At 30.8% G+C, this 115,343-nt stretch carries 113 protein-coding genes (1 of these 113 running past the window's edge); 69 read left to right on the top strand and 44 right to left on the bottom strand.

Annotation, left to right across the window (positions count from 1 at the left end; genetic code table 11):
• Positions 1-623 carry the 5' portion of a 1-deoxy-D-xylulose-5-phosphate reductoisomerase gene (gene dxr / locus BKH44_RS00565; RefSeq protein WP_095269083.1) on the bottom strand. It extends 469 nt beyond the left edge of the window, so the window shows 623 of its 1,092 coding nt (coding positions 1-623); its start codon is at positions 621-623; its stop codon lies off the left edge, out of view.
• A gap of 10 nt (positions 624-633) precedes the next feature.
• Complete coding sequence (locus tag BKH44_RS00560) at positions 634-1,443, bottom strand: phosphatidate cytidylyltransferase (RefSeq protein WP_095269081.1); 810 nt, start codon at positions 1,441-1,443, stop codon at positions 634-636.
• Positions 1,444-1,536: 93 nt separating this feature from the next.
• Between BKH44_RS00560 and mnmG the strand changes: the two genes are divergently transcribed.
• From mnmG to selD, 4 genes are read left to right on the top strand one after another with little or no spacing between them, the layout of a single operon-like run.
• On the top strand, positions 1,537-3,441 hold the full coding sequence (gene mnmG, locus BKH44_RS00555) for a tRNA uridine-5-carboxymethylaminomethyl(34) synthesis enzyme MnmG (RefSeq protein WP_095269079.1): 1,905 nt from the start codon (positions 1,537-1,539) through the stop codon (positions 3,439-3,441).
• Entirely contained in the window at positions 3,438-4,577 is a 1,140-nt protein-coding gene (dapE, locus tag BKH44_RS00550) for a succinyl-diaminopimelate desuccinylase (RefSeq protein ID WP_095269078.1), read from the top strand. The genes mnmG and dapE overlap by 4 nt, the downstream gene beginning before the upstream one ends.
• Positions 4,567-4,914, top strand: coding sequence for a hypothetical protein (locus tag BKH44_RS00545; RefSeq protein ID WP_095269076.1), 348 nt, complete (start codon positions 4,567-4,569; stop codon positions 4,912-4,914). The genes dapE and BKH44_RS00545 overlap by 11 nt, the downstream gene beginning before the upstream one ends.
• Before the next feature lie 59 nt (positions 4,915-4,973).
• Positions 4,974-5,945 (top strand): selenide, water dikinase SelD, encoded by a 972-nt coding sequence (gene selD / locus BKH44_RS00540; protein ID WP_095269075.1) that lies wholly within the window; start codon positions 4,974-4,976, stop codon positions 5,943-5,945.
• Positions 5,946-5,962: 17 nt separating this feature from the next.
• Here selD and BKH44_RS00535 read toward each other — a convergent pair whose 3' ends face one another.
• Positions 5,963-7,033: a tyrosine-type recombinase/integrase gene (locus BKH44_RS00535; protein ID WP_095269074.1), complete on the bottom strand. Its 1,071-nt coding sequence runs from the start codon at positions 7,031-7,033 to the stop codon at positions 5,963-5,965.
• A gap of 147 nt (positions 7,034-7,180) precedes the next feature.
• On the bottom strand, positions 7,181-8,626 hold the full coding sequence (locus BKH44_RS00530; RefSeq protein WP_095269072.1) for a catalase: 1,446 nt from the start codon (positions 8,624-8,626) through the stop codon (positions 7,181-7,183).
• A 173-nt stretch (positions 8,627-8,799) separates the two neighbouring features.
• On the opposite strand from BKH44_RS00530, the gene BKH44_RS00525 reads away from it, so the two are divergent.
• The 14 genes from BKH44_RS00525 (at position 8,800) to fliY (ending at position 20,311) form a co-directional block, all read left to right on the top strand.
• The gene (locus tag BKH44_RS00525; RefSeq protein ID WP_095269070.1) at positions 8,800-9,729 is read left to right on the top strand and encodes a ribose-phosphate pyrophosphokinase; all 930 of its coding nucleotides are present in this window, start codon (positions 8,800-8,802) and stop codon (positions 9,727-9,729) included.
• Positions 9,730-9,742: 13 nt separating this feature from the next.
• Complete coding sequence (locus BKH44_RS00520; RefSeq protein WP_095269068.1) at positions 9,743-10,612, top strand: ATP phosphoribosyltransferase regulatory subunit; 870 nt, start codon at positions 9,743-9,745, stop codon at positions 10,610-10,612.
• Entirely contained in the window at positions 10,597-11,838 is a 1,242-nt protein-coding gene (locus tag BKH44_RS00515) for an adenylosuccinate synthase (RefSeq protein ID WP_095269067.1), read from the top strand. Before BKH44_RS00520 ends, BKH44_RS00515 begins: the two co-directional genes overlap by 16 nt.
• The gene (locus BKH44_RS00510; RefSeq protein WP_095269066.1) at positions 11,835-12,260 is read left to right on the top strand and encodes a flagellar export protein FliJ; all 426 of its coding nucleotides are present in this window, start codon (positions 11,835-11,837) and stop codon (positions 12,258-12,260) included. The genes BKH44_RS00515 and BKH44_RS00510 overlap by 4 nt, the downstream gene beginning before the upstream one ends.
• Complete coding sequence (locus BKH44_RS00505) at positions 12,257-12,919, top strand: flagellar protein (protein WP_257842554.1); 663 nt, start codon at positions 12,257-12,259, stop codon at positions 12,917-12,919. The genes BKH44_RS00510 and BKH44_RS00505 overlap by 4 nt, the downstream gene beginning before the upstream one ends.
• A gap of 105 nt (positions 12,920-13,024) precedes the next feature.
• On the top strand, positions 13,025-13,582 hold the full coding sequence (gene aroQ / locus BKH44_RS00500) for a type II 3-dehydroquinate dehydratase (RefSeq protein ID WP_095269064.1): 558 nt from the start codon (positions 13,025-13,027) through the stop codon (positions 13,580-13,582).
• Entirely contained in the window at positions 13,563-14,618 is a 1,056-nt protein-coding gene (locus BKH44_RS00495) for a M24 family metallopeptidase (protein ID WP_095269063.1), read from the top strand. The genes aroQ and BKH44_RS00495 overlap by 20 nt, the downstream gene beginning before the upstream one ends.
• A gap of 11 nt (positions 14,619-14,629) precedes the next feature.
• On the top strand, positions 14,630-15,115 hold the full coding sequence (gene folK / locus BKH44_RS00490; RefSeq protein ID WP_095269061.1) for a 2-amino-4-hydroxy-6-hydroxymethyldihydropteridine diphosphokinase: 486 nt from the start codon (positions 14,630-14,632) through the stop codon (positions 15,113-15,115).
• Positions 15,112-16,515 carry a flagellar biosynthesis protein FlhF gene (gene flhF, locus BKH44_RS00485; protein WP_095269060.1) on the top strand — a complete coding sequence of 468 codons (1,404 nt, stop codon included), beginning with the start codon at positions 15,112-15,114 and terminating at the stop codon, positions 16,513-16,515. The genes folK and flhF overlap by 4 nt, the downstream gene beginning before the upstream one ends.
• Positions 16,512-17,378, top strand: a complete 867-nt coding sequence (locus BKH44_RS00480) for a MinD/ParA family protein (protein ID WP_095269058.1) — start codon at positions 16,512-16,514, stop codon at positions 17,376-17,378. The genes flhF and BKH44_RS00480 overlap by 4 nt, the downstream gene beginning before the upstream one ends.
• Before the next feature lie 9 nt (positions 17,379-17,387).
• Positions 17,388-17,720: a hypothetical protein gene (locus BKH44_RS00475; protein WP_095269057.1), complete on the top strand. Its 333-nt coding sequence runs from the start codon at positions 17,388-17,390 to the stop codon at positions 17,718-17,720.
• Positions 17,717-18,421, top strand: a complete 705-nt coding sequence (locus tag BKH44_RS00470; protein ID WP_095269055.1) for an RNA polymerase sigma factor FliA — start codon at positions 17,717-17,719, stop codon at positions 18,419-18,421. Before BKH44_RS00475 ends, BKH44_RS00470 begins: the two co-directional genes overlap by 4 nt.
• Positions 18,414-19,481: a flagellar motor switch protein FliM gene (gene fliM / locus BKH44_RS00465; protein WP_095269054.1), complete on the top strand. Its 1,068-nt coding sequence runs from the start codon at positions 18,414-18,416 to the stop codon at positions 19,479-19,481. The genes BKH44_RS00470 and fliM overlap by 8 nt, the downstream gene beginning before the upstream one ends.
• Positions 19,481-20,311 (top strand): flagellar motor switch protein FliY, encoded by an 831-nt coding sequence (fliY, locus tag BKH44_RS00460; RefSeq protein WP_095269052.1) that lies wholly within the window; start codon positions 19,481-19,483, stop codon positions 20,309-20,311. Before fliM ends, fliY begins: the two co-directional genes overlap by 1 nt.
• Positions 20,312-20,331: 20 nt before the next feature.
• Here fliY and BKH44_RS00455 read toward each other — a convergent pair whose 3' ends face one another.
• The 5 genes from BKH44_RS00455 to purL form a co-directional block, all read right to left on the bottom strand.
• On the bottom strand, positions 20,332-21,288 hold the full coding sequence (locus BKH44_RS00455) for an ABC transporter substrate-binding protein (protein ID WP_180674064.1): 957 nt from the start codon (positions 21,286-21,288) through the stop codon (positions 20,332-20,334).
• Positions 21,263-23,446: a TonB-dependent receptor gene (locus BKH44_RS00450; protein WP_180674063.1), complete on the bottom strand. Its 2,184-nt coding sequence runs from the start codon at positions 23,444-23,446 to the stop codon at positions 21,263-21,265. The genes BKH44_RS00455 and BKH44_RS00450 overlap by 26 nt, the downstream gene beginning before the upstream one ends.
• Positions 23,447-23,540: 94 nt before the next feature.
• Positions 23,541-24,020 carry a hypothetical protein gene (locus tag BKH44_RS00445; protein WP_095269048.1) on the bottom strand — a complete coding sequence of 160 codons (480 nt, stop codon included), beginning with the start codon at positions 24,018-24,020 and terminating at the stop codon, positions 23,541-23,543.
• A 3-nt stretch (positions 24,021-24,023) separates the two neighbouring features.
• Complete coding sequence (locus BKH44_RS00440; RefSeq protein ID WP_095269046.1) at positions 24,024-25,040, bottom strand: lipid A deacylase LpxR family protein; 1,017 nt, start codon at positions 25,038-25,040, stop codon at positions 24,024-24,026.
• A gap of 11 nt (positions 25,041-25,051) precedes the next feature.
• Positions 25,052-27,280, bottom strand: a complete 2,229-nt coding sequence (gene purL, locus BKH44_RS00435; protein ID WP_095269045.1) for a phosphoribosylformylglycinamidine synthase subunit PurL — start codon at positions 27,278-27,280, stop codon at positions 25,052-25,054.
• A gap of 172 nt (positions 27,281-27,452) precedes the next feature.
• Here purL and ppsA point away from each other — a divergent pair, with 172 nt between their 5' ends.
• From ppsA to BKH44_RS00420, 3 genes are all read left to right on the top strand, one after another.
• Complete coding sequence (gene ppsA / locus BKH44_RS00430) at positions 27,453-29,879, top strand: pyruvate, water dikinase (RefSeq protein WP_095269043.1); 2,427 nt, start codon at positions 27,453-27,455, stop codon at positions 29,877-29,879.
• A complete protein-coding gene (locus BKH44_RS00425) occupies positions 29,879-30,412 on the top strand; it encodes an N-acetyltransferase (protein ID WP_095269041.1) in 534 nt (177 codons plus the stop codon). Before ppsA ends, BKH44_RS00425 begins: the two co-directional genes overlap by 1 nt.
• Before the next feature lie 89 nt (positions 30,413-30,501).
• Positions 30,502-31,527, top strand: coding sequence for an aspartate-semialdehyde dehydrogenase (locus BKH44_RS00420; protein WP_095269040.1), 1,026 nt, complete (start codon positions 30,502-30,504; stop codon positions 31,525-31,527).
• Here the strand turns inward: BKH44_RS00420 and BKH44_RS00415 are convergent.
• Together BKH44_RS00415 and BKH44_RS00410 are read right to left on the bottom strand one after the other, a co-directional pair.
• Positions 31,517-32,014, bottom strand: a complete 498-nt coding sequence (locus BKH44_RS00415; RefSeq protein ID WP_095269038.1) for a DUF2147 domain-containing protein — start codon at positions 32,012-32,014, stop codon at positions 31,517-31,519. The genes BKH44_RS00420 and BKH44_RS00415 overlap by 11 nt on opposite strands.
• A gap of 11 nt (positions 32,015-32,025) precedes the next feature.
• On the bottom strand, positions 32,026-32,541 hold the full coding sequence (locus BKH44_RS00410; RefSeq protein ID WP_095269037.1) for a YhcH/YjgK/YiaL family protein: 516 nt from the start codon (positions 32,539-32,541) through the stop codon (positions 32,026-32,028).
• 153 nt (positions 32,542-32,694) lie between these two features.
• On the opposite strand from BKH44_RS00410, the gene BKH44_RS00405 reads away from it, so the two are divergent.
• Positions 32,695-33,438 (top strand): DUF3943 domain-containing protein, encoded by a 744-nt coding sequence (locus BKH44_RS00405; RefSeq protein WP_095269036.1) that lies wholly within the window; start codon positions 32,695-32,697, stop codon positions 33,436-33,438.
• Here the strand turns inward: BKH44_RS00405 and BKH44_RS00400 are convergent.
• Genes BKH44_RS00400 through BKH44_RS00390 form a run of 3 tightly spaced genes read right to left on the bottom strand, consistent with a single transcriptional unit; the run spans position 33,435 to position 36,386 of the window.
• On the bottom strand, positions 33,435-34,376 hold the full coding sequence (locus tag BKH44_RS00400) for an LPP20 family lipoprotein (RefSeq protein WP_095269034.1): 942 nt from the start codon (positions 34,374-34,376) through the stop codon (positions 33,435-33,437). The two genes, BKH44_RS00405 and BKH44_RS00400, sit on opposite strands and share 4 nt — an antisense overlap.
• Before the next feature lies 1 nt (position 34,377).
• Entirely contained in the window at positions 34,378-34,992 is a 615-nt protein-coding gene (gene lpoB, locus BKH44_RS00395) for a penicillin-binding protein activator LpoB (protein WP_095269033.1), read from the bottom strand.
• Positions 34,989-36,386 carry a hypothetical protein gene (locus BKH44_RS00390; RefSeq protein ID WP_095269031.1) on the bottom strand — a complete coding sequence of 466 codons (1,398 nt, stop codon included), beginning with the start codon at positions 36,384-36,386 and terminating at the stop codon, positions 34,989-34,991. The genes lpoB and BKH44_RS00390 overlap by 4 nt, the downstream gene beginning before the upstream one ends.
• Positions 36,387-36,584: 198 nt before the next feature.
• Between BKH44_RS00390 and BKH44_RS00385 the strand changes: the two genes are divergently transcribed.
• From BKH44_RS00385 to BKH44_RS00370, 4 genes are all read left to right on the top strand, one after another.
• Positions 36,585-37,862: an MFS transporter gene (locus tag BKH44_RS00385; RefSeq protein ID WP_095269029.1), complete on the top strand. Its 1,278-nt coding sequence runs from the start codon at positions 36,585-36,587 to the stop codon at positions 37,860-37,862.
• A 327-nt stretch (positions 37,863-38,189) separates the two neighbouring features.
• Complete coding sequence (locus tag BKH44_RS00380; RefSeq protein ID WP_095269027.1) at positions 38,190-38,951, top strand: gluconate 2-dehydrogenase subunit 3 family protein; 762 nt, start codon at positions 38,190-38,192, stop codon at positions 38,949-38,951.
• A 1-nt stretch (position 38,952) separates the two neighbouring features.
• On the top strand, positions 38,953-40,665 hold the full coding sequence (locus tag BKH44_RS00375) for a GMC family oxidoreductase (protein WP_095269026.1): 1,713 nt from the start codon (positions 38,953-38,955) through the stop codon (positions 40,663-40,665).
• Between the two features lie 80 nt (positions 40,666-40,745).
• Positions 40,746-42,461 carry a thiamine pyrophosphate-dependent enzyme gene (locus tag BKH44_RS00370; RefSeq protein WP_095269024.1) on the top strand — a complete coding sequence of 572 codons (1,716 nt, stop codon included), beginning with the start codon at positions 40,746-40,748 and terminating at the stop codon, positions 42,459-42,461.
• A gap of 21 nt (positions 42,462-42,482) precedes the next feature.
• Here BKH44_RS00370 and BKH44_RS00365 read toward each other — a convergent pair whose 3' ends face one another.
• The 4 genes from BKH44_RS00365 to tsaD form a co-directional block, all read right to left on the bottom strand.
• Complete coding sequence (locus BKH44_RS00365; RefSeq protein WP_257842553.1) at positions 42,483-44,174, bottom strand: ABC transporter ATP-binding protein; 1,692 nt, start codon at positions 44,172-44,174, stop codon at positions 42,483-42,485.
• Positions 44,161-45,126, bottom strand: coding sequence for a GDP-L-fucose synthase (locus BKH44_RS00360; RefSeq protein ID WP_095269022.1), 966 nt, complete (start codon positions 45,124-45,126; stop codon positions 44,161-44,163). Before BKH44_RS00360 ends, BKH44_RS00365 begins: the two co-directional genes overlap by 14 nt.
• Before the next feature lie 42 nt (positions 45,127-45,168).
• Positions 45,169-46,284 carry a GDP-mannose 4,6-dehydratase gene (gene gmd, locus BKH44_RS00355; protein ID WP_219349875.1) on the bottom strand — a complete coding sequence of 372 codons (1,116 nt, stop codon included), beginning with the start codon at positions 46,282-46,284 and terminating at the stop codon, positions 45,169-45,171.
• Positions 46,285-46,349: 65 nt separating this feature from the next.
• Positions 46,350-47,402 (bottom strand): tRNA (adenosine(37)-N6)-threonylcarbamoyltransferase complex transferase subunit TsaD, encoded by a 1,053-nt coding sequence (tsaD, locus tag BKH44_RS00350; protein WP_095269018.1) that lies wholly within the window; start codon positions 47,400-47,402, stop codon positions 46,350-46,352.
• 57 nt (positions 47,403-47,459) lie between these two features.
• Here tsaD and BKH44_RS00345 point away from each other — a divergent pair, with 57 nt between their 5' ends.
• The 4 genes from BKH44_RS00345 to ciaB all read left to right on the top strand — a co-directional run bounded on the left by BKH44_RS00345 (position 47,460) and on the right by ciaB (position 53,731).
• Positions 47,460-48,458: an agmatine deiminase family protein gene (locus tag BKH44_RS00345; protein WP_095269016.1), complete on the top strand. Its 999-nt coding sequence runs from the start codon at positions 47,460-47,462 to the stop codon at positions 48,456-48,458.
• A 12-nt stretch (positions 48,459-48,470) separates the two neighbouring features.
• Positions 48,471-50,747: a carbamoyltransferase HypF gene (gene hypF, locus BKH44_RS00340; RefSeq protein ID WP_180674062.1), complete on the top strand. Its 2,277-nt coding sequence runs from the start codon at positions 48,471-48,473 to the stop codon at positions 50,745-50,747.
• A gap of 13 nt (positions 50,748-50,760) precedes the next feature.
• Positions 50,761-51,771, top strand: a complete 1,011-nt coding sequence (gene hypE / locus BKH44_RS00335) for a hydrogenase expression/formation protein HypE (protein ID WP_095269359.1) — start codon at positions 50,761-50,763, stop codon at positions 51,769-51,771.
• A 100-nt stretch (positions 51,772-51,871) separates the two neighbouring features.
• Entirely contained in the window at positions 51,872-53,731 is a 1,860-nt protein-coding gene (gene ciaB, locus BKH44_RS00330; protein WP_095269013.1) for an invasion protein CiaB, read from the top strand.
• A 48-nt stretch (positions 53,732-53,779) separates the two neighbouring features.
• Here ciaB and BKH44_RS00325 read toward each other — a convergent pair whose 3' ends face one another.
• The 7 genes from BKH44_RS00325 to rplI form a co-directional block, all read right to left on the bottom strand.
• The gene (locus BKH44_RS00325; RefSeq protein ID WP_095269012.1) at positions 53,780-54,646 is read right to left on the bottom strand and encodes an ATP-binding protein; all 867 of its coding nucleotides are present in this window, start codon (positions 54,644-54,646) and stop codon (positions 53,780-53,782) included.
• Positions 54,647-54,722: 76 nt separating this feature from the next.
• On the bottom strand, positions 54,723-55,616 hold the full coding sequence (locus BKH44_RS00320; protein ID WP_095269010.1) for a helix-turn-helix domain-containing protein: 894 nt from the start codon (positions 55,614-55,616) through the stop codon (positions 54,723-54,725).
• 64 nt (positions 55,617-55,680) lie between these two features.
• On the bottom strand, positions 55,681-56,676 hold the full coding sequence (locus BKH44_RS00315; protein ID WP_095269357.1) for a L,D-transpeptidase family protein: 996 nt from the start codon (positions 56,674-56,676) through the stop codon (positions 55,681-55,683).
• Positions 56,677-56,698: 22 nt separating this feature from the next.
• A complete protein-coding gene (gene era / locus BKH44_RS00310; RefSeq protein WP_095269009.1) occupies positions 56,699-57,601 on the bottom strand; it encodes a GTPase Era in 903 nt (300 codons plus the stop codon).
• Positions 57,601-58,917, bottom strand: a complete 1,317-nt coding sequence (hslU, locus tag BKH44_RS00305; protein ID WP_095269355.1) for an HslU--HslV peptidase ATPase subunit — start codon at positions 58,915-58,917, stop codon at positions 57,601-57,603. The genes era and hslU overlap by 1 nt, the downstream gene beginning before the upstream one ends.
• Positions 58,918-58,937: 20 nt before the next feature.
• Positions 58,938-59,483 carry an ATP-dependent protease subunit HslV gene (gene hslV / locus BKH44_RS00300; RefSeq protein ID WP_095269007.1) on the bottom strand — a complete coding sequence of 182 codons (546 nt, stop codon included), beginning with the start codon at positions 59,481-59,483 and terminating at the stop codon, positions 58,938-58,940.
• A gap of 10 nt (positions 59,484-59,493) precedes the next feature.
• Positions 59,494-59,940: a 50S ribosomal protein L9 gene (gene rplI / locus BKH44_RS00295; RefSeq protein WP_095269005.1), complete on the bottom strand. Its 447-nt coding sequence runs from the start codon at positions 59,938-59,940 to the stop codon at positions 59,494-59,496.
• A 55-nt stretch (positions 59,941-59,995) separates the two neighbouring features.
• On the opposite strand from rplI, the gene BKH44_RS00290 reads away from it, so the two are divergent.
• A complete protein-coding gene (locus BKH44_RS00290; protein ID WP_095269003.1) occupies positions 59,996-60,619 on the top strand; it encodes a SprT family zinc-dependent metalloprotease in 624 nt (207 codons plus the stop codon).
• 8 nt (positions 60,620-60,627) lie between these two features.
• Here BKH44_RS00290 and BKH44_RS00285 read toward each other — a convergent pair whose 3' ends face one another.
• The 5 genes from BKH44_RS00285 to ispG form a co-directional block, all read right to left on the bottom strand.
• Positions 60,628-61,770: a tetratricopeptide repeat protein gene (locus BKH44_RS00285; protein ID WP_275542058.1), complete on the bottom strand. Its 1,143-nt coding sequence runs from the start codon at positions 61,768-61,770 to the stop codon at positions 60,628-60,630.
• A gap of 68 nt (positions 61,771-61,838) precedes the next feature.
• Positions 61,839-63,044, bottom strand: a complete 1,206-nt coding sequence (locus BKH44_RS00280) for a 2,3,4,5-tetrahydropyridine-2,6-carboxylate N-succinyltransferase (RefSeq protein WP_095269002.1) — start codon at positions 63,042-63,044, stop codon at positions 61,839-61,841.
• An 81-nt stretch (positions 63,045-63,125) separates the two neighbouring features.
• Positions 63,126-64,040: an AEC family transporter gene (locus tag BKH44_RS00275; protein ID WP_095269000.1), complete on the bottom strand. Its 915-nt coding sequence runs from the start codon at positions 64,038-64,040 to the stop codon at positions 63,126-63,128.
• 19 nt (positions 64,041-64,059) lie between these two features.
• Positions 64,060-64,380, bottom strand: coding sequence for a multidrug efflux SMR transporter (locus BKH44_RS00270; protein ID WP_095268999.1), 321 nt, complete (start codon positions 64,378-64,380; stop codon positions 64,060-64,062).
• A gap of 30 nt (positions 64,381-64,410) precedes the next feature.
• Positions 64,411-65,484 carry a flavodoxin-dependent (E)-4-hydroxy-3-methylbut-2-enyl-diphosphate synthase gene (gene ispG, locus BKH44_RS00265; RefSeq protein ID WP_095268997.1) on the bottom strand — a complete coding sequence of 358 codons (1,074 nt, stop codon included), beginning with the start codon at positions 65,482-65,484 and terminating at the stop codon, positions 64,411-64,413.
• Between the two features lie 174 nt (positions 65,485-65,658).
• Between ispG and BKH44_RS00260 the strand changes: the two genes are divergently transcribed.
• Genes BKH44_RS00260 through gmhA form a run of 16 tightly spaced genes read left to right on the top strand, consistent with a single transcriptional unit; the run spans position 65,659 to position 78,355 of the window.
• Positions 65,659-67,818: a hypothetical protein gene (locus BKH44_RS00260; RefSeq protein ID WP_095268995.1), complete on the top strand. Its 2,160-nt coding sequence runs from the start codon at positions 65,659-65,661 to the stop codon at positions 67,816-67,818.
• A gap of 10 nt (positions 67,819-67,828) precedes the next feature.
• Positions 67,829-68,197: a hydrogenase/urease nickel incorporation protein HypA gene (gene hypA / locus BKH44_RS00255; RefSeq protein WP_095268994.1), complete on the top strand. Its 369-nt coding sequence runs from the start codon at positions 67,829-67,831 to the stop codon at positions 68,195-68,197.
• Positions 68,187-68,798 (top strand): nickel-binding protein Mua, encoded by a 612-nt coding sequence (gene mua / locus BKH44_RS00250; RefSeq protein WP_095269351.1) that lies wholly within the window; start codon positions 68,187-68,189, stop codon positions 68,796-68,798. The genes hypA and mua overlap by 11 nt, the downstream gene beginning before the upstream one ends.
• Positions 68,779-69,834, top strand: coding sequence for a lipid-A-disaccharide synthase (gene lpxB / locus BKH44_RS00245; RefSeq protein WP_095268993.1), 1,056 nt, complete (start codon positions 68,779-68,781; stop codon positions 69,832-69,834). The genes mua and lpxB overlap by 20 nt, the downstream gene beginning before the upstream one ends.
• Before the next feature lie 56 nt (positions 69,835-69,890).
• Complete coding sequence (greA, locus tag BKH44_RS00240; RefSeq protein WP_095268992.1) at positions 69,891-70,382, top strand: transcription elongation factor GreA; 492 nt, start codon at positions 69,891-69,893, stop codon at positions 70,380-70,382.
• Positions 70,379-70,810: a dUTP diphosphatase gene (dut, locus tag BKH44_RS00235; protein WP_095268991.1), complete on the top strand. Its 432-nt coding sequence runs from the start codon at positions 70,379-70,381 to the stop codon at positions 70,808-70,810. The genes greA and dut overlap by 4 nt, the downstream gene beginning before the upstream one ends.
• Positions 70,811-70,827: 17 nt before the next feature.
• On the top strand, positions 70,828-71,460 hold the full coding sequence (locus BKH44_RS00230) for a hypothetical protein (protein WP_095268989.1): 633 nt from the start codon (positions 70,828-70,830) through the stop codon (positions 71,458-71,460).
• Entirely contained in the window at positions 71,457-72,479 is a 1,023-nt protein-coding gene (locus BKH44_RS00225) for a hypothetical protein (RefSeq protein WP_095268987.1), read from the top strand. The genes BKH44_RS00230 and BKH44_RS00225 overlap by 4 nt, the downstream gene beginning before the upstream one ends.
• A 10-nt stretch (positions 72,480-72,489) precedes the next feature.
• The gene (locus BKH44_RS00220; protein WP_095268985.1) at positions 72,490-73,131 is read left to right on the top strand and encodes a type III pantothenate kinase; all 642 of its coding nucleotides are present in this window, start codon (positions 72,490-72,492) and stop codon (positions 73,129-73,131) included.
• Complete coding sequence (gene hisG / locus BKH44_RS00215; protein WP_095268983.1) at positions 73,128-73,745, top strand: ATP phosphoribosyltransferase; 618 nt, start codon at positions 73,128-73,130, stop codon at positions 73,743-73,745. The genes BKH44_RS00220 and hisG overlap by 4 nt, the downstream gene beginning before the upstream one ends.
• Positions 73,742-74,044, top strand: coding sequence for a hypothetical protein (locus tag BKH44_RS00210; RefSeq protein WP_095268981.1), 303 nt, complete (start codon positions 73,742-73,744; stop codon positions 74,042-74,044). Before hisG ends, BKH44_RS00210 begins: the two co-directional genes overlap by 4 nt.
• Positions 74,044-74,808, top strand: coding sequence for a sulfite exporter TauE/SafE family protein (locus BKH44_RS00205; RefSeq protein WP_095268979.1), 765 nt, complete (start codon positions 74,044-74,046; stop codon positions 74,806-74,808). Before BKH44_RS00210 ends, BKH44_RS00205 begins: the two co-directional genes overlap by 1 nt.
• Positions 74,805-75,341 (top strand): D-glycero-beta-D-manno-heptose 1,7-bisphosphate 7-phosphatase, encoded by a 537-nt coding sequence (gene gmhB / locus BKH44_RS00200; RefSeq protein WP_095268977.1) that lies wholly within the window; start codon positions 74,805-74,807, stop codon positions 75,339-75,341. The genes BKH44_RS00205 and gmhB overlap by 4 nt, the downstream gene beginning before the upstream one ends.
• Position 75,342: 1 nt before the next feature.
• Complete coding sequence (rfaD, locus tag BKH44_RS00195; RefSeq protein ID WP_095268975.1) at positions 75,343-76,344, top strand: ADP-glyceromanno-heptose 6-epimerase; 1,002 nt, start codon at positions 75,343-75,345, stop codon at positions 76,342-76,344.
• Complete coding sequence (gene rfaE1, locus BKH44_RS00190) at positions 76,344-77,780, top strand: D-glycero-beta-D-manno-heptose-7-phosphate kinase (protein ID WP_095268973.1); 1,437 nt, start codon at positions 76,344-76,346, stop codon at positions 77,778-77,780. The genes rfaD and rfaE1 overlap by 1 nt, the downstream gene beginning before the upstream one ends.
• Positions 77,777-78,355, top strand: coding sequence for a D-sedoheptulose 7-phosphate isomerase (gene gmhA, locus BKH44_RS00185; protein ID WP_095268971.1), 579 nt, complete (start codon positions 77,777-77,779; stop codon positions 78,353-78,355). The genes rfaE1 and gmhA overlap by 4 nt, the downstream gene beginning before the upstream one ends.
• On the opposite strand, the gene hemW is transcribed toward gmhA, so the two are convergent.
• The gene (gene hemW, locus BKH44_RS00180; protein WP_095268969.1) at positions 78,347-79,390 is read right to left on the bottom strand and encodes a radical SAM family heme chaperone HemW; all 1,044 of its coding nucleotides are present in this window, start codon (positions 79,388-79,390) and stop codon (positions 78,347-78,349) included. The two genes, gmhA and hemW, sit on opposite strands and share 9 nt — an antisense overlap.
• Before the next feature lie 90 nt (positions 79,391-79,480).
• Between hemW and BKH44_RS00175 the strand changes: the two genes are divergently transcribed.
• The 8 genes from BKH44_RS00175 to BKH44_RS00140 all read left to right on the top strand — a co-directional run bounded on the left by BKH44_RS00175 (position 79,481) and on the right by BKH44_RS00140 (position 86,169).
• Complete coding sequence (locus BKH44_RS00175; protein WP_095268967.1) at positions 79,481-79,789, top strand: c-type cytochrome; 309 nt, start codon at positions 79,481-79,483, stop codon at positions 79,787-79,789.
• Between the two features lie 106 nt (positions 79,790-79,895).
• The gene (locus BKH44_RS00170; protein ID WP_095268965.1) at positions 79,896-80,366 is read left to right on the top strand and encodes an RNA pyrophosphohydrolase; all 471 of its coding nucleotides are present in this window, start codon (positions 79,896-79,898) and stop codon (positions 80,364-80,366) included.
• Complete coding sequence (locus tag BKH44_RS00165) at positions 80,366-81,571, top strand: aspartate kinase (protein ID WP_095268963.1); 1,206 nt, start codon at positions 80,366-80,368, stop codon at positions 81,569-81,571. Before BKH44_RS00170 ends, BKH44_RS00165 begins: the two co-directional genes overlap by 1 nt.
• Positions 81,568-82,125, top strand: a complete 558-nt coding sequence (locus BKH44_RS00160) for a HobA family DNA replication regulator (RefSeq protein WP_095268961.1) — start codon at positions 81,568-81,570, stop codon at positions 82,123-82,125. The genes BKH44_RS00165 and BKH44_RS00160 overlap by 4 nt, the downstream gene beginning before the upstream one ends.
• Positions 82,122-82,763, top strand: a complete 642-nt coding sequence (locus BKH44_RS00155) for a DNA polymerase III subunit delta' (RefSeq protein WP_095268959.1) — start codon at positions 82,122-82,124, stop codon at positions 82,761-82,763. The genes BKH44_RS00160 and BKH44_RS00155 overlap by 4 nt, the downstream gene beginning before the upstream one ends.
• An 8-nt stretch (positions 82,764-82,771) precedes the next feature.
• Positions 82,772-83,935, top strand: a complete 1,164-nt coding sequence (gene folP, locus BKH44_RS00150) for a dihydropteroate synthase (protein WP_095268958.1) — start codon at positions 82,772-82,774, stop codon at positions 83,933-83,935.
• A complete protein-coding gene (locus BKH44_RS00145) occupies positions 83,895-84,917 on the top strand; it encodes a hypothetical protein (RefSeq protein ID WP_095268956.1) in 1,023 nt (340 codons plus the stop codon). The genes folP and BKH44_RS00145 overlap by 41 nt, the downstream gene beginning before the upstream one ends.
• A gap of 82 nt (positions 84,918-84,999) precedes the next feature.
• Positions 85,000-86,169: a pyridoxal phosphate-dependent aminotransferase gene (locus BKH44_RS00140; RefSeq protein WP_095268954.1), complete on the top strand. Its 1,170-nt coding sequence runs from the start codon at positions 85,000-85,002 to the stop codon at positions 86,167-86,169.
• A 114-nt stretch (positions 86,170-86,283) separates the two neighbouring features.
• Here BKH44_RS00140 and BKH44_RS00135 read toward each other — a convergent pair whose 3' ends face one another.
• Entirely contained in the window at positions 86,284-87,009 is a 726-nt protein-coding gene (locus tag BKH44_RS00135; RefSeq protein WP_095268952.1) for an NYN domain-containing protein, read from the bottom strand.
• 23 nt (positions 87,010-87,032) lie between these two features.
• Positions 87,033-89,078 (bottom strand): FUSC family protein, encoded by a 2,046-nt coding sequence (locus BKH44_RS00130; protein WP_095268951.1) that lies wholly within the window; start codon positions 89,076-89,078, stop codon positions 87,033-87,035.
• Positions 89,079-89,191: 113 nt separating this feature from the next.
• Here BKH44_RS00130 and BKH44_RS00125 point away from each other — a divergent pair, with 113 nt between their 5' ends.
• The 7 genes from BKH44_RS00125 to dapB all read left to right on the top strand — a co-directional run bounded on the left by BKH44_RS00125 (position 89,192) and on the right by dapB (position 95,305).
• Positions 89,192-89,641, top strand: a complete 450-nt coding sequence (locus BKH44_RS00125) for a hypothetical protein (RefSeq protein ID WP_095268949.1) — start codon at positions 89,192-89,194, stop codon at positions 89,639-89,641.
• A complete protein-coding gene (uvrC, locus tag BKH44_RS00120) occupies positions 89,638-91,455 on the top strand; it encodes an excinuclease ABC subunit UvrC (RefSeq protein ID WP_095268947.1) in 1,818 nt (605 codons plus the stop codon). Before BKH44_RS00125 ends, uvrC begins: the two co-directional genes overlap by 4 nt.
• 52 nt (positions 91,456-91,507) lie before the next feature.
• Positions 91,508-92,782 carry a homoserine dehydrogenase gene (locus tag BKH44_RS00115; RefSeq protein ID WP_095268945.1) on the top strand — a complete coding sequence of 425 codons (1,275 nt, stop codon included), beginning with the start codon at positions 91,508-91,510 and terminating at the stop codon, positions 92,780-92,782.
• Entirely contained in the window at positions 92,775-93,101 is a 327-nt protein-coding gene (locus tag BKH44_RS00110; RefSeq protein WP_095268943.1) for a YraN family protein, read from the top strand. Before BKH44_RS00115 ends, BKH44_RS00110 begins: the two co-directional genes overlap by 8 nt.
• A gap of 83 nt (positions 93,102-93,184) precedes the next feature.
• Positions 93,185-93,505, top strand: coding sequence for a thioredoxin (gene trxA / locus BKH44_RS00105; RefSeq protein ID WP_095268941.1), 321 nt, complete (start codon positions 93,185-93,187; stop codon positions 93,503-93,505).
• Positions 93,506-93,590: 85 nt separating this feature from the next.
• Positions 93,591-94,532, top strand: coding sequence for a thioredoxin-disulfide reductase (gene trxB / locus BKH44_RS00100; RefSeq protein ID WP_095268940.1), 942 nt, complete (start codon positions 93,591-93,593; stop codon positions 94,530-94,532).
• An 8-nt stretch (positions 94,533-94,540) separates the two neighbouring features.
• Positions 94,541-95,305 carry a 4-hydroxy-tetrahydrodipicolinate reductase gene (dapB, locus tag BKH44_RS00095; RefSeq protein WP_095268938.1) on the top strand — a complete coding sequence of 255 codons (765 nt, stop codon included), beginning with the start codon at positions 94,541-94,543 and terminating at the stop codon, positions 95,303-95,305.
• Here the strand turns inward: dapB and BKH44_RS00090 are convergent.
• The 4 genes from BKH44_RS00090 to fliQ are packed head-to-tail and all read right to left on the bottom strand — an operon-like array spanning position 95,281 to position 98,403.
• Entirely contained in the window at positions 95,281-95,517 is a 237-nt protein-coding gene (locus tag BKH44_RS00090; RefSeq protein ID WP_095268937.1) for a 4-oxalocrotonate tautomerase family protein, read from the bottom strand. The genes dapB and BKH44_RS00090 overlap by 25 nt on opposite strands.
• Positions 95,518-95,528: 11 nt before the next feature.
• On the bottom strand, positions 95,529-97,343 hold the full coding sequence (gene traF / locus BKH44_RS00085; RefSeq protein ID WP_095268935.1) for a conjugal transfer protein TraF: 1,815 nt from the start codon (positions 97,341-97,343) through the stop codon (positions 95,529-95,531).
• A 17-nt stretch (positions 97,344-97,360) separates the two neighbouring features.
• Positions 97,361-98,140: a UDP-N-acetylmuramate dehydrogenase gene (locus BKH44_RS00080; protein ID WP_095268934.1), complete on the bottom strand. Its 780-nt coding sequence runs from the start codon at positions 98,138-98,140 to the stop codon at positions 97,361-97,363.
• Positions 98,137-98,403 (bottom strand): flagellar biosynthesis protein FliQ, encoded by a 267-nt coding sequence (gene fliQ, locus BKH44_RS00075; protein WP_095268932.1) that lies wholly within the window; start codon positions 98,401-98,403, stop codon positions 98,137-98,139. The genes BKH44_RS00080 and fliQ overlap by 4 nt, the downstream gene beginning before the upstream one ends.
• A 146-nt stretch (positions 98,404-98,549) precedes the next feature.
• Between fliQ and BKH44_RS00070 the strand changes: the two genes are divergently transcribed.
• Genes BKH44_RS00070 through trpA form a run of 3 tightly spaced genes read left to right on the top strand, consistent with a single transcriptional unit; the run spans position 98,550 to position 102,083 of the window.
• Positions 98,550-100,052 (top strand): bifunctional indole-3-glycerol phosphate synthase/phosphoribosylanthranilate isomerase, encoded by a 1,503-nt coding sequence (locus BKH44_RS00070; protein WP_095268931.1) that lies wholly within the window; start codon positions 98,550-98,552, stop codon positions 100,050-100,052.
• Positions 100,049-101,308, top strand: a complete 1,260-nt coding sequence (gene trpB / locus BKH44_RS00065; RefSeq protein WP_095268929.1) for a tryptophan synthase subunit beta — start codon at positions 100,049-100,051, stop codon at positions 101,306-101,308. The genes BKH44_RS00070 and trpB overlap by 4 nt, the downstream gene beginning before the upstream one ends.
• Before the next feature lies 1 nt (position 101,309).
• Complete coding sequence (gene trpA, locus BKH44_RS00060; RefSeq protein WP_095268927.1) at positions 101,310-102,083, top strand: tryptophan synthase subunit alpha; 774 nt, start codon at positions 101,310-101,312, stop codon at positions 102,081-102,083.
• Here the strand turns inward: trpA and serA are convergent.
• From serA to pheS, 7 genes are all read right to left on the bottom strand, one after another.
• Positions 102,080-103,660 (bottom strand): phosphoglycerate dehydrogenase, encoded by a 1,581-nt coding sequence (gene serA / locus BKH44_RS00055; RefSeq protein WP_095268925.1) that lies wholly within the window; start codon positions 103,658-103,660, stop codon positions 102,080-102,082. The genes trpA and serA overlap by 4 nt on opposite strands.
• 16 nt (positions 103,661-103,676) lie before the next feature.
• Positions 103,677-104,012, bottom strand: a complete 336-nt coding sequence (locus tag BKH44_RS00050; RefSeq protein ID WP_095268923.1) for a hypothetical protein — start codon at positions 104,010-104,012, stop codon at positions 103,677-103,679.
• 147 nt (positions 104,013-104,159) lie between these two features.
• The gene (locus BKH44_RS00045) at positions 104,160-105,815 is read right to left on the bottom strand and encodes a 30S ribosomal protein S1 (RefSeq protein ID WP_095268921.1); all 1,656 of its coding nucleotides are present in this window, start codon (positions 105,813-105,815) and stop codon (positions 104,160-104,162) included.
• Positions 105,816-105,882: 67 nt separating this feature from the next.
• Entirely contained in the window at positions 105,883-106,725 is an 843-nt protein-coding gene (locus BKH44_RS00040; RefSeq protein ID WP_095268919.1) for a 4-hydroxy-3-methylbut-2-enyl diphosphate reductase, read from the bottom strand.
• Between the two features lie 15 nt (positions 106,726-106,740).
• On the bottom strand, positions 106,741-108,030 hold the full coding sequence (gene aroA / locus BKH44_RS00035; protein WP_095268917.1) for a 3-phosphoshikimate 1-carboxyvinyltransferase: 1,290 nt from the start codon (positions 108,028-108,030) through the stop codon (positions 106,741-106,743).
• A 3-nt stretch (positions 108,031-108,033) separates the two neighbouring features.
• Positions 108,034-110,397: a phenylalanine--tRNA ligase subunit beta gene (gene pheT, locus BKH44_RS00030; protein WP_095268915.1), complete on the bottom strand. Its 2,364-nt coding sequence runs from the start codon at positions 110,395-110,397 to the stop codon at positions 108,034-108,036.
• Between the two features lies 1 nt (position 110,398).
• Positions 110,399-111,388, bottom strand: a complete 990-nt coding sequence (pheS, locus tag BKH44_RS00025) for a phenylalanine--tRNA ligase subunit alpha (protein ID WP_095268912.1) — start codon at positions 111,386-111,388, stop codon at positions 110,399-110,401.
• 123 nt (positions 111,389-111,511) lie between these two features.
• On the opposite strand from pheS, the gene BKH44_RS00020 reads away from it, so the two are divergent.
• The 4 genes from BKH44_RS00020 to BKH44_RS00005 are packed head-to-tail and all read left to right on the top strand — an operon-like array spanning position 111,512 to position 115,057.
• Positions 111,512-111,844 (top strand): histidine triad nucleotide-binding protein, encoded by a 333-nt coding sequence (locus BKH44_RS00020; protein ID WP_095268911.1) that lies wholly within the window; start codon positions 111,512-111,514, stop codon positions 111,842-111,844.
• Between the two features lie 10 nt (positions 111,845-111,854).
• Entirely contained in the window at positions 111,855-113,192 is a 1,338-nt protein-coding gene (locus tag BKH44_RS00015) for an aminotransferase class V-fold PLP-dependent enzyme (protein WP_095268909.1), read from the top strand.
• Position 113,193: 1 nt separating this feature from the next.
• Positions 113,194-113,865 (top strand): response regulator transcription factor, encoded by a 672-nt coding sequence (locus BKH44_RS00010; protein WP_095268907.1) that lies wholly within the window; start codon positions 113,194-113,196, stop codon positions 113,863-113,865.
• The gene (locus tag BKH44_RS00005) at positions 113,840-115,057 is read left to right on the top strand and encodes a HAMP domain-containing sensor histidine kinase (RefSeq protein WP_095268905.1); all 1,218 of its coding nucleotides are present in this window, start codon (positions 113,840-113,842) and stop codon (positions 115,055-115,057) included. Before BKH44_RS00010 ends, BKH44_RS00005 begins: the two co-directional genes overlap by 26 nt.
• Positions 115,058-115,343 lie beyond the last annotated feature (286 nt).

The following is a 115,343-nucleotide window of genomic DNA, read 5'->3' as shown; positions in this document are numbered from 1 at the left end:
AGCCATTTGGCTTCTATGATTTCAAAAAGTTTATTTACCATACTTGCTGAATCAATAGTGATTTTTTTACCCATTGACCAATTAGGGTGACGAAGTGCTTCTTGTGCATTTTTAGAAGCAATATTTTCAATCAATTCATCTCTGAAAGCACCACCACTTGCTGTAATAATGAGTTTTTTAAAAGTTTTAGTATTGTTTAAATACCATAATCCAAAATGTTCGCTATCAATAGGGATAATTTTCCTTGCATCTATAAGCCATCCAGCACTTACAAGAGATTCTTTATTGGCTAAAGCTAGTTTTTTATTGCATTTTAGGGTTTCAAAAGTTGGTAAAAGTCCTGAAAAACCGACTAAAGCATTAATGACCAAAGATGAATCAGAATCTTTTATCATTTCACAAATACCTTCTTGTCCAATATAGACTTTTGCACCTTGTGCACAGAGTATTTGTAAATCTTGAGCTTCCATGATCGCCACTTTTTTAGGTCGATGTATCTCAATTTGTTGATTGAGTAATTTAATATTACGTCCTGCACTTAAACTTTCAATGGGCGATTGAAATTTTTGTGCGATTTGTAGAGCATTTACACCAATAGAGCCTGTGCTTCCTAAAAGTATCACCTATATGTTCCTATGAAAAAGTAATAGAAGAAGTTTCTTTCCATATTTTTAAAAAATACATTAAAAAATGAAGAGTGATAGCACCAAAAAGTATAGCATCCATTCTATCTAAAATGCCTCCATGTCCTGGTAAAATGTTTCCACTATCTTTAACAGAAGCATTTCTTTTTAAATAACTTTCAAATAAATCACCAAAAATAGCACTCAGAGAAATAGAAAAACTAATCAAAAGTGAAACGATAAAGTTCCCACTCAATTCTCTCCCCATTCCTATAAAGCTACCTACTGCTACAGCTATAGCAAGACCTATGATGGCACCTTCTAGTGTTTTATTGGGTGAAGTGGATGTGAAAGGAGTTTTTCCAAAAGCTTTACCGCCAAAGTAAGCTCCTACATCTGTTAAACTGACAACAACAATCAACCAAACAACACCACTTACACCAAAATCTTTATAAACAGCATAAACAGCTAGAAATGGAATAGTGGGGTAGATAAAAGGTAGAATTTGTTTTGATTGGAAGGATTTTTTATAAGCTAGATATCCAGCAATTATCATCGCTATAAAAATAGCAGATTCTATAGGTCTATCATTTATAGGTGCTAGTAGCCAAACTAAGATTGCAAGTAGATACATTGTCCAATGCCCTTTGCATCCAAAAAGTTTAATGGCTTCTTGAAATCCTAAAATATAACCGATACCTAAAACAACCCATATCAAGATAGCATAATTCAAATAAAGGATTAAAGCTAAACATAAAATCATAATGATACCTGTGATATAACGTTGTTTATTGTTTGAAAAATTTTCTTTAAAACCCATTTTCCCTCATTTTTGATTTTTAGTCTTGCTGAATTATAATCTAAAACTGATTAAACCTTAGTTATAATTATAAATAAAGTTTTAAGGTGTTTAATGGAATTTGATGTGATTGTAGTTGGTGGTGGTCACGCTGGGATTGAAGCAAGTGTTATCAGTGCTAAAATGGGTGCAAAAACACATCTATTGACTATATTGGTTGAGAATATTGGTTTGGCAAGTTGTAATCCTGCTATAGGAGGACTTGGCAAGGGTCATTTAACAAAAGAAGTCGATGCATTGGGTGGAATGATGGGTATTATTACTGATAATTGCGGGATTCAGTATCGTATTTTGAATGCTTCAAAAGGACCAGCAGTTAGAGGCACGCGTGCACAAATTGATATGGACAAATACCGTATATTTGCTAAAAATTTTGTTTTGAATACCCCAAATCTTAGTGTTTCTCAAGAAGTTGTTGAAGAACTTATAGTGCAAGATTATTGTGTGGTAGGGTTGAGAACTAATATTGGTAAAACCTATTATGCTAAAAAGATTATAATAACGACAGGGACTTTTTTGAGGGGTTTGGTACATATTGGAGAGAATAAAAGCCAAAATGGTAGGTTTGGAGAAAGTTCTGCAATAGGGCTTTCAAAAAGTTTACAATCACTTGGTTTTGAAATGGGTAGGCTAAAAACAGGCACTTGTCCACGTCTTGATGGTAGGAGTATTGATTTTGAAAATCTTGAATTGCATTCAGGTGATGATATTGCACCACATTTTAGCTATAAGACAAATATTCCTTTTCAACCTCTCCAGCTACCTTGTTATGTTGCTTATACAAATGTTTATACTCATCAATTGATTAAAGAAAATTTTCATAGAGCACCTTTGTTTACAGGTCAAATAGAAGGGGTTGGTCCTAGATACTGTCCAAGTATTGAAGATAAGGTTAATCGTTTTTCTGACAAAGAGCGACATCAATTATTTTTAGAACCACAGACTTTTGAGGCTACTGAATATTATGTGAATGGTTTGAGTACATCTTTACCTTTTGATATTCAAGAGAAAATCATTGCTTCTATAAAAGGACTTGAAAATGCTAAAATCACTCGTTATGGTTATGCTATTGAATATGATTATATTCAGCCTACAGAACTTTTCCATACTCTTGAGACAAAAAAAATCAAAAATCTTTATCTTGCTGGACAGATAAACGGAACTACTGGCTATGAAGAAGCTGCAGCTCAAGGTATTATGGCTGGAATAAATGCTGTTTTGAGTCTTCAAAAAGAAGATATGAAATTTTCAGGATGCTTTAAAGGACTTGATAAGCTTGTTTTCCGCAGAGATGAAGCATATATTGGTGTGATGATTGATGATTTGGTAACAAAAGGCACTAAGGAGCCTTATCGTGTTTTTACTTCTCGTGCAGAATATCGTTTATTGTTGCGTGAAGATAACGCAATTTTTAGGCTTGCACCATATGCATATATTTTAGGCACAATACAACAAGATGATTATGAAAGCATTCGCAAAGATGCTCAAGATATTGAAAAAGGAATGAAATACCTTGAAGAAACTATTTTTACCCCTTCAAAAGAAAACCTTACTTTCCTTTGTAGTCTTGATGAACTACCTATTAGTGATAAATGTAGTCCTATTTTGATTGTAGGAAGAGATAGCTTTGATAATGAAAAATTAAAGAAATTTTCTTCTATATTTGAAGGTTTTAGTGATAGAGCTTTAGAGCAAATTCGTATCCGTTCAAAATATCACAGTTATATTCAAAAGCAACAAGAGAGTATTGAGAAAATGAATGAAATGCTCCAAGTTGAGATTCCAAAAGATTTTATTTTTGATGGGATACCAGGTTTGAGTCTTGAAGTTGTAGAAAAACTTAATCAATTCCGTCCTATAAATTTATACAATGCTTCTCAAATAAGTGGTATTACTCCTGCTAGTCTTGATGTATTGCATTTATATATTCATCTAAGAAAGTCCACTCAAGTAAAATGACACCACTAGAAGTTTTAAGTAAGCTCATTAGCTATCCGACTATTACGCCTAGAGACTGTGGAATTTTTGATTTTATACAATCATTATTGCCTGATTTTGAATCTATCTATATTGAAAAAGAAGGAGTAAAAAATATTTTTTTATACAAATGTTTTGGGAATGTTGATAAAAATAGCTTGCATTTTTGTTTTGCAGGACATATAGATGTCGTTCCACCAGGAGAAGGCTGGAATAGCGAACCTTTTGTTGCTCATATCAGAGAAAATTATCTTTATGGCCGTGGAGCTCAAGATATGAAAGGTGGAGTAAGTGCTTTTTTGTGTGCAATGAGGGATTTTATACAAAATGATAACTTTAAGTTTCCTTTAATTTTATCTATTTTGCTTACAAGTGATGAAGAAGGTCCGGGTATATATGGCACGAAAATAGTTTTAGAAGCATTGAAAGAAAGAGGGCTTTTACCTCAAATGGTATTAGTAGCCGAACCTACTTGTGATAAAATTTTTGGAGATACTATCAAAATAGGTAGACGTGGTTCTATCAATGGTATCATTAATATTAAAGGTATTCAAGGGCATGTAGCCTACCCTCAAAAATGTTCCAATCCTATAGAATTGCTTGGCAAAAAATTAGGGGATATTGCAGGTATAAATCTTGATGAAGGTGATGAGTATTTTGCACCTTCCAAGTTAGTTGTTACAGATATTCGTGGAGGCATAGAAGCAGTAAATGTAACTCCTGCTAATCTCAAAATAATGTTTAATGTTAGGAACTCAACTAAAACTGATATTGAAGATATACAAGATTATATTAAAAAGATTTTAAAAGGTTTGGATTATGACTTGAAACTTACGCAAAGTTCACATCCATTTATTACTAATTCATCTTTTTTGCTTCATCTCCTTAAAAATGCTATCCAAAAAATTTGCTCTGTTATTCCAGATTTAAGTACAAGTGGTGGAACAAGTGATGCTAAATATTTTGGAGCTTTTGGTATAGAAGTTGTAGATTTTGGTGTTTGCAATGATAGGATACATTCAGTTGATGAGAGAGTTTGTCTTGATGATATCAATTCTTTGTATCAAATATTTTTAGAATTATTGAAATCCCTTATTAAGGAAAATAATGAAACATAAGACTATACTTTTTAAATCAGATAAGATTGGTGAAGGAGATTTGGGTAAAATAGTTACAGGTGGATTTATAGGAGCAATGACAAAGATAGATATTTTGCCTAAAAGGATGGTATTTTTAAATCGTGGGGTTTTACTCACCACTCAAAATTCAATGATAGATAATGCCTCTATCTTGGAGAATTTAGATACACTTCAAGGATTGGGAGTAGAGATTTTATCTTGTGAAACTTGTTTGGAATATTTTGATTTGAAAGATAAAGTAATGGTTGGTAGGATTGCTAATGCAGTCGAAATCTTGCAAGATTTCTTAGGAAATGAAGGAATCATATCGCTATAAGGGAAATAATGGACAAAAGATTGACGAAATTTGTCAGCTGTGCAGGTTGAGCTGCTAAAGTGGGTCCGGCGGATCTCAAACAAATTACAGCTAACCTTAATCAGCCTTACTATAAAAATATACTTATGGATTTTAAAAATAATGATGATTGTGGCATTTTTAAGATTGATGAGCATACTCTTTTAGTTCAAAGTGTGGATTTTATCACTCCTATTGTAGATGATGCTTATCTTTATGGTCAAATAGCAGCTGCAAATTCACTCAGTGATATTTTTGCCAAAGGGGCTAGGGCACACACAGCTATGAGTCTTTTGATGTGGGATAAAGTCCATATTGAAGTTGATGAAGTCAAAGAAATACTTCAAGGTGGATTGTCCAAACTTATAGAATCTGAATGTGCATTACTGGGAGGTCATAGCACCAATGACAAAGAGCAAAAATATGGCTTAAGTGTTACTGGTATTATCCAAGATGGCATATTTTGGAAAAATAATACTGCTTCTGTAGGTGATATTATATTGCTTACAAAACCTATTGGTAGCGGTATAATATCTACGGCATTTAAAAATGACAAATTAGTTTTTGACAAATCTCTTGAAGTCATTACTTCAATGACGACTTTAAACTTGAATGCTTCTTTATGTGCAAAAAAATTTCCCGTTAGTGCTTGTACGGATGTTACTGGATATGGTTTGATAGGACATTTAATAGAGATGGTCAATCAAAATATTTCTATTGAACTTTATTATAATCAAATTCCTTTTTTTGATGGTGTTTTAGGGTTAGCAGATTTGGATATTATTCCAGGAGGGACCCATGAAAATAAAAAAGTTTTTCAATCACAGGTAAAAAATACTGGATGTTTCAAAGACATTGTCTGTTATGATGCACAGACTTCTGGAGGTTTGCTCATTGCGGTTCCTGAAAAAAATGCTTTTGAATTTAAAAATGCTCTTTCAAATTCAGGTGTCCAAGCTCATATCATAGCAAAGTGTATACCAAAAAAAGAATATAAAATTTATATATGCTAATTTAGATAGATTAAAAATTATTTATTAAAGCCATCCATAATGCTTGCAGCTTCATATAGACGATTTTTATCAAAATGAGTGTATATCCGACTTGTGTTTAAATCAGCATGCCCTAAGGCTTCTTGTACTAATACTAAATCATGTCGTTTTTGGTAGAGTAGGGTTGCAAATGAGTGGCGAAGCATATGAGCACCTTTTTTTTCTTTTTGGATGCCTGCTGAAAAAAGAATTTCTTCAACATTGCGATAAATATAAGCTTGTGTGAGCGGATGACCTTTTTGATTACAAAATAATAATCCATCTTTGACTTCAATTTTTGATCTCAATAATAACCATTCTTCAAGAAGATTGTAAATATGAGAAGCTTTTATCATTACCATCCTGTATTTATTGCCCTTTCCTTTTATATTCAGTAAATAAACATCTTTTTCTAAAATCATATCTTTTGCTTTTAGGTTTAGGGCTTCGCTTACTCTAATACCAGTATAAACAATCATTTTAATGATGAGGCGATTCCTTGCACGGATTTTTGAAGACATTTCAAAAGTATCAATGCTATTTAGGAATTTTTCAAGTTCGAATTCATTCAAATAAGTAGGTAATTTTTGTCCTGATTTGCCTTTAATCCCGCCAATATTTTTCAATTCTATATTGTAAACATAAGAATTTCCTTTTTCGTCTTGATTTTGTTTGTCAATGTATTTGAAAAGACCAATGATAGCATTGCGATAATTTTTTTTGCTTGCTGCACTCAAGCCACTTGTCATGACAGCTAAAAAATCACTTAATATTTCCTCATCAATATCTTTCATTGAATGAAAATTTTGTAAGTATCCGTAGAGTTTTAATATAGGTTGACTATAGACATTTATCCCTATAAAGCCAGCATTTCGAGCATCTTTGCAGATATTTTCTAGCTCTGAGATATTTGAAATACCTTTTTGGAGTTTTTCAATACAATGTGAAATGCAGATTTTATTTTTTACATTTGTATTTGAAAGTGTAGTCAGTTTATAACGGATAAATCTTGAACACCAAAATAATAAATCAGAACTGATCTCTTGAGCAGATTCTAAAGTGTATCTCATATAGATGACCTTATTTAGATTTAAGTATTAAATTTTTCAATTTTATATTTAAATAGCTTCAATCACAAGAAAATAATAGATTTTGTATACAGCAGTAAATTTCATTTCAGATAACTTCAAAATGAGTATCTGAAATTGTATAAATCCTTATAAGACAAGCTCTTCAATCCTTTTGCCATAAGCAGGGTCAGCTTTTTTGAAATGCTCTATTTGACGTTTTTTTATTTCTTTAGGCACGCCTTCCATAGCAGCTTTTATATTTTGACAGAGTCTTTCTCTTTCTTCAATAGTCATTAGGCGATATAGGTCTCCGGGTTGTGTGTAATAGTCATTATCTTCTTCTCTGTAATCCCAGTCATAAATAGTGTTATCTTTTTCAAGTTTGCTTAGAGCAAGTTTTGGTTCTCTGGCATTTGGATCTTCTTCATATCCTGGTAATGAACTTGGGTTGTAGTTCATCATATTGCCATAGCTCCCATTTTGCATAAAACCATCGCGTGAGGTTGTATGAAAAGGACATTTTGGGGCATTAACTGGTAATTGAGTATGATTGATACCTAAGCGATACCTTTGAGTATCCCCATAAGAAAATAGTCTACCTTGTAGCATTCTGTCAGGACTATAGCCAATACCGGGAACAATGTTTGCCGGATTGAAAGCAGCTTGTTCTACTTCAGCAAAATAATTTTGAGGATTTTTATTGAGTTCTACAATACCTATTTCAATCAGTGGATAATCTTTTTGACTCCAAGTTTTTGTCAAATCAAAAGGATGAAATCGATATGTTTTTGCTTCTTCTTCAGGCATTATTTGGACACACATCCTCCATTTTGGAAAATTATGTTTTTGAATGTTTTCAAATAAATCTCTTTGATGAGATTCTCTGTCATTAGCAATGATTGTAGCTGCTTCTTCATTGGTTAGGTTTTCAATGCCTTGCATTGTTTTGAGGTGGAATTTAACCCAAAATCTTTCATGTTTAGCATTGATAAAGCTAAAGGTATGACTACCAAAACCGTGCATATTCCTGTAGCTTTTTGGGATACCTCGATCACTCATTGTAATGGTTACTTGATGTAGCGATTCAGGGTGAAGACTCCAGAAATCCCAAGCATTTGTAGCATTCCTTAGGTTTGTATAAGGATCTCGTTTTTGTGTATGGATAAAGTCAGGAAATTTGAGTGGATCGCGGACAAAAAATACAGGAGTATTGTTACCAACAAGATCCCAATTACCTTCTTCTGTGTAGTATTTCATTGCAAAACCTCTTGGGTCTCTTTCAGCATCTGCTGCTCCTCTCTCTCCAGCAACTGTTGAAAATCTAAAAAAACAGGGTGTTTTTTTGCCTATTTTAGAAAATATTTTAGCTTTAGTATATTTTGTGATATCATTAGTAACTGTGAAAATTCCATAAGCACCACTTCCTTTAGCATGGACTACTCTTTCAGGTATACGTTCTCTATCAAAGTGGGCTAACTTTTCCAAAAACCAAGTGTTTTGTAGTAACATAGGTCCTCTTGGTCCAAATGTCAGGGAATTTTGATTATTCCCAATAGGGGTTCCGGTTGCATTTGTCAATGTAACATTTTTCATTTACTCATCCTTTATTTTAGTTTTGAAACATAAGTAAGTATAGTTAATGATGATTAACAAATGATAAAAATTATCAATTATTATTTTTTATTTATAAAACTCTTTATTGAGTTTAATTGATAATCTTGTATAATCCTAAATAAAAATATTTTAAATCAAGGACAAAAACTCAAATGCGAGGATTTAAGATTTTTACAGGGAGTGCTCATCCTGATTTTGGAAAAGAATTGGCAAAACATCTTGATGGAGTCATTTCAAAAGCCACCGTGAATCGATTCAGTGATGGAGAGATTAATGTGCAAATCAGTGAATCTGTGAGAGGAAAAGATGTGTTTATCATTCAGCCTACTTGTGTTCCTGCTAATGATAGTTTGATGGAGCTTTTGATAATGACAGATGCCTTTAAGCGAAGTTCGGCAAGTTCTATTAATGCTGTTATTCCTTATTTTGGGTATGCTAGACAGGATAGGAAAGCTGCTCCAAGAGTCCCTATAACAGCAAAACTTGTAGCAAATTTGATGCAAAGTGCAGGCATTGATCGTGTCATTACAATGGACTTGCATGCAGGTCAAATACAAGGTTTTTTTGATGTTCCTGTAGATAATCTTTATGGTTCAATTGTCTTTAGAGATTATATACGATCAAAAAATTTAAAAAGTCCAATTATAGCAAGTCCTGATATTGGTGGTGTATCCAGAGCAAGATATTTTGCTGATCAATTGGGGATGGATTTGGTTATTGTAGATAAAAAACGAGAAAAGGCAAATGTGAGTGAAGTGATGAATATTATTGGAGATGTAGAAGATAAAGATATTATTTTAGTTGATGATATGATTGATACGGCTGGAACGATGTGTAAGGCAGCTGAAGTTTTGAAGGCTAAAGGTGCAAAAAGTGTTATGGCATTGGGTACTCATCCTGTGCTTAGCGGACCTGCGATTGATAGGATACAAAATAGTGTACTTAATGAAGTTGTTGTGAGTAATTCTATTCCATTAAGGCAAAAATGCTCAAAAATCACTGTTTTGAGTGTAGCTCCATTGTTTGCTGAAGTTATTCGTAGGATTTATCATAACGAAAGCGTCAATTCGCTTTTTATATGAATGTAGGATAAAAATGGTTTTTGAACATGAAATCCCACAGGGAACAAAACTTTATTTCGGTACTTCAGCTAAGATGAAACGCAGGCTTGAAAATATTGCTTGTGAAATTTTTTATCAAAATGATTTTGAAGAGATACTGACTCCTTCTTTTATGTATCTTGAACATCAAAAAAATTTTTCAAATCGTGATATTATCCGTTTGAGTTCAAAAAATAATCATCAGATTTCTTTGAGGTATGATACGACTATTGATGCTATTCGTATTATTACAAAACGTTTGCTTCGTAGCACTTGCCAGAAAAAATGGTTTTATATCCAACCAGTTTTCAGCTATCCTACTAATGAAATTTATCAAATTGGGGCGGAATGTTTGGATATTGATGAGATTCCAAAAATGCTTTGTTTGAGTGTAGAGATTATGAAGCAATTTGGTATGAATCCAATATTGCAGGTTTCTAATGTGAAGATTTTAAAATTATGTTCACAAGAAACAGGCAAGGATTTGGAATTTTTTAGGAAAATGCAAATAGAGGATATTTTGAAAAAAGCTCCTTATATGAGCGATTTGATAAAAATCCAAACGCGTGATGATTTGGCAAACTCTATCTTGAAAGCACCAGAATTTTTGAAAAATGAACTCAAAGCATTGCTTGAAGGTTCAAGTTATTGTCGTTATGAAAAAATGATTTTTTCACCTCTTGAGCTTCCACCAGTAGACTATTATAATGATTTAGTTTTTAGGATGTTTGAGGGTAATCATACTTTTCTTTTGGGTGGAAAGTATACGATTGAAGGAGTTGAATCTTGTGGGTTTGGTATCTATACTGATGATGTTATAGAATATTTGATGAAAATAAAGGGGATGAAATGGCTGATCTCATAGTCGGAATTCAGTGGGGCGATGAGGGGAAAGGAAAGATTGTAGATAGGCTCGCGAAAGATTATGATTATGTTGTGAGGTATCAAGGGGGTCATAATGCAGGACATACTATTATGGTTGATGGTAAAAAATATGCTTTACATTTGATGCCCTCAGGTGTTTTGTATCACAAATGCAAGAATATTATTGGCAATGGTGTAGTCATCGCTTTAGATGCACTTTATGAAGAGATTGTTCAGTTTGATAATATTCAAAATAGGCTTTTTGTGAGTGATAGAGCTCATATTATAATGCCTTATCATCAAATCATTGATAGGGGTAGAGAAAAATCTCTTATTAATGCAATTGGTACAACTTGTAAGGGAATAGGTCCAAGTTATGTCGATAAAGTTGCTAGAAGCGGGATTAGGATTGGCGAATTGAAAGATATGAAAGCTTTGAAACAAAAAATTCAACTTCATTTAGGACAAATCGCTTATTTACAAGATTTATATGAAATACAGCTTCCAAATCATAAAGAATGCATGTGGTATCTGGAAGAATATGCTCCTAAAATCTTACCTTTTGTAATAGATACAACTCAAATGTTATGGAGAGCAAATGATGAGGGAAAAAAGATTTTGCTTGAAGGTGCACAAGGGAGTATGCTTGATATAAATCATGGAACTTATCCATTTGTCACAAGTTCTACGACAACAGCTTCTGGTGCTTGTAGTGGTAGTGGGCTTAATCCAAAGCAGATAGATAGAATTATTGGTATTTCAAAAGCATATTGCACTAGAGTAGGGAATGGTCCTTTTCCTACAGAGGATTTTGGAGAAATTGGTGAATTGTTACGTCAAAAAGGTGGAGAATTTGGTACCACTACTGGTAGAGCTAGAAGATGTGGTTGGTTTGATGCATTAAGTGCAAAATATGCTTGCAATATAAATGGTTGCACTGAACTTAGTCTCATGAAATTAGATGTATTAGATGGTTTGGATGAGATTAAAATATGTGTAGCTTATAAGAACAAAGGTATGGTCATTGACTATGTGCCAAGTGATTTGGATGGATGTGAACCTGTATATAAAACTTATAAAGGTTGGGATAAAACAGCAGGTATTAGAAATTTTGATGAATTGCCACAAAATGCTAAAGAATATATTTGGGATATAGAAAAACTTCTTAATACAAGAATCTCTATTATTTCAACAAGTCCAGAAAGAGAAGATACAATCATCTTATGAAAACTAAGTTTGATTCAATCTTGAAGCTAAAAAAACAAGCTTTAGATAAAAGTGAAGTAGAGATAATAAAAAATAATCAGATGATTGTCGCTAAAACTACAGAATTAGATTTGGCAATGTTTGAATTTAATAAGTTTGATATTCCTCAAAATGGAACATATTTAGACTTTCAAAGGTTTACTGAGATAAAAAAAGCTCTGATGTATGAGATTGATTGTATTAGGGGAGAAATATCAGGATTAAAAAATATAAGTAAAAGACTTGAAGAATATCGCAAAATAGCCAATATTGAATTTGAAAAGATAAAATACCTGCAACAAAATGAAATCAAGAAAAAATTTGATGTGCTTAAAAAATCAGAAATAAAACATATTGATGAAGTTGCTCTGATGCTTTTTGCATCAGATAAGGAGAGGGTATGAGAAAAATTATTTTAAATTGTTTTTTATTATTATCAGTTGTCGAAATGTTGATATCTGAAGAAGAGACTAAAACATCAGATTCCTCGGTTCAGCTTTTGCAATGTAATGCTATTTTTGAATCTAGAAAAGATGAAATAAAAGAACAAATTAGGCAGCTTGATGAAAAAACTCAAGCTATTGAGGCACTTAAAGAAGCTACTCAAAATATGCTCAATCAACGTGAAAGTAAGCTAAAAGAAAGAGAAAATGCTTTAAGTTTGAAACTCAAAGAGATACAAGATAAAGAAGAACAATTAAATACAAAAACTCAAGCAGATGAAGCTAAAATAAAGAGTTTGATAGCTAAAAATGAGAAATTATTACAAGATATAGATAAGGCAAAAGATAATAAATTAGCACAAACTTATTCGAAAATGAAAGATTCTAAAGCTGCTCCAATTATAGAGAATTTACCTCTTGATGAAGCTGCAAGTATATTATTTGCACTTTCTGCTCAAGATATGGGTAAAATTTTGTCTAAAATGGATCCTAAAAATGCTGCAGAACTTACTGAAATCCTCAAAAAGGGACCACCTTTTAAAGAACAACAAAAAGAAGTTCAAAAACAGCCTGATGAATCTAAAAAATCAGAAGATGAACAAAAAAATGAAGCTCTTTAAATCAAAAATTAATCTAAAATGCCTTAATATAGCTTGTTTGTATTGTAAATTAAACGGTTTTATGTTATATTTAAATAAAATTTTAAAAAATTAAAAGGAGAAATAATGAGAGTTTTAGTCATACAGGGTCCTAATTTAAATATGCTTGGACATAGAGATCCTAGAGTTTATGGCACTATGACATTAGAACAAATCCATCAGAATATGAAAGTTTTTGCCAAACAAAATAATCTTGAAGTTGATTTTTTTCAAAGTAATTTTGAAGGTGAGATGATTGATAAGATTCAAGAATGTGTAGGTAGTGAATATGCTGGAATTATAATTAATCCAGGTGCTTATTCTCATACTTCTATTGCTATGGCAGATGCAATTATGGCTGCAGGCGTGCCTGTGGTTGAAGTACATTTGAGCAATATTCACGCTAGAGAAGAGTTTAGAAAGCATACTTATACAGGTGCTGTTTGTGCTGGTGTTATTGCTGGATTTGGGGCTTTTGGTTATCATATGGCTATCATTGCAATGTTACAGATTTTGACTGAAATCCAAAATATTAGAGAAGCTCAAGCTGCACAGGCAAATCAGGTAAAAAATAACAATCCAATAGTCGAGCCAATTAAAAACAAAACAGAAACCAGTCATAAAAATGAAAAAAAAGATAAGTAAGGAATCATTCCTTACAATAAATGAAAATGCTCAATATTTTGAATGTGGTTATAGTTGCGATCATGCATTATTTCTAAAAATTGGAGAAGATAAATTTTTCATAACGGACTCTCGTTATACGCTCGAAGCAAAACAAAATATTTTTAAAAATATAGAGGTGTTAGAGGCAGGAAATTTATTTGTTACCGCTGCAAGTATTATCAATAAAAGTGTTTCAAATGTTGTTGTATATGATCCTGCACAAGTCACTTTAAATGATTTTGAAAACTTAAAATCTACTTTGAATCCTAAGAAAAATTTGATTGGTATTGTTAATTTTCACCAACAAAAAAGAATCATTAAGACTGAGTATGAAATTGACCTAATTACAAAATCTCAAAAAATTAATCAAGAAGCTTATAAAAAATTTGCTATTTATTTGAATGAGTCTACAAAACAATTTAATGAACAAGAACTCTATTACCATTCACAACGATTTTTAAGCAATGAAGGGAAATATAATCTTAGTTTCCAGCCTATTCTTGGTATCAATGCGAATGCAGCTAAACCACATGCCTTGCCAAGCAAAAAAGATAAGCTCAAAAGTGGCGATCTTCTTCTCTTTGATGCAGGAGTCAAATATCAAAGGTATTGTTCAGATAGAACAAGGACAGCCTATTTTAGCAAAAAAGGTATTTCTTTCAAAAAAAATCAGAGTTTTGATAATGAGGATTTACAAAATATATATGATGTTGTACTTAAAGCTCAAGAAAAAACTATTGAACTTATTAGGAGTGGGATGAAAGGTAGGGAAATTGATAGCATTGCTAGGAATGTCATAGAGAAAGCAGGTTATGGAAAATATTTTGTTCACAGTACTGGACATGGTATTGGCTTAGATATTCATGAGTTGCCTTTTATCTCTAAAAAAAGTGAAACAATTATTGAAGATGGTATGGTTTTTTCAGTTGAGCCTGGCATTTACATCCCTGATTATTATGGAGTGAGGATTGAAGATTTAGTTGTGATAAAAAATGGTAGAGCGGAGATTATCTGAGTTGCGATAAAATGAGGGCTTTATATTTTTCTCATTTTTTCCCTTATAAAGCATCTTCTTCATTTACTTTTTCAAATACTGTTTTATTAGGAATAGGTGGGAATATTGGTGATTGTAAGCGACGTTTTGAGAGTCTTTGGAGATGGTTTGCATTCAATAAGCATTTTTTTATACTTTCTTCTTCTCCTATTTATAAAAATCCTCCTTTTGGTTTTGAAAATCAAAAGGATTTTTATAATGCAACTATGACTCTTTCAACAAATTTGTCAATAGTTGATTTATTTAGGCTTGTATTTTATCTTGAGCGAAGATTTGGTCGATCTAAAAAAAGAGAGTTTAAAAATTCACCTCGAACACTGGATATTGATATAATTTTCTTTAATGATTTGATTTTAAAGCATCCTTATCTTAAAATACCACATGAAAAATGGAATAAGAGAGAATCGGTATTGATTCCTTTATTTTTAGAATATTTAACCCCAAAGGGACGGAAATGAAACTTTATACTTATGGTGGGGAAACGGCTGCAGAAGCCCTTAAAATTGCTCAGAGTAAGCACGGCGAAGAAGCTCTAGTTGTTAAGACTAAGGAAATCAGAAAAAAAACAATGACTCAACCTGGTCTTTATGAAATTGTTGTGGCGGTTGAAAATGAAGAAATGATTCAAGAATACCAAGCACCACAGATTCAGGATCAAGTATCTAAAAATAGCATTCAAAAACGATTGGATAATATTTTAGAAAAGAATATGGAAAAAAAGAAAAAAAATCAAAAAATTTTGCTTGATGATGATGTCACAATACAACTTTCTGATGCTGTAAAAGAGATTAGCAAAATAACAGGACAGTCTTCTAGAGAGCAAATTAAAAAATCTCTAATTGTTCCAGAAATTTCAAAAAATTTCGATACAAGATTAGAAAATAAATTAATACATAAGCAAGAAGAAAAGGCTATGCACCAACAAAACGATACTAAGGAACTCAAACAAATCAAGACAGAATTAGATAAAATTAATGATAAAATCAAATTGATACAGAATATGTTTTGGGATGAGAAAAAACCTGGTAGTGATACTCTGCAAATTCCTCAAGAATTTGCAGAGATATATCGTTTGGCTAAAAATAGTGGTATGAATAAAATCCATCTAGATGAGATCATGAAACTTAGTCTAGAACTTATGCCATTAAAAATGAGAGAAAATTCTTTAACTGTAAAACGTTATTTTCGAGAAGTATTGCGCAAAATGATTTATTGTCGTAGTGAACATTTGGATATGGGTACAAAAAAAATTATTATGCTCGTGGGTCCTACAGGAGTTGGTAAAACAACCACATTAGCAAAATTGGCTGCACGGTATTCAAAAATGCTCGACAAGAAATACAAAGTGGGTATTATTACACTAGATACTTATAGGATAGGAGCTTTAGAACAGCTTACTTGGTATGCTAGAAAGATGAAAATTAGTATAGAGACTGTGATTGAGCCAGAAGATTTTTTGAGGGAAATTGATACTTTGCGTTATTGTGATTATATTTTAGTAGATACTGCCGGACATTCTCAGCATGATAAACAAAAAATAAATATGTTAAAAAAATTCATCAATAATGATTATAAAATTGATATTGCTTTAGTATTGTCTGCTACGACAAAATATGAAGATTTAAAAGATATTTATACTGCTTTTGGTGAGCTTGATATTGATACTTTGATTTTCAGTAAGCTTGATGAGAGCAAAGGATTAGGGAATTTATTTTCTTTAGTTTATGAAAGCAAAAAACCAGTTAGTTATCTATCTGTGGGACAAGAAGTTCCACTTGATTTATTGGTGGCAACTAATGATTATTTAGTTGATTGTATGTTGGATGGATTTTCAAATCCTAATCGGATAAGCAAATGAATCAAGCTGGTTATTTAGATAATCTGATGAAAACTACCTTACCTGCGAAAAAAAAAGGTAAAACAAAGTTCATTGCGATTACAAGTGGTAAGGGTGGTGTAGGTAAATCAACTATCAGTGCAAACTTTTCATATACGCTTTCTAGAATGGGTTATAAAGTAGGGGTTTTTGATGCTGATATTGGATTAGCTAATTTAGATTTAATTTTTGGTATTAAAACCAATAAAAATATTTTGCATGCTTTAAAAGGAGAGGCTAGATTTGATGAAGTTGTTTATTTGATTGAAGAGGGATTGTATTTGGTGCCTGGTGATAGTGGTGATGAGATATTAAAATATGCTAATGAAGATATTTTAAATGAGTTTGTCCAAGATGATGGGATTCTTGATGATTTGGATTATATGATTATTGATACGGGGGCAGGAATAGGAGAGGCGACCCAAGCCTTTTTGAATGCTAGTGATTATATTATTGTTGTAACAGTTCCTGATCCTGCTGCAATAACAGATGCTTATGCAACTATTAAGATTAATTCTAAATTTAAAAAAGAAATTTTCCTTATTATTAATATGGCAAGTTCTCAAAAAGAAGGTTTGAATGTTTTCAATAAAATTAAAAATGTTGCTTCTAAAAATTTACCACAATTGAATTTAGAACTTTTGGGTTGTCTTTATAATAATAATGCAGTAAAAAGATCGACAAAATATCGGGAGCTTTTATGTAAGGTAGAACCTTTGAATAATTTTTCATCAGATATGAGGCAAATTACCAAAACAGTTCTTTCAAAAGTGGAACAAAATATGCTTGATGTTCCTAAAGAAAATTTTATGGGTTTTTTCAAGAGGATTTTGGGCTATTTATAAGGAAAACAAATGAAGCCAAATAATTTCATTAATTTATCGGTTGTTTTTGGATTTTTTTTGGGTTTGGTATTTGCTTTGGCGAAGTTTGATAATCCTGAAACAATATTTTTTTGTACTCTTTTTTCTACTTTGGGTTTTTATTTGATAATACTTTTTTGTTCTTCTGTTTATATTTGGTTTGTCGAAACAAATCAAACTTTTTTTAATAAAACTAGGATTGATAAAAGACTTGAGTTTTTTGATAAAGAATTTGATATTAGAGAAAGAGAAGCCATAAATATTCGTCGATATATACAAAATGCAGATTTTTTAGAAAATAAATCATCAAATGATAAAAAATGAATAAAAAAGATATATATAGCTATGATGAAAATATCAGATATTCTCAAGATGAGCTTGCTATGCAGTATTTACCCGCAGTTCGTTCAATGGCTTATCGTATCAAAGAAAGGGTTCCTAGCTCTATAGATTTAAATGATTTAATATCAATTGGAACTGAAGAGCTTATTAAGCTTGCTAGGAGGTATGATAATAAAATCAATGATTCTTTTTGGGGTTATGCAAAGACTCGTGTCAATGGTGCAATGTTAGATTATCTGAGATCTTTAGATATTGTTTCTAGGTCTTCTAGGAAACTTATCAAATCTATAGATGTTGAAGTATCAAAATATTTTAATGAAAATCAAGAAGAGCCAAGTAATGAATATTTAGCAGAGGTTTTAGGTGAAGATATTCAAAAAATCAAAGAAGCAAAAATTGCTTCTGATATTTATACTTTAGTTCCCATTGATGAGCAATACAATGCTATTGAACAAGAAAGTATTTTAGAAAGACTCCAAAGAGAAGAATTGAGTGATATGATCCAGACAATTTTAAAATCATTGTCAGAAAGAGAGCAGTTAATTATGCAGCTGTATTTTTTTGAAGAATTGAATTTGAGTGAAATCAAAGGGATTTTAAATATTACCGAATCAAGGATATCTCAAATAATCAAAGAAGTCATTAAGAAGATAAGAAAACATTTGGGAGAAAAAAATGGCTGATATACTGAGTCAAGAAGAAATTGATGCTCTTCTTGAGGTTGTAGATGATGCTCAAGAAGATGTTGAAATACTCCAAAAGCATGATATTGTTCACCAAAGACAAATTACTCTTTATGATTTCAAACGACCTAATCGTGTTAGCAAAGAACAATTAAGATCTTTTAGGAGTATCCATGACAAAATGGCTAGAAATCTTTCAAGCCAAATTTCTGCTATCATGAGGAGTATTGTTGAGATACAACTTCATAGTGTAGATCAGATGACTTATGGAGAATTTTTGATGAGTTTACCAAGCCCAACAAGTTTCAATGTATTTTCTATGAAACCTATGGATGGTACAGGGGTTTTGGAAATCAATCCAAGTATTGCATTCCCTATGATAGATAGGCTTTTAGGTGGGAAGGGTGATCCTTATGATAATTCTAGAGAATTTAGTGATATAGAATTGAATTTACTTGATACGATACTCAGGCAGATTATGCAGACACTCAAAGACGCTTGGTCTCCAGTAGCAGAGATTTTTCCAACTGTTGATGCCAAAGAATCCAGTGCAAATGTCGTGCAAATTGTTGCACAAAATGAGATTGTTATTATGGTTGTGATGGAGATCATTATTGGGCATAGCAGTGGTATGATGAATTTATGTTATCCTGTTATTTCACTTGAAACTATTATTTCAAGGCTTGGAGGCAGAGACTTGGTCCTTTCGGAGACTAGTTCGAAAAAAAGTCGTAACAAAGAGCTTCAGGCACTTGTAGGTGGAGCCGGAGTTGGTATTTCTGTGTTTTTAGGTGGAGTTAAATTGACCTTAAAAGAAGTATTAGATTTGAGTATAGGTGATATTATTCGTTTGGATAGGGCAGCTGATGACACTGTAGTAGTGAATGTTGATGGAAAAGAAAAATACCTAGCAACTGTTGGATTGCAGCGATATAGAAAAACTATCAAGATAAAAGAGTCTATCAAAACTGAAAAAGATAATGCAAAAGAAATTCTTGAAATGCTTGAGGCACAAAGAAAGAGTAAGGTCAATGATATTGAAGAAGAGGAAGAGGAATAATGAATGATTTTATAAATATTTTTACCCAAGAAGCAATTTCAACCATAGAAGGTCTTACTGGAATTTCTCCTGATATTATAAACATCAAGACTGATTTTACAAGTGCTACGGCATTGCCTATTCCTTATGCAATTACTTATATTAATGTATCTGGTGATTTAAATACAAATGTCGCCATGATTATGCCTGTTGAGCTTGCAACTTCTTTGGCAAATCTTATGGTGGGTGGAGAAGGTGTGAGTAAGAGTGAAATGGATAATGACGATTTAGATGCTATCAAAGAAATCAACTCTAATATATTTGGAGCTATTTCAACAGCATTGGGTTCTCAAAAAAACCTTCCAAAATTAAATTTTTCTTGCAGTGATATACAATTTGTTATCACACCTATTGACTTGGGAGCTTTTGATAAAGAATATAGATTTTCTTTTGTGCTCAATACGATACAATCTAATTTTACCTTTTTAACAACAACTCAATTTGTAAATATTTTTGAAACAACACAACCTCGTCAAGCACCTGCCACTCCAGAGATACATCATAGTCATTCGCTCAATCAAGATGAAATAAAAAATATTGGTATGCTCCTTGATGTTAAATTGAATGTAAAAGTTCGTATTGGACAGAAAAAAATGTTGCTCAAAGATGTTATTTCAATGGATATTGGAAGTGTTGTTGAACTCAGTCAACTTGCTAATGATCCTTTGGAAATTTTGGTTGATGATAAGGTGATAGCAAAGGGTGAAGTTGTGATTGTAGATGGAAATTTTGGTGTGCAAATTACTGATATTGGTACAAAAAGAGAACGTTTGGAACAACTTCGAGGGTAATTAGGGATAAGCTGATATTTTTAGTTGCAAATATAATATCCATAGATCCTTAAATAAAAATCTCTTATAGTTTTTTGTATATTAATGTTTTTAAAATTTTGTGGGTAAGCATTCATTGCTACAAACAAAGACATCAATGCGACTCTAGGTCCTGTACCATCAAACGAAGGCATTTTATAAACTTGTTTGGTTTTGATGGCTTTTACACTTTGTAGGGCAGGTATTTTTAAGATACTTTCTGTATCATAATGACTAAGCCACCAGATAAAAATAATATCAGGGTTTTCTTTTACAATTTTTTCGATAGGAATTTCAGATCTGTCATGTGTGATATATCTTGATCCAATATTATCCACAAATGCATGGTTTAGCATATCGCTTACAACACTTATTTTTCCACTAACAACATTGGGTTTATTGAAGACAAATATAGCTTTTTTCTTTTGAGTGATTTTGGATGTTTGTTTTTCAATGAGTTGAAAAATACTATCCATTTCTTGAATGATTATTTTAGCCTTAGGTATTTTGTCAAATAATGATGCGAAGATAAAAATCTGTTTTTTGACTGCATCAATATCATGAGTTTGAAAAGATAAAAAATTTAAGCCAATTTTATTGCCAAATATAATATTTTGAGCATTCCTAATGCTTGAGATGATTAAATCAGGTTTTATTTGTAATAATTTTTCTATATTTCCCAATGTATTAGAATCCATTTTATAGATTTTATTTTCATTGAGTTTGAAGAAGCATTGATTTATATCAATATCAAAAGAGTACTTATCTAATGCTATGACCTTGTCCCAAATATTAAACATGGCAGGTAATTCTAGATAAGTCCCTATAATAGCTAACTTTTTTATTGGCAATTTAACAATATGAGTGCCAAAAAAGTCTTTAATTTCTAATGTGTTGGCAAAAATAAAACTATTAAATACCAAGAAAAATAAATTAAAATGTCTTAGAAATCTGTGCATAAAATGATGCTCCTGGTGCTTGGTAATCATTAAAATATAGACTATTAGTGAAATTTAAAAAACTCATATTGATATCAAAACCACTGATAAAACGATAGCCAATCTTAGCATCAAAGTAAAATTGTTCATCATAGCTACCAAAAGTATGTTTTTGACCCCAAACACCAAAATCTTTCAATGCTCTAGATTGGTAAGTAGCTTGTAAAGAACCATAAAATCCGATTTCTTCTCCATATAATACCATTAAATGTGCCATATGTTGTGGTATGATGGGTAATCGTTTGTCTATCAATGAAGGATCAGCAGAGTTTTTTATCATTTTAGAATTAGTCCAAGTGTAGTTGGCTAGAATAAGAATACTATAAGCTATGGGTTGACTATATTCTATCTCTATACCATTGATTCGTATATGACCTGCATTTCTATTTTGTTTGATGGTTTTATTGGTAGTAGTATTTTTTCCTAGAGTTTTGGCATATATGGCATCTAAAATATCACTTTGATAATAGTAGATTTTAAAAATTCCATTTTTAAGGACATCTTGCTCAATCCCAAAGTCAAAAGCAATGCCATATTCAGGTTTGAGGTTAGGGCTAAAAATCCATTCGTATTTGGCTTGAGTATTGAACATTTCTCTTGTAGTTGGAGCTCTGAATGCAGATCCTGCTTCAAATTTTAATAATGTTCCTGAAAATATTTCATAATTGAGTGAAGCTTTTGGAGAAAAAGCTCCTTTGCCTTGCACAATAATATTATTTTTCTCAGATGATATTTGGTTATACACATTATCCATTTTCCAATAATCGTATCTAGTGCCAATAGTTGTACTTAGTTTTTTGCTCCAGTTGCTATTAAATTGAAAGAGTGCAGAGAGATACCAAGTATTCGCTCCAAGTCCTTTTTTATATTCTCTAGTACCTTTAAATGACTGATAAGTATCTGATATATAGCTTTTATTGCTAAGATTCAAGAATCTACCTTGAATGCCAATTGTGAGGAAATGTTTCTCAAAATCTATATCATAGAGCATGTCTAAATAATTACTTGATGTCTTTAAATCTTGAATACTTCCATAGCCTGATTCCAAAGTAGGGTGAATTCCAGCCGGAGAAGTTGTAGCACCATTATATAGACCAATCATATTGACACTTGAAAGTGTGATATTCAAACTAGATTTTTCAAAAAAATGTTTGTGTGAAATAGAACCTAAAAGGTTTGTATAATTTCCTATTCCTCCATAGGGGTTTTCTAAAAATGGATTGAATAGATCATCCCCGCCATAGAAGATTTTTTTATTTCGGGTTAAATTAGAATAAATATTTGTATATTTATAAAGATAATTAGCTCCCATGAAAGTCAAAATTGTTGTATCTTTATCTCCCCAGTCATATTCTAATTTGATCCTGCCATTCTGCATTGTATAAGCTTGTCTGCCTATATCTCCAACAACATATTGAGAATCTGTATAAGGAATAAACCCACTCACTCCATTTGTGCTTAATGATTGGTATTGAGCTTGATTGATAAGAGCAGGCGTTAGAGGATATCCTTGTGTGGTATTGAATCCATAAATTGCTTTTATCCTAAGTCTTTTATCAAAAAAAGTATCACCTATGCTAAAATAACCTCTAAAAAGGTTTTTTTGAGCCTTTCGTTTTTCAAGTTCATTTCCATATCCTAAAGAAACCTTCGCTTCAAAATTTGTAGGCATTGATGTGATAAAATTCACTACACCTCCAATCGCTCCTGTCCCATAGAGGCTAGAAAAAGGACCCCTTACTATTTCAACTCTATCAATGTCTTGATAAGGAATTTGTGAAAGCAATCTTGTCTCTCCATCCATATCGCTTAAAATCACTCCATCCATTAACACTAGAGTGCCATTAGTAATACCTCTTATCATAATAGAAGGACGAATATTAAGTCCTGCATCTTTAGGGATATAAATGCCTGCATTATTTTTGATAATATCAGTTATTTTTTGAGGAGTTCGTTTTAACATTTGTTCTTTATCAATGATATCGACATTACCTGGAACTCTTTGAACTTCTGTTTCAAACCTTGTAGCAGTAGTAACTTGTCTTTGCAGCTCATAAAATTCTTTTGCTCCTAGAATTTGGAATACTGCGATTGTGCAAATAGCAATTTTTTCTCTCAAATAAAATCCTTTTATTTTTACTAAAGAAAAAATATTAATACTTTTTTTTAAATATATTATAAATAAATAAGAATATATATTTTTCTTAGATAATTTATTTCCAGTCTTCTCCAATACCCAATAAAATACATTGGTTAAAATCAGGCAAGATGCAATATGCATATATGTCCAATCCAATACCTAATAATTCCAAATCACTCAAATATCTTCCATCAAATTTATAATAATGCAATTTAGCTTTCTTATCGTCAGATTCTGAGACCAAGATACCTCCAACTCCAACACCACCAAAATTGCTATATTTAATAAAATTTTTTAGGAAAAAATGCGTTAAAACAATTTGTCCTTTAAAATTTTGTTTATCTTTATTTTTTAGATGAAGATAAACAGAATGTTCAATTATTTTCCTATTCCTAAAAATAGGGTAGTTTTTATCTAATGATTGGGATTTAACTTGATTATAGTAGGATTTTAAAATTGGGACTTGTTCTTTTAGGTAATCAAGACCATTTTTAGGATTTGCATACAAAAAATAGCAATATACTAGTATAATTGCTAAAAATAGTTTTTGCATAGCTTAAAAAGCAATATTAAGCTCAATACTTCCAAAATTATGAGGCAGAGGTTGTGTCTTAAATTTTTTACTCGCATGTGTGTAAGTGTAAGCAAAACGTATGCCCCGATATAATATTGCTGCACCAAATTCAGCATCATAGGTAAAGTAAATCATATCTAGTCCTGTAGAATGTCCAAAAGTATTTCCTTGTATGAAAATATTTCTAGCTTGATAACGCCCTGAAAGTCCCCCAAATAAATAAAAAGAGAATCTATCGTTATAAGCTTGGGCACCATTAAAACTTGTATTAACTTTATTGATACCAAAATCAGAATCCAAATTGTATCCAATCCGGAGCCTACCACCTATTTGCAAATGAGTGTCTGCATTGCCTAGTGCGATATCTAAACCAGGTAGAAAATCTGAAGAAATATATCTAGAATCCCAAAGATAAAACTTTTTTATTAATTGATAATTCAAATTAAGAATGAATTCATTTTTAAGTTGATTGTGCCAACCATAAAAAATTGGATTATTCGTAAGGTAATGAACAAATTTTTGTGTTTCGTGAGCAAATGTTGAGGGTCCTACCATCCCCATAGAAAAAAAAATATTTTCTAGCATGCTTTCAGAGCGATGCGAAACACCTAAATTTAAATATAAATATCCAGCATATGGAAGATCACCTGAAGGAGGATTTATTTCTCTAGAATAGGGTGTGTAGATACTTTGAGTGATAGCTATATTGAAACGTGTCATCTTGGCTTTGGTTATACCTAAAGATATATATTGACTCCAAGCCATTATAGAATCTTTATCTTCACAACCAAAATCATACTCTTTACTTGTATAGCCTATACTTGTTCCAGCTGTATAGTACCTATCGACAAATTGATTGGCATAAGCATCATTTTCACTCAAAAGATTTATAGATTGTCTTTTATACGCAAACAATGCACTTTCGCATTCTGTATCATTAGCAAAACCAAAACTTACGCTAAAAAATATTAAAAATATAGTTGTTTTAATTTTTTTCATATCCCTACCACCTAGTCTAGCTTGAGTGTTGTTTGAAAACTCTCAAAATATATTTTTTTAGCTTTATTCATATTTAACTCAATAGAATCTATTTTTATGCCCTCTTCAATATCTAAAACTTCTCCAATATCTTCTATATCAATTTTATATTTTTGGGCATATCCTTTAATCTGTGTGATATGATTTTTATGAACTTCAATAACAACACAACTTTGAGATTCTGAAAAAATCATTTCTTTATCTGTATAAGTTGTTTTTACACATATACCTTTATCTCCAAGTAAAGCCATTTTTGCTAATGTAATCCCTAGTCCACCCTTGCCAATATCTTTCGCAGACATAATCAAATTGTTTTCAAAAGCTTCATTCAATAGATTCCATAAATCAAATTCCTTTTGTAAATCAATACTTGGAATTTTGCCTTTACATTCTTTATGGATAATTTTTTGTATCAGACTACCGCCAAAATCTTTACCAATTTTACCAACCAACATCAAACGATTACCTTTTTGTTTCAGGCTTGAATGGATGATTTTTTTTGTCTCTTTGATAAGTCCTACGGCTACTATCGTTGGTGTGGGATAAATATCTTTCTCCTCAGTTTGGTTATACAAAGATACATTCCCACTTACAACAGGAGTATTTAAAATATTACAAGCTTCTTTAATACCTTCTGTTGTTTCTTTGAACTGCCACATCACTTCAGGATTTTCAGGATTGCCAAAATTTAGACAATCACTGATAGCCAAAACCTTAGCCCCCCTTAATGCACAATTTCTCCCTGCGATAGCCACACTAATTTTAGCTCCTTCTTTAGGGTTAAGATAACAATATTGAGGAGAACAATGCACGTTAATTGCTAAAAACGAATTATTTTCTTTTACTCTAATCACGCTTGAATCACCTTCTCCACTTCCAATGACTGTATTGGTCTGCACCGTGCTATCATATTGGGAATATATCCAAGATTTATCACAAACTTCAAGACTACCTAAAAGTTTTTCAAAAATTTCTTGTTCTTTTAGCTTACTATTTTGATATTCAAAATTTTGAAGTTGTTTGAAATAGCTAGGTTCCTTGATAGTTCTGTCTAGAATAGGCGAATTTTCACTCAAAGCTTGTACGGGAATTTGAGCACATTTTTCTCCATACCAAAATAATTCCATATTGCCACTATTTGTTACTTCTCCAATGATTGCTACATCTAAGTTTTTGTTTTCAAAAATTTCAATGATTTCTTTTTCACAACCTTTTTTTGCACATATAAGCATTCTTTCTTGAGATTCGCTTAACATTAACTCATAAGGTTTCATATCAGCCTCTCTCATTGGTACTTTATCTAGATGCAGAACCATACCACTTCCACTACGTCCAGCCATTTCAAAACTAGAGCTTGTAAGACCTGCTGCTCCCATATCTTGGATGCCTATTATCAGATTTTTTTTGAATAATTCCAAACAGGCTTCTAAAAGTAGCTTTTCACTAAAAGGATCACCAATTTGTACAGTTGGACGTAATGATTTGGAATCTTGAGTGAAAGAATCACTGCTCATTATAGCACCACCAAGTCCATCTGCACCTGTTTTGCTTCCTGCATATATCACAGGGTTTCCAATTCCCTCAGCCCTGCCATAAAATATTTCATTACTTTTTACAATCCCTAAAGTAAAGGCATTTACCAAAATATTTCCATTATAACAGGCATCAAAATCAGTTTCTCCCCCAATCGTAGGTACTCCCATGCAGTTCCCATAATCTCCAATGCCAGATACCACTCCACGTAATAAATATCTGTGTTTTTTCCCAATTTCATCAGATCTATCCACTTCACCAAAACGGATAGAATTAAGGCTTGCAACAGGGACTGCCCCCATTGTAAAAATGTCCCTCATTATTCCACCTACACCCGTTGCAGCACCGGCATGGGGTTCTATGAAGCTAGGATGATTGTGTGATTCTATTTTAAAAACTGCAGCATATCCTCCATCAATGTCGATTACTCCTGCATTCTCTCCTGGTCCTTGTATTACCCAAGATGCTTTTGTTGGGAAGCCTTTGAGGTATTTTTTACTTGATTTGTAGCTGCAATGTTCACTCCACATGGCTGAAAATATTGCAAGTTCAAGTGAATTTGGTTCTCGTGATAATATTTTTTTAATTTGTCTATAATCTTCTTCAGAAAGTTTATGATTTTTTAAAACCTCTGAAATATTTTCTATCGGTGATTTTTTATTTTCCATTGATATCCTCAAAATTATATAGCTATCAAACTTGAGAAGTTTATCAAAATTACTTAAGAAATGAAGAAAATTATAAAAACTTCAAAATTTTATCTTAAATCTAAGTATCAAATAAAGATTTATCTACTAAAATGTTAAGCACTAACAAGAAGAATGAGGAGAATGCAAGATCATGAGATACATTAAGTTTTTTAAAGAACTCAATAATAAGGACATACCTCTAGTAGGTGGAAAAAATGCTAGTATTGGAGAGATGTTTCAAGAGCTTGTGCCAGTAGGTATTAAAGTTCCAAATGGTTTTGCTATCACTAGTGAAGCTTATTGGTATCTTTTAGATAGTGGGGGTATAAGACAAAAAATAATTGATTTATTGGAAGGAGTAGATGTAACAGAAATTGATGTCCTTAAAACACGTTCAAAGCAAATCAGAGAATTGATTTTTGGTACCCCATTCCCCTCAGATCTTCGAGATGAAATTTTTCAAGCATACAAAATTTTGAGTGATGAATATCAGATGAAAGAAGCTGATGTAGCTGTTAGAAGCTCAGCAACTGCTGAAGACCTTCCAGATGCTTCTTTTGCTGGACAACAAGATACTTATTTGAGTGTCAAAGGACAGACTGAATTAATACATTATATAAAATCTTGTTTGGCTTCTTTATTCACAGATAGAGCTGTTAGTTATAGAGCCTCAAGAGGATTTGATCATTTTAAAGTTGCTTTGAGTGTCGGTGTCCAAAAAATGGTACGAGCTGATAAGGGTAGTGCAGGGGTGATGTTTTCTATAGATACAGAGACTGGTTTTCAAGATGCTGTTTTTATCACTTCTAGCTGGGGTCTAGGAGAAAATGTTGTAGGTGGAACTGTTAATCCTGATGAATTCTATGTATTTAAGCCTACTTTAGAAGAAGGCAAACGTCCTATCATTAAACGTCAATTAGGCACAAAGCATCAAAAAATGGTTTATTCTCCTAGGGGTAGCGAACACCCTACTAAAAATATCAAAACTACTCAAAAAGAACTCAATACCTTTTCTATCACTGATGAGGATATCCTCACGCTTGCTCGTTATGCAATCATTATAGAGAAACATTACACTCAAGAAGCTGGAGAGTACAGACCTATGGATATGGAATGGGCAAAAGATGGTGAAAGTGGTGAAATATTTATTGTTCAAGCTCGTCCTGAAACTGTCCAAAGTCAAAATATCAAACGTACTAATGGGCAAAAACTTGAAAAATTTAGGTTTAAGAACAATGATGAAGCAAAAGAAATTATTATTGTAGGTAAAGCCATTGGAGGTAAAATAGGTACTGGAAAAGTCAGGATTATCAATGATATTGAACATATGAATACTTTTAAAGAAGGTGAGATTTTAGTCACTGATAATACTGACCCTGATTGGGAACCAGCAATGAAAAAGGCTGCAGCAGTCATTACTAATCGTGGCGGTAGGACATGCCATGCTGCGATTGTTGCAAGAGAAATTGGTGTGCCTGCTATTGTAGGGGCTGTAGGTGCTACAGATAGGCTTTATACAGGCATGGAAGTTACAGTATCTTGTTGTGAGGGTGAAGAAGGCTATGTTTATGCAGGCATTCATCCATATGAAGTGGAAACGATTGAACTTTCTAATCTTGGAGAAACAAAAACCAAGATATATATGAATGTCGGCAATCCTCAAAAAGCATTTAGCTTTTCGCAATTACCTAATCACGGGGTAGGTTTAGCCAGAATGGAACTCATTGTACTCAATCAGATTAAGGCCCATCCATTAGCTCTATTGGACTTGCAAAATGGAAAAAAAGATCTTAAAGAAAGAGTAGAAATAGAAAAACTTATTTCTGGTTATGATAGTCCAAAAGATTTTTTTGTTAAAAAAATAGCTGAAGGGATGGGGATGATAGCAGCAGCTTTTTATCCTCGTCCTGTTATAGTCAGGACAAGTGATTTTAAATCCAATGAATACAAAGGAATGATAGGTGGCACGGCTTATGAACCACAAGAAGAAAATCCTATGCTTGGCTATAGGGGTGCAAGCAGGTATTATTCTGATTTGTATCGAACAGCTTTTGAATGGGAATGTCAAGCTTTAGCGATGGTTAGGGATGAAATGGGTTTAAGTAATATGAAGATAATGATACCTTTTTTAAGGACACCTGAAGAAGGCAAAAAAGTATTAGAAATACTCCGTAGAAATGGATTAGAATCAGGTAAAAATGGATTAGAAATTTATGTAATGTGCGAACTCCCTGTGAATGTTATTTTAGCAGATGAGTTTTTATCAATGTTTGATGGTTTTTCTATAGGCTCAAATGACCTAACCCAGCTCACACTAGGAGTAGATAGAGATGGTCAACTTGTTAGCCATATATTTGATGAGAGAAACCCTGCGATGTTTGAGATGTTTAAACGTGCTATCATTGCTTGCAAAAGAAATAATAAGTATTGTGGTATCTGTGGACAAGCTCCAAGCGATTATCCTGAAGTTGCAGAATTTTTGGTCAAAGAAGGTATTGATTCTATATCTTTGAATCCAGATTCTGTCATCACGACTTGGAATGCTGTCATAAAACTTGAAAAAGAGCTTGGTAGATAATGATAGATTTCAAATTAGCCCTCAGGGATAAAGAACTTGAAAATATCTATACATTGGCTCAAAGTATATGGAAAGAGAATTATGCCCATATACTTTCTATTGAGCAAATACAATATATGCTTGAGAGATTTCAAAGTGTTTTAGCAATACAGGATCAAATAAAAAAAGGTTATAAATATTTTCAAATATTTAATTGTTCAGACACAGCAGGTTATTTTGCATTTACCCAAAAAGACGATAGGGATTTTACCCAAAAAGGATTGTTTTTAAGTAAGCTTTATATCTTAAAAGATTATCGCTCTCAAGGTATCGCTAAGCTTATCATTGCATACCTTAAAGGTATTGCCTATATGCTTAATACTAATTTTATATGGTTAACCGTCAATAAGCATAATCAAAATGCAATTCAAGCGTATCAAAAACTAGGTTTTAAGATTTATAGAGAGGATAGGGTAGATATAGGTGAGGGTTATGTAATGGATGATTATTATATGAAATTAAATACAGATTTTACTTATCTGTCTCAAAATTAAATATATTTTCAGACAAAATAAATTATTTTTATTTAATTAGCTTTTGTGATTATTGGTTTAAATCTCTTGAATAAGGAATATTGAAATAAATGAAAAAATACACAGTAGCAGTTGTAGGTGCAAGTGGTGCAGTTGGAGAAGAAATTTGTAAAGTTTTAGAAGAACAAAATTTTCCAATCAAAAAACTTGTTTTATTGGCAAGTTCTAGAAGTGCAGGGGATGAGATGGAAGCCTTTGGGCAAAAACATAAAATTTTAGAAACCACACCTGAAGTATTTGAAAAAGAAGGTGTTGAGATTGCCTTTTTTTCGGCTGGAGGAAGTGTTAGTGCAGAATTTGCTCCGTATGCAGCTAAGACAGGAGCTGTAGTGATTGATAATACTAGCCATTTTCGTATGGAATCTGATATCCCTTTGGTCGTACCTGAGGTTAATCCTCAAGATATTGCTCTTTGGAAAAAAAGAGGTATTATTGCAAATCCAAATTGTTCAACTATCCAAATGGTAAAGATTTTAGCACCTTTGCACAAAGCCTTTGATATTCAAAGAGTAGATGTCAGCACTTATCAAGCTGTGAGTGGTGCAGGAAAAAGAGGAATGGAAGAATTAGTCAATCAAATGCAGAAATTTTTTGCATTTGAGCTTGATGAAGATGAACCTGAAGTATTTACACATAGAATTGCATTGAATTTAATACCTCATATTGATGTTTTTATGCCTAATGATTATACAAAAGAAGAAATGAAGATGATGAAAGAAAGCAATAAAATCCTCCATAGCGATTTTGCTTTAAGTGCTACTTGCGTACGTGTTCCAGTTTTGCGTAGTCATAGTGAAGCTATTACTATTCATTTTTCTCAAGAAATACAAGCTAATAAAGCTAGAGATATACTTAAAAAAACTCCTAATGTGGTCGTTGTAGATAAACCTGAAGAAAAACTTTATCCAATGCCTATTTTAGCAACTGATACAGATGATACTTATGTTGGTAGGATAAGGAATGATATTTATGATAAAAAGATACTACATTTATGGTGTGTCGCTGATCAAATACGTGTTGGAGCAGCAACAAATGCGGTTCGGATTGCTCAAAAATGGATAGAGTTTACTCGTTAATATCTGAGAGAGTTTTTAGAACATCTTGCATGTTAGGTTTTTCTATATCATTTTCTTTTATAAAGTCATTATCAAGATGTTTCCATAAAAAGGTTTTTCCAATGAAACCTGTTGGATCAATACTCACAAAAAAATTTATATCTTTATTGTCTTTTTGGTAGATTTTGACATAATAAGTTTTACCATCATAAAAATTATAAGTTTTGCCATTTTCATAAACGTTAGGCGAAACTTGTATGAGATCATATAAAAATACTACACCTTTGTCGCTACGATTTCTGAGTTCAGGGTTTGGATTGTGTGAGTCTTTTTTTGCAGGAGAATTATCTATATTTTTGATAGCATACGCATAATATTTATTATTGAATTTAAAAAATTCTACAAAAACTTTTTTTTGCCACCAAAAAGAACTTGTTTGATAAATACCTTCTAGATTTTGAGATTTCAGACTGATTGCTATTAGAGCAATAAAAAATATTTTTTTCATCAGATTTTCTTTTATAGTTTGAGTTTAACAAGTTTTTTTGGAACTTTAACAACAGTTTTAAAAATATTTCCTTCAATATTTCCTGATTTTAGACCGCCTGCATGGATATCATTTTCAAAAAATATTCCTAGCATTCCTTCAGATAACCTTATTTTCGAGATACAACAACTCTTTTTATAAGTGATTAAATCTTTTTTTTCATCATAAGGGGTTTTAATAATAAAATCATTTTTATCTCCTAGATGAAATATTTCAACACCAAGCACGCAGAGTTGAAAATCTATATAATATTGATGACTCTCATAAAATGCCTTATTTGAATTTTTAAGGATATATGATTGTTCAATCGCATACATTCCAGCTTCAAGCTTTATTTTATTTTCAGCATGCATTGGCGTATTTATGATACGTTTATGTATGGAGTGGTTTGGATTGATAGCATTATTTAGATAAATATATAAAGCTTCCATTTCTTGAGTTTTTTCAAATAAATGACTTAATGAGGCAAGCTTTCCTATAATAGCCATATATTAGTCCTTCATAGTTTATCTTATTTTTTAATACAAAAATTTTATCAGTAGATTTTAAATAATTGTATATGCAATCATTTAAGCAGATGAGATAAAATTATAATGTAAATATTAGGGATTATTTATTGTTTCACTTATTTTGAGGAAGAAATGTGTATTCATAGATTTTTATTGATCGTTTTTATTATCACTGGTTTGATGTCTAATCAATTAGAAGATACTCTAAAACATAACGAATTTAAAAGTTGGTATTTTCCAGCATTGAAAGATCAACCTAATAATCCTTATTATTATGTACCTGATTCCAGAGGGAAATATCTTGGAACAAGTGTTGGCATACTCGGCATTGGACTTTTGGTAGGTATAACAGGTTTGTATTTAATGCCTGAAAGTGTTACTAACTGGGATAGAGAAAAGTTTGGTTTTAGGAGTTGGTTTCAAGATGTTCGTATTGGTCCAGCTGTTGATAATGATAATTTTTGGCTTAATGGAGTAGCACATCCTTATTTTGGTGCTGTATATTATATGCAGCCAAGAATAGCAGGATATACTTGGGCAGAATCTGTTTTATTTTCATTTGTTACTTCAGCATTTTTTTGGGAATATGGAATAGAGGCTTTTGTAGAGATTCCTAGTTGGCAAGACTTGATTTATACTCCTGCTATGGGTTCTATATTTGGTGAAATTTTTTATCAACTTACACGTTACATACAGAGCAATGAAGGAAAGTTATTTGGTTCAAGATTTTTGGGTTATACACTCATAGGGTTGATGGATCCTATTGGTTTTGTTATCAGAGATTTAGGCTTGGGAAAGCTCTTAGGGGTGAAAAATAAAAATAAACTTCAGGTTGTCTCTTCTCCATTGGGTTTAAGTTTAAATTATAAGTTTTAGAAATCTTGATTATTTTGGGATTGAGAATATTCTTTTAATTTTTTATATAGTTTGACTTTAATACGATTCATAGCATGGATTTTTGTGTTTTGAGTAGAATCAAGCTCAATGTGAGAGATAATATTATCTTTACAATCATACATATCTACTTGAAGTGTAATATGATATTGATTGGTTTTGTTTTGAATTAAGATTTTATTTTTAATTGTATAGATATTTTTTTTATCAGAATTTTGGATAAATTTTGCATATTCTGCACTTAAAGTATTGATGATTTCTTTTTTATCTTGAGGTTCAAATATTAATTTTACTTTTGGTAATGGAGAGTTTTGATTTAATATATTTTCGTAAACATTGAGTGACTGGAGCTTGGTAGTAGGATCAAGAGTATAGATGCTTTCTTTTAGAGAAAAAAGGTATTGAAGCGAGCTTTCCAATGTATTTTTATCTGAAATGAAAATAGAACTACAAGTATTTTTTAAAAAATATTTTAGTCTTTCATAAGATAAATCATATTTATTTTTTAGATTTTGCAACAGAGTGTTTTTAGGGATTTTTATTTGGACATAATAGTTTTTATTTTTGTATTCATTGCGTATTATAGTGATATTTTGAAGTTCTATAGTATCTAGAGATATTTGTATATTTTGCAAAATTTCTGAAGATTGTTTATTGTTGATTTGAGTATTTTGTATATCTGTATCTGAATTGATTTTGATTTTAATATTTAAAGCAAGATCATTGATGGCGTTTTGTTTAGCTTCTTGAAGTGTTTTTCCTATTCCATTTCCATACAAGTTGTTGTGATTATTTGGGATAGCAAGGAACCACCCGGGTGGGTTTGATATACTTAGATGATTAGCACAAGCACCCAAAAAAAAACATGCTATTAAAAAAATTAATTTTTTTAATAAATTTGGTTTAAAAAAAATATTCATTTTACCAAGCTACAGACTTATTACTGCCAATTTTGATGATATTGACTTCATTATCCCATACTACAAGACCTGTTTTTATGTCAGTAAGGGTTAATAAAAAGTAATAATCTACTCTTTGTTTTGAACCTACTTTTGTATTTTTTTGAACAATTTTTCCAGATAAAGAAAGTTCAGGTGCTATGAGGTTACCTTTTTCTTGGACAGTATATTGATTGAATTCGTCATTTTTTCTTGCTTCTCTTGCTTGGTTTAACATTTTATCTGTAGAGCCCCCACTACCTGACATTGCCATAGTTAAGGTAAATTTGCCACTATTCCTCATATCCCTAGTAATTTTTCTAGTCAATTCTTCTGTATTGAAATCTTGCATTGTATCATTGATAACATCAGAAATAGCCAAAACCTTTGGTTTTTTTGCTGTAGATAGGTTTTTGATATATTTGCTTTGTAATAAAGATTGCACATTTTGGTTTGCAGCTTCTTCAATATCATGATAATCTAGTCCAATGCTTGTATATTTTTTGGAATCATTTGAATCAAGATATTTGACTCCAGAACTACAACCTGTTAAAAATAACACACTAATAAAAACAATGTTTATGATTTTTTTATTCATTCTTTTTCTCCAATAAGTAATTTGTATATTATATTATTTTTTGTTGTTCTTATGTAGATAAGGTTGTTAGTATTTTTACAAATTTTATGTTCATTTTCTAGCAATGGATTTTTTGAATCACAATCAATAATGTCAAATTCAAATATATTTTTTTTATCAGCATCAATAAAAAAATTTCCTACTTTATTGTCAATGCGCATGAGCCAAACTTTATTAGGAAATACTGTGGTGATTCTAGTATCTGCTGACGTTGTGGTCGCTGAAAATAATGCTCCTAGGAAACCTGCAAAACTACCTAATTGATTGTTAAGTATTTTTTGTAAAGATGTTTTATAGATTGCAGAGATAATTGAGCGAGTCAAGATATAGGGTAATTGTTTTGAGAATTCATTAGCAATGATATTATCAGTAAGTGAAATTTGATCAAAAGTTTTACTATGTATCCCTTGAAGGGTAAAATTTTGATAAAAATCAACTCCATCTTCAAGTTGGGGAAGTGCTAAACCAAAATAATATACTTCATCACTGAGTAAAAATAATGGTAATTTTATAGAGAATTCTTTTTTGGTCGCATTTTTTCCATCTTCAATGATAATCCAAGTGTGTTTTTTAAAAGGATTTTGTTTTTGGAACAATAATATATCTTCACCAATGATTTGTGATTGATTGATGCCATAAGATTCTTTCAATAGATCAATACCTTTATGATCTCCTTGTAAAGAAAAATACAAACCTGATACATAAGATATGGTAGGATTGATAAAGCCACTATAGCCTTTAAATTTTTTTAGATTTGAATATTGGGTATCTAAAATAGAGTTGATTTTGTCTTGCGAGGTATTTTTATCTATCATGCTTGATGATTTGGTTTCTTTTTCAGTATTTTTTATATTCTCTTGGATAGTTTTTTGTATTTCTTTTTGGTAGTATTGTTTAGCCCTTCGTTGTCTATCATTAGCTCTATTGAACTCAATGCGTGCTTTTGCATTGTCTCCTAATGCCAAAGCATCTAAAGCTTTGTAATAATTAATAAACACACCTTCATAAAGATTCCCTTGATATGTTTTTACATTATCATTCAATAGGGTAGCTCCTGTATTGGTTAAAGCACTTTGAAAAATATTTTGCATATGATTTTGATTGAATTTGGATTCTGCTTCATTGAGTTTTTTTATAGAATCTTCATATTTACCTGCCATATAAGCACTCAGTCCGCTTTGTATCTCCCATAATAAGGCATTTTTATGCAAGTTTTTTGAAAAATCAAAAGCTTTTTGTACATCGCCTTGTTGATAATAGAATTTATCAAAATGCTGTAATTTTTCCTCATAAGTTGCACAACCATAGGTAAAAAGAAGCAACAATAGATAGAATATTGGATATAAATATTTCATTTGTACTTGGCTTTTGATTTATTTTTTATTATTTAAGCTTAAAAATACTTAATATTTAATTTTACTAATTATCTTATTATCTTGTAGCAAGGTAAAAAACCTAAATTTATATTTTGTTTTATAATTTTTTAAGTAAAAAGTAGGATAACTTAAGATATATTTTAAACAAAACAACCTTAAATAAAATGAGGAATAACTATGTCAAAATTCCAAAGCAAGGCAATTAAAGATGCAAAATCTATTTTTATTGTTTCTAGTGGTAATTTTTTGGAAATGTATGATTTTGCTGTTTATGGATTTTATGCAAGTTTTATCGCACAGGTATTTTTCCCTTCAAATAGTCAATTTGCTTCCATAATGATGAGTTTTGCTGCATTTGGAGCGGGGTTTTTGATGAGACCAGTAGGTGCCATCCTGCTTGGTGCATATATGGATAAACATGGTAGACGAAAAGGCCTTTTATTGACACTTGTTTTGATGGCTGTGGGGACATTGACTATAGCATTTTGTCCCGGCTATGAAAAAATCGGTATTTTTGCTCCTTTGATTATCCTTTTAGGCAGGCTTTTACAAGGATTTAGTGCTGGAGCAGAGCTTGGGGGTGCTAGCGTATACCTTTCAGAAATAGCCCCAAACAATAAAAAAGGATTCTATGTATCTTGGCAAAGTGCATCCCAGCAAGTTGCTACGATTGTTGCTGGTATATTTGGTGTTGTTTTGCACTATTGTCTGGGTGATTTAGTTGTGAGTGAATGGGGTTGGAGGATTCCTTTTATTTTTGGGTGTTTGGTAGTGCCATTTTTATTTTTTATCAGACGTTCTCTTGAAGAAACCCCAGAATTCAAAGCCCGAGTTCATCAAGCTCCAAAGAAATTAAGAGAGATGATAGGGAATATGGTAGAAAATTGGCAAATAGTTGTTTTAGGTAGTTTGTTTGTAATGATGACTACAGTTTCTTTTTATTTTATCACAGCCTATACCCCCACTTTCGTAAGCAAGGTATTGGAGTTTTCTAGACTTGATAGTTTCATTGTAACAGCTATTATTGGACTTAGCAATCTTTTTTGGTTACCTGTTATGGGTGCATTGAGTGATAAAATTGGAAGGAAACCCATCCTCATAACAATGACATTACTCAATTTAATTACAGCTTATCCAGTAATGTATTTTTTGGCACACCACATTAGCTTTACAAATTTGGTTATTGTAGAATTGTGGCTTAGTTTTATTTATGGAAGTTATAATGGAGCGATGGTTGTAGCACTTTCTGAAATAATGCCCATTCAAGTCAAAACGCTTGGTTTCTCTCTTTCTTATTCAATAGCTGTAGCTATTTTTGGAGGATTTACGCCTGCAGTTTCAACTTATCTCATCCATATCACTGATAATGCCGCGATGCCCGGCATTTGGCTCAGTATTGCCGCATTAGGTAGTTTGTTTGCCACATTGATGTTTTTTAGGAAAAATAGAGTTTGATTTATGATTATTGAAAATAAAATCTATGATTTACGAAAATTTAAGTCCTAATCCTATATAATCACTTCGCTCCTTTTCAGACCTATGCAATTATAAATAAGGATAAAGCTTCAGGGTGGGAACACAGCAGAGCAGCCATATTTATGATGTGCCTTAGCCATCTGGAGAGGGGTTCACTTTCTTTTTCTTCTAATATTCTTTTTCATTTAATTGTTACTATTAGATACTTAAAATCTTGAAATTTTATATTTTTATAAATTATTTTAATTTTATTTAATAATTTTAAAGTTAGGATTCAAAATATTTTATATTAAAAGGAATAGTATAATGAATACTCAAGATTTAATTTTAAGTAGAAGAAGATTTTTAAAAACTTCTGCACTTGCTGCAGGAGCGATACTAGGTAGTGAAAGTTTGACAAACTCTTTGGAGGCAAGTCAAATTCCCCCAAGTCAATTACATAATGAACATTCTATCCCAATGATGAATACTCAAGGATCCCATCAAGTTAGGGGTAGGATGTTTTTTACTAAAGATAAAGATTTTGAAATTTTATCTGTAGCAGTCCAAAGGATATTTCCAAATGATGATTTGGGTCCTGGTGCCATTGAATTAGGTGTACCTTATTTTATTGATAATCAACTTGCTGGAAGTTATGGTAATAATGTAAGAGAGTATATGCAAGGACCTTTTAAAAAAGGGAGTCCAACACAAGGTTATCAAACCCCAATGATAAGACAAGAAATATTCTTACAGGGCATATTGGAATTAGATAAAGAAAGTTTTAAAAGATTCAAAAAAAGTTTTACAGATATTCCTGAAAAATCACAAGACATTATTTTGAAAGATTTTGAATCTAATAAAGTATCAATGCAAAAAATTCAATCAAGTTATTTTTTTTCACTCTTAAGAGAAATGACATTGTGTGGTATTTATGCCGATCCAATTTATAATGGCAATGATGATAAAAAAGGTTGGAAAATGAAGCAATTTCCTGGTGCACAGATGTCTTATTTGGCTTTTATAGAAGATAAAAATTTTCAAAAAATACCTCCAATGTCTTTGGCAGATATGCAAAAAGGAGAATAAAATGGCAAAAATTTTAAAAAAAGTTGATGTAGTGACTGTTGGAGTTGGTTGGACTGGAGGGATTGTAGCTGCAGAATGTTCTAAGGCTGGATTAAAAGTAGTTGGATTAGAAAGGGGCGGATCTCGAACTACAGAGGATTTTTCACAAATACATGATGAATATCGCTATGCTATTAATTATGGATTGATGCAAGATCTTTCAAAGGAGACTGTTACCTTTAGGAATACCCTGAACCAAAAAGCTTTGCCTATGCGAAAAATGGGTTCTTTTTTGCTTGGTAATGGGGAAGGGGGTGCAGGAGTTCATTGGAATGGATGGACTTATAGGTTTTTTCCTTATGATTTTGAGATCAAAACGATGACAGAAAAACGTTATGGTAAAAATAAAGTTTCAAAAGATTATTTGATTCAAGATTGGGGTATTACCTATGATGAAATGGAACCTTATTTTGATAAATTTGAAAAAACTGCTGGTATTTCTGGAGAAGCAAAAAATCCTTTTGAAGGAAAAAGATCAAGTGATTATCCTAATCCTCCTTTGAATAATACACCTATTTTATTGCATTTTGAGGAAGTAACCAAGAAGATGAATTACCATCCTTATAGGATGCCTGCTGCTAATAGTTCTCAAAGCTACACAAATCCAGATGGAGAAACCCTTAATCCTTGTCAATATTGTGCATTTTGTGAAAGATTTGGTTGTGAATATGGTGCAAAAGCTTCTCCAATTGTAACAGTCATTCCAACAGCTTTAAAAACTGGAAATTATGAGATCAGGCATCATAGCAATGTGGTAGAGATTTTGAAAAAAGGAGATAAAGTTACAGGTGTCAAATACATCAATACACTCACTTTGGAAGAATATATCCAACCAGCTGATATTGTCGTTTTGAGTAGTTATATGCTCAATAATGCAAAATTATTAATGATATCAAAAATAGGGGAACAATATGATCCTATGACTCGCAAAGGCACATTAGGAAAAAACTATTGCTACCAACTCAATCCTGCAACTACAGCATTTTTTGATAAACAGTTTAATGTTTTTATGGGAGCAGGGGCTTTGGGGACAAATATTGATGATTTTAATGGTGATAATTTTGATCATTCAGATTTAGATTTTATACACGGTGCTTTGATATATGGTCTTCAAAGTGGTGCTAGACCAATTTCAAATAATCCAGTTCAAAAAGGTATCCCTTCTTGGGGAAGTGCTTTTAAAAGAGCTTCTATTTATAATTATACTAGGGTTATTACTGTTGGTGGACAGGGGTCTTCAATGCCTTATTTCCAAAATTACTTATCTTTGGATCCAACTTATAAAGATGCTTATGGTTATCCTTTGCTTAGGATGACTTATAATTTCACTGATCAAGATAGGGCACTTTTTAAGTTTATTACAAAAAAAACTGAAGCTATTGCTAAGGCAATGAATCCTAAAAGTATCCTTTCAGTGCCGCAAATTACTAATTATTCTGTTATCCCTTATCAATCAACGCATAATGTAGGGGGCACTACAATGGGTATAGATCCTAGCATTAGTGTTGTGAATACTTATTTGCAACATTGGGATGCGGATAATCTTTTTGTTGTGGGGGCTGGAAATTTTGCCCATAATAGTGGTTATAATCCAACTGGGACTGCAGGAGCATTAGCGTATCGATGTGCAGAAGGGATTATAAAATATCATAAAACTGGTTCCAAGCTTGGATAAAAACTGTTTTTGACTTTTTGACTAAGTGTTTAATATTTTGGTAGTAAAATCAAAATATAAAGATTTAGGAGGTAGCTCAAATGAAGGTTGCAGAAGTTATTGTCCAGACATTAGTTCAAGCTGGAGTGCAGAGATGTTATGGTATTGTTGGGGATACGCTCAATCATTTTACTGATGCTATTTATCATAATAAGAAAATACAATGGATACATATGAGGCATGAAGAGGCAGGTGGTTTTGCAGCTGCAGCTGATGCACTTATTACGAAAAAACCTGTTGCTTGTGCTGGTTCTTGTGGTCCAGGTAGTCTGCATTTTATCAATTCTCTGATGGATGCAGCTCGTAATGGTGCTCCAGTTGTCCTAATTGCTAGTCAGTTGGCAACTACAAGTTTAGGGAGTGAGTTTCCTCAAGAGGTAGATTTTAAAAGTATTTATGGTAATTTTTGTGTGTATTGTGAAGAAATAATAAATCCTTCTCAAGCTCAATATATAGTAACAATGGCACTTCAAAATGCTATCAATAAAAAAGGTGTATCTGTTGTTATCGTTCCAGTCGATATAAGTGTGGCTTGTGTAGAGTTCAATCCTAACTTAAAAGTCCATTCCCCTAAACCTATTTTTTGCCCATCCAAAGAAGATATTGTTCAGGTGGCTAAATTCCTTTCTGCTGGGAAAAAAGTCGCAATATTTGCAGGTGCAGGTGTAGAAGATGCTCATGATGAAATGATAGCTCTGGCTCAAAAAATAAAAGCTCCTATTGGACACTCTGCTCGTTCAAAAGATTTCGTTGAATATGATAATCCTTATAATATGGGTATGACTGGGCTTGTTGGTATAAAATCTGGATTTGACATGATGAATGAATGTGATACTTTATTGGTTTTGGGTTCTGATTTGGCTTGGAAGCAATTTTATCCGCTGAATGCTACTATTATTCAAATTGATAATCAATCTTCTCATCTTGCTCGTCGATGTGAAGTAGAGTTAGCTCTTTTGGGAAATGTGAAAGATACTTTAGAAAGATTGCTTGAGGTTGTAGCAGAAAAATCTGATCGTTCTTTTTTAGATCATTGCCTCAAAATAAAAGCAGAAACAGATAAAAAAATGCTCAAAGATATAAAAACTTCAGGTGAACTCATTCACCCACAAGTTTTGATTGGACTCATCGATAAATATGCCACTAAAGATGCTTTATTTAGTGCAGATGGTGGTTCTCCTATGGTTTGGGCTCTGCGTTACCTTACAAGCACAAAGCAACGTCGTATTTTTACTTCTCTTTTGCATGGAACAATGGCAAATGCTATGCCAATGGCTTTGGGACTCAAAAAAGCGTTCCCGGAGAGGGAAGTGATTTCCTTATCTGGAGATGGTGGTTTGGCAATGCTTTTGGGTGATTTACTCACCGCTATTCAGGAAAATATACCCATTAAAATTGTTGTTTTTAATAATGCTTCTTTGAATTTTGTAGAATTGGAACAAAAAGTTGAAGGACTCTTAGATAACTATACGGATTTAAAAAATCCTTCATTTGCGAAAGTAGCCGATGCTATAGGATTTGAAGCTTATAGGGTAGAAAAAACTTCTGAGCTTGAAGATACGCTTAGGAAGTTTTTTGCTTCTTCAAAAGCTGCATTATTAGATGTACTTGTCAATCCAAAAGAATTGGTAATGCCTCCAAAAGTTGAACTTTCTGAAGTAGCACATTTTGCATTATATTCAGCGAAAGCTTTGATGGCTGGTAGAGTAAAAGATGTGGAAGAATTGTTAAAAACTAATGTCAAAAACTTGCTTTAAAAGATCAATTTGCGGGTTTTGTTATTTTATTTCTATTTTTCTTCCACACCTTTCTATTGTGCTCAATCGGTGGGCTATGATAAGGAGGGTTTTATTTTCTGCTATTTTGTATATTTCATCCATAATTTTTGCTTCTGTATCATTATCTAAAGCACTTGTGGCTTCATCAAGGACTAAAATTTCAGGATTATCATAAATAGCCCTTGCGATCCCTATACGTTGCTTTTGACCACCACTAAGCTTGATACCCCCATCGCCAACAAATGTATTTAAGCCATCGTTTTGTTCTAAAAAGTTGTCAATATTTGCCATTTTGCAAGCCCAAATGAGTTTTTCTTCTTCTAATTCACTCCCAAATGCTATATTTTCAGCTACTGTTCCATCAAATAAATATATATTTTGTGGGATATAGCCTATTTTTTTTCTCCAAGATTTGATATTTTTATTTGTAAGCTTGTGATCATCAATATAAATATCGCCAAAATTTGGTTCATAAAGTCCTATGATCAGATCAACCAAAGTTGATTTTCCTGCCCCACTATGACCGATGAAAGCTATTTTTTCACCTTTATGGATTGTGAGATTAAAATCATTTAGGATTGGTTTATTTGGAATATAACTAAAACAAACATTTTTCAATGCAATGGTATGGTTGAAAGTAATTGGTTGAGAATATTCAGGTTTAGTTTTATAAGTGAGTTCTTGATAAACTATTTCTAGAGATTTTTTATTATACATCATCATATTATAGCCCATCATTATTTTGTTAATAGAGGGTAATATTCGATAAAGTGCTAAAGCATACATTGAAATGATTGGTAACACAGCATTTGTATCATTATATCGATAAAGGATATAAGCTACGCAAGCAACCAATATAGAAAAACCTATAGTTTCAAGGATATTTTTTGGAAGTACATTGAGTGTTTCACAAACGATTTGTGTTTTTACTTTTTTTTGATCTGCTTTGATAAAATCATCATAGATAACCTTTTCATTATTTTTTAATTTGATGATTTTAAAATTTCCAAAAGTCTTTGATAAGATTTTAAGAACTTTTTCTTCCATTTGAATACGAATTCTACCTTGCATCTTAATGATTTTGGAAATATTTTTAGTTATGAATAAAATTTTAAGTCCTAATATGAGGCTTAGTACAAGAGTCATTTTCCAACTAACCAAAAGCAAGAGGATATACAAAAGCAAAATAGTGAATGATTCTGAAAAGATTATTAATAAATTTTTCAAATAATCAGAAGTTTCAAAACATTTTGCATTTATATCGCTGCGGATTTTATCTGTGTTTTTGTTAATAAAATCCAAATAGCTCAATTCTATATTTTTGCAAAAAAGTTTATATGAGAAATAATGGAATTTACCAAGTGCAAAGCGATTTAGGGAGTAAAAATAAACGATATTATATAATGATCTGAAAATGTAAAATCCAATCAGTATGACACTGAAAAAAAGCATAAAATTGACCGTTGATTGGAAATTAAAAAATTTATAAATACTATCTGTAATTTTGTTTTCAAAAATTAATTGCGGAGAGTTCGCAAGTGTAATAAAAGGCATTATAACACTAATCCCAAAAGTTTCTATAATAGATAAGAATATTGTCCCAATAAAAAGAAAAAACAAAATGATTTTATCTTTTTTAGTAATCAATTCACGGAGTTTTTTAAGATCACCAAAAAAATTATCTTTGTTCATTTTGTATGTACCATTCATAAACTTTTTTAATGCCAGATTCAAGTGTTATCTTTGGACTCCAGCCAAGAAGATTAAGTTTTGAAGAATCTAATAATTTTTGAAAAGTCCCATCAGGTTTTGAGGCATCAAAAATAATATTACCTTCAAAACCAACAATTTTTTTGATGAGTAATGCAAGTTCGCAGATACTTATATCACTCCCATAACCAATATTAATATGAGTATTTTTTATTAGTCCACCATCTTTTTTTAAGTCTTTAAAATCAATATTTTCCATTATGTGTAAGCAAGCTTGAGCCATATCTGAACTATGGAGGAATTCTCTTTTGGGTTTACCACTACCCCATACATTTACCACATCTATTTTTTTTAACTTTGCTTCGTGGAATTTTCTTATCAAGGCAGGCAAAACATGTGAAGTTTCTAAATCAAAATTATCATTTTCACCATAAAGATTTGTAGGCATTGCACAGACAAAATTACATCCATATTGAAGATTGAAAGCTTCACACATTTTGAGTCCTGCAATTTTGGCAATGGCATAAGGTTCATTTGTATATTCAAGCTCATTGGTTAATAAATAAGATTCTTTGATAGGTTGAGGAGTATTTTTAGGATAAATACAGCTTGAACCAAGGAACAAAAGTTTTTTTACTCCATATTCATAAGCATTGTAAATAATATTATTTTGAATGCAAAGATTATGGTAAATAAAATCTGCACGGTAAGTATTGTTTGCATTTATTCCACCTACTTTTGCTGCAGCTAAAAAAATATATTCAGGTTTTTCTTTTATAAAAAAATTTTTAACTTGTGTGAAATCAATCAAATTTAATTCATTTTTTGTCTTAATCAAGAGATTATCATAACCTTTTGATCGCAAAAGGTTATAAATTGCAGAGCCAACCAATCCTTTATGTCCGGCAATAAAAATTTTAGAATTTTTTTTCATTTTTACTCCTTAATTTATAAAATATTTTAATTATATGATAGTTTATTCAAAATAACTCAGTATTTCATAGCCATTTTCTTGCAGATGTTTGTCTCTTTGGACAAGTCTTATATCAGATTCCATCATATCTGCAATGAGATTTTTTAGGTCATATTCTGGTATCCAACCAAGTTCATTTTTAGCCTTGGAAGCATCTCCAATTAAAATATCTACTTCAGTAGGTCGAAAATAACGCGAATCTACATTGATAACTTCTTTACCAATAGGGAGTTGAAAGTTTTTATCTTCACATTTTGCGATATAACCTTTTTCATTAATCCCAATTCCTTTAAATTCAATGCTAATACCTATTTCTTTGAATGCCAGCCTGACAAATTCCCTTACTTCTGTAGTGATACCTGTAGCAATAACCCAATCTTGAGCTTTTTTAGCTTGAAGTATCATCCACATCATACGAATATAATCTTTTGCATGTCCCCAATCTCTTTTTGCTGACAAATTCCCTAAATATAATTTATCTTGTAACCCAAGTGCGATTTTTGCTACACCTCTTGTGATTTTACGTGTTACGAAAGTTTCTCCTCTGATAGGACTTTCGTGATTGAATAAAATTCCATTGCTGGCAAAAATACCATAAGCTTCACGATAATTTACAGTAATCCAGTAGGCATAAAGCTTTGCACAAGCATATGGAGAACGTGGATAAAATGGGGTAGACTCTTTTTGTGGTATTTCTTGAACCTTGCCAAAAAGTTCGCTTGTTGATGCTTGATAGATTCTAGTTTTTTTACTCAAGCCTAAAAGCCTTACTGCTTCTAGTATCCTAAGTGTGCCTATACCATCTGCATTTGCAGTATATTCAGGTGTTTCAAACGACACAGCTACATGGCTCATAGCAGCTAAATTATAGATCTCATCAGGCTGAACTTCTTGTATAATCCTTGTTAAATTCATCGAGTCAGTCATATCTCCATAGTGAAGGATAAAATCACGATTTTTTATATGAGGATCTTGATAGAGATGATCAATCCTATCTGTATTGAATAAGGAACTCCTACGTTTAATGCCATGTACGATATAGTTTTTTTTGAGTAAAAATTCTGCCAAATATGCTCCATCTTGCCCAGTAATCCCAGTAATCAATGCAACTTTCATCATAGCCCTTAATCATTATTGTAGAAATTTTGTAGAAATTCGATGATATTTTAACATATCTTAAAATTTTAAAGTTCTATAAATTCAAATTCATTGCTTTTTGGTGAGGCTTGAAGGGTTAATGGATCAGAAAAATCTTTTTGAAGGTATTTTTCAATACTCGCACGTCCTATCATAGCTGCATTATCAGAGCAAAATTCTATTGGGGCAAGGAGGAGATGAGAATTATAATGAGTGCATAATTCTTGAATTTGATTTCTCAAATAAGAATTTGCACTTGCTCCACCTACAATACAAAAATTTTTTATTGGATCATAGGAAGATTGTTTGAATTTGAAATATTTATGGAGTTGATTCAAAAGGTGTTCGCATGCAACTTTTTGAAATCCTGCACAGATGCTTTGAATCAATAGAGTATCTTGGATATCAGTTCCTTTCTCTTGAGCTTTTAAAATCGCTAGTCTTACTGCATTTTTAAGACCTGAAAAACTAAAGGATATTTTTTTAGAATGTTTCAAGGGTAATGGGAAATGGTATGATTTATCTTGAGGACAAGAAAGGGCATATTTTTCCACTATAGGACCTCCAGGATAACCTAAAGAAAGCATTTTGGCTACTTTATCAAAACTTTCTCCAAAGCTATCATCAATGCTTTGAGCGATAATAGACATTTGGTTATGGCTTTTAGCTTCAATGATTAAGGTATGTCCACCAGATACAAGTAAAACACTGAGTGGAAAAATAACTTTTGGTTGATTGATAAAAAGGGAATAAATATGTCCTTTGAGGTGATTGACACTGATAAGGGGTAACTTTAAAGAGAGAGATAAGGATTTTGCCATTATCAAGCCTTCTATTAATGTAATATTAAGACCAGGTTGTGTTGTAACGGCTATGGCCTTGAGGCTAGAAAATGAATCATTTAAAAAAACTTTTGCTTTTGATAAAATTTGAGGTAAATCTTGAGCATGAAGCCTTGAAGCTATTTCAGGGACAACGCCACCATAAATACTATGAATATTTTCTTGAGAGATTTTTAAATGAAAAAGTAATTCAAAAGTATTGATATCAGTGATAGCAATTGAACTATCATCACAACTACTTTCAATGCTTAGAATCATAATTTTTCCATTTTAATGTAAAATTTCAATAATTATAACAAAAAAATAAGGCAAAAAATGAAACGGATGAAAGCAGAATGGGAAAAACAAAGTGCAATATTATTAGCATTTCCTCATAAAAAAAGTGATTGGATAGAAAATATCCAAGCAGCTAGGGAAAATTTTTTGGCTATTATCAAAAAGATTATTTTATTTCAAAAGGTTATTGTCTGTGTAGATAATGATGATTTTGAAGGGAAAAGGATTTTAGTGAGTTTAAATAATGATAAAATTGAGCTTGTTAAAATCAATACTAATGATACTTGGGCAAGAGATTTTGGTCCAATAAGTATTGAAGAGAAAGGGAAAGTTAAGTTATTAGATTTTGGTTTTAATGGTTGGGGGTTGAAATTTCGTGCTGATTTTGATAATAAAATCAATCGGGTTTTGTATCAAAAAAAAGTCTTGAAACAAGAACTCCAAACAATACCCCTTATCCTTGAAGGTGGGAGTATTGACACAGATGGAGAAGGTAGGATTTTAACCAATACACAGTGCTTATTACAAGCCAATCGCAATCCTCATTTAAATCAACTTGGGATAGAAGAGAGGCTAAAAGAAACTTTAGGTGTTCAAGAAATATTATGGCTACATTCAGGATATTTAGCAGGTGATGATACAGATAGTCACATTGATACACTTGCTAGGTTTATCAATCCTAAAAGCATTGCTTATATCAAATGTGAAGATAAAAATGATGAACATTATGAGTCTCTTTGCAAAATGGAAAAAGAACTTGGTGCGTTAAAAACAAAAGAAGGCAAACCGTATCGTTTGATACCCCTGCCATTCACAAATCCAATTTATAAGGAGAATAAAAGACTTCCAGCAAGTTATGCAAACTTTTTATTTATTAATGATGCTCTTTTAGTGCCCACATATAAAGACAAAAAAGATAAAAAAGCACTTGAAATTCTACAAAAAGTTTGCCCAGATAGGAAAGTTATTGGGATCGATTGTTCTACTTTGATAGAACAACATGGTAGCTTACATTGCGTTACTATGCAGATTTATTAGCAGGTAATTATATTGAGTGCTAAATATATTAAAATATTTATTGGAGGAGTGATTCAAGGAGTTGGGTTTCGTCCTTTTATTTATCGTCTAGCTAGAGAAATGGATTTGAATGGTTGGGTAAAAAATCTTGGTGGAAGGGTAGAAATACTTGTCAATAGAGATAAATCAGAAGATTTTATCCAAAGAATTATGGATGAAGCCCCAAATTCTTCTCAAATTTATGATATTGAGACTCAAATATATGATGGTAATGAAGTTTTAAAAGATTTTAAGATTTTAGAAAGTCAAAGAGAAAAATTAGGATTGCAACCTTTAACAAAAGATAGGGCAATTTGTGATGTTTGTCTTTTGGAAATGGAAGATAAAACAAATAGACATTATGGTTATGCTTTTACAAATTGTACAGATTGTGGTCCTCGATATAGCATTTTAAAGACATTGCCTTACGATAGAAAAAATACCTCAATGAGTTCATTTAAAATGTGTAGTGAATGTCAAAATGAATATAAAAACCCTGAAGATAGAAGATTTCATGCACAAACAAATTCTTGTTTGAAATGTGCCATAGATTTGAAATTTTATCATCAAGGGGAATTAAAAGGTATTAATGAACAAGCTATTGAAAAATGTGCTATAGCTCTTAAAGAGGGTAAAATCATAGCATTGAAGGGAATAGGGGGATTTACTTTGATTTGTAATGCAATGAATGATGAAAGTATTCAAAGACTTAGGAAAAAGAAGCACAGACCCAAAAAACCATTTGCACTAATGGTAAGAGATATTCAAATGGCTTTGAAGCTTGTATATTTGTCAAATCAAGAGATAGAAGCTTTAACATCATCAGTAGCACCGATTGTTTTGGCAAGAAAAAAGAATTTTATGGATACAGAGAAGATTGCTCCAAATATTGAAACTCTGGGTATTGTCTTGCCTTATAGCGGATTGCATCATTTGCTTTTTCAACAAATTGATTTTCCCATTGTGTTCACTAGTGCAAATATAAGCGGAGAACCTATTATTAAAAATTTTGACGAACTTTTAAAAAAGCTTGATGGTATATTTGATGGTGTCTTGGATTATGAAAGAGAGATTGTGCATTTTATTGATGACAGTGTAGTGCGTTTGATTGCAGGGGAAATGAGGCCTATTCGATTGGGTAGAGGATTAGCACCTTTGGATTTAAATATTGATATAAATTCTATAAATGTATGTGTGGGGATGGGTGCAGAGCAAAAATCTAGTTTGACTTATGCATACATGGATGAGTATATTGTATCCCCTTATATTGGAGATTTGGATAATCCAGATACTGAAAAACGTTATGAAGAAATTTTTGATTTCTTTGGGCAAATATATTCCCTAAAACCTGATATTTTAGCAAGAGATTTGCATAATAATCATCACTCTAGTATAATTAGTGCTAAAAAATCTACACAAATCCAATGTAAAGAGATAAAAATTCAACATCATCAAGCCCATTTTTGTGCGATTTTTGCTGAAGCTATCCTTCAAGGTATGGATATAAAAAAAGAAAACAAGGTTTTGGGTATCATTTGGGATGGTAGTGGGCTTGGTGATGATGGTAATATTTGGGGCGGGGAAATCTTTTTAGGCAATCTTTGCAGTATTGAACGTATAGGGCATTTTAAACCTTTTGGACTCATAGGTGGGGAAGAGGCTATCAAAAAAATTTATAAGATTGGTTATGGATTAGCTTTAGAATGTGGTGCGAATAAGATTATTGAAAGTTATGAAAAAATAATACCAAAAAAAGAAAGTATGCTTTTAAAAATGATGTTTGAAAAAAATATTAATACGATTAAAACAACTTCTGTAGGGAGATTGTTTGATGCTGTAGCGAGTATATGTGGATTAGTGCAAAATAATCATTATGATGGACAAACAGGGATGATATTAGAAAAACTATCAAAAGGTTCTTTAACTCAAGAATGTTATGATTTTAAAATAACTCAAGGCACTATTTTATATGAAAAAATGATATTGCAATTACAAGAAGATATTTTGACTAAAGACTTTGAAAAAATTGCTAAAAAATTTATCAATACTTTAGCAAAAATAGTCCTTGATTTTGCACTTTCTTATCCGGGATATTGTGTTGTTTTCAGTGGAGGGGTATTTCAAAATAAAGCTTTGTGTGAGAAGATTTTAGAACTTTTTAAACCCCACAATATTCGTTTTTATATGCATAAATTATTACCACCTAATGATACTTGCATTTCTTTTGGGCAGGCAGTTTATGCACAATATCATTTTAGGGATAAAAAATAGGGAGAAACAAAATATGCAAACAATCACTTTAGCTCAAGGCAATGGCGGCGTTCAAACCAATGAACTTATCAAAAATATTTTTAAAAAATATCTTGGAAAATTTATCATTGATGGTGGCGAAGATGCTGGAGTATTTGAATCTAAAGGTATTCAAGATTGGTGTGTTAGTACTGATTCTTATGTCATCTCACCTATCTTTTTTCCGGGTGGAAATATTGGAAAACTTGCTATTTGTGGGAGTAGTAATGATGTAGCTATGAAGGGTGCAAAACCTTTATATATAAGCATTGGTTTTATACTTGAAGAAGGTTTTAAAATCAATGAATTAGAAAAAATACTTCAAGGAATGGAAAAAGAACTTGAGATTACAAAAATAAAGATTTTATCAGCTGATACAAAAGTTGTAAATAAGGGTAGTGCAGATAAAATTTTTATCAATACAACAGTCATAGGGAAAATCGAAAAAAGTGGTATTTCAGCTAAAAACCTTCAAGTCGGTGATGTAATTATTTTAAGTGGCTCTATAGGTAGACATGGGAGTGTCATTTTTTGCTCAAGAAATGAAATTGGTTTGGATTCTAAATTGAAAAGTGATTGTAAACAGCTTTATCCTATATTAGAAGAAATTTTTTGTAGTTCTATTGTTATACATTCACTTAGGGATGCAACTAGGGGTGGGCTTGCTGCTGTTTTAAATGAATGGGCTGAAATGTCTGATGTAGATATTTTAATTGAAGAAGATAAAATCCCAGTGCCAAAAGAAGTCAAGGGAGTGTGTGAAATCTTAGGACTAGAGCCATATTCTTTAGCCAATGAAGGGGTATGCGTGTTTTGTGTTCCATCAAATGAGGCACAAAAAGTATGTGAAATCTTAAAAAAATATCAAGATGGTAAAGAAGCATCTATTATTGGATATATAGAAGCAAAAAATACCAAAATTCCGCGAGTTGTGTTAAAAAATGCTTGGGGTGGAAAAAGATATTTAGATTATCCACAAGGAGAGATTTTACCAAGGATTTGTTGAATGATTATTTGTATTAAAGTATTTATTTTAATTTTATGATATATTTATAATTCTTTACTTGTAATGACTATTTGATATTTTTAATTTTTAAGGAGAATTTATGGAAGGAATTCAAAATATTCCTAAGCAATTTGAAAAAGATTTAAAAAGATTTTATGCTCTGATTCAAGAACAATCTGCAGAGATTCAAGGGATTTATAAAATTTTTGATAAATCTAAAAAACAAGAAGAAAATCAATATTTTAAGATTCTGATTCAAATATGCCATCGTTTGGGTCTTGAACCCCAACAATCTACTTTGATGGCGATATGTGATCGTATAGTTAATCTTAAAGAGGGTTCTATCATACAGGTGCTTAAAAAGGAACAAAAAAGCAATTCTGAAATTTTAATTGCTAGGAAATTCTTGCTTAATTTTGTGAGTAATTTTTATGCTAAAAAACACGAAGAAATTTTATCAATAGTACAAAAGGAAAAATTATTCAATGGATTTTATCGTGAGATTTTATTAGGTGTTCATCAAGTAGGGCTTGCGATGAATGATTTTTTTGAAAGCTGGCAAGATGTGTTAATAGATGGTATCAATAAAGATATGCAAAAACATTATGGTGATAAAGAAGCTCTTAGGTTATTAGCTTCAAGTATTGATGAAGAGATATCTGAAGGAAAGTATATTACTTCAGATAGGAGCTATTCAATACCTAAAAAACTTGGAGATAAGTTTATTTCTATTCCCTATGCTTTGTCTTTTGATATTGAAATCAAGTCAATCATCAAAGCAATAGAAAAACTTTTATTGAAATTAGAAAAATTAGAAGATGAGATTTATGGAAAGAAAGATGCTTATATCCTTTATTTCAATGCTTTAAAAATTGCATTTGGTCAAAATGATAAAAATAAACTTATTGAAAGTTGGCGGCAAGTAGATATTCATTGGATGGATATAGATACTCCTTTTCAAATAGGTCACCCTTTGGAATACTATGAAGATAGATATCGTCATTCTGTGGCACCAGAATGGGATTTAAGGATAACTAATCCTGAAAAAATGAATGATAAAAGAGTTAAAGATTCTATAATTTCAATGTTTATGGAATATGCACAAAAATTGAAAGCATCAGAAAAATTAAAAACTTCTAATCTTGATGCTTTGAAAAAAGTAAAATTTTATGCTGGATTACCAGCACTTTATTATGGTGCGGATATGAATGGACTTTTTTCTGCACAAGTTGTTCCAAATGATGAAATAGTTTCTAATCAGTTTGGAAAAAAGATTTTTGCTTTTGGAGATAAAATCATACAAGCAAGTAGAAATAAACCTAAAATGAAGTTGAGCTACCAAATATTTGAAGCTCTTTATTTAGAAGAGAGTCGAGAAATTTTATTTAACAATGAATCATTGTGGCATCTTGTATATGATATTACTACCAATGGACATGAATTTGGTCACATTCTTTGGATAGAGGAAGACACGCAAAGATTGATGAATATTGATGGTGAATTTAAAAATATTGAAGAATTTAAAGCTACTTGCGGAGGATTAGTAGCATTTTTTAAAAACGATTACACACAAGAAGAATTTAAAGCAGTTATGAGTGATACTATTCGTAGGGCTATAAGTTTAATGGCTTGGAAAGAACAAGAAGATGTTTTGCCCTATTATTGTGAAGGTTTAATACACCTTTATGGGGCTTTTGAGAATAAAGTCATAGAATTTTATCCAGATAAAAAACCTGTCCTTAAAATCAATCAAGATAAATATAAAGATTTAGTTTTATGGTATTTGAAGAGTTATGAGTCTTTAGCAAAACATTATATGCAAAAAATAAATGCTGGTAAATGGCTTGAACATTTTGTTTTAAAAAATCAAAAAGAATATATATCTGTTTCTAATATGGTAAATGTATTTATTCAATGGTATTGGGAACAATATCAAGAGATTGGTCAGGAAGTTTTATAAAAACAAAAAAAGCTTAATCAGATAGACTCTAAAGAGTCTATAGTTGAATCAATATTGAATTTTCAAGACTTTATTTTCAGCCATTTTTGGTATCCAAAGGTTTTTTCCATCATAAAAAATATCTGCAGGACCTTTCATTGCAGGTAAATCAAGCACTTTAACTTTACCGTTTTTATCAATACTATAGATAATACCTTTGAGATTTTCTCCCCAGCTGCTCACCAAAAGATTACCTTTAGAATCAAATGTAATTCCATCAAGTTGTCCTCTGATATCAGATAGCATATGAAGGGTGTGGTTTTTGTCTTTCAGATCAATGTAGATAACTAAACCACCTGCATTACCAATTGGGTCATAACCTACTGTGTAAAGCCTTTGATTTTTTTTGTCTATCAATAAGCCATTGGGTCCTCCATATTGCTTAATATCTAAAGTTACAAAATTTTTATAATCCTTATTTTTTAGGTTAACTTGATGGATAATACCTGTTCCTGTATCACTGACAAATAAAGTATTATTATCTAATACAGCTATATCATTTAGAAAAATTGCTCCTTTTATTGGCAATGAAAAAACTTGCTTTTTATTTTTGAGATTAAAACCTTTCAAAACATCTATATCTACCACATAAAGTGTATTACCTATAACTGACATTCCTTTAGGAGCATTCATGCCATCAATAAAATGTTTTTCAATTATTTTTCCATTGATATCTAGTTTTGAAATGAAGCCATCGTTATCTTTTGCTAAAGGTTGAAGTTCGACACCTACATTTGAAACATAAACATTTTTCCCATCTACATAAACACTTTCAGGAGAATTAAAACCACTGATATCTTTAGAGTTAGTCAATAGTGTAGGGTTTGCAAATACTATTGAACTGCTTAAAATAGCTAATGCGATCATTTTTTTCATCTTTATTTCCTTGTTATTTGAATTTTGAAAAAACATTATGAATTCTATAGTAATTCAAATTTTTCTACTATGAGTTTTATGAAACAAAATATAAGTTATTTGATTTTTGGTATTGTTTTGGAGTGATGCCATATTTTGTTTTAAACCTTTCAATAAACCAAGCAGGTGAAGAAAATCCACATTCTTGACAAATTTGAGTGATATTCCTTTGGCTAAACTGGATAAGGAATTTTGCTTTTGAAAAACGTTTTTCATCTAACCATTCTTTTGGCGATATCCCAAAACATTGTTTGAATTTCCGACTAAAGCTAGCTAAATCCATTTTTGAAAACATCGCCATTTCGCTTACATTGCTAAAATTATGATTGCAGTATTCAAAAAGTTTTTTTATATCTACATTAAATTCTTGTATGATATTTCTTAAAAAACCAATAAATGCTCTATTTTGATTTTGATTATTTAAAATATGCAAAAAAATTTCTTCAAATTTTAATAAAATAATATTTTCATTTGGGGATTTAGGTAGTTCAAAGTAAGGTGCAAAACCTTCTAAAACAGACTGCAAAATTTTATCAGTTTGTATTTTGAAAATAATATCTTCTTGATAATGATTTTTAAATGCTTCTAGAATATAGCGATGCTTATTGATAAACTCAATGAGTAAACTATCATCAAAAAAGAATAAAAATGATTGATATATATCATTTTGAAATTCAATAATATCACTGAGTGTATAATAACCTTTGCTTAAAAAAATAGCTTCACCACTTTCTATACAAAAATCGTTACCTTCTGTATGGAGAATCTTTTTACCTCTGCATACAAAAATCAAAACATTCATTTCCATTAAAATAGGTAATTGGATTGAATTTTCTTTTTGAGTATATCGAGCAAAACAAAATCTTCCCATAGGAAAAGATTCTATACCTTTCAGATCTTTCAAACCAGAAGGGATTTTAATTGTGTCCATTCTTTTCCTTATAAAAAAATATAACACAAATTATACAAGTTTTTTGATTTAATGTGATTCAAACCTATTTTTCAGTCAAGATTGAAATCTTATTATCCTTGAGTTCTATATATAGTTCTTTTTTGCTTTTGGAAGTATAAGTAGAGCGATTGTTTTTGAAGGCAGAGTAATTTTGAGAAAAAACAATCCTAAAGAGATTTTTTCCTTCATTATTTGGATAGGGAGTGATATCGATATCTGAAAATAGAATAGTTTTTTCTTCTTTTTTATCAAATACTCGTTTTTTATAGTCTTTAAAGCTATTAAATTTCATTCCATCAAAACGGATAAAATCATTATTGTAAAAAGACAAGTATGTATTTAAATCATTTTTTATCCACGCATCTCTCCATAGATATAGATCGCTAAGTATAGTGGCTAATTCTTCTTTTGTTGATGGCTTGAAGTTATTTTCAAAACTAATGAGGAGTATGTTTTTTTGAGCAATGATTTTATCATATTGACTAAGGAGTTGATTTTCAATTGCAATACAACCTTTTGTATTGAGTTCTTCTCGATTTCCATTTAATGGAAGCCCATGTATCCAAATACCTGAACCTGTTCTTTTACGTACTCTATCATAGATATTAGGATAGCTTGTAGCATAAGCCATTGGTCCATAATACTGGTTAAGTCCAGTCAGTCTTGCTGTAATATCATAGACACCAATAGGAGTTGTCAAATCCCCCTCAATTTTTTTATCACCTTTTCCTGAACCTACCAATGCATTACTTTGATTGATTTTTTTTAAATGCCCATTTTGGATTTCATAAAGGCTTAAATCCGGAATAGTTTTATCAGAGACGAATAAAAATTCTGTATTTTCATAATACCCATAATCAGTATCTTTATCTTTGAGCAAATCAAGCCAAAAATCTTTTTGAGTCAAATAATTTTCAAGCATAATTTGTGTATTTTCTATGCCTTTTGTTCGATAGGTCTGAATAATTTTGATAGTATCAGCATCTATTCCATAAAGCATACAAGATACCACTAGACTGATACTTAAAATGAATTTCATATTCGCACTCCTTCTGCTTGTTTTAGACTTCAAAATCATATCCAAATTTTTTAAGATTTTCTTTTTCTTTACTCCAAGATTTTTGAACAAATACATTTAAGGATAAAAATATTTTTTTTTCACCTATAATTTGCATTTTTTCTCTTGCTTGTTTACCAATTCGTTTAATAGTTTGACCATTTTTACCAATTACCATACTTTTTTGACTTTCTTTTTCTACAAAAATTTTAGCAAAAACCTTATCAAATGTCTCTCCTTCAATAAATTTTTCTATTTGGACTTCACTTTCATAAGGAATTTCATCACTAAGATTATTGAAGACACTTTCTCTGATAATTTCTTTATAGATTTGTTTGAGGTTTTCATCTGTAAGGATATCTGTATCAAATAATGGAGGAGAGTAGGGTAAATATTGAGCAACTTCAAATAAAAAATCACTGAGATTAATAGCTTTTTGCGAACTTACAGGGACAAGAGAGAGGAATTTTTGACTATATTTCTTATAATCATTTATTTTTTGAAGCACTTGTTCTTTACTCGCAATATCGATTTTACTCAATAATATGATATGGGGTTTATCTGTGAGTTCTAAAAATTCTTCATAGTATTTTGTTTTATCAAAAATCGAAGCCATAAATACACACAAATCACAATCAGAAATTGCCCTCAAGGCTTCTTTGAGCATAAATTGATTGAGTAATTTTTCTTGATGGTGTATCCCGGGTGTATCGACAAAAACAATCTGGCTTTCAATGCCATTTTTATCTTTAAATGGCACAATAAAATTCATTTTTTTTCTTGTTGCATTTGCTTTATGTGAGACAAGGGCAATATCTTGTTTTAATAGTTTATTTAAAAGACTACTTTTGCCACAATTTGGACGTCCCACAATCGCAACAAAACCACATTTAAAACTATTTTGCATCAAAGAATATACCTGGCCAAATCAACATTTTCAACCAGATCTTTTAATTTTTCATTTACTAGTTTTTGTGTAATGTGGACTGTTTTTCCTTCATACTCATCAATATCAAAACTAATATCTTCTAAAACATGTTCTATTGTAGTATGTAGTCTTCTCGCACCAATATCTTCAGTTTTTTGATTAGCATTGAAAGAAAGTTTTGCAAGTTCTCTGAGGGCTTCATCATCGAAAATTATATCGACATTTTCAACTTTCAATAATGCTTGGTATTGCTTGATGATTGATGTTTTGGTTTGAGTGAGGATTTGATACATTGCATCTTCATCTAAGCTATCAAGTTCTACTCTGATAGGAAATCTACCTTGTAGTTCCGGGATAAGATCACTGGGTTTGCTTAAATGAAAAGCACCAGCAGCTATGAAGAGAATATGATCAGTTTTTACTTGTCCATATTTTGTATTCACAACACTACCTTCAACAATGGGTAGCAAATCCCTTTGAACACCTTCTTTGCTTGGATCTTGTCCTGAGCTATTTTTTGTACTTACAGCAACTTTATCAATCTCATCAATAAAGATCACTCCTGCTTCTTGAGCACGTTTGAGTCCTTCATGTTTAATTGTTTCAGAATCTAAAATAGCTTGTGAAGCTTCTTGCTTGAGTGCTTGTTTTGCTTCTTTTATGGTCATCTCTTTTTTAATTTTTTCTTGATCTTTACCTAAGACTTTTACAATACTTTCTGATACTTTTATAATATCAGCAGAAAGGTCATTGTCAGAATCCCATAAAGATTTGGTGATTTCGATCTGTATTTTGAGGTTATCCATTTCTCCATTTCTAACCTTTTGTTTCATTTTCTCAAAACTGGCTTCATATTCTTGTTTTTTGATTTCACTCACTCCGTTGGGCAGTGGAGGGAGTAGTTTTTGAGATATTTTTTCTATGATAAATTCTTCAATTTTATCTTTTGATTTTTCCCTATATTCATTTTCAATCAAATTCATACTTGTTAGAACTAAATCTTTTATCATAGATTCTACATCTCGTCCTACGAAACCAACTTCAGTATATTTGCTTGCTTCGACTTTTATAAAAGGAAGTCCCATTATTTTAGCCATACGACGTGCAATTTCTGTTTTTCCAACCCCAGTTGAACCAATCATTAAAATATTTTTTGGTGTCACTTCATCTTGAATTTCAGGTGCAAGTTGTAGTCTTCTATAACGATTTCTCAATGCAATGGCTACAGCTTTTTTGGCTTCTTTTTGACCAATAATATACTCATCAAGATAATATACTATCTCTTTTGGACTCATATTTAGTTTATCATTAGTGCTCATTCAATCTCCAGAATTTTAATATTTGTATTTGTATAGATGCAAAGCTCGCCTGCAATTTTTAAAGATTCTTGCACAATCTGTTTGGGGTCTATATTGGCAAATTTATCCAATGCTCTTGCTGCACTAAGGGCATAATTACCGCCACTCCCAATCGCAGCTATTTTTCCATCTTCTGGCTCTACGACATCTCCTGTCCCACTTAGAATATAAATAGAATTTTTATTTAAGACAATCATCATTGCCTCGAGTTTCCTTAAATATTTATCTTTTCTCCATTCTTTACTAAATTCAAGGACACTTTTTACCAAATCACCTTTTTTGCCTTCTAATATTCGTTCAAACATATCAAATAAGCAAAAAGCATCTGCTGTGCTACCTGCAAAACCACTCAATATTTGTCCATGATAAAGTGTCCTTACTTTTGTTGCATTTGCTTTGAGGACACAATTACCAAAAGTAACTTGCCCATCCCCACCTATTATGGCATAAGATTTGCCATTAAAATCACCTTTGTAGCCTAATATTGTTGTTGCTTCAAACATTACTTACCCTTTATTCACCAATTACATCAACTTTAAGTATACCTGAAATTCCATATCCAAGTTTGACTTCAATTTCATAAATACCTGTACTTTTCATTGGATTTTTTAGTTCAATATTTTTTTTATCTAGAGTTATATGGTGGGAATTTTGCAATCCTTCCGAAATCTCCTCTTTTGTTATAGCCCCAAATAATGATCCATTTGCACCTACTTTTTTGATGATTTTTAATGTTGTATTATTTAAAGTATTGGCGAGTTGCTTTCTTTCTGCCATCTCTAAAGCTTCTATTTCTGCCTTCTTTTTTTGTTCAGCTTTAAATTTATTGATAACATCATTTGTAGCATGTTTGGCTTTGCCCTTTGCTATTAAAAAATTTTGACCATAGCCATCTTTGACTTCGTGAATTTCGCCAGTTTTTCCAAGACCTTTGACATCCTTGATCAATAAAATTTTCATTTTCTTCCTTTTCTGCTAGAATTGTTTAAAATTTTATCAAAAAAGAGTAAGGCTAATGGATTTTATTCAGATAAAAAATCGTGTTCAGGTTAAAAAAACAAAATGTAAAAACCCTCACATTATCATAAAACAAACAGGAGATATTTTTATCAATGTACCTTATTTTTATTGCAGAGAGGATTCTTTAAAACTACTTGATAAATATAAAGATTGGGTTGAGAAAAATCTTGCAAAAATAAATAAAGCTCGCTTAGAGATAGAAAATTTTTCTTTCATGCATTCAAATGAGATACTTATTTTTGGAGAATGGAAGAATATGGATTCAAGCATTAATATCACTTCGCTTAAAGCTAAACTTTTAGATTATCTTTTGATAAAAGTGCCTATCTTAGCAACACTAATGAATCTTTCTTATAATAAAATATCTGTCAAAATGAGTAAAACAAGATTAGGTAGTTGCTCATATCAAAATAACTTAAATTTTTCTTTTTTGTTAATCTTTGCTTCAAAATCTTTGATTGATTATGTCATAATTCACGAACTTTCACATATTTTACACAAGAATCATTCTAAAGATTTTTGGAATTTTGTAGAAAAATTTTGCCCTAACTATAAAGAAAAAAGAAAAGAATTGCACGAAAATATTAGATTTTATCTCGTTTTGCTTGATAAACTTTAGTCAGAAAACTATCTTATTCTTCTATTTGAAGTATCTGAATTTTTTGGGAAGAAAAAAGTACCTTTATTTCTGATTTGTGGGGATAAAAGCTGTTGTTTAAAAATCCTATAATTGTCACAACCTGATTGCAAACCATTATCACAAACAAATGCAAATAAATCTAAAGCTCTTTGAGTGTCTTGAGGCACCCCTAAACCTTTTTGATATAAGATAGCTAGGTTATTGCAACTACTCAATAAACCACCATCACAAGCTATTTGATAATATTTTGCAGCATAAAAATAACTTACTGGAGCTCCTGAAGTTCCATTGGTATACATCCAGCCCAAATTAGCACAACCATTAATATCTCCTGCATTGCAAGCTAAATAATTCAAATCCACTAAGCCTAATTTAGCTTTATCAATACCATAAATAGTATTTGTATTGGACATCAAGCCTAGATTATAACATCCCAAATCGCTTCCAGCTTCGCAAGCATATTTATAATATTGAATTGCTTTGAAATAATCTTTTTGTACACCTTCGCCATTAGCATACATCCAAGCTAGGTTATTACAGGCTAATACATCTCCTCCTTGGCAACCTGTCATATATAATTGTGCAGCTTTTTCTTTATTATTTTCATCAGACTTTTTTTGGAAATCATAAATCATTGCTAAATTTGCACATGCTGTTGCATCACCACCACTACAACCCATTTCATAATATCGGGTTGCTTTTTGAACATCAGTGCGAATTCCTACACCATTCATATACATTGTACCTACAGCAAAACATCCAGCAGGATTTCCTTCATCGCAAGATTGTGAAAATAATTTGAATGCTGTTTTATAATCCCCTGTTTTAGCTGCTTTAATTCCTGCTGTAAGGATACCTTCTACCGAATCTGGTGGGGCTAAATGATCTGTTATAGGGGGAGTAGGTTTACTTGTCCTTGGGGTATCAGGTTCAGGGTTGGGTGCTAAAATAGGTGCAGGTTCTTTTTGAGTATTTTGATTTTGTTGATTATTTGTTTGAGTATTTTGTTCATTATTTTGAGTTGTAGAAGGTTGTACTGCAGAACCATCTGTATCAGCAGCATAAATTATATTTGTCATTGCTAAGAAACCTACTAAAAAACAATTATTGATTTTATGCATTATCTGCATTATTTTTATCTCCTATTTCTCTGAATACTTTAAGAATCTATGATAAAAAAGCAAAAAATATACCCAAATTAATGCAAATCAGTATTCAACTCAATTTTTCTATTGCTTCTAAAGGCTATCATTTTACCAGTAGTGCTTTCTTGTCTAAAATGAATTCCATTTTTACCAGATAGTTCTTTTCCTTTATAAAAATTATTTGTTTTGATTGAAAAATCTTGATTGATTTGAGCAATTTTTTCAGCTTCAATTTTATTGATCTCAAAAATAGTACCACTCAATACTGCAATGCCTCCATCTACAATACATCCATCGCCCAAGCTAATACCTGTTGAGCTATTGACGCCTAAAAGACAATTTTTGCCTATACTGATAGGTGTCGAATTTCCCCCACTCAGGACGCCTAAAATACTTGCACCTCCACCAATATCAGTGCCTTCTCCAATAATGACTGAAGAGGATATGCGACCTTCATTCATACAAGTTCCTTCAACTCCAGCATTAAAATTTACATAGCTTGCACCAGGCATTTGAGTATAGCCCCCTATGCCTAAATAAGCTCCAAATCTTGTTTTTGCACTATCAAGCAATCTGATATTGTCATATTGAGGGATAATTTGCATTAAATAACGAGGAAATTTATCAACAAAATCAATATGGGGATAAATTTCATTCATTTTCAAATAAATTTCATTTTCTCTGAGCCATTCAAGTTCATAGGGTTTATTACCGCTCCAAGCAACATTTTGAAGCAATCCAAAAATACCTTCAAGCACAAGACTTCTGAGTTTTGCTTTACCTAAAGATAGTGCAAGTAATTTCATATAAGCACTTTCTATACTCTCACATTTGGTATCTTTATATAATACGACAAATCGAAATAAAAAATCTCCATCCCTAGTTTTCAATCTATTTGTTTCCAAAGCTTTTTTGAGTTCTAAAATTATTTGGATATTTTTATGGCTTGTTTTATTTTGTATAGCTTCATTTAAAAATGGTGCATAAAATTCAAGGGCTTTATGAATAAAATTTTCATCAATCCCATACACACATTCATTTTCACTTGAACTGATCTTAGCAGATAGATTCAATGAATTCATAAAAACAGCATAAGATCCTAAATTTTCATCTTTCCAATTTAAGATAGGATAAGTTGTACAAAGCACTTTTTTTGATTTCTGTCCTAAATCAACACGTGCAATACCAAACCCTAAAGGTGCTTTGTAGGAAGAAGACTTTTGATAAGTATCCACAAAATTTTTGAATTTGTCCACCATTTTATCTCTCCTAAAAATAAACTATAGTATTTTATAAAAGCTATTTATAATATTATTTGTTTGAGATTTCAATTAAAATCATTATAAATAACTTAACTCTAACCATATTGGTATGCTTAAAGAACTTGCGAAAATTCCAAATGCAATAGAACTGACTGCTATTTTACTATTCAAACCTGAACGCATGATTACAGCTGCAGAACTTATAAGCGGAGGCATTGCAGATTCTAAAAGAGCCATTCTCCAATCATTATTGTAATCCATCCCGCTTAGTTTTATAAAACAAAATACCAATGCAGGGACTATTATCATCCCCCAAAATAAAACAAAAAAAGTATTTTTCCATTCAGTTTTAATATCTCCAAGACTGATTTGAACACCTATGGCAAATAAAGCGACAGGTGTAGCACAAGCCCCAAGTTGTTTGATAGGAATAAAAATCCATTCTTTTATTGGAAATGGGATTGTTTTGAAAATTAAACCTATTATTAAGGCTAAAAAAAGGGGATTTTGAGATAACCTCATTATGATAGCTCTAAATGTAAAATTCCCTTTTCCTCCCAAACTCATTATAAAAGGTGTAAGGATAGCTAAAGGGATTGCTGTACACATTTGATCATATAAAATTGCCTTATTGGCATATTCTTGACCTAAGGCTCCTTGCACTAAAGGAACACCTAAAAATAATGTGTTTCCTAAAGTAGCTAAAAATGACATTGCAATCGCAGTATTTGTATCTCTTTTTAAGATTTTTTTTGCAAAAAAATACATCCCAATTCCACTCATAATTGAGCAAATTAGTGCAATAAACATAATGAGTATCAAATCAAAATCAAGCTCAACATGATAAATTCCTGTAAAAATTTGAGCAGGCAAGGCAAAATTGAGCAGAAATGCCAATAATATACCACTTTGTTTGTTGCCTACCATCCGAAAAGATTTTGCCAAATAACCTAACCCGATAAAAGCAAATACATTATATAAAGCCAATAGCATTGAATATTTTCCTAAAAAATTATCTTGAAATCAATTTTAAGCCTACAACACCAATGATGATCATTAATAAAAATACAATTTTTAAAAAACTTATTTCTTCTTTGAAAATAACAAAACCTATAATAGAAACAATACTGAGTCCTAATCCTGCCCATATTGCATATGCTGTGCTTAAAGGTATTCCTTTAGAAGCTATATAAAATACTGCTAAACTGATGGCAAAAAATATAGCATAAAGGATAGAATACAAATAATTATTTGTATTTGTCGCTGTTTTCAAAGATAATGCAGCCAAAGCTTCAAATACAATAGCCAAAATTAGAAATAGCCAATATTTCATTGTTTTCCTTTTTTGTTAAGTAAAATAAAGTTAGTTTTGAATATTTTTTTCAATAGCTAGTTTTTCAACTTCATTGATAAAGGTTTCTAAAATCTTGTTTTCGGGCAATTTGCATAAAACCTCACCACCTTTAATGATAAGTCCTTCACGATTTCCAAAAGCAATCGCAATATCAGCATGTTTGGCTTCTCCAATTGCATTCACAGCACAACCCATCACACTGATATTTAATGGAGTTTTTATGTGAGATAGTCTTTTTTCTACTTCTTTGACTGCATCCACAAGATTAGCTTCAATCCTTCCACATGTGGGACAAGAAATAATAGTGATACCATCTTTTTGCCTACCGCTATAACGTAAAATAGCTTTGGCAACTTTTATTTCTTCTTCAAGTTCTCCTGTTATAGACACACGCATTGTATCCCCGATACCTTCCATCAAGAGATTCCCTAATGCCATAGAACTTTTTATCATTGAGTGAAAAATTGTTCCTGCCTCAGTTACACCAAGATGGAATGGATAATTTACAAGTGGTCTGAGCATTCTATAGGCTTCAATAGTTCTCTCAACATCACTTGCTTTTAAAGAGATTTTGATATTTTCAAATCCAAAATCTTCAAGTAATTTAATATTATACAAAGCTGATTCAACCATTCCCTTTGGAGTAGGTCCATATTTTTTATCAAATTCTTTTTCTAAGCTACCACTATTAACTCCTATACGGATAGGTATTTTCCTTTGCTCACATGCCTTAGCGACTTCTTTTATCCTTTCTTTTGTGCCTATATTTCCAGGATTTATACGGATTGCATCAACACTTTCAGCTGCAATAAGAGCAAATCTATGTCTAAAATGAATATCTGCAACTATAGGTAATACAGAAACTTTTTTGAGTTCAGCGAGTGCTTGAGCATCTTTTTGATCACTTACGGCTACACGAACAATATTTGCCCCAGCAAAATGCAATCTGTCTATTTGGGATTTGGTAGCAATTATATCGGCTGTTTTTGTGAAAGTCATACTTTGTACGCTAATAGGAGCATTCCCCCCAATAGGAATAGAACCTATAAAAATCTGCTTGGTTAGGTATCGAGGGCTTAACATTAAATTATTTCCTTGTATTTGAATCACAGGTTATTATTATATGGACTTTTTGGTTATCTTTGAGCTTTAAGTTATGTTATCATTATATATATAAAATCCATCTTTAAAAATACAAAAGAAGAGATGGAACTTTTAACTATGTGTTAAAATAATCAGGAACTCCAAAACAAAAAAATGCTCAAACTTATAAAAAAAATTGATTTGATTGGTAATATATTAGATATTGTCTCGATTGATCAAGGAAAAAATAATGAATATTTATTTTTAGATGATAATCATCGTGTTTATAAATTTTTTCTAAAAGATTTTATGTTTTCTTTTAGCAAGCAAATTTGGAAGAATACTTTCCCTCATCATAAGTATTCTAAGGCTATTAGTTGTTCAAACAATGGTTATGTTTTGATGGCGAAACCTAATAGTAAAATCATATCAATCCATAAAATCCAAGATAATCAACTCTTATTGATAACAAGATTAAAATGGCACAAGACAGGTATTAGTGTTTCAAGATTTTCAGATGATTGTAAATATTTTGCAACTGGAGGAGAAGATGGAAGGATTTTTGTTTACAATCAATCCAATTATAGGATCAGTACTTTTTTGCCCAGAAGGCCTGATTATATTTCTTGTATTGTGTTTGGCAAAAGTTCTGAAAATATTTGTTATGCCTCTTATGATCTGACATTGATAGTTTATGATATTCAAACCGATTCACAAATTAAAATGATAAAAACTCCAAGCGTTGTTGAAGATGCTCTATTTTTTGATAATGATAAAAAAATTTTTTATGTTTGCAAATCTGGTGAAACAGGTGTGCTTGATATTTTTTCTGGTAAAAATGAATACAAAATCAATCTTGAACATTGGCCTACTAGAATAATTTTGAGCAATGATGGTCTTTATGTTTACATAGGCACACGTGACAATTTTTTATATATTTGTTACGTTAAAGATAATAATGTTGTTTATAAAATAAATACACTTTCAAAAGGTATTGTGTGCATCAAAAACTATGATAATTTACTTTTTATTTGTTTTGCAAATGGGGGTATCCATATTATTGATAAATATTATAAAATTAATGAGTTTTTAGAATTGCTCAATCAAGGTGATTTTTCAGGGGCAAAAAAATTAGCCCAAGAGAATAATTTTTTGCTCAAAACTTTAGAAATATATACAAATGTCAAAAATAATACTTGGAAAAATATCCTTAAAAAAATCCCTCAACTTTTGCAAAATGAAGATATTCAAGGGATTCTTGAAATTTGTGCTCCATATTTTGAAGATATAGAAAAAGAAGAAGAAATCAAAAAATATATCAATAAAAAATCTTTTATACAAAATTTTTTAAAAAGATTTGAAGAAAAAAATTATACATTTGCTTATGAAATTGCTAATCAAAATCCTTGTATAAAAAACTTAAAAGAATATAAAGAGTTGGAAAATAATTTTGAGCAAATTTGTAATCTTTCTGAATATCTTATATTTGAAAATTCTTTTGTCGCAAAACAAAAAATTGAAAAACTTTTGAAACCTTTTGAAAATATATTAGAAAAGAAAAATATAATTATAGGTATTTATAATAATTGGGATAAATATTTTTTAGCAGAAAAATATGCTAAAGAAAAAGATTTTATCAATTATTTTTCACTGAGTGAACAATCTTTATTTATTAAAAAAACAAAAACATATCAAAAAATGTATTTCATTTGCGAGCAAATGACTCAAAAAGTGCAAGATGAAATTTTAAATAAAAATTTTATAAAGGCTAAAGAATATTTAAATTTTTTAATCAAATTACCACCTTTTAAAGATTTTGCAATCAAAAATCAAAAATACCTTGAGAATATTGATATATTTTTCACTCAATGTAGGACAAAAAATTATATAAAATGTTATGAAATGCTAGATAAATATCCTGAATTAGGATCTTTAGAAGAATATACATTGATACATGATGATATAATAAAGGTTTTTGAAGAAGCTAAAAGTTTTGCACAAAAAGGAGATACAGAAGAAGTCTATAGCAGAATACAAAAGTTTTTTGGTATTAAAGAATGGAAAAATAAAATTGATATCATAATGAAAATAGCTTATTTATATGAAATGAGGAATGCTTTTGAAAATGAAGAAGAAAAAATTGATTGGGAAAAAAGCATCAGGCAATATATTTCAAAATTTGGCAATGATGATGAAATTAAAAATTTTTGTTCTTTAAAAAAAGATTTCAAAAATATTATAGAAACTATGAATGATTTTGATTGTATTGCAGAAAATGAAAGTGATATTAACCATATACAAAGTATTATTATCAAACAAGAAATAAATATTTAAGGTTTTAAAAATGCATGAATATTCTGTGGTATCTTCTTTGATAGAAATTTGTGAGGAAAATGCTTTTAAAAATAAAGCTTTTAAAATAGAAAGGATTGTTGTGGGGATTGGTGAGAGGAGTGGCATGGATAAAAGTTTGTTTTTAAGTGCATTTGAAACATTCAGAGAAGAATCACAATTATGCAAAGATGCTATTTTAGATATTATAGAAGAAAAAATAGAATTAGAATGTAAAGAATGTGGATATAAATTTATTCCTAAAGAAATAGAATATGGTTTGTGTAAGCAATGCGGAAGCAAGAATTTAAAAATCACCAAAGGAAGAGAGATGAATTTATTATCTTTGGAAATGATTGGGGAAAATCAAGATGAAGGATAAACAAATTTTTCAAGATTTTATTCAAAAAAGTTCTGAAATCAAAGAAAGTTGGGAAGTTTTTAGACTTTTTGAAGAAGAAAGAGAGAAATTTAAACAAGAAATTTTTTCTTATGAACAAGAGATATTTCAGGCCAAAGAAAAACTAAAAAAAATACGACTCCGATACATAAAGCTTAAAAATGAAATGAATGATATTGAAGAAATCAAACAAAAAAAAATTCAAGAGATAAACGAGATAAAACAATATCTTTTTAAACAAAAAATACAAAAAAATATTTCAAAACTTAAAAATGAAAAATCAAATTTATTGGGGGAAAAGAAAGAAGCTTTGTTGCCAAAACCTGTTGAAATGATTGATATTTATCTAAAAGATGGGAGTATAGCAAAAGCAAGACCTGTAAAAAAAATTTTTACAGATATATTGTATAAAAAATACAGAGTCTTGTTGAAAGAAAATAAATCTTTAAAGGAACATATATTAGATTTTGAATTAGAAAATTCAAAATTAAAAATAGAGTTGAGGGATTTTTATACCGAAGACATGATAAAAGCTAAACATTTATCAGGAAAGAAAGATATTGATGAAAAAAATCCTTGTTAGTGCACTTGAACCTAGTTCAAATATTCATTTGAGGGAACTCAAAAAATATTTAAAAGATGTTGAATTGATAGGTATTTTTGACGAAGATCTGGGAAGGGCAGTTTATACACCCAAAGATTTTTCCGTGATGGGTTTTGGAGATGTGTTGAGTAAATTAAAATTTTTCTATATAGCAAATAAAAAAATGGCTGAAATGTCAATACAAGTTGATATGGTTTTGTTGATGGATTCTTCTTCTTTTAATATTCCTTTAGCAAAAAACATTAAAAAAAAAGATATTACAAAAAATATTATTTATTATATATTACCGCAAGTCTGGGCTTGGAAATCTTGGAGAGTAAAATTGCTTGAAAAGTATTGTGATAGACTTGGAGCAATATTGCCTTTTGAAGTGTCATTTTATAAAAATAAAGCAACTTACGTAGGACATCCACTTTTAGATGAAATACAAAAATATGAGAACACGAAAACCAAAAAAGGCATTATATTTATGCCTGGCAGCAGGAAGGGAGAGATTCAAAGAATATTCCCTATTTTTGTTCAAGTTGCCAAAAAACTTCAAGATGAAAAAAAGATTTTAGTCATACCAAAAACTTTTTTTGGTATGGATTTAGAATCCATATATGGAACAGACATTAAAGAATTTGAAATTTCTTTTGACACACATAAGAGTCTTCATGAAGCTGAATTTGCTTTTATTTGTAGTGGAACAGCAACATTAGAAGCAGCATTAATAGGAATCCCTTTTGTGTTAGGATACAAAGCAAGAAAAATTGATTTTGTTATTGCTAAAATTTTTGTTAAACTTTCATATATAGGACTTGCTAATATTTTTTATAATGCTATGAATAATGAGAAACCAGGAAAAGGTAAAAGTAAATTACATGAGGAATTGATACAAGATAAATTGACTTGTGCTAATTTACTGGAGCAATATTACAATCTTGATAGGGAAAAATTCTTGATGCAATCAGGAAGGATTAGGGAATATTTGAAATATGGTAGTGCAGAAAATATTGCAAAATGGATAAATTAACATTAGATTAAATTCTGATTTAATATCATTATAGTTTCAATTTAGGAGATATGGATATGAATAAGGAACCAATGAGCCAATATGGATATGAAAAACTTTGTGCTGAGCTTAAAAATCTTAAAGAGATAGAACGTCCAAATATTGTAAAAGAGATTGATATTGCACGTCAACATGGAGATTTGAAAGAAAATGCAGAATATCATGCAGCAAAAGAAAAACAACTTTTTATTGAGGCAAGGATCAATGACTTGAGTGAAACTTTAAATAATGCACAGGTAATTGATCCTGCGACACTCCCACACAATAAAGTTAGTTTTGGTAGTACTGTAAAAATTTTAAATCTTGAAAATGATAAAGAATTTATATACACTATAGTTGGTAGTGTTGAAAGCAATCCAGCAAATGGTTTGATTTCATTTGGTTCTCCGATTGCAAAAAGTCTTATTGGTAAAATGAAAGGCGATGAAATCACAATTAAATTACCTGGTGGTGAAAGCGATTTTGAGATTTTAGAAATTTATTACCGAAAAATTGAGTTTACAAAATGAAGATAAAAATAAAAAAAATACATCCAAATGCTATCATACCTGAATATCAAAGTAAGGGTGCTGCAGGTTTTGATTTGTGTGCTTTAGGGGATTATGTCATTTTACCTTCAAAAATAGCTTTGATTAAAACAGGTTTGAGTTTATCTATAGAAAGCGGTTTTGAGCTTCAAATAAGACCAAGGAGTGGATTGGCACTTAAAAATGGAATTAGTGTTTTAAATACCCCGGGAACAGTAGATAGCGATTATCGTGGTGAAATAATGATTATCCTTATCAATCATTTAGATAAAGATTTTGTAATTTCTAATGGTGATAGAATAGCACAAGGTGTGATTAGTAAAGTGTATCAAGCTGAATTTATTGAATGCAAAGAACTTGATGATACAACAAGAGGTTGTAGTGGATTTGGAAGTAGTGGTATAAAATAAGAAAAATAGGAGTTTTCATGGGTGTTAAAAATAATTTTAAACAAATACAACAAGAATTTAAAGGCGATGAAAAAATCTTAGAAAGTGCGTTTAAACTTGAAAAATTATACAAAAAATATAAATATTTCCTTTATTTGCTAGCAATCGTTTTGATTATTTGGTTTGGGTATTACAAGTTTTCTGACTATATAGATGAAAAACAAGCTCAAAAAACTAGCACTATCTATAGTCAATTGTTAAAAAATCCTAATAATCAAGCCTTATTAGATGATCTTAAAGATAACTCTAGTGATTTATATGATCTTTATTTATATTCCCAAGCCCTTAGAGACGGGGATAAAAAAACTCTTTATTCACTCAAAACTTCAAAAAATACTATCATTAAAATGCTTTCTGATTATCAATATGCTTCTTATGTAAAAAATCTTGAAGGATTAGAAAAAATGAATTCAACCCCAATAAAAGATTTTGCTATTTTACAAGAAGCCTATTTACTTTATGAACAAAACAAAATTCCTGAAGCCAAAACATTGCTTAATGATATCCAACCTTCTTCATCAGTTTTTCAAATTGTGACTATTTTAAAGCATTATAAACCAGACCAAAATCCAATCGCAATAAACAAAAAATCTACAGAGGTCAAAAAGTGATAAGAAATAATAAAAGTATATGTTTTACTCTAATAATGATATTTTTTTTCATCGGGTGTAGTTCAAAAAAATACTTTGAACCAACAAAAATTGATGGAAATATTAAATTTGAACATAAACTTCAAGATAAAATTGATACTGTAAACCGTTATGGGGCAGTTTTGGATAATGGGAATGTGATTGGAGAGGATGGATTAACACAACTTCAAATCAATAAAAAGTCCACTTATTTGAATGAAAATAAAGATTATTATATCATTGCCCAAGATTGTTATCATATTGAGCTTATTAACAAAAAAACTCAAGAATCTAAAATAATTTCTACATCATCTTGTCCATTAGCTGCAGAAGTAAAAAACAACCAATTAGCGGTTGTTTTATCTGATAATTCTACCAATATTTATGATACTTATACACAAAATATACTTTTTACACAAAAAGGTATTGCAAGTATTGCTATTAATTCTCTTGTAGCTGCACCAGTTTTTTTAGATACATTGGTTGTTTTCCCTACGCTTGATGGGAGACTTTTGGTTGTTGATACAAAAAACTTTAATCCAGTAAGGAATATCATAATAAATAGCGAAAAATTCTTCAATAATGTTATTTATCTTGTCGTGGAGGGTGAAAATATGTTTGCTGCCACAGGAAAAAGATTGGTTTCAATCATTTCAGGACATGAATTTAACTATGATGCTGATATTTTAGATGTATTATACGATAATACACAATACATTTATATCCTCACACTTGAAGGACAAATTATCCAATTAGATAAAACGCTCAGAGAGGTAAACAAAATAAAACTACCTTTTGCTAATCTTAATTCAATCGTTATTGTTGGAGACAAGCTTTATAGTATTGAAAAAAGAGGGTATTTAATTGAAGTCAATGTGAATGATTTTAGCTCAAAGATTTTTCAAATCAAAGGTTCTTTTGGCAGGATGAAATTGGATAAAACAAAATTTTATGATAAAAATAAAATCTATTATGATAAATATTATTTTGATTTTAAATAAAGAATCATGAATGATACTTTGTGATATTGGGAATACCTATATTCATTTTTATGATAGACGACGTATTTGGAAAAATGAGCCTAAAAAAATTGAAAAAAAAGAACTCCATTCTGATATTTATTATATCAGTGTTAATATGGAAAATGAAAAAAGACTCCTTAAAGCACATAAAAATTCTTATAATATGTCTAAAATTGTTGAACTTCAGACACCTTATAAGGGGTTAGGTGTAGATAGGAAAGCTGCTTGTTTAGGGATAAGTGATGGTGTCATAATTGATGCTGGCAGTGCTATTACAGTAGATATAATGGAAAAAGAAGTACATTTAGGTGGTTACATTCTTCCAGGATTGGCAAGTTATATTCAAGCATACAGGCAAATATCTTCAGCTCTTGATAAAAAATTAAATCTTGCTGTCTCTCTTGATGAACTTCCACTTGATACTCAATCAGCTATTGGTTTTGGGATACTTCAGAGCATTACATCTTCAATCAATGGGATAATCAAAGATAAAAAAGTTTATTTTACAGGAGGGGATGGAAAGTTTTTATCAAAATTTTTTGCAGAATCTATCTATAATGAAATGTTGGTTTTTAATGGGATGCAAATTTCTATTGATAAGATTTTAAAAAAAAATAGGGAAAATATATGATAACAATTGCTCTGCCAAAAGGACGAATTGCAGAAGAAAGTTTGGCTTTATTTGAGGAGATATTTGGACAAAATTTTGTTTTTGAAGATAGGAAGCTTATACTTGAAAATTTTGGATTACGTTTTTTATTGGTACGCAATCAGGATGTCCCAACCTATGTTTATCATCAGGCTGCTGATATTGGAATAGTTGGGCTTGATGTATTGGAAGAATGTGAATTGGATTTAATCAGATTGCTTGATTTGCAAATTGGCAAATGTAAGGTTGTTGTTGGTTCAGAAATTGGTAGAGAAATTGACTATCGAAAACCTCGTATAAAAATTGCTACCAAAATGCCTAATATTACTAGCAAATTTTTTTCACAAAAAGCTATCGCCATTGATTTGATAAAACTATATGGTTCCATTGAATTAGCACCATTAGTTCAACTCTCAGATGGGATTGTTGATATTGTAGAAACAGGAGCAACAATGAAACAAAATAATTTGAAGATTGATGAAATTATTTTAGAATCGAGTGCGTATTTGATATGTAATAAAAATAGTTTTTATCAAAAAAAACAAATAATTCTTAATTTATATTCTAAAATTGAAATATTTATGAGTAATAAATGAAAAAAATATTTTTATTTTTATGCTTTTTTATGATAACCCTTTTTGCACAATGGCAAATGTTCAGTGATAAAACTGATACTTATATTTATAATACCCAAACAGGTGAAATTTATATACGATATAAATTGAATAAAAAAAACTATGAAGATGTATTTGTAAAAATGCCCAAAGGGATTGTCCCCAAAAATGAAAAAAATATCACTCATGAAAAATCAAATAAAGATAACAATGACACCGCTATGGAGGCAATCAAAAAAGCTAATGATATAATGAATCATTCTATAGATAGTGGGATGTAATGAGTTTAGTAGAACCTATAGTCATTTTTACAATGGCTTTGAGTATGTCTTTGTCTCATTGTATAGGAATGTGTGGTGGTATTGTTATTGCTTATTCAAATGGAAAAATCCATAAAGATACTCATTTTATTTATCAAGTCTTGTATCATTTTCTTTATAATTTAGGAAGGATAAGCTCTTATATGATCATTGGAGGTATAAGTGCTTTTATTGGTTATGGTTTTTCTCTTTCAATCACAACAAAAGGTATTTTATTCATTATAGTAGGTGTATTGTTGGTATTGTTTGCCTTTTCTTACTTATTTTTTCCTAAAATATTGACTTATATTGAGCCATCTATCTCGACAAATTCACAAAATAGATTTTTTATTTGGTTCAAGAATATATTTATTTGGTTTTTAACTTCAAAAAATCCTTTTAGTTTTTATGGATTAGGAATTTTAAACGGTTTTATGCCTTGTGGAATGGTGTATTATTTTGCTTTGACTGCAGCATTAGCACAAAATATTTTAATGGGAATGATTACAATGGGAATTTTTGGTATTGCAACTCTTATACCAATGTTGGCAATAGGTTTTATAGCTAGGAATTTGTTAAGCCTTTTTTTTAGAAAATTTTTTATGTTTATTTCATTTATATTGATGTTATATTTTGGTGGATCTAGCATATATAAAGGGATTTTAAATTTTTCTCACAAATCTAGCCCTATGCAATACCATTCACATCCAATCAATCACTCCATTGATTCAAAGGAGATGTTTTGAAAGCTATTTTTTTTGATAGAGATGGTGTTATCAACAAAGATTTTGGTTATGTATATGAAGCAAAAGATTTTATTTTTATGGATGATATTTTTGATTTTTTAAAACTTTGTAAAGAAAAGGATTTTTTGTTATTATTAGCGACAAATCAATCTGGAATCGGGAGAGGATATTATACTATTGATGATTTTAAAGAACTCACTCTTTATATGCAAAATCAGCTAAAAAAACGATTAGGTTTTGCATTTGAAAGTGTTTATTTTTGCCCACATGATCCTAATGAAGATTGCTTATGTCGCAAGCCAAAACCTGGTATGTTGCAAAAGGCAAAAATAGATTACAAACTTGATTTTCAAAAATGTTTCATTATTGGAGATAAAATAACCGATATGCAAGCTGGACAAAATGCAGGAATAAAAAATAAAATCTTTTTAACAACAGGAAATGAAAACACAACATCAATAGATAATATTCATGAAGTATCTTCTATTAAAGAAGCTCTCCAAGTAATGAATCGTTTAATAACAGGAGATTAAAATGCAATTTATTAAAAATACCTTAAAGGGAAAGACTATTTTAATAACAGGTGGAGCAGGATTTATTGGGAGTAATTTAGCTTTTTATTTTCAAAATCATCATCCTGAGAGCAATATCATTATTTTTGATAAGTTTCGTGATGATAATATTTTTCCAAATGGAAATCCAACTTCTTTAGGTCATTTTAAAAATCTTATTGGTTTCAAAGGCAGAGTTATTGTCGGAGACATTAATCAATTAAGCGATTTAGAAACAATTGAAGATATCAATTTTGATTATATATTCCATCAGGCTGCAGTTTCAGATACTACTGTTTCAGATCAAAACTTTGCAATGAGGGTCAATCACGAAGCTTTTTTAAATCTTTTGAACATTACACTTGAGAAAAAAGCAATGATGATTTATGCTTCATCAGCAGGCACTTATGGAAATTCTGCTGCTCCAAATTCAGTTGGTATAGGCGAAAAACCCGAAAATATTTATGGGTTTTCAAAATTATGTATGGATGAGAGTGTCCGAAGATTGCTTGAAAAAAATCCTAAGTTATCTATTATTGGCTTAAGATATTTCAATGTTTATGGACCAAGAGAATTTTATAAGGGTAAAACTGCTTCCATGATCTTGCAACTTGGACTACAAGCCCTTAAAAATAAAAAAGTTCGACTTTTTGAATTTGGAGAACAAAAACGTGATTTTGTCTATATTCAAGATGTCATTCAAGCTAATGTAAAAGCTATGGAATGTGAAAAAGGAGGGATATATAATATTGGTTATGGTAAAGCAAGAAGCTATAATGAAGTCATTGATTGCCTCAAAAATGAATTAGGCAATTTTGAAGTTGAATATATCAAAAATCCTTATCATTTTTTTCAAACCCATACTGAAGCAGATATACAACAAAGTATAAGGGATTTAGAATATGAACCTAATTTTAGTTTAGAATCAGGGATTAAAGACTATATTTCAGAAATCAAGTTGATTTATGAAGGAATAAAACAATAATGTTTGGACTTGAAGATAAAATGCCACATATTTTAGTTATTGGTGATTTGATGATTGATCATTATGTTTGGGGAAAATGTGAACGTATATCTCCTGAAGCCCCAGTTCAAATTGCTGAAGTTAAAGATGAGAGCAATAGATTAGGTGGAGCTTGCAATGTTGCTAATAATTTGATTTCTTTAGGTGCTAAAGTCAGCATATGTGGAATCATAGGAGATGATGATTCAGGTAAATGGCTTATAAATGAACTTGATTCGCTTCATATTGATATTGATAATATCTTTCTTTTGGAAAAAAGACCTACAACAAAAAAAACTAGGGTAATTGTTTCAAATCAACAAGTTTTACGTGTTGACAGAGAAGATAAAAATCCTATTGATGAAAATATTATTTTTGAGATTATGATTAATATTGAAAATAAAATCTCAAATTATGATTGCATTATATTGTCAGATTACAATAAAGGTGTTTTAAATGAAGTCTTAACTCAAAATCTAATAAAACTTGCCAAAAGTGAGAATAAGCCTGTTTTATGCGACCCTAAAGGAAGTGATTATTCAAAATACAAAGGTGCTACGCTATTAACACCAAATAAAAATGAAGCACAATTAGCTACAAAAATCAATATCATTGATGACGATAGTCTTTGTGCCACATTAAAAAACCTTAAAGATCAATGTGATTTGAGTGTTCCTTTGATTACTTTAAGTGAAGATGGTATTGCATTATTAGATACAAAAAATACATTGATAAAGATACCTACTATTGCAAAAGAAGTTTATGATGTTACAGGAGCAGGGGATACTGTTATTGCTGCACTTGGTTTTGCACTTTCTAGTGGACTTGACATTTACAAATCTTGCGAATTTGCTAATGCAGCTGCAGCTGTTGTTGTTGGTAAAGTAGGGAGTGCGACAGCAACTTATGGAGAAATCATACAATATTTGCACTCAAGACATCAAAATGATTTTAATGATAAGATTCTAACAAAATCTTCACTCCTAATTATTTTACAATCATTAAATGATAAAAAAATTGTTTTTACTAACGGTTGTTTTGATATCTTACACAGAGGACATATTTCTTATTTACAATCTTCAAAAAAACTTGGAGATATTTTAATTGTAGGACTCAATAGTGATTTGTCTGTCAAAAGACTCAAGGGAGAAGAGAGACCTATAAATTCACAAGAAGACAGGGCTTTTATACTTGCTGGACTTGAAAGTGTAGATTTTATCATCATCTTTGATGAAGATACACCTGAAGAATTAATAGCTGCTATTAAACCTGATATATTAGTAAAAGGTAAGGACTATGAAGGCAAAAGAATTGCTGGAAGTCAACACGCAAAAGAAGTGCTATTGATAGATTTTATAGAGGGCAAATCGACAACGAATATCCTTAATAAAATAAAAAAATTTAAGGAAAAATCATGAAAAATTTCATTCAAAAAGAATTCTTGCAACACTCAGAAATTATTCAAAAAAGTTTATTGAGCTTGAATGAAAAAATACAACAAACAGCTGCAATTTTAAATAAATGCCTTTCCAATGGAGGGAAAATAATAATTTGTGGTAATGGTGGTAGTGCTGCTGATGCACAACATTTTGCTGCTGAACTTAGTGGTAGGTACAAGAAAGAAAGAAAAGCACTTGGAGGTATTGCTATCACAACAGATACTTCTGCTTTGACTGCCATTGGAAATGATTATGGCTATGATTATGTTTTTTCTAGGCAGGTGGAAGCTATAGCAAACTCAAGAGATTTAATCTTTGGAATTTCAACGAGTGGTAATTCTAAAAATATTATAAAGGCTTTTGAATCGGGTAAAAAAATAGGTTGTCAAAATATTGGTTTGAGTGGTAAAAATGGCGGAAAAATGTCTGAGATATGTGATATTAATCTCATTGTGCCATCTGAAGATACCCCACGCATTCAAGAAACGCATATACTCATCATTCATATTTTGTGTGATATTATTGAAAATACCAATATAGAAGACCTACATTAACCATAAAGCAATTTCATCAGCCAAAAAATAATCATTAGCCACCAAACGACTACCCTTGAGATGACATTTATTTTCATCAATAAGAATTTTTACTTTATTATTATCTAATAATTTCGTTTCTACGCCAATCTCACACCTCAAGCCTAAAAAAATACTTTCAATTCTAATATCATTTTTTTTAAGTACCTCTACTTTTCTTTTTAATGGATTTTGGATATAAGAAGAAATATTTGATATTGCATAAAAACGATTTTTAGCAATTTTACCTACCGCTCCAGCTCCACAACCAATATACTCTTCCGAATCCCAATAAGAAAGATTATGTTCAACTTTATACCCTCTAGAATAGCTTGAAACTTCATATTGATTGAATTGATAATATTTTAAAGCTTCCCTGATTTCTTTGAAAAATGAGTAAGTTTGAGGATTCTTGCCATAGATTTTTTGTAATGCAGAATGATTTTCTATACTTAAACTATATGCAGAGAGGTGATTAATAGGCAATTCAGAAGCTTTTCTTATTTCTTCAAAAATACGTTTTTTATTGTCTTTAGGAGTATCATAAATCAAATCAATGCTGATATTTCCAAAACCACTTTTATGGATAATATCAATAGAACTAAAAATATTCTTAATATTATGTTCACGTTGTAAAAATATGAGTTTATCTTCATAAAAGCTTTGCACACCCATACTGATACGGTTTACTCCAAAATTCTTCATATCCTTACACCATTCTAAAGTCACCAAATCAGGATTAACTTCAGCGGTGATTTCACAGTTTTTTTGGATTTTCCCAGAAGTATTGAGGTATTCAAAAATTTTTTCATAATCCTTGCTTGGAATACTATTGGGTGTTCCTCCACCAAAAAAAATAGATTTTATGATCTCATTATTTTCAGACAAAAAATATTTTATATCCTCATAAAGTGCTTCCATATAAGCTTTTTTGAGAGAATCTTCATTAGCATAAGAATTAAATGTGCAGTACCCGCATTTATTGTTGCAAAAAGGTATATGGATATATAAAATCATTTTGATAAGCTTTTAGACTCTTTGTTAAGAAAGTATTAATCATATTAACAATACTATTATAACTTCAATCTTAAGAAAAAGGAAGACAAAATGAAAAAATTACTCCTAATGGTTGCTTTGATTAGTTTTGGTTTGGTGGCTGCAAATGCAGATCCTGCAACAATTATTAAGACAAAATGTCAAGCTTGTCATGGTGCAAATATGGAAAAATCTGCATTAGGAAAAAGTAAAATTGTTAACACACTCAGTAGCGATCAAATTAAAAAAGATTTGCTAGGTTATAAGGCTGGCACATTGAATCAACATGGTTTGGGAGCTACAATGTGGGGACAAATTAAGCCATTATCTGATGCAGATATTGATGCACTTGCTAAATATATTCCAACCCTTAAAAAATAGGACTTCGGGAGACACCTCCCAAAACTTTCTAAAAATTCCATTTTACAAACAAAACTTAAAGCATTTATTACTATAATTTGAAGAAATTTTTTATTGAGGCATTTTTATGAAATGTAATAAAAGCTACAGACCTAATGTAGCTGCAGTAGTTTTGTCGTCAAATTATCCTGCAAAATGCGAATTTTTGCTTGCTCAAAGGACAGATATTAAAGGTGCTTGGCAGTTCCCTCAAGGGGGTATAGATGAAGGTGAAACTATCTTGAATGCTCTTTTTCGTGAACTTCAAGAAGAAATTGGTACTAATGATATAGAAGTCATTGCAGAGCATCCAGAATGGATAAAATATGATTTCCCTACAAAAGTACGCAAAAAATTATATCCTTTTGATGGTCAAAAGCAAAAATATTTCTTAGTAAGATTAAAAAACACTGCAATCATAAATATTGAAACTCCTATACCGGAATTTGATAAATATGAATTTGTTCAATACAAAGATCTTTTTGAAAGAGTAACACCTTTTAAAAGATTTGTTTATAAACAGGTGATTGAATATTTCAAAAAAGAAGGGTATTTGTAATGTTGATCGTGCAAAAATATGGGGGTACTAGCATGGGGGATTGTGAACGCATTGAAAATGTCGCAAACAGAGTCTTGCAAACCAAAAAAGCAGGTCATTCACTAGTAGTAGTAGTTTCTGCAATGAATGGGCAAACAGATATGCTCATAAATTATACTAAATTTTTTTCAAAACTCCCCAATGAAAGAGAAGTAGATATGGTATTAAGCAGTGGAGAAAGGATTACAAGTGCACTTTTAGCTATAGCATTGGAAGCAAAAGGTCAAAAGGCAATTTCACTTAGTGGCAGAGGAGCTGGCATTATTACAGACAGTATCCATACCAAGGCAAGAATTGAATACATTGATACAAGAAAAATTATAGAACTACTTGAAGAAGATTATATTGTTGTCGTGGCAGGATTTCAAGGGATTGATAATAAAGGTGAAGTAACAACTTTAGGAAGAGGGGGGAGCGACTTATCAGCAGTAGCAATAGCAGGGACATTGAAAGCAGATTTATGTGAAATTTATACAGATGTTGATGGGGTTTATACTACTGATCCTAGAATTGATAAAAATGCTAAAAAAATTCATAAAATCAGTTATGATGAAATGCTTGAATTAGCCTCTATGGGAGCAAAAGTTTTACTCAATCGCTCTGTAGAATTGGCAAAAAAATGGGATGTTGCTTTAATAACACGTAGTTCATTCACACAAGTTGAAGGCACATTGATAACAAAAGAGGAGAATATTATGGAAAAACCTATTGTTAGTGGAATTGCTTTAGATAAAAATCAAGCTAGAGTGAGTATAGCTGATGTTGACGATAGACCTGGTATTGCTGCAGAAATATTTGGAGTACTTGCAGATAAAAATATTAATGTAGATATGATTGTTCAAACTATTGGCAGAGATGGTATGACTGATATTGATTTTACAATTCCTCAAACAGAGGTAGATATTTCTAAAAAAGTCCTTGAAAAATTTCAAAATAGTGTTGATTCTATTGATTATGATTGTAATATTGCAAAAGTTTCTATTGTTGGTGTTGGGATGAAATCTCATTCTGGTGTTGCAAGTACTGCTTTTAAGGCATTAGCAAAAGAAAATATTAATATCATGATGATAAGCACAAGTGAAATAAAAATATCAATGATTATAAATTTGAAATATGCTGAGCTTGCTGTAAGAACTCTACATTCTGTATATGAGCTTGATAAATGAATACGAGCATGGAAATATCAGATTGGATGCTCAAAAAAATTCGTGAAGAAGCTGATAAAATAGCTGAATTCAGAGGCTGGTTAGAGATCAATCGATATGAATGGGTATCTTTGGTCTCACGAACTATTAGACACATTTTAAATGGAGGTACTATTTTAGTATGTACAGATGATGAAAGACAATGGTTTGGCAAATACATTACCTCATCTATTAATAAATTAGGTGCACAATCCAGACCAATTTTACCAATTTTTGATTTTGAAAGCACATTCCCAAAACAATCCATTTTAAAAGAGGTTTCTTTAGTTCATGATGTTTTAAATATTGCCTATAAGGATTATGCATTTTGGTATATTGGCAAAACAAATACATCTTTATCAAATTTAGCCTTAAGCAGAGAAAATGGATTTTTATGGATACTGGATGAATCTATTCAAAATGGATTGATGCTGAATTCTTTTGATGCAATGCTTGATTACAAACTAATTCAATTATTTAGAATTTTTGAAGAAGCATTATTTGATACCTTATTTGGAAAAATAATTTTAGAATGACAGAATACTATAAAGGATTGATTATTTTAAGTAATGATTTGGATGAAGAAATTGCCTATCAAAGCTTAAATATTAAAAATGAATACTTACGAATTTGGCAAAAAGATGAATTTAAAATAGAAGATTCACATGAAGTCATATCAGAAGCTTATATCGCTTCAGAAAATGTCAAAACTATTATTATAGCAGCAAAGTCTTTCAATCATTTTGCCCAAAATGCTCTCTTAAAAATCCTTGAAGAACCACCCAAGAATATCCGTTTTATTTTAATAGCAAAGAATAAAACTTCATTTTTAATGACTATCAGATCTAGACTTTCTTTAGAAGACAAAAGAAAAAAAACAAAGCCAAAAATATTAGAAATTAATATCAACAATATGACCTTAAAAAACATTTATGATTTTTTGAAATCTTTGGAAACGCAAGGTGAAAATTCTATCAATGATACAAAAGAAAAAATTGAAGCATTATTATTGATGTCCAAACAAAATAATATTTTTCTTGATGAAGAAGAATTAAAAAGTTTTGATGAAGCTTTGATTGCAAATCAAAACTATCAAAAAGATATTTATACACTATTGCCTTTATTATTGATGATAATGCAAAAAAATAAACTTTCAAAAAATATCAAAGGTTAATTTTTAAAATGTTTGTCAAAAAATTACACCCAAAATCACTTAAAATAGCTATGGAAAATATAGGCACTGACAAATATGGTCAAAAAATTATGTCAAAAAAAGGTGAGATACTCATTTTTGAGATAAAAAATCTATCTTTGAGTGCAACAATGATACTTAAACAAGAAGCTTTAAGTGCTGGGGGCGATTTTGCAACCCCTAAGGAATGTATTTTAGCAAAAGAAAATTTTTATGATGGTATTCTTATTGGAACATCATTACAATTAGAAAAAATTATCAATAAATGTAAAATTCAACCTTTTGGCTTAAAAATACTAGCAGATAAAATTTATCCATATTTAAAGAAAAAAAAATATTTTTCAAATCTGCCCAATCTTATGGTCATTGTCAATGTCACACCGGATAGTTTTTTTGAAGATAGTAGGCATACAACCAAAAGTGCTATTGAAAGGATATATACTTTATTGCAAAAAGGAATAAAACTTATTGATATTGGAGCAGCTAGCTCAAGACCTGGTAGTGACTTGATAAATTCTACTGAAGAGATTAAAAGACTTGAAGAAATTGCAAAAGAAATTTACACTCATAATCTTTTTAATAAAGCTATTTTTAGTATTGATACCTATAATCCTCAAACTGCAGATTTTGCACTTTCAAGAGGGTTTAAAATGATCAATGATGTGAGTGGTTTCGAAAATCCACAAATGACTGAAATTGCACAAAAATATCAACCTTATGTGGTTTTGATGCACACTAAAGGAACTCCAAAAACTATGACAAAACTCACCAATTATAAAAATCTTTTTGAAGAAATGGATATTTTTTTCAATCAAAAAATAAAAATGTTAGAAGATATTAATATTAAAAATATTATTTTAGATATTGGATTTGGTTTTGCTAAAAATAAGGATCAAAATTTATCTTTGATTAAAAATCTAGATCATTTTTCATATTTTGGATATCCCTTATTGGTTGGAGCAAGCAGAAAACAAACTATTGGCTTGTTAACCCAAAGGGATGTTGCTAATAGACTTGCAGGAACACTCTCAATTCATCTTTTTGCTTTACAAAATGGTGCTAATATTCTCAGAATCCATGATGAGGATGAGCATCTTGATATGATCAAAATCTATGAAGCTTTGGAGAAAAATTTTGACACATATTCCTTATAATTTTGAAATTATCAAGGTATTTTTAAAAAATCATGGCTACAATACTGAAGAGATCAAGCAAGCAGATAATAAAAAAATTATAGAACTTTATGAAGAATATAACATCAAAGCTATTTATGAATTTCAGATATTTTTAAATCAAAATAATGCCCTTTCCTCTACAGAAAATATCAAAAAATACCATATGCAAGATGAATTGAACCAAAAAATTTTAAAAATCAATGGAGATATTTCAAAAATTTATGACTTGATTGATATATATTTTGATGATTATGACCATGATGAGCTTTTAGAAATTTTATGCAAAAGAATCAAAAATTTTTCTATCAACAAGATACAAAAAATATTTCAAATCAAATACCGTCAATATCAAGAAATTTGGCTTAAAAAACTAGAAATAAGATTTAAGGATTTACCCGCTGAAGAAAAAATATTTTTAAAAAAATATTATGAAAAAAATCGTAATAATATGGAAAAATTAAAATATGTCTATGAATATTCTAAAAATCCACAATATATCGAAAAAATAAAAAAAGTTGCTCAAATAAAATTGGATATAATGGAAAATTTTATGCCTGACTTGAAGGAGTCTTACTATAAGTCTTATTACAACAATACTCCTGAAAAAATAAAACTCATTAAAGAAATATCTCAACTCAATCCCTCTTATTCAAAAAATCAATTGAAAGAATTTACGATCACAGAGTTAAAAAGTTTAAATTCTGAAATTCTTGAGCAAAATAAAAAAGAAATTCAAGATAAAAAACTTTTTCATAAATATACAAATGCAATTTCACAAAGCATGGATTCTATGGATGATGAAAGTTTTGTGAAAATATGTCTAGAAGCCATAAGAGAACTCGATGAAGAGCAACTCCAAAAAGTAGTGAATTTTTCAATCAGTAGGAATAAGTTTTTCTTAGGTAAATTCAATACAGTAATCAAAGAACACCAAGGATTGACAAAAATTAGATTCATTTAATACCATAAAATTCAAACAAAAATTAAATGGTTTTGAATATTTTTTTAAGGTAAAATATTCAAAAACCAAAAGGACAAATTTTATGTATTCTCAAAAAATTCAAAATCTTTCAGAATCCGCCACTATAGCAATTAGTACCTTAGCTTCAGAACTCAAGGCAAAAGGCAGAGATATTTTAAGTTTTTCAGCTGGAGAACCTGATTTTGATACCCCACAGGTGATAAAAGATGAGGCTATTAGAGCTATGAATTCTGGTTGGACAAAATACACTCCAGTGGCAGGAATTCCAGAACTATTAAAAGCAATATCTATCAAATTAGAAAGAGACAATCAACTCACCTATGATCCAAAAGAGATTTTAGTCAGCAATGGTGCTAAACAATCCTTATTTAATATATTCCAAGCATTAGTAGAGGAGGGTGATGAAGTTATCATCCCTTCACCTTATTGGGTCACATATCCAGAGTTGGTGATTTACAGTGGCGGAAAACCTATATTCATTGAAACAAACGAAAATACTAATTTTAAAATTACTTTAAAACAACTAAAAGAAACTATCACGCGTAAAACAAAAATAATCGTATTAACGACACCTTCAAATCCAACAGGAATGATTTATACAAAAGATGAATTAACCCAAATAGCTGAAATTTTAAAAAGTACAAATATTTGGGTAGTGAGTGATGAAATGTATGAAAAGCTTGTTTATGATGAAAAATTTACTTCAAGTGCTTCAATCAGTGGAGATATGATGTCAAGAACTATCACTGTAAATGGACTGAGCAAATCTGTAGCAATGACAGGTTGGAGAATGGGTTATCTTGCAACAAAAGATTTAAAATTATTAAAAATAATGAATAACCTTCAAAGTCAATGCACTTCTAATATAAACTCTATTACTCAAAAAGCCTCTATACCAGCTTTGATGGGAGAAGCTGATCGTGATATTGAAATAATGCGACAAGCATTCCAGAAAAGACGAGATTTAGCCTGTGAACTTATAGATAGCACATGGGGCTTGAATGTTTTGAAACCACAAGGAGCTTTTTATTTATTCATTAATATTAAAGGATTGGATAGATTCAAAGGAGATTCGATGATGTTTTGTCAAGAACTTTTAGAAAAAGAGGGGGTCGCTCTAGTTCCTGGTAAGGCATTTGGACAAGATGGCTATGTGAGATTATCATTTGCGTGTTCTGAAGAACAAATTGTTCAAGGACTCGAAAGAATTTCAAAATTCCTCAAAGTATAATTATCGACAAAAAATTCACCACATAGGTGTTTGTTATGATTTTGGTGGTGGTTTTGTAAAAATTAAAGTTTGAAAATTATTGTTTTCATAACTAAATTCATAAACTGCTAGAAATTATCTAGCACGTCGATATTCTACACTCATTATGCTTTTATTAATCCCGCTATAAGTAATCTCAAAGAACTCTGGCAATGCTTTAAACACATCTCCCCAACTATCTCTTCCATAAGATGAAGCTGACTTAAAATAATTATTTTTTATCCATAATCCAACTCTAGAGAGCAAAGACTTTCCATCATCTCCTGAAGTTGATTCTACTGCATTTTTAAGCATTTGTATTAAGTATCTATCTTTTGATAATTGAGGATCGCCAAGTTGCATAACTCCAAGTTCTTCAAAATTTGTAAATGCCTTGCGAAAATCTTCCCTAGTCTTTTTTTCTCCAAATCCAATAGCTGGTATTCCTTTTGTTCGAATTTCTTGGGCTAGTGGGGCAAAATCACTATCACTACTTGCTAAAGCAATACATTCCATAGTTCCAGAATGTAGTGTGTTAATCACATCAATGGTTATTTTGATATCTGAAGAATTTTTCCCAGATTTACCGCCTTCCCCATTTCGATTTCCTGTGATAATATGTATGGGTTCAATTGAGTATTTTATCAAACTTTCTTCCCAACTTTTAATGGATGGATTCCTCCAATCCCCATAAGCTTTTTTTACACAAACCTCCCCTACTTCAGCCAATCTATCCATAATATCCTCTATTAATTTATGACTGATATTTTCACAATCAATAAATAATGCGACTTTTTTTCTTTCCTTATTTTCTATATTCATCTCTATTCCTTATTTTTAGATTTTTAGTGTTTTAAATTTGAAAAAATAGCCAAATAAAGCTGATTTTGTTCCATAAAAATTTCATCAATTATCATACTAAATCTTTCATCTTGTGCTAAAAATCTTCCATCTTTTTCTTTTTTAAAATAATAAGGCAACCCATCAAGAAATTTCTGGAGCATTTCATAACGCGTATTGATTAGTCTAATATCATTTTCAAAAATTTCTTTATATATTGTAAGTTCATTTTGAGGGAAGCTTAAAAGATAATCATAAATTTTATTTGTATTTTGTTGTAACAAATCAATACAACTTGCTGCCTCTGAAGCATTTTTAATATTTTCTTTTTGATAGCTATTTTTTTCTTTTCTTGCTTCATTAATAGAATTGTTTAAAATATCATATTTTAAAAAAAAATCGCTTTGAATATTCAAGAATTGTCGTTTTTTTGCACCCATGGAATCCAAATTATTTGAAATCACTCCTGTAAGTTTTTCTAAAAGCAATATAATATTTTTGATATTGGGTAACATATCATCACTCCCATATTTAGGCCAAATAAACCAAAATGAAATAAAGACAACCCCAAAACCAATCAAAATATCTAAAAAACGATTGAAAATTGATATTAAAAAATCTTCTTTAAGTATCGCAAAAAGCATCACAAAAGCTATCATCATAGTTGTCGACCACACAGCATAAGGAAAAACTTTCAAATAAATAAATAAAAATAAAACCAATACAAATAAGCCATAAAATATCAATGTTTTTCCAAATATTACAACAAAAGTAATCCCTATAAATAAACCCAAAAAAGTCCCTAAAAAATAGTCTTTTCCAATATCTTTAATACCACCCAAATTTGGTTTTATGATTGCTATTGCACCCATAGCAATCCAAATGCCATGATTGATTTTAAAATATTCTGCGATTATAATAGTTGTGCCTAATGTAAGGGAATATTTGAGCGAATATCTAAAAGTAGGATTAAAGTATTCTATTGCTTTCAGAACATCCTTGAAAGTTTTTTTAGGTAAAAACTCAGTCAAATAAGCTTCTTCTTCCCCTCCTCTACGAAAAGAATCCATTTTATTATAAATAATCTTAATGGAATTTATAAAGACTTTATTCGCGTCTGAGGAAAACAACATTTCTAAAGCTTTCTGACTAAATAGAACACGTTGTCCATGAAACATTTTTGAGAGTTCTTTGAGATTAAAAATCATTTCATCTTGAAGATAGCAAAACATATCACTAGGTTTTTTACAATTACAATAATAATGATGGATTGAATTTATAGAATGACAAATTTCTTCAATCCTATAAACATAAAATAAAATCCTTCTTGTGTTTTTAATGATATGAGGATCTTTGATTTTTCCAGCTTGAGAACTCAAAATATGTTTTATGGTATCAATCTGCAATAATGTTTGATTGCGGATTTTAACAAAGTCATTAAAATTTGAGATATTAGCTATCATTAGTTCTAGGTCAAATAACAAGGAAGGAATATTTTTTTTCGTAAATTTACCATATTTGCCCATTGAAATAAAAAATTGCATAAAAATACCAATCATACCACCAATAAAAATTGTTAAAATTTCATTTTTAAGTTCAATAACTACGCCAGAATTTACATATATGCAAGCCAATAATCCATTGATCAAAACCATATTCAAAACTTTTTGTAAATCAAGACTATAAACTGCTGATATCCCTGTAAAAAAAGTCAAAAGCATAACAGGTGCTAAAAGCCATAAACCAAAATTTGCTGTTATGCTAAAGATAAAAACAACAACACAGCTAAGAAAAATAAACAAAACTAAATATTTTAGTCTAGCTTCTTTCTCGCTCAACAAAGTATTTAAAAAATAAATATAAATAGGTATAATTCCTGCCCATACGGCCATTATCCAACCAAATAATAATGTATTGACTAAAATACTTAAAAACATTGCAATCAATGTTTTAATAGAATAAATAAAACTAAAATATCCTGGATCGTAGACATAAATATATTTTAAAATCCAATTTTTAAATAATGCTTTTAAGACAAGATTTATTCTCATACGGTAATGATGTCTATTTTTATCTCTATTTGAGAAGTTTTTGTTTTATAAAAAGGATTAGATTTGTAACCACAACCAACCAACATCAATAATAAATATGTTAAAATAAAAATATGAAAACTTCTCACGATATTATCTCCAATATTAAGAATCAAACACATTTCAAAAAGCTACAAGTATTTAATGAATTGGAAAAACTCAAGCTTTTTTTGCCTTTTGAGATGCGTAAGGAAATTTTATACATTGTCCAGAAAAACAATAAACTGCTTTTTGCCTTCAAACATCCTAGTTTTGTTAACGAGTTCAATCATTATAATTACAAGGATATAAAAGAGAGTTTAAAGACACACAAAAGCTTATTTTCTAATATTCATCCAGATATTGAGATTCAAGCTTTTTTACCAAGGGCTATTTTAAATTCTTATAATCAAGAAAATGTAAACAATCTAAACATAGAATACTATCACGAACATTCTAAAGGTTCTTTTGAAAATATTGCTTGTCGTTCAAGCTTAAGAGATATATTTGAATCCATCAGGGAGGTTATTCTTAAAAATCAATGAATCCTCTTATTGAACGTATTTCAAATTTGCCCTCAAGTAGTGGTGTTTATCAATATTATGATAAAAAAAACAAACTCCTTTATATCGGTAAGGCAAAAAATCTAAAAAAACGTATCAAAAATTATTTTAAAATCGCAGGCAATCAAATTTTTCCAAATCCATCCACAAGCCCTAGAATCCAAATGATGATTTCTCAAGTAGCTTTTATCCAGACTATACTAGTCGAAAATGAGCAAGATGCACTTATACTTGAAAATTCACTCATCAAGCAACTCAAGCCAAAGTATAACATTCTCTTGCGTGATGATAAGACTTATCCATACATTTATATTGATATGTCTGAAGATTTTCCTATGCCTGCTATCACAAGAAAAATCATCAAAAAAAAATCAATCAAATATTTTGGACCCTACACAACAGGTTCCAAAGAAATGATTGAGAGTCTTTATGAGTTGCTACCTTTAGTGCAAAAAAAAAGCTGTATAAAAGGTAAAAAAGCTTGTCTATTTTATCAAATCAAACGTTGTCCTGCCCCTTGCGAAAATAAAATAAACCCACAAAATTATCAAAAAACAATACAAGAATCTATTTTACTGATACAAAATAAGAACAAACTCTTAATGCAACTAGAATCTAAGATGAATCTATTATCTGAATTATTAAGATTTGAAGAAGCACGAATCTATAGAGACAGGATAAAAAAACTCAAAAATATAGAAAGTTTTTCAAGTATTGATATTACAAAACTTTACAACTTAGATATTTTTGCACTTTCAATAGAAGATAAAAATGCTGTTTTGATAAAAATTTTTATGCGTGAGGGAAAAATCATTTCTTCAAGCTTTGAACATATTAGATCAGAAGGAAATATTGATGAAGATTCTATTTATAAACAAGCTATTATCAATCATTACGGAGAAGAAGTCCCCCTTCCCCCAGATCAAATACTCCTTCCTTCAAAACAAACACAAGAAGATATCAAGGTTTTAGAAGGATTTCTTCATCAACATTGTAATAAAAAAATTCAGATAATACATCCGCAAAAAGGAGAGAAAAAATACCTCATAGAACTTGCATTTAAAAATGCTAAAGAGATATTGAGGACACAAAATCATCATTATTATTCTCAAGATATTTTTTTAGCTGAGCTTAAAGAATTACTTGGGATTTCTTGTATCCCTTTTAGAATTGAAGTTTTTGACACAAGTCATCATTCAGGTACAAATAACGTTGGGGGAATGATTGTTTATCAAAATATGGATTTTATCAAAGAAGATTATAGACATTATGCACTGCAAGGACATGATGAATATTCCCAAATGAACGAAATGCTAACACGTAGAGTCAATACTTTTTCTTCAAATCCTCCTCCTGATTTGTGGGTTATTGATGGAGGAAAAGCACAAATTAATTTAGCAAAAAATATTTTAGAAAGTAGTGGTGCAAATGTTGAAGTTATTGGTATTGCCAAAGAAAAAATTGATTTCAAAGCCCATCGAGCTAAAGGAAGTGCTAAAGATATCTTATATACATTCCATAAAGGTATTATTTTACTCAAACCCAATGATAAAAGACTCCAATTTTTCCAAAAACTTCGAGATGAAGCACATCGTTATGCTATCAGCTACCATAGGAAAAAGAAAGAACAAGGAATAAAACAAAACTCTATACTCAAACAAAAAGGAATAGGAAAAGCAAGCTTAAAGAAATTATTAGATTTTTTTGGTAGTTTTGAGGCTATCAAAACTGCTAAACCAGAAGAAATCAAAGAAGTTTTAACCAAAAGAAATCCCCACTCTATAAAGACTCATTAAAGCACTTATTGGTAAAATACAATAATTTAATTGACTAAGGTTTAAATCAAAAATGTTAAAAGATCTTAATATAGGGATTATTGGAATTGGGACTGTAGGTAGAGGTGTAGTAAAAATCCTTGAAGAAAATAAGGAAATCATATGTGCTAGGGCTGGAGTAAATCTCAATATTAAAAAAGGAGTTGTCAGAGATTTAAACAAAACTCGAGACATAAAAATACCCCTCAGTACAAAAATAGAAGATATTATAAATGATGATAAAATAGATATTGTAGTAGAGCTCATTGGAGACGTGCAAAAATCCTATGAGATTGCCAAAAAAACATTACAAAATAAAAAAGCCTTAGTTACAGCCAATAAAGCAATGCTTGCTTATCATAGATATGAACTCCAACAAATCGCCAACGATATTCCTATAGGATTTGAAGCTAGTGTTTGTGGTGGCATACCAATAATAAAAGCATTAAAAGATGGGTTGAGTGCTAATCATATCATTGCATTGCGAGGTATTCTAAATGGCACTAGCAATTATATCTTAACACAAATGATTCAAAATAACCAAGATTTTTTTACTGCACTCAACCAAGCTCAAAATCTTGGTTATGCAGAAGCAGATCCTACTTTAGATATTAATGGAACGGATGCAGGGCATAAATTATTAATATTAGCTTCAATTGCTTATGGCATAAATGCAAAACCTCAAGATATTTTGATTGAAGGTATAGAATCTATTAATGCTGATGATATTGAATTTGCTAATGAATTTGGTTATATCATCAAATTATTGGGTATTGCAAAAAAACAAGACAATTCAGTAGAACTCCGTGTCCATCCAACAATGATTGATAAAAATAAAATGATAGGCAAAATAGAAGGGGTAATGAATGGTATTAGCGTGATTGGAGATAGGGTCGGAGAGACACTCTATTATGGTGCAGGTGCAGGTGCAGATGCAACAGCAAGTGCTGTTATAAGCGATTTAATAGAAATTGCTAGAGGCAAAAGCTCTCTAATGCTTGGATTTGAAAGAACTCCACAAACTTTACTCAAATTGAAGCCAAAAGAAGAGATACAAAGTCGCTATTATTTTAGGTTATCTGTAGATGATAAATCCGGTGTTTTGGCAAAAATAGCTTCTATTTTGAGTGAAAATCATATTTCTATTAGTACGTTTTTACAAAAAGAAATCAAGCATAAAAATGCTGCAAAAATACTATTTTCAACCCACACAACGACAGAAAAATGCGTTAAAAATGCTCTAGATCAATTCAAAAATCTTGAATCAATTTTACAAAATCCTTATATTATGAGGATTGAAGATGAGTAGAAAAATAGGATTTGAGGCTGAAGATAAAGCCTGTGATTACTTAAAGAAAAATGATTTTGAAATCGTTGATAGAAATTTTTTTTCACGTTATGGTGAAATAGACATTATTGCTTTCAAAAATAAAACACTTCATTTTATTGAAGTAAAAAGTGGGAAAAATTTCAATCCTATTTATGCTATTACACCTATCAAATTGACCAAAATCACAAAAACTATCTATTCTTTTTTGAATCGTTATGATCCTCAAACTCAATACTGTATTGATGCAATCATTATAAAAGATAATCAAATTGATTTTATAGAAAACATCACCCTTTGAATATCAATAATAGATTTATAATTTTTATTGTATAATCTTGTCTTAATACTAGAAGTTTAAATTTTAAATTCGGGAGAATAAATATGGGTAAATATATAGAACTCAATAAAGAAAATTTTGATAGTATAGCTAAAAAAGGTATTGCTGTTGTTGATTTTTGGGCACCTTGGTGTGGACCTTGCAGGATGCTTGCTCCAGTAATTGATGAATTAGCAGAGGAATACGAAGGCAAAGTTGCTATTTGTAAAGTAAATACTGATGAACAAGTTGATATTTCTGCACAATATGGAATCAGGAGTATCCCTACAATCATTTTTATGAAAAATGGAGAAATTGTAGATCAGGTTATTGGTGCTACTTCCAAACAAGCTCTCAAAGAAAAAATAGATTCTATCATTCAATAAAACCCCCTTTAAAGGGTTATATACCTATTGTTTATTATCACATACTACCATATTTATCAAATAAAAAAAATTATCGGAGGATTTTATGATTGATTTGGCAATTATTGGTGGTGGACCTGCTGGTTTATCTGCTGGACTTTATGCAACAAGAGGTGGCATTAAAGATGTTGTTTTATTTGAGAAAGGAATGCCAGGGGGACAAATTACAGGGAGTAGTGAAATAGAAAATTATCCCGGCGTAAAAGAGATTGTAAGCGGACTTGATTTTATGCAACCTTGGCAAGAACAATGTTTTCGTTTTGGACTCAAACATCAAATGGTGGAAGTTTCTCAAGTAAGCAAAGAAGAAAAAATTTTTAAAATCCATCAAAATGATGGCAAAATTATTGAAGCAAAAAGTGTTATAGTAACTACCGGTGGACGACCAAAAAAAACAGGTATCAAAGGTGAGAATGAATTTTGGGGAAAAGGTGTAAGTACTTGTGCAACTTGCGATGGTTTTTTTTATAAAAATAAAGAAGTAGCTGTATTAGGAGGTGGTGATACTGCTCTTGAAGAAGCTATTTTTTTGACTAAAATGTGCAAAAAAGTTTATCTTATCCATAGGAGAGGGGAATTTCGAGCAGCTCCAATCACTGTAGAGCATGCTAAATCAAATAATAAAATAGAATTCCTCATACCTAATACTGTTGAAGAGATAAAAGGTGATGTAAGTGGTGTTAATTCAATCCTTATAAAAAATCTACAAACTAATAAAATCCAAGAATTGGAAGTTCCAGGTATTTTTATTTTTGTAGGTTATGAAGTTAATAATAATATCTTAAAACAAGATAATGGGAATATGCTTTGCAAATGTGATGAATTTGGTTCTGTTATAGTGGATTTATCAATGAAAACTAATATTGAAGGATTATTTGCAGCAGGCGATATTAGGATAAAAGCATCAAAACAAGTCATATGTGCTGCAGGAGATGGTGCTACAGCAGCTATTGAAGCGATAGCTTATTTGGATCATAAATTTAAATAAGGATTAAAATCTTGAAAATAGGTATATTTGGTGCTACAGGCAGGATTGGTAGGCTCCTCATTGAAGAGACTATCAAAGATAAGGAATTAGAACTTGGAAGTGTATTTGTTCATAAAGAATTAGCTTTCTCATTACCTGAAAAAACACTTGCTACAAATAATTTTGAAAGTTTTATCCAAAATTCCGATCTTGTGATTGATTTTTCACTCCCAGAAGCTACACATTCATTACTGCAAGCTCTTATAAAAAGACCTATACCTCTTGTTTCAGGAACAACAGGACTTGACGAATCAACATTTTCTTTATTCAAAGAACTTTCATTATTGACACCATTATTATATGCAACAAATATGTCAAAAGGTGTTGCAATGCTAAATCGTTTACTTCCAATTATTGTTAAAGGCTTGGATGATTCAGACATTGAAATTTCTGAAATCCATCATCGATACAAAAAAGATGCTCCAAGCGGTACAGCACTTTCCTTAGCAAATACTTGTGCAAAAGCCCGTGGACTTGATCTTTCAAAAGTTAGAATCTCAGGAAGAGATGGCAATATTGATAAAAGGAAAGCAGATGAAATTGGTGTGATGAGTTTTAGGGGTGGAGACATTGCAGGTAAACATACTGTTGGATTTTATTTAGATGGAGAGTATTTAGAACTTACACATAATGCTAATTCACGACTTACTTTTGCAAAAGGAGCTATCACAGCAGCAAAATGGCTTATAAAACAAAAAAATGGATTTTATCAAATAGAAGACTTATTCAAATAATTTTTAAAATTTAGATTATCTTTTTTATCTAGATCGCTCAAAAGTTCTTCACCTTTTGCAAAACTATCACGATTGAATTCAGTAAAACTTACATAAACACTTGATTTGGGCTTACCAGCTATTTTTTCTAAAGAAGATGAAACATCTTTTGCAATTTTTCTTTTTTGATCAGGAGTCAATTTTCCACCAACTTTTATATCAACGTAAGGCATTCATTTCTCCTTTACCAACTAAAACCACCACCAAGTCTTAGACTCAAATAGCTTGGAAGTTTATAACCATTCAAATTTGTAGTTTTCAGATTGGATTGGACAGCTAAATCAAAAAAACCTAAAATATTCAAACCTCCAGTGAGTATAATACCTTCTCCTTCTTGACTTTTTATATCATACATAGAACCAAATCTAAAATCAATATATTTAAAATCAAGCATAATCCCTCCACCTATCATTTGATTTTTGGGAGATAAGTATGAAAGTGTGTGATTAGCTACAAGATCTGCATCCATAGCGATAGATAAAAATTTCCATTCATAAGAAATTCCTGCTCTGTATTGAGAATTTAAAATTATTTTTTGATTATTATTTAGCTTAATAACAGGTTCATTCAAGTCTTTTCCTACGAGTCCTAAACTCAATCCTTTGTAATTGTATAATAAACCAAAGTCTATTCCGAAGGTTTGTGTTTGTGGAATGCCTTTAAAATCTATATCACCAAAAGAATTACTAAGAGAATCAAAAGAACCTATTTTATTTATACCATAACCCATCCCAAAAATATACTTAGCAGCAAATCCAACACTTATGTTTCCAATTGGAGTAGAAAATGCTTGACCATAACCAATAGGGATTTCACTCACAGTGATTCCTGTACCATGAATTTGATGTCTAGCATCAGGACTAAGTAATGAATAAGCATTAAAATCACTGCTATTAGACGAACTCAAATTGATAGAATCTTTATGAATATCAACACGGACATAATTACTATCAGTATCAATAATAATCTGATTATGAGTTGGGTCAAAAGAAGCATTTGCAGAAGTAAAAGCATTTGCAAAAATCCCAAAAGCTATAGCTCCTCTAGAATCTGCTCCATTGCCACCAATCTGAAATACCAAACCATTTTGAGAAACAAGATTGAAATTATTTTTTCTAAGTGCATTTTGAAGGGTATCAATATCTTGTATGAAACGATTTATTTGAGGGTCATTACTATTAGTCAAAGTAACTCCTCCAAGAGTTGTTAACAAATCATTAATAGTGAATTTACCTCCTTCTTCAGCTTTTGATACCAAATTGGCTACTCCTGAAATATTATTAGAATCCAAATTACTAATGATATTTTTTATCAATCTTAAAGCCTCATTATCTCCAGATTCTCCTGTAGTTTTATCAATAGCACTTGAAAAATTTCCTTTTACATTATCAGTAATATTTTGTGAAATATGTGTTGGTTTGCCATTTGATGGGTTTATGACTGCATTTTTAAAAGCTTCTGTTGCAGATTTTATATCCGTGGCATTAGTTACAGCTTCTACTTGGGTTGTGCTAGCACCACTATTGGTAAGGATACTTGCAAAAAAATCTTGAACATTTTGAGTTGTTTTCAATCCAGAAACTTCTGCACCACTTGTATTTTTGAAATCAATGTTTTTCAATACATTTCCAAGAGTCCCTCCAAGATTGATTGTTTGTACAGAAGTTATAGCTCCACCAAGCACACCACTTTTAGGACTATCTTCAATGATACCACCTATTTTATCAGGCATATTTTTTAAATTTTCATAATCTATACCTGCTAGTGATAAGAAATTTTTTTCTTTTATTTGGACACCAAAGCTATAAGCAATCCTAGATTTTTTATCTATACCTAACAATGCAGGATTGTAATACAAAGCCCATTGAGAATTTCTAAGTGCAACCCCAGCTCCACCCATACTAGAAGATATATTTCCCATTCCTCCAAATTCTAAAGCTTTTAAACCACTCCCGAGCAAGGAACTTGCCAAAATTATTTTAAAGATTCTACAATACATCATTTTTCCTTGTTTTTTTACTCTAAAATCACAACTTCTTCTTCAAGTTGTATGCCATATTCTTCAAATACTCTTTTTTTACCTAGTTCAATAAGCTGGAGTGCATCTTCAAATTTTCCTCCACCTAAATTAACTAAAAAATTTGAATGTTCTTGCGAAAACCCTATATCACCAATACAATACCCCTTTAAACCTACAGACTCTAATAACTTCCCTGCAAAATACCCTGAAGGATTTTTAAAACAACTCCCACAAGAAGGTTTTTTAGGATGAGAAGAACGCATTTTATGAAATAATGGGCTTAAATCCTCCCTAAAGCCTACTTTTTTTTTAAACCTTGCTGCAAAAATGATACCTTCTATATTCGTATTCCTGTAACCTATGTTTAAAGATTCTTTTTGTCTCCATTCGCCATCAATACAAACACATTCAAGAATATCTTTTATTTCATATGCTTTCATCCCTGCATTCATTTTAATCAAACCTCCAAGACTTCCAGGCAATGCACCTAAAAATTCTAGACCATATAAATTAAAATTTTTAAAATATTTATAGATTTTTTGAGCACTCGTAAATGCTCCTATTTCAATAAACTCTCCAATATCTTTAATATAATCATAACGATTATCTAAAATTGCAATATCCTTAGCTTCTGGCGACACTAATAAATTATAACCATAGCCAACAATCCTCCAACCTTCTTTTCTATCATTAAAATCTTTAACAATAGTTATGGGTATTTCTCCTCCAACCTTAATAGAAGAATATTTAGAAAAATCTATAATTTTTTTATTCATAAAACAAACTTTGGAATAAGATTGATAAGCATTTTTGTATAATCTAAAAGCATATTCAACATCCAAGGCATTGTCAAAATCACCACAGCAATCACGGCTAAAATTTTTGGCACAAAAGATAAAGTCAATTCATTTATTTGTGTTGCAGCTTGAAAAATGCTCACTAACAATCCAACAATAAGACCTGCCAAAAGTATTGGTAAAGAAATAATCAAAGTAATCTTGTAAGTCTCTATTGCTAATCCCATAAGCTGCGATTCCATTATTGACCCGCCTTCTACAATAATATCTCTTATTTTTACTCTAAAAGCAAAATTATTATATCGAATTTTGAATGAAGAAAAACTTTTATATTTTAAGTTTTTGTGTATCATTTCAATTTCGCATACTGCAAAGATAAGAGGAATCAATGGTAGAAGTTTTAAGAAGAATCACTCAAAAAAGAGAGCAAAAAATTCAAAATTTAGGTTTTAGTTTTGGTCATATTATTCCTGTCAAAAGACTCGCTCCTCTTTGTCCTCCAAAGTTTGATTCAAATCTTCCTTTGATGATAGCAGAGATAAAAAGGGCTTCACCATCAGCAGGACATATTGGAGATATTACCGATCCTATTTCTCTAGCTGCTGACTATCTTAATAGTGGGGCTAGGGTTATTTCAGTATTAACGGAAGAAGATTATTTCAATGGGAGTCTACAAGATCTTATTGAGATCAAAAATACATTCAAAAATGCAAGTATTTTGCGAAAAGATTTCATCCAATATCCCCAAGAAATAGAAATTTCTTATTTATGTGGTGCTGACTTAGTACTTGTAATCATAGCGATGTTTATAGAAGATATTCAAAAAGAAGTACAGCTTAAAGAAATTTTTTTAGAATGTAAAAAGTATGGACTAACCCCCTTGGTTGAAATCCATAATCAAGAAGAATTAAATTTTGCACTAAAATTCCAACCTTTCCTTTTAGGTATTAATTCAAGGAATTTACATACTTTTGAAATAAATAAACCAAAAGCCATGAACCTTAAATCTAATATACCTCCTTCAATTAAAACTATTTTTGAATCTGGAATCCAATCAAGTTTTGATGGGTATCTTGCTGGTAATTTTAGCTTTGATGGACTACTTTGTGGTAGCTATTTGGTAAAATCTGAAGAAAAAAATATAAAAATCCCCTCCCTTATCAAAAGCTTTAATTTAGGTAAAAAATATAAAAATCCTTTTTATCCTAAAGTGTTTGATTCCTCTGTCAATCATCTTACTCCATTGATAAAAATCTGTGGCATTACCAATATTGATGATGCTTTTTTAGCAGCAGAATTAGGTGTTGATATGATTGGTTTTATTTTAGAAAAAACAAGCCCAAGATATCAAGATATAAAATCCATTAAAAATATTTCAAAAGCCTTATCAAAGATTTACCCACAAATCCTCAAAATTGGCGTCATCACAGAAAATAAAGAAACATTGTTGAATGCAAGAGAACTATTCAAAGAAGGTGTTTTAGATGCCTTACAACTGCATTCTGCAAATCCACTTTCTCCAAACCAATTTGCTTCTTACGATCTCAAAGAAGCTGATTTTAATTTTTACATTTGTGTGAATTTTGAAAATCTACAAGATTATCCTAATGATTGTATTTCTCCTTTTGTTCTACTAGATTCAAAATCAAATTTAAAAGGTGGAAGTGGACAGACTATCCCGCTAGAGGTGTTAAAAAATCTAAAAGATATGGGTAAAGATTTATTTATAGCTGGAGGGATAGGCATGGAAAATATTGAAGATATATTATCATTGAAGCCAAAAATGCTAGATATCAACTCACAAATAGAAAATTCACCAGGTAAAAAAGATAAATTCAAACTCAAAGCTATCATAGAAAAAATCAAAAATTCCTCTCAAGGAAACCAATGAAAAAAATACCCCTAAAATCCAAAAATAAATTTTTTGGGGATGTTGTTAATGGATATTTTGGTGGACAATACATCCCTGAGATTCTAAAACCAGCATTGCTAGAACTCCAAGAAGCTTATCAAAAAATCTTTCCAACTCCTTTATATCAAAGAGAACTCAAAACTTTATTCAAACATTTTGTTTCTCGCCCTACTCCACTTATTTATGCACAAAATGCTTCAAAAATTTTACACAATGAAATTTATTTAAAATTTGAAGGTTTAGCAAACACTGGGGCTCATAAGATAAATAATGCTATCGGTCAAGTCTTATTAGCAAAAAAAATGGGTAAAAAACATATTATTGCAGAGACTGGTGCTGGACAACATGGACTTGCTGTAGCTGCAGCTTGTGCTAAGCTTGGATTAAAATGTGAAATCTATATGGGTGAAATTGATATCAACAGACAAAAACCAAATGTTTTTAATATGCAACTTTTTGGGGCAAAAGTCATCAGTGTCTCTTCAGGTAGCAAAACCTTAAAAGATGCTGTTAATGAAACGCTTAGAATATGGAGCAAGAGAAGCAAAGATACTTTTTATGTCTTAGGGAGTGCATTAGGTCCCTACCCCTACCCTGATATTGTTAGGGACTTACAAAGTATAATTGGCAAAGAAGTTAAACAGCAGTGCAAAGACTATTTTCAAGGCTTACCTGATTACCTCATAGCTTGTGTGGGTGGAGGTAGTAATTCTATAGGTTTTTTTTCTGCTTTTTTGAATGAAAAGGTATCCTTGATAGGTGTCGAGGCAGGTGGCATTAGTCCAAAAATTGGACAAAATGCCGCAAGAATGGATAAAAAAAGCATCGCATCTATTGGTATCGCACAAGGCTATAAAAGTATTTTTCTACAAAATGCTCAAGGACAGCTTTCAGCCACCCATTCTATTAGTGCAGGGCTTGATTATGCTGGAATTGGACCACAATTAGCATATTTAGGAACCATTGGAAGAATAAAATTTTTAAGTGCAAAAGATGAAGAAACACTTGAGGCACTCAAATTCTTTGCTCAAAACGAAGGGATAATACCTGCTTTAGAATCTTCTCACGCTCTTGCTGGAGTCTTACAAATTTGCAAAAAAATAAAAAATAAAAAAATCATTGTGAATATATCTGGAAGAGGAGATAAAGATATTTTTATTACAGCTAAAGCATTGAATCCTGATTCTTGGGTAAATTTTTTACAAGAAGAAATCAAACGTATTAAAGGGATTTGAGATGAAAAATATACAATTTATGGGGCATATTATAGCTGGTTACCCTAATAAAAAACAAAGTATTGAAGCTGCTATGGGTATTTGTGAAGGTGGAGCTGATTTTCTTGAGATACAATTCCCTTTTTCTGATCCTAATGCTGATGGTCCTATCATAGAAAATGCTTGCAATATAGCACTCAAAAATGGATTTGAAATCAAAGATGGTTTTGAAATAACAAATTTTCTATCTACTAAATATACGAACACTAAAATTATAATAATGACTTATGCAAATATTATTTTTACTTTTGGTATTGAAAAATTCATTAAAAAAGCTAAACTTTGTGGTGTAATAGCCATCATCATACCCGATCTAACATTTGAAAGTGATGAAGGCTTAAGGTCAATCGCTAAAAACTATCATATTCATGTCATTGAACTCATCACACCTGGCATGCCCGCCAAACGGATACAAAAATTATCTAAAAATACCTCTTGTGAATTCGTATATGTTGTCGCTAGAAGTGGCATCACTGGAGAAAAAACTTGTATAGATGAATTTCTATTCGAATGGATTGATTTTGTACGAAAAAATTGCACTAAAAAAATTGCACTTGGATTTGGTATCCAAAATAAAAATCAAATTCAAGCATTAAAAGATAAAATTGATATTGTTGTAGCTGGAAGCTATTTTGTTAAAAAAATAGCTTCTTTAAAAGATGGAAAAAATACTCTTGAAATCCTCAAAATCCATACAACCAATCTATTCCCAGTCACTATGAAAAGAAATAATTAAATTGTAACGGTTTTGATACCCAAACAAGCTGGGATATTTTTGAGTTCATTGATAACATTTTCAGGGATTTGATTATCTACCACAATCAAAGCCAAAGCTTCTTTTTTCATATTCCTTCCAAGTCTAAAATCTGCAATATTGATATTATATTTTGCTAAAATATTACCTACATTACCAATAACACCAGGAACATCGGTATTTTTAAAAAGTATCATCTTTCCTTTTGGCTCTATGTCAATATTAAAACCATTGATATTGGTTAACTTAATAATATTTTCATCAAATACAGTACCACTTCCACTCAAAGACTCTTCAGATGTTGTAAGTGTAAGCGTGATAAGATTCTTATACGAATTGGAAAGCTCTTTTGTTTTAAAAACTATTTCAATACCTCTTTCTTTAGCAATGAATTGAGCATTGACATAATTAATATTATCCCCCAATGAAGATTTTAATGCCCCCACCAATGCAAAAGTAACCATAGAATTAGAATATTTACCAATCTCTCCTTCTATCAAAAGCTGAATAGAGGTAATAACTCCTTTATTTGCCTGAGCACAAAAGAAGCCAAGTTTTTGAGTTAAATCTAAATAGGCTTTAATATTCTCAGGTAATTCTGTTTCTTTCACAGGCAAATTTAAAGCATTGGGATAACCCGCACCCCTAGCAGCCTCTAAAGCTGCTTGAGCTGCTTGAAGAGCTATTTGTTCTTGAGATTCTAGTGTATTAGCACCAATATGAGGAGTCACATAAACATTGTCTAAATCAAGGAGTTTGTTATCTATTCCAGGTTCTTTGGCAAAAACATCAATACCTGCCCAACGAATTTTTTTGTTTTTAAGGGCATTATAAAGATCATCTTCATTATACAACCCACCTCTTGCACAATTGATTAAAATAACGCCCTCTTTCATCTTCTCTATTTCTTTGGCTGATATGATATTTTTTGTCTCTTCATTTTTTGGGGTATGGATAGTGATAATATCACACTTTAAAATATCATCGAAATTTTTTGTATATATAATTCCCATATCAGTAGCTTTTGAAGGGAATATATATGGATCATAAACAATTACCTCCATTTCAAATGCCTTTGCCCTAATACCAACCCTAGAACCAATATTTCCAAAACCTATAATACCTATTTTTTTCCCTTTAAGTTCTGTGCCATACCAATCCTCACGTTTCCATTTTCTTTCAATGCGAAGCTGTGAATCTGCTCCAGGAAAATTCCTCACTGTATTTATAATATGAGCCATTGTCAACTCAACAGCTGCAATAGTATTTGCAGTAGGTACATTCATAACAACAATACCCTTTTTGGAACAATTCAATATATCAATATTATCTACTCCTACACCAGCTCTCACAATCGCTTTGAGTTTACCAACCGATTGAAGAAATGTAGCATCTATACTTGTAGAACTTCTTGTGATGACAACATCAGCATCGATTAAATGGCGATAAAGATCATTTTTTTGAAGGTGTGCAAGATTTTCTACTTGAATATCATTTTGATTCATCAATAAATCAAGTCCTTTTTGATGAATATGATCACAAACAATTATTTTATGCATATCTATCCTCCTAGAATCATTGGAGTTTATATTGTATCTCATAATATCTGAGATCTTGTAAGATTTGCTCTTTTTTTCTATTACTGGGCAAAAAAACGATCATATTGATAGAATCTTTGGATTGATAATAAGCAAATTCAACCTTTTCTTCCTTGAAAACTTCATTCAAACAAGAAAATTTATAATCATCCAATTGATTAATAATTATTTTTGTAGCACTGTTTTTTTCATTAGAATTTTTGAACTCAACACCAATTTTTATTTCTGTAGCAGGATAAGAATAAGGCAAAGGTTTTTGTGCAAAATTAGGTAACCAAGAGGGTTCATTTTCTTTGAAATCTTTTTTTTCCAAAGAAATTTTAGAATGACTAACCTCGTAAATATTTTTAGGTATGAATTTATGATATATAAAAAGAAAATATATAGACAGAATGAATAATACTATTAAAATTACCAATCCCAATAGTATTTTTAATCTCATATTCAGATAACTATAATTTTAGATTCTATCTTTGATAAGATCGCCTAAGGTCATTTTATCATCAGAATTGAAAGCTTTGAGTTCTTCTTTTTCTTTTTTACGTTCTAGCTTTTTGACAGAAACACGAACTTTATTGTTTGTCCTATCAATAAAGGCAACAACACCTTGTATCTCATCTCCAATCTTAACTTCTTCTTTTTTTAAAGGAGACAAGTCTTCTGTTTTGATAAGGGCATCCATACCATCTACTTTGATAAAAATTCCAAAATCTTTAATATCAATAACATCTCCTTTGACAATATCATCAATATTATATTTCTTTTCAAATTCTTCTGCAGGAGAAGATTTAAAATCTTTTATACCCAAAGATATTCTTTCAGCTTCTTTGTCAATCTTGATGATTTTTACTTTTATTACATCACCGACTTTAAATTGATCTTTGCATTTTTGGTTTTTATCCCAAAAAGCATCTTCATTGTGCAACAAACCATCCACACCACCAAAATTTACAAAAGCTCCAAAATCAGTGAGAGTAGCGATTTTACCTTCAATAACTTCTCCTGTTTTATGATTTTTACAAAAACCAACAAAAGGTTTTTCAAGTAATTTTTTTAGTGAAACGCGCAATCTCCGATTTTGCGAATCAATTTCAATCACTTCAACATCAATTTCTTGCCCAATTTTTAAGTAATCAGCTGGATGTTTAATATCCTTATCCCAAGAAATTTCAGAAATATGCAAAAACCCCTCAATATCATTACCAATATCAACAAATACACCATAAGGCTCAATATTGCTTACAATCACTTTAATAGCATAACCTGTTTTGAGTTCTTTTTGGATTTCTTTCCAAGGATCTTCACCAATAGCCTTGATAGAAAGAGAAAGTCGCTTTTTAGCTTCATCATAAGCAATTGCTTTAACTTGAACCTTATCTCCTTCTTTATAATATTTAGATGGATTTATAGGTCCTTTATGACTGATCTCAGTATAATGGACAAGTCCTTCTACTCCATCAATTTCTATAAACATACCAAATGTAGTAATATTTTTTACTATACCTGTATGAACAGCATCTGATTGAACAAGTTTTTTTGCACCTTCAGTTTGATTTTTATCATCAAGCTCAAAAAATCTCTTTCTAGATATAATAATTGAATTATCTTCAGGACGAATATTAACAATACAAGCTTTTATTTTTTTGTCAATATTTTTTGCATCATCTTTTAAAGAAGAATTGAATTTAGGCATAAAATATTCTATACCTTCAGATTCTACAATATAACCTCCTTTATTTTTTTTGATAACCTTCCCTTCAATGACTTTATCCCTATAATCCTCTCCCAATTCTTTGATTTTAGCCTGTAGTTTTTCATTTTTGATAGCTTTTTTATAAGAAACATTAGGACGCTCTCCCCTGCCTTGAGAAGTATAAACAGGGATTTTATCGCCTTGTTTAAATAAAAGATTATTATCGTTATCTTTTATCTCAAAAATGCTCAATCTGCCTTCTATTTTTTCTCCAACATCTATCATTGCATATTCATCGTTGATTGATACGATAGTACCCTCTTTAATTGTACCTTTATCATAAGATTTTTCGCTTTCCTCTAAAAGCTTTGCAAAGTCTTCGCCTTCTTCGAAGTCTTCAAGATTTTCTAAAACCACTTTCATCCGCTACCTTTTAAATTTAATTTCTACATTTTATCTTTAATTTCCTTTTAAAGGCTTAAATTTTAAACTAGATTTTTAAACTTTCCTCAATCTCTAAAATTTTTTTCTTGACTTTGTCAATAATCCAATCTGGCGTCGAAGCTCCTGCAGTAATCCCACATAAATTCTTGTCTATAAACCATTCAGGAATCAAATCATTCTCATCTTCAACAAGATAGCTTTTTGGACAATTTTGTAATGCGATATTAAGGAGTTGTTTTGTATTTGAAGAAGTCTTTCCGCCTACAACAATCATAATATCAACTTCTTTGCTAAGCTCCCTTGCAGACTCTTGATTATCAAAAGTAGCATTGCAGATTGTGTTGAATATCCGTGTTTCATAACAATGAGTGATTAAATAAGATGAGATTTCCAATAAATCTTGGGCTTGTTTAGTAGTTTGAGATACAAGGGCTACTTTTTTTTTGATTTTTGTTTGTTTGAGTTCTTCAAACGATCCGATGACGATGGGTTCAGTTTGTGAATAACTCATTACTCCTTTCACTTCAGGATGTGCCTTATCTCCAAAAATAATTATCTGATACCCTTCTTTACTCATCAGTTCGACAATTTGCTGGGGTTTGGTCACATAAGGACAAGTTGCATCAGTGATTTGGATTTCTTTATTCTTAAGATATTCTAAATCATTTTTTGGAATACCATGCGTACGGATAATGATATTTTGTCCATTTTTTATAGCACGAGTATCTTCTTGTACTTTGACACCAAATTTCATCTCAAGTCTTGAAATTTCTTTAGGATTATGAATAAGTGGTCCTAATGTAATACTATCCTTAGTTTTTTCGGCAATTTGTATAGCTCGCTTAACCCCAAAACAAAAACCATAGTTTTTAGCCATTTTTATTTCCATATATTTTCCTTAAAACTATTGAAATTGAATTTTGGTGATATTTTTAAGGATATCTAAAAAATTTGGAAAAGAAATATCAATACATTCACAATCCTCAATTACAATGCCACTCACTAATCCTGCAATAGCAAAACTCATAGCTATCCTATGATCACCAAAACTATTCACACTGCAAGATTTCAATTCACCACCAACAATACTATAACCATCTTCAAATTCCTCACATTCAATACCCATTTTTTTTAGATTACAAATGACTGATTTTATCCTATCAGATTCTTTTACTCTAAGTTCTTTGGCATTTTTCACTTGACTCTTTCCTTTTGCCATTGCCATTGCGATGCTCAATGCAGGCAACTCATCAATAAGCCAAGAAATATTTTGCTCAATACTGATAGCACAAAGCGATTTTTGTTCTATATAAATATCTCCAACAACCTCATAGTCTTTATTTGAAATAAAATACTCTACTTTTGTACCCATTTTTTTCAAGATTTCAAAACCTTCAATACGGGTTTGATTCAATAAAACATTTTTAAGTAAAACTTTAGCACCTGGGACAATAGCCGCTCCAATAGCAAAAAAAAATGCACTTGATGGATCTGAAGGTATTTGAATATTTAATGCCTTAAGGGGAGAATTTAAAGGCATAATCTGAATATCATTATCCTTATTTTTGATATCTGCCCCCATACCTTTGAGCATATTTTCAGTGTGATTCCTACTAAGGGTAGATTCTGTATAATGCGAAATATCATCAGCGTTCAACGCAGCCAAAATCATCGCACTTTTTACCTGAGCAGATGAAATGGGGCTTTGATAAGAAAAATGTTTTAATTTAGTGCCAATGATTGTTATTGGTGCTAAAGAATTATTTTCTTTAGCATAAATTTTAGCCCCTATATTTTTTAATGGCTTTATAACACGTTGCATTGGTCTATGTCTTAAGTATTTATCCCCACTCAAAACAAAATACCCTTCCTTGCCTGCAAGCAGTCCTGCATAAAGTCGAATAGCTGTGCCAGCATTCCCACAATCAAGAATATCATCAGGCTCTTTTATACCATTTTTAGGGGGAATGAATTTCATTTTATTTTGAGAAATCTCTTCAACCTCTAGTCCAAGCATTTTAGCTATTTTTAAGGTATTTAAAGTATCTTCACCTAATAAATAATCAACAACATATGATGCCTCATTACTCAAAAGGCTAAAAATAGCACAACGATGTGAAATAGACTTATCTGTAGCAATATTGTCTATTTGTATTTCAAATTTTTTTGCTGGATTGATAAGTATTTTTTTCACCCATTAATCCTTCAATTTAGCATCAAACCGACATTGCAAGATTTTCAAAACTTCATCTGTTGTAAAAACTAAATCTTCTTCTTTTAGTGTAGTATCAATAGCTTGAATCACAATACGTAAACTCAATGCAATCTTACCCACCAAAGATATATCCTTATAAATATCCAATGGATAAATATTATTGAGATATTTAATATTAGAATTTAGAATTTCGGATTGAATTTCATCAAATGCTATGTCCTCATCTATTATTATAGTAATATCTCTTAGACTTGAGGGGAATCTAGAAAATTCTTTTGCAAATATATGTTTTTGACTCAACAAGTCCATATCAACCTCACAATAAAATCCATTTTCAATATCCATTTCTTCACAAAGGATTGGATTTATTTTACTGATAATACCAGCTTTTTGATTGTTGATAAAAACACTTGCACTTTGATAAGGATGAATAGTTTTATTAAACATATAGCTATCAAGGTTTTTGAGTTCAAAATGACCAATAATAGAAGAAATATTCTTAGCAAAATGATAAAAATCCCAATCTACACCCTTAGGATTAGGATAAATTTCACTTTGCTCTAACCCACTGACAACAAAAGCTATGTTTGTTTTCTCTATCCTATCTTCATCATAAACACTCCCTATTTCAAATATTTTTATGCTTTTGTAACCAAAATTTTTGTTCCTCGCTACAGAATCAAGCATTGCTGGAATAAGTGATGTCCTAAGAGTATTGAGTTCAGAATTGATAGGATTTAATAAATCAAGTTCATCTTTAAGAACTTGATAGCCTAAATACTTCAGCCTTTCTTTTTGATAAAAAAGATAATGAATGGTTTCTACAAATCCTACTCCAATAGCACAATTAGCAATATTTCTTTGATTTTTATAGTGAAAATATCCTGGATTTGTATTTGATTTTTCAGAATAAAAATGAGGCATTGGAGCAATATTTTCAATACCATAAATACGCAACAATTCTTCAGCTGCATCTTGTTTTGTGCGAATATCATGTCTATAGCTTGGAGGAATGATTGTAAAAAAATTATCATCACAAGTAGCCTTAATTGTAAAATTAAGACTTTTTAATATATTGGCTATTTCTTCTTTTTCAATATTTTTTCCGATCGTATTACAGATAGCTCCAAAGGTCGTATTAATAACTTTATCTTCATAATCTTGCTTAACTTCCTGCGTACCTGAATAAATAAGGCATTTTGTAAAATCCATAAACAAACCACATAAACAATTAATACCTATCTCAAGTTCTGGATTGCTACCTCTAGTAGTCCGATATATAAGATTTTTATCTGCTTTAGGTTTATGCTTAAAAAGCAATTTCGAAATACAAACAGGATCAATATAACTCGCCTCAATAATGATAATTTTAGGGAATGTATTAAGATCTTGTTGGACTTGGTTGCCCACACCAATAATAGAAAGTTTTTTATCGCCAAAAACAGCCTCAAATCCATTTTCATCTTTTTTAATATTCAAACGAGTTTCTACACTCTTATTTGAAGAAATAATTTCATAAGAATCCAATGCATAAACATTAAGAATAACTCCTGTCATGTAAATTCCAAATTCAATAAAATTTTGAACTGGATTTTGACTAAACGTGTTATTAAGTGCTAAAAATAATTGAATCTCTAAAGGAGTGCTAATTTGTTTTACTTCAAGTGCTTTATAAAGCAAAGAAGATTGAATTTTACCTTCAGTAAATACTTGCAATATCTTTCCTACACCCAAAGTTACACCCGATTCAATATCCCTATAATTAGAAATATTTAAATCATATATACAACTGATTTCTCTAGCTATACCTAATACACAAAGACAATCACCTCTATTTGGTGTGAGTGAAATTTCAATAATATGGGTATTGAATATTGAATATTCGTTAATTTGTTTGCCCAATTCCAAATTCCCAATACTTTTATCTAAGACCATAATACCCTCATTGATATTTGGCAATCCAAGCTCTGTGCTTGAACAAATCATCCCACAACTATCCACACCTCTGAGGTTTGTCTTAGTAATATTGAGATTCCCACCTTTTCCATGAGGCAACATTGCACCTTCAAGTGCTACAGGTACATATTGATCTTTAGCTACATTTTTTGCCCCACAAACAATTTGAAGCACTTCCTCACCTATATCTACTTTACACACATTGAGCTTATCTGCATCAGGATGAGGTATTTTTTCGATGATTTTTCCTACAACAACCTTTGAAGGCAAATCAAGCTTATAACAAGATTCTACCTCCAAACCAATATTGCTTAATTTATCACAAAGCTCTTTAATATTGATATTTGAAAGGTTTATAAATTTAGACAATAAATATGTTGAAATTATCATTTTAAAATTGCTCCAATACTCTTAAATCTGTTTCAAAAAAACTACGCAAATCATTCACATTACAAGTAAGCATAGCAAGCCTTTCAATACCCATACCAAAAGCATATCCACTCACATTTTTATAACCTACTGCTTCAAATACATATTCATCTACTACCCCACAGCCTAATACCTCTAGCCAACCAGTATTTGAGCAAACTCTACAACCATTACCCTTGCAAAAAACACAGCTAATATCCACTTCAGCACTTGGTTCTGTAAAAGGAAAAAAACTTGATCGGAATCTAACTTTAACATCACCAAACATATACTTTAAAAAATCTTCCAGAGTATATTTTAAATTAGCAAAACTAGCCTTATTGTCATTATCAACGACCAATCCTTCAACCTGATGAAACATTGGTGTATGTGTTAAATCATAATCTCTTCTAAAGGTAGGACCTGGACAAATCATCTTAATAGGAGGAGTTTGAGATTGCATCGTCCTGATTTGCACAGGTGAAGTATGTGTCCGCAACAACATCAAATCCTTGAAATAAAATGTATCTTGCATATCCCTGGCAGGATGATATTCAGGTAGATTCAAAGCTGCAAAATTATGAAAATCATCTTCAACCAAAGGACCTATGCATAATTCATAACCCAACTGCATAAAATAATCAATGATTCTATCTTTAGTATAACTGATTGGATGACCAATACTACGATGAGTTCTTGATTGAAATAAAGTAGGATCAATTTTTTCTTTTTCAAGAGAAGCTTTGAGTTCAAGAGTTTTTAAATCTATTTTTTTTGCATGATAAATAGTTTCAAAATTTTGCTTGATTTCATTAAGCTTTTGAGCAAAATTTTTTTTCTCCTCACCTTCAAGATTCCGTAACTCAGAAAATTTTTGCGTGATAATGCCTTTTTTACCTAATGCTTCTATACGGATAGATTCAAGCTCTTGAGAATCATGAGCATTTTGTAATTTTTTTAATAAAGTTTCCAAGCGTCTTCCTAATTTTTATTTTTATTATACTTATGTATGTTTATGTTCTCAATTTAACGCACGATTTTAATCAAAATAACTTTAGAAATAGATATAATTTTAAAAATTTTAAAGGAGGAAATAATGAATATATTTGAAAAAATCATTGCAGGGGAAATTCCATGCAAAAAAGTCTTAGAAAATTCAAAATTCTTAGCCTTCCATGATATTTCGCCAAAAGCCCCTATCCATGTCTTGACCATACCGAAAAAATCCATCAAAAATTTTAATGAAATCACTCCAGATTTAATGGCTGAGATGAGCGATTTTATCCTAGAAGTGGTCGAAGAACTTGGTATAAAAGACAAAGGTTATCGTATCATTACAAATATTGGGACAGATGGTGGACAAGAAATCCCTCATTTGCATTTCCATATACTTGGAGGGGCTAAGCTAAAATGGGGTGATTTAATTTAAGGCGAGATGAATGACTCAAAAAAATAAAATCTTAAAAGCCTTTTTTGAACCACTCCTTAATCATGATATAGATAAACTTAAACAGCTCAAGGAAAGCATAATCCTCAAAAAAGGTGTGAGGTATTTTGATTGGACAGCTTCAGGATTAGCAAGTTCTTTGATAGAAAAACGTATATCTAAAGTATTGCCCTACTATGCTAATACCCATTCAAAAGCCTCAAATCATGCTTCTTTAATGGTTGATCTTTATGAAAAAAGCAAAGAAATTTTAAAAAAAAATTTAGAACTTACTGAAAACTTTGCCATACTTTCTTGTGGTTTTGGAGCGACTAGCTCTATCAAAAAATTTCAAGAAATCACTGGAATTTATATCCCCTCTAAAACTAAACAATTTATTTCTAGTAAACTCAAAGGATTAACCTTACCTGGTGTGTTGATTGGTCCCTATGAACACCATTCTAATGAAATCAGCTGGAGAGAAGGACTTTGTGAAGTTCAAAGGATACCTTTGGACAAAGAAGGCAAAATTGATTTGAATGTGCTTGAAAAAATGCTTTCAAGCCATCAATTTTCATATACTTCTTTCAGTATCGCATCAAATGTTACAGGTATCTTATCTCCTTATGAGACAATTTCTACAATGAGTAGAAAATATGGAGCAATACCAATTTTTGATATGGCAAGTTCTTCTGCTTATATGAATATTGAAGCAAATTTATTTGATGCTGCCTTTCTTTCTCCGCATAAGCTTTTAGGAGGTATAGGAGGAAGTGGCTTACTCATAATAAAAAAAGATTTGGTATGCAATGACATCCCTCCTAGTTTCGCTGGTGGTGGAGTAATAAAATATGCCAATAGAAAAACTCAAGAATATTTCAATGATATTGAGATCAGAGAAGAGGCAGGAACACCGGGATTATTACAAGTATATCGTGCAGCCCTAGCCTATCAAATCAGGAATGAATATTCACTAGAAGCTATTAGACGGAGGGAACATATCCTCACTCAAATGTTTCTTTATGAACTAAAATCAATACCTGCACTCAAAATATATGGTAATGATTCAAATGAAAGACTAGGGATTGTTTCTTTCAATATAGCCGGTATTTCTCCTTATGATCTTGCATTTATTTTAAGCAATATTTATCAGATAGAAACACGTGCTGGATGCAGTTGTGCAGGTCCTTATGGACACGATTTACTTCAGATGAAGGATTTAGATTCTAGATCACTCAAAACTAAACCTGGTTGGCTTCGAGTGAGTCTCCATTACACACATTCTTTGGAGGATATCGAATACCTTTTAGATAGCTTAAAAAAAGCTACAAAAAAATTACGAGGCGGATAATATGCCTAATAAAATCCTTTTATTAGAAGATGATATTTTACTTGCTGAAATTATTTTAGAATTTTTAAATGAGCATCATTTTGAAGTCATACATTGTAGCAATGGGGTAGAACTTTTAGATATAGCTTATGAAAAAAATTTTGATATTTATCTTTTTGATGTAATGGTGCCTGAAAAAAATGGCTTTGATGTCCTGTTAACACTTAGAAATATGGGTAAAATGGCTCCAGCAATCTTTATCACTTCTCTTGCTAATATAGAAAATCTACAACAAGGTTATAAAAGTGGTTGTGATGACTATATCAGAAAACCTTTCAAGCTTGAAGAACTTCTACTACGTATCCAGACACTTTTAAAAAGACCTTTCACTCACCGAAAGGAAAATTTTGAAGATTTTGGCAATGGTGTGAAATTTGAATTCGAAACCAAAAGTGTTTACAAAGACACAGAGCTATTGTTTTTGCCAAAAAAAGAAATAGAACTACTAGGTCTTTTCCTTCAAAATCCCAACCAAATCATCACCAAAGAAACAATATTTGAGAAATTATGGGACTATGATGAAAATCCCAGCGATATGAGCTTAAGGGTATATATAAAAAATCTACGCTCTCTTATTGGAAAAAATAAAATAATTAACCAAAGAGGAAATGGTTATTGCTATGTCAAATCCTGAAGAAAAATCTGTTATATTTAAAATCCTCCTACTTTATTTACTCACTACAGGAATTTTTTTAAGTATATTTTTTACTATTTATTATGATAGAGGTTATGGTCTAATTATCCATGAAAAAAGTAGTGATTTACGCGAAGACTATATAACATTAGTGCAGCTTATTGATAAAAATGGCAGTTTTGATAATAGAGTGCTAGAAAAAATAAAAATACTTGATTTAAATAGAAATTTTATAATCTATGACAAACTTGGCAATATCTTGTATAACAAGCTTGAAAAATATCCTAAAAAAAAATATTTCAAAGGCAATGGTATCCATATATTTCAAGGATATATTTTTATAGATTTTTATCAAATGAGGCGATACAAACATTATAAAAAACAACTACCACATCCTGCTTCTTTTAACTACCACATAGTAATGAAAGGAGCCTATATACTCCCTGATATTTGGCACTTAAGATTAAAGACTGCTGGATTTTTGTTATTATCCCTTATTGGAGTGGGTATGATAGCATATTCTCTACTCAAACTTTCCCTAAGACCACTCCAAAACAAAATATCTTTCCTTGATCGCTTCATTAAAGATACCACTCACGAAATCAACACACCTGTAAGCATTATTTTAATGAGTATTGAAAGACTGGATCAAAAAAAATTCTCTTCAGACAACATCAAAAAGATAAATCGTATTCAGGTCGCTGCAAAAACCATTGCAAGTATTTATCAAAATCTTCTTTTTTATAATTTTTCTAAAAGCATCGGAGAAATAAAATCTATAGATATGAAAACGATTTTAGAGCAAAGGCTAGACTTCTTTACCCCTCTACTCCATCAAAAACATATAAAACTTAATATTTCACTCAAACCAACCTCTATTAATGCTAATGAAGATGAAATAAAATGTATTATTGATAATATCTTAAATAACGCTATAAAATACAACAAACCAGATGGAGGACAAATTTGGATAGACCTAAAAATAGGTCAATTATGTATAAAAGATAATGGTTGTGGGATAAAAACAGAGCTAAAAGACAAAATTTTTGAACGTTATAGTAGATTTAACGATTCACAAGGTGGTTTTGGTATTGGTTTAGCACTTGTCAAAGAGCTTTGCAAACGTCATAAAATAAAAATCACTTATGATTCTCAACCTAGCAAGGGCAGTTTGTTTTGTTTGAAATGGTAAAGCTAGCATCATATATATATTCTCAATAAAAAATATCTCAACCCCTCCCCTAAGGATCTCAAACCTTAAATAAAAAATATCCAAAATAACCTAAAAGGGTTTTTGATAATTCAAATCAAAAACCCTTTCTCTTTGTCATTATCTTCAATATGGGTCAATGGGGTTTTGTCTTTTGATTGGAAATGAGTGGTTTTTTCACTTCACTTCATACAACACACTATAAGCTTCAGCATCCTTATCAATAGCTTGGACAATCTTATCAGCTTGATTTTTGTGTTCGTATACA

This window comes from Helicobacter sp. 13S00477-4 (assembly GCF_002272785.1).
Lineage (GTDB): Bacteria > Campylobacterota > Campylobacteria > Campylobacterales > Helicobacteraceae > Helicobacter_J.
This window is presented reverse-complemented; position numbering and strand designations above follow the sequence as displayed.

What these genes read in the sequence shown, in the direction of transcription:
- BKH44_RS00560 (WP_095269081.1), bottom strand. Translation starts at nt 1,443, where the DNA reads ATGGGTTTTAAAGAAAATTTTTCAAACAATAAACAACGTTATATCACA.
- mnmG (WP_095269079.1), top strand. Translation starts at nt 1,537, where the DNA reads ATGGAATTTGATGTGATTGTAGTTGGTGGTGGTCACGCTGGGATTGAA.
- dapE (WP_095269078.1), top strand. Translation starts at nt 3,438, where the DNA reads ATGACACCACTAGAAGTTTTAAGTAAGCTCATTAGCTATCCGACTATT.
- BKH44_RS00545 (WP_095269076.1), top strand. Translation starts at nt 4,567, where the DNA reads ATGAAACATAAGACTATACTTTTTAAATCAGATAAGATTGGTGAAGGA.
- BKH44_RS00535 (WP_095269074.1), bottom strand. Translation starts at nt 7,033, where the DNA reads ATGAGATACACTTTAGAATCTGCTCAAGAGATCAGTTCTGATTTATTA.
- BKH44_RS00530 (WP_095269072.1), bottom strand. Translation starts at nt 8,626, where the DNA reads ATGAAAAATGTTACATTGACAAATGCAACCGGAACCCCTATTGGGAAT.
- BKH44_RS00525 (WP_095269070.1), top strand. Translation starts at nt 8,800, where the DNA reads ATGCGAGGATTTAAGATTTTTACAGGGAGTGCTCATCCTGATTTTGGA.
- BKH44_RS00520 (WP_095269068.1), top strand. Translation starts at nt 9,743, where the DNA reads ATGGTTTTTGAACATGAAATCCCACAGGGAACAAAACTTTATTTCGGT.
- BKH44_RS00515 (WP_095269067.1), top strand. Translation starts at nt 10,597, where the DNA reads ATGGCTGATCTCATAGTCGGAATTCAGTGGGGCGATGAGGGGAAAGGA.
- BKH44_RS00510 (WP_095269066.1), top strand. Translation starts at nt 11,835, where the DNA reads ATGAAAACTAAGTTTGATTCAATCTTGAAGCTAAAAAAACAAGCTTTA.
- BKH44_RS00505 (WP_257842554.1), top strand. Translation starts at nt 12,257, where the DNA reads ATGAGAAAAATTATTTTAAATTGTTTTTTATTATTATCAGTTGTCGAA.
- aroQ (WP_095269064.1), top strand. Translation starts at nt 13,025, where the DNA reads ATGAGAGTTTTAGTCATACAGGGTCCTAATTTAAATATGCTTGGACAT.
- BKH44_RS00495 (WP_095269063.1), top strand. Translation starts at nt 13,563, where the DNA reads ATGAAAAAAAAGATAAGTAAGGAATCATTCCTTACAATAAATGAAAAT.
- folK (WP_095269061.1), top strand. Translation starts at nt 14,630, where the DNA reads ATGAGGGCTTTATATTTTTCTCATTTTTTCCCTTATAAAGCATCTTCT.
- flhF (WP_095269060.1), top strand. Translation starts at nt 15,112, where the DNA reads ATGAAACTTTATACTTATGGTGGGGAAACGGCTGCAGAAGCCCTTAAA.
- BKH44_RS00480 (WP_095269058.1), top strand. Translation starts at nt 16,512, where the DNA reads ATGAATCAAGCTGGTTATTTAGATAATCTGATGAAAACTACCTTACCT.
- BKH44_RS00475 (WP_095269057.1), top strand. Translation starts at nt 17,388, where the DNA reads ATGAAGCCAAATAATTTCATTAATTTATCGGTTGTTTTTGGATTTTTT.
- BKH44_RS00470 (WP_095269055.1), top strand. Translation starts at nt 17,717, where the DNA reads ATGAATAAAAAAGATATATATAGCTATGATGAAAATATCAGATATTCT.
- fliM (WP_095269054.1), top strand. Translation starts at nt 18,414, where the DNA reads ATGGCTGATATACTGAGTCAAGAAGAAATTGATGCTCTTCTTGAGGTT.
- fliY (WP_095269052.1), top strand. Translation starts at nt 19,481, where the DNA reads ATGAATGATTTTATAAATATTTTTACCCAAGAAGCAATTTCAACCATA.
- BKH44_RS00455 (WP_180674064.1), bottom strand. Translation starts at nt 21,288, where the DNA reads ATGCACAGATTTCTAAGACATTTTAATTTATTTTTCTTGGTATTTAAT.
- BKH44_RS00445 (WP_095269048.1), bottom strand. Translation starts at nt 24,020, where the DNA reads ATGCAAAAACTATTTTTAGCAATTATACTAGTATATTGCTATTTTTTG.
- BKH44_RS00440 (WP_095269046.1), bottom strand. Translation starts at nt 25,040, where the DNA reads ATGAAAAAAATTAAAACAACTATATTTTTAATATTTTTTAGCGTAAGT.
- purL (WP_095269045.1), bottom strand. Translation starts at nt 27,280, where the DNA reads ATGGAAAATAAAAAATCACCGATAGAAAATATTTCAGAGGTTTTAAAA.
- ppsA (WP_095269043.1), top strand. Translation starts at nt 27,453, where the DNA reads ATGAGATACATTAAGTTTTTTAAAGAACTCAATAATAAGGACATACCT.
- BKH44_RS00425 (WP_095269041.1), top strand. Translation starts at nt 29,879, where the DNA reads ATGATAGATTTCAAATTAGCCCTCAGGGATAAAGAACTTGAAAATATC.
- BKH44_RS00420 (WP_095269040.1), top strand. Translation starts at nt 30,502, where the DNA reads ATGAAAAAATACACAGTAGCAGTTGTAGGTGCAAGTGGTGCAGTTGGA.
- BKH44_RS00415 (WP_095269038.1), bottom strand. Translation starts at nt 32,014, where the DNA reads ATGAAAAAAATATTTTTTATTGCTCTAATAGCAATCAGTCTGAAATCT.
- BKH44_RS00410 (WP_095269037.1), bottom strand. Translation starts at nt 32,541, where the DNA reads ATGGCTATTATAGGAAAGCTTGCCTCATTAAGTCATTTATTTGAAAAA.
- BKH44_RS00405 (WP_095269036.1), top strand. Translation starts at nt 32,695, where the DNA reads ATGTGTATTCATAGATTTTTATTGATCGTTTTTATTATCACTGGTTTG.
- BKH44_RS00400 (WP_095269034.1), bottom strand. Translation starts at nt 34,376, where the DNA reads ATGAATATTTTTTTTAAACCAAATTTATTAAAAAAATTAATTTTTTTA.
- lpoB (WP_095269033.1), bottom strand. Translation starts at nt 34,992, where the DNA reads ATGAATAAAAAAATCATAAACATTGTTTTTATTAGTGTGTTATTTTTA.
- BKH44_RS00390 (WP_095269031.1), bottom strand. Translation starts at nt 36,386, where the DNA reads ATGAAATATTTATATCCAATATTCTATCTATTGTTGCTTCTTTTTACC.
- BKH44_RS00385 (WP_095269029.1), top strand. Translation starts at nt 36,585, where the DNA reads ATGTCAAAATTCCAAAGCAAGGCAATTAAAGATGCAAAATCTATTTTT.
- BKH44_RS00380 (WP_095269027.1), top strand. Translation starts at nt 38,190, where the DNA reads ATGAATACTCAAGATTTAATTTTAAGTAGAAGAAGATTTTTAAAAACT.
- BKH44_RS00375 (WP_095269026.1), top strand. Translation starts at nt 38,953, where the DNA reads ATGGCAAAAATTTTAAAAAAAGTTGATGTAGTGACTGTTGGAGTTGGT.
- BKH44_RS00370 (WP_095269024.1), top strand. Translation starts at nt 40,746, where the DNA reads ATGAAGGTTGCAGAAGTTATTGTCCAGACATTAGTTCAAGCTGGAGTG.
- BKH44_RS00365 (WP_257842553.1), bottom strand. Translation starts at nt 44,174, where the DNA reads ATGAACAAAGATAATTTTTTTGGTGATCTTAAAAAACTCCGTGAATTG.
- BKH44_RS00360 (WP_095269022.1), bottom strand. Translation starts at nt 45,126, where the DNA reads ATGAAAAAAAATTCTAAAATTTTTATTGCCGGACATAAAGGATTGGTT.
- gmd (WP_219349875.1), bottom strand. Translation starts at nt 46,284, where the DNA reads ATGATGAAAGTTGCATTGATTACTGGGATTACTGGGCAAGATGGAGCA.
- tsaD (WP_095269018.1), bottom strand. Translation starts at nt 47,402, where the DNA reads ATGATTCTAAGCATTGAAAGTAGTTGTGATGATAGTTCAATTGCTATC.
- BKH44_RS00345 (WP_095269016.1), top strand. Translation starts at nt 47,460, where the DNA reads ATGAAACGGATGAAAGCAGAATGGGAAAAACAAAGTGCAATATTATTA.
- hypE (WP_095269359.1), top strand. Translation starts at nt 50,761, where the DNA reads ATGCAAACAATCACTTTAGCTCAAGGCAATGGCGGCGTTCAAACCAAT.
- ciaB (WP_095269013.1), top strand. Translation starts at nt 51,872, where the DNA reads ATGGAAGGAATTCAAAATATTCCTAAGCAATTTGAAAAAGATTTAAAA.
- BKH44_RS00325 (WP_095269012.1), bottom strand. Translation starts at nt 54,646, where the DNA reads ATGAAAAAAATGATCGCATTAGCTATTTTAAGCAGTTCAATAGTATTT.
- BKH44_RS00320 (WP_095269010.1), bottom strand. Translation starts at nt 55,616, where the DNA reads ATGGACACAATTAAAATCCCTTCTGGTTTGAAAGATCTGAAAGGTATA.
- BKH44_RS00315 (WP_095269357.1), bottom strand. Translation starts at nt 56,676, where the DNA reads ATGAAATTCATTTTAAGTATCAGTCTAGTGGTATCTTGTATGCTTTAT.
- era (WP_095269009.1), bottom strand. Translation starts at nt 57,601, where the DNA reads ATGCAAAATAGTTTTAAATGTGGTTTTGTTGCGATTGTGGGACGTCCA.
- hslU (WP_095269355.1), bottom strand. Translation starts at nt 58,917, where the DNA reads ATGAGTCCAAAAGAGATAGTATATTATCTTGATGAGTATATTATTGGT.
- hslV (WP_095269007.1), bottom strand. Translation starts at nt 59,483, where the DNA reads ATGTTTGAAGCAACAACAATATTAGGCTACAAAGGTGATTTTAATGGC.
- rplI (WP_095269005.1), bottom strand. Translation starts at nt 59,940, where the DNA reads ATGAAAATTTTATTGATCAAGGATGTCAAAGGTCTTGGAAAAACTGGC.
- BKH44_RS00290 (WP_095269003.1), top strand. Translation starts at nt 59,996, where the DNA reads ATGGATTTTATTCAGATAAAAAATCGTGTTCAGGTTAAAAAAACAAAA.
- BKH44_RS00285 (WP_275542058.1), bottom strand. Translation starts at nt 61,770, where the DNA reads ATGCAGATAATGCATAAAATCAATAATTGTTTTTTAGTAGGTTTCTTA.
- BKH44_RS00280 (WP_095269002.1), bottom strand. Translation starts at nt 63,044, where the DNA reads ATGGTGGACAAATTCAAAAATTTTGTGGATACTTATCAAAAGTCTTCT.
- BKH44_RS00275 (WP_095269000.1), bottom strand. Translation starts at nt 64,040, where the DNA reads ATGCTATTGGCTTTATATAATGTATTTGCTTTTATCGGGTTAGGTTAT.
- BKH44_RS00270 (WP_095268999.1), bottom strand. Translation starts at nt 64,380, where the DNA reads ATGAAATATTGGCTATTTCTAATTTTGGCTATTGTATTTGAAGCTTTG.
- ispG (WP_095268997.1), bottom strand. Translation starts at nt 65,484, where the DNA reads ATGTTAAGCCCTCGATACCTAACCAAGCAGATTTTTATAGGTTCTATT.
- BKH44_RS00260 (WP_095268995.1), top strand. Translation starts at nt 65,659, where the DNA reads ATGCTCAAACTTATAAAAAAAATTGATTTGATTGGTAATATATTAGAT.
- hypA (WP_095268994.1), top strand. Translation starts at nt 67,829, where the DNA reads ATGCATGAATATTCTGTGGTATCTTCTTTGATAGAAATTTGTGAGGAA.
- mua (WP_095269351.1), top strand. Translation starts at nt 68,187, where the DNA reads ATGAAGGATAAACAAATTTTTCAAGATTTTATTCAAAAAAGTTCTGAA.
- lpxB (WP_095268993.1), top strand. Translation starts at nt 68,779, where the DNA reads ATGAAAAAAATCCTTGTTAGTGCACTTGAACCTAGTTCAAATATTCAT.
- greA (WP_095268992.1), top strand. Translation starts at nt 69,891, where the DNA reads ATGAATAAGGAACCAATGAGCCAATATGGATATGAAAAACTTTGTGCT.
- dut (WP_095268991.1), top strand. Translation starts at nt 70,379, where the DNA reads ATGAAGATAAAAATAAAAAAAATACATCCAAATGCTATCATACCTGAA.
- BKH44_RS00230 (WP_095268989.1), top strand. Translation starts at nt 70,828, where the DNA reads ATGGGTGTTAAAAATAATTTTAAACAAATACAACAAGAATTTAAAGGC.
- BKH44_RS00220 (WP_095268985.1), top strand. Translation starts at nt 72,490, where the DNA reads ATGATACTTTGTGATATTGGGAATACCTATATTCATTTTTATGATAGA.
- hisG (WP_095268983.1), top strand. Translation starts at nt 73,128, where the DNA reads ATGATAACAATTGCTCTGCCAAAAGGACGAATTGCAGAAGAAAGTTTG.
- BKH44_RS00210 (WP_095268981.1), top strand. Translation starts at nt 73,742, where the DNA reads ATGAAAAAAATATTTTTATTTTTATGCTTTTTTATGATAACCCTTTTT.
- BKH44_RS00205 (WP_095268979.1), top strand. Translation starts at nt 74,044, where the DNA reads ATGAGTTTAGTAGAACCTATAGTCATTTTTACAATGGCTTTGAGTATG.
- rfaD (WP_095268975.1), top strand. Translation starts at nt 75,343, where the DNA reads ATGCAATTTATTAAAAATACCTTAAAGGGAAAGACTATTTTAATAACA.
- rfaE1 (WP_095268973.1), top strand. Translation starts at nt 76,344, where the DNA reads ATGTTTGGACTTGAAGATAAAATGCCACATATTTTAGTTATTGGTGAT.
- gmhA (WP_095268971.1), top strand. Translation starts at nt 77,777, where the DNA reads ATGAAAAATTTCATTCAAAAAGAATTCTTGCAACACTCAGAAATTATT.
- hemW (WP_095268969.1), bottom strand. Translation starts at nt 79,390, where the DNA reads ATGATTTTATATATCCATATACCTTTTTGCAACAATAAATGCGGGTAC.
- BKH44_RS00175 (WP_095268967.1), top strand. Translation starts at nt 79,481, where the DNA reads ATGAAAAAATTACTCCTAATGGTTGCTTTGATTAGTTTTGGTTTGGTG.
- BKH44_RS00170 (WP_095268965.1), top strand. Translation starts at nt 79,896, where the DNA reads ATGAAATGTAATAAAAGCTACAGACCTAATGTAGCTGCAGTAGTTTTG.
- BKH44_RS00165 (WP_095268963.1), top strand. Translation starts at nt 80,366, where the DNA reads ATGTTGATCGTGCAAAAATATGGGGGTACTAGCATGGGGGATTGTGAA.
- BKH44_RS00160 (WP_095268961.1), top strand. Translation starts at nt 81,568, where the DNA reads ATGAATACGAGCATGGAAATATCAGATTGGATGCTCAAAAAAATTCGT.
- BKH44_RS00155 (WP_095268959.1), top strand. Translation starts at nt 82,122, where the DNA reads ATGACAGAATACTATAAAGGATTGATTATTTTAAGTAATGATTTGGAT.
- folP (WP_095268958.1), top strand. Translation starts at nt 82,772, where the DNA reads ATGTTTGTCAAAAAATTACACCCAAAATCACTTAAAATAGCTATGGAA.
- BKH44_RS00145 (WP_095268956.1), top strand. Translation starts at nt 83,895, where the DNA reads ATGAAGCTTTGGAGAAAAATTTTGACACATATTCCTTATAATTTTGAA.
- BKH44_RS00140 (WP_095268954.1), top strand. Translation starts at nt 85,000, where the DNA reads ATGTATTCTCAAAAAATTCAAAATCTTTCAGAATCCGCCACTATAGCA.
- BKH44_RS00135 (WP_095268952.1), bottom strand. Translation starts at nt 87,009, where the DNA reads ATGAATATAGAAAATAAGGAAAGAAAAAAAGTCGCATTATTTATTGAT.
- BKH44_RS00130 (WP_095268951.1), bottom strand. Translation starts at nt 89,078, where the DNA reads ATGAGAATAAATCTTGTCTTAAAAGCATTATTTAAAAATTGGATTTTA.
- BKH44_RS00125 (WP_095268949.1), top strand. Translation starts at nt 89,192, where the DNA reads ATGAAAACTTCTCACGATATTATCTCCAATATTAAGAATCAAACACAT.
- uvrC (WP_095268947.1), top strand. Translation starts at nt 89,638, where the DNA reads ATGAATCCTCTTATTGAACGTATTTCAAATTTGCCCTCAAGTAGTGGT.
- BKH44_RS00115 (WP_095268945.1), top strand. Translation starts at nt 91,508, where the DNA reads ATGTTAAAAGATCTTAATATAGGGATTATTGGAATTGGGACTGTAGGT.
- BKH44_RS00110 (WP_095268943.1), top strand. Translation starts at nt 92,775, where the DNA reads ATGAGTAGAAAAATAGGATTTGAGGCTGAAGATAAAGCCTGTGATTAC.
- trxA (WP_095268941.1), top strand. Translation starts at nt 93,185, where the DNA reads ATGGGTAAATATATAGAACTCAATAAAGAAAATTTTGATAGTATAGCT.
- trxB (WP_095268940.1), top strand. Translation starts at nt 93,591, where the DNA reads ATGATTGATTTGGCAATTATTGGTGGTGGACCTGCTGGTTTATCTGCT.
- BKH44_RS00090 (WP_095268937.1), bottom strand. Translation starts at nt 95,517, where the DNA reads ATGCCTTACGTTGATATAAAAGTTGGTGGAAAATTGACTCCTGATCAA.
- traF (WP_095268935.1), bottom strand. Translation starts at nt 97,343, where the DNA reads ATGTATTGTAGAATCTTTAAAATAATTTTGGCAAGTTCCTTGCTCGGG.
- BKH44_RS00080 (WP_095268934.1), bottom strand. Translation starts at nt 98,140, where the DNA reads ATGAATAAAAAAATTATAGATTTTTCTAAATATTCTTCTATTAAGGTT.
- fliQ (WP_095268932.1), bottom strand. Translation starts at nt 98,403, where the DNA reads ATGGAATCGCAGCTTATGGGATTAGCAATAGAGACTTACAAGATTACT.
- BKH44_RS00070 (WP_095268931.1), top strand. Translation starts at nt 98,550, where the DNA reads ATGGTAGAAGTTTTAAGAAGAATCACTCAAAAAAGAGAGCAAAAAATT.
- trpB (WP_095268929.1), top strand. Translation starts at nt 100,049, where the DNA reads ATGAAAAAAATACCCCTAAAATCCAAAAATAAATTTTTTGGGGATGTT.
- trpA (WP_095268927.1), top strand. Translation starts at nt 101,310, where the DNA reads ATGAAAAATATACAATTTATGGGGCATATTATAGCTGGTTACCCTAAT.
- serA (WP_095268925.1), bottom strand. Translation starts at nt 103,660, where the DNA reads ATGCATAAAATAATTGTTTGTGATCATATTCATCAAAAAGGACTTGAT.
- BKH44_RS00045 (WP_095268921.1), bottom strand. Translation starts at nt 105,815, where the DNA reads ATGAAAGTGGTTTTAGAAAATCTTGAAGACTTCGAAGAAGGCGAAGAC.
- BKH44_RS00040 (WP_095268919.1), bottom strand. Translation starts at nt 106,725, where the DNA reads ATGGAAATAAAAATGGCTAAAAACTATGGTTTTTGTTTTGGGGTTAAG.
- pheT (WP_095268915.1), bottom strand. Translation starts at nt 110,397, where the DNA reads ATGATAATTTCAACATATTTATTGTCTAAATTTATAAACCTTTCAAAT.
- BKH44_RS00020 (WP_095268911.1), top strand. Translation starts at nt 111,512, where the DNA reads ATGAATATATTTGAAAAAATCATTGCAGGGGAAATTCCATGCAAAAAA.
- BKH44_RS00015 (WP_095268909.1), top strand. Translation starts at nt 111,855, where the DNA reads ATGACTCAAAAAAATAAAATCTTAAAAGCCTTTTTTGAACCACTCCTT.
- BKH44_RS00010 (WP_095268907.1), top strand. Translation starts at nt 113,194, where the DNA reads ATGCCTAATAAAATCCTTTTATTAGAAGATGATATTTTACTTGCTGAA.
- BKH44_RS00005 (WP_095268905.1), top strand. Translation starts at nt 113,840, where the DNA reads ATGGTTATTGCTATGTCAAATCCTGAAGAAAAATCTGTTATATTTAAA.